Below are 114122 nucleotides of genomic sequence, written 5' to 3' on the forward strand. Positions count from 1 at the left end.
GTTACCTGTCATGGTATAACCACGTCAGACCCCACGGGAGCTTGGATAGAAAACCACCAGTCAGCCGACTTGGTGTGAACAACGTGTTGGAAGTCTACACCTAGCACCCGCTTTTGGGCTTTTAGGATCTAGAACCTAGGACCTAGTGCCCGCTTTTGGGCTTTTAGGATCTAGAACCTAGGACCTAGTGCCCGCTTTTTTCAGCTATCGAGGCGATACAGGGGCTGCGCCGGGCATTGGGCCAGCAGGGTGGTCAGTTGACGGCCATCGGGCAGCACCAGTTGCGGAGCCAGCTCGAACAGGGGGATCAGCACGAAGGCGCGCTCCGCCATGCCGTAATGGGGCAGGGTGAGGCGTTCACTCTGCATTACCGCATCGCCGTAAAGCAGCAGGTCCAGGTCCAGGGTTCGCGAGCCCCAGCGCTCATGTCGCTCCCGTCCCAGCGCCTGCTCGATCTCCTGCAGGGCATCCAGCAGAGCCAGGGGGGAGAGCGTTGTTTCCAGTGCCGCCACCGCATTGGTGTAATCCGGCTGTGCCATCCCCGCCATTGGCGGACTGCCGTAGAGGCCGCTTCGGTCCAGCAACCGCGTTTGCGGCAGTTCGGTAAGCATCGCCAGGGCCCGCGCCAGGGTGGCGGGGCCGTTGCCGAGGTTACTGCCGAGGCCGATAAAGCAGCGCGTCATCAGTCGTCGCTTTTACCGCTATCGCTGCGTGGCTTGCGGCGACGGGGTTTGCGACGACGGCGGCCATCGCCCCCAAGGGCACGCACCATCTGGCGCTGAGCCTGCTCGTCACATTCCTGGAAGCGGGTCCACCAGCGAGACAGTTCCAATAACTCCTGGTCCTGTTCCGCCTCGGCCCGCAGCAGCAGGAAGTCGTAGGCGGCGCGGAAGCGGGGGTGCTCCATCAGACGGAAGGCGCGGGCACCGGAGCGCTTGTCCAGACGCCCCTGCAACTGCCAGATCTCCTGTGCCGGGGTGGTAAAGCGCCGCGGCAGGGAAACGGTTTTGCACTGGCTGCTGATCGCCTCGCCACAGGCGGCGGTGAGGGCGTCGAAGGGTGCGATACCCCGTTGACACTTGGCTTCCGCCTTCTCCTCTACCACGTACCATAGCAGGGCGGCGTAGAGGAATGCTGGGGTGACCGGCATATCGGCGTTGACTCGATCGTCGGTGTTTTTCAGCATCGCCTCGATCAAGCGCAGCTCCTTGCCCTCGGGAGAGCGGGCCAACTGCTTCTCCTGCATCGGGAACATCGGCCCCCAGAGGCCCAGTTCCCGCATCATGCGGAAGTTGTCCAATCCCTTACCGGACATCAGCAGCTTGAGGGTCTCTTCGAACAGGCGGGCCGGCGGGATGGTATTGAGCAGATTTGCCATTGCCGGGATCGGCTTGGCGGCGCTCTTGTCGATGGTGAAATCCAGCTTGGTGGCGAAGCGGACGGCGCGGATCATCCGCACCGGATCTTCCCGGTACCGGGTGGCGGGATCGCCGATCAGGCGCAGTCGCCGGGCCTTGAGATCCTCCATGCCACCGAAGTAGTCGCGTACGCTGAAGTCGCTGATGTCGTAGTAGAGGCCGTTGACGGTAAAGTCACGGCGCTCGGCATCCTCGTCGATGGTGCCGTAGACGTTGTCTCTCAGCAGTCGGCCACTGTCATCCTGTTTGGCGTGCTTACCCGTCTCTTGATGATGGCCGCGAAGGGTTGCCACTTCGATGATGTCACGGCCAAACAGAATATGGGCGAGGCGGAACCGGCGCCCGACCAGACGGCAGTTGCGGAACAGGCGACGAACCTGCTCCGGCGTGGCGTTGGTGGCGATATCGAAATCTTTGGGTTGATGACGCAACAGCAGGTCGCGGACGCCGCCGCCCACCAGGTAGGCTTCGAAGCCTCCCTTGTGGAGTCGGTACAGCACTTTCAACGCGTTTTCGCTGATGTCGTCGCGGCTGATCCCGTGTTGTTTCCGGGGGATCACCGCCAGTTTGGCTTCTGCTGGGGCGGCGCTGTCGCCACCTATCAGTCGTTTAGCCAGCTTTGTCAGGCGTTTAAGAATGGGACACCTCGTTCAGTTTCATTGCCTGGGGATGAGGCGCTCAAACTGGTGAGTGTCAGTGGCGCCTGCGTATGGCGCGCAATGATATACCAAGGTTGGTTAAATGATAAGCCGTAGGCTCAATAGGGTGATGTGGGGGCGAGTGCGTGGCGATGACGGGGCAGGGCGTCCAGGCTGAAATTGGCCACGGCATGGCGAAGTTGTTCCCGCACCGGGGCACGGCTAAGTCTCTGGGGCAGGGGGTGGCCGAGAAACGCCAGGGCCTGGGCCAACTGAGCGCTACACTCCCCATCCGTCAGCGCAGGGGCATGGTTTTGCTTGGAGAGTTTCTTTCCGTCAGTTTGGACCGCCAGGGGCAGGTGCAGGAAGTCTGGGGCCGACCAGCCCAGCTGCGAGTAAAGGGAGCACTGGCGCACGGTGGCTTCCAGCAGGTCGTTACCCCGGACCACTTCGGTGATCCCCTGGTCATGGTCATCCAGCACCACGGCCAGCTGGTAGGCGTAGAGGCCATCGCGGCGCTTCAGAATGAAATCCTCTGCGGCAAAGGCGGGTTCGGTCTGGATGGGCCCTAGCAGTCGGTCGTCAAACTGGCTGACCGCGGCCCGGTTGCGCAGCCGGATAGCACTGCCCTCGGGCCCCAGCGCCCTGTCACGGCAATGGCCGTCGTACACGCCGCCAATCGTTTTGATCCGTTTGCGGGTGCAGTCGCAATAGTACGCCTCGCTCTGCTCCAGCAGCTGGTCGAGGATCGCCTGGTAACGAGGGTAGCGCTGACTCTGGTAGAGCACGCTGCCGTGCCACTCAAGGCCGAAGCGTTCCAGGGTGCGCAGTATCTCGTCGGCGGCACCGGACACCTCCCTTGGCGGATCAAGATCTTCCATCCGCACCAGCCAGTGTCCGCCCCGGCTGTGGGCACGGAGATAGCTGCCGACGGCGGCAACCAGGGAGCCGAAGTGCAGAGGGCCAGAGGGGGAGGGGGCGAAGCGACCGATATAATGGGCTGAGTCGGGCATCGGGATGGGTATCCGTAGGATCAAAAACGGGAGGCCATGCCTCCCGTCCCTGTGAGCGAGGCGGGCTTAGCCCACCATCTGCTTCTCTTTGATCTCTGCCAGGGTCTTACAGTCGATGCAAAGATCTGCGGTCGGACGCGCTTCCAGGCGTCGGATCCCGATCTCGATGCCGCAGGAGTCGCAGAAGCCGAAGTCATCATCCTGAACCTTCATCAAGGTCTTTTCGATCTTCTTAATCAACTTACGCTCGCGGTCGCGAGTGCGTAACTCGAGGCTGAACTCCTCTTCCTGGGCCGCACGATCCACCGGGTCGGGGAAGTTGGCGGCTTCGTCCTGCATGTGATGCAGAGTGCGATCCACTTCTTCCCGCAGCTGGTTGCGCCAGGCTTCCAGGATGGTCTTGAAGTGAGCCAGTTGCTTCTCGTTCATGTATTCCTCACCCGGTTTTTCCCGGTAAGGTTCCACGTTGGCGTAGGCCAATACGCCAATTTTTTTTGTCTTGCCCTGCGGCATCAGGCGTCTCCTGTTACTAATACGAGAGGCAATCCTCTGATTGGGGCGGTATCTATATCAGATGGATCTCGTTTACGCAAATCCCTGCGAACCGGATTTATCATCAGCACAATCTCTTGTGATCTGGCGCAAATCAATAAAGCGATCTAACAGGACCAATTTGTTATCACAAATGACTATTTTGTCAATCTAAAGTGACGGGCAGGAGGTGTAGGGGACGTGCCTGATGGGGATCCAGCGCGCAGCTCAAGGCAAAAAAGCCGACGCCTGCGTCCCGGGCTTCTCGACAAAGCCGGGCGTAGTCGGGATCGATGTGGGCCGCCGGTGCCACCCGGTCGATGCCGCTGTGGGGCACGATAAAGAGGATCGCCGCCCGCTCTCCCTCGGCGCAGATCGCCATCAGTTCCCGCAGGTGCTTCTGTCCCCGGGTGGTCACCGCATCCGGGAAGTAGCCCTGGCCATCTTCCTCAAGCAGGGTGACGTTCTTTACTTCGACGTAGCAGTCCGGCAGCCCTTCGCCCTGCAGCAGCAGATCGATTCGGCTGTTCTCCTGACCGTAGCGCACCTCACGGCGCAGATTTGGGTACTCGGCCAACTCCGGCAGCAGCCCCGCCTCTATACCCTCCTGGGCCAGGGCATTGGCCCGACCGGTATTCACCATGATGCGGTGGCCACGATCGCTCTCTACCCACTCCCAGGTGCAGGGATACTTGCGTTTGGGGTTGCCAGAATCGGAGAACCAAACGGTCCAGCCCGGCTCGGCACAGCCGGTCATGGCGCCAGTATTGGGGCAGTGCAAGGTCAATTCACGGCCGTCGTCGCAGATGACATCCGCAAGGAAACGCTTGTAGCGTTTCACCAGAGTGGCGGATTGCAGGGGGGTGGGAAATTGCACGTCGGCTCCCTTTGAGCGGTGACAGTAAAAGCAGGACCACACTCTATCACGGGGGAGGCCTCTCCCGGTGTCACCGTCGCCGGTGGATGCAGTGCTGCAGGAAGTAGTCAGGATGTTACACTGCCTGCCACCATAAGGAAGGACCAAGAGGGAAACCATCATGAGCAACCATTTGACCATCGTCCTGAGTGACCTGCCCGCCCCGGCGCATTGGGGTAAGAGTGCCATCAGCTTCGCCGACGAGACCGCCACCATTCACCTGGCGGATGCGGCGGATCGGGGCCAGGCGGTACAGGCCGCGGCGCGAAAGCTGACTAGCCAGGGACTCCGTGACGTGGCTTTGGTCGGAGAGGGCTGGAGCCCTGCCCTGCAGTGGCGTTTTGCCTGCGGCTTCGGTGAGGCGATGGAGCCCGGCACTATCCAGTGGGCGTCCGATGGGGAAACCCTGGACGCGCAGCGTGACGCTGCCCTGTGGCTCAAGTCCCTGACCCACGCCAGCCCGGAAGCCCTGAGCCCGGAAGTGCTGGCGGATGAGGTGGCAGAGCGCTTGTCCGGCCTGGCACCGGAGCATATCACCACTCGCCAGATCGTCGGCGATGCCCTCCTGACCGCAGGCTGGGTCGGGATCCATGGTGTCGGCCGTGGCAGCGACCGCCCACCGGTGCTGCTGGAACTGGACTACAACCCCACCGGCGATCACGATGCGCCGGTCAGCGTTGCCCTGGTGGGCAAGGGGATCACCTTCGATTCCGGCGGTTACTCCCTTAAGCCCTCTGCGGGCATGGTTACCATGAAGTGTGACATGGGCGGCGCGGCCACCGTGGCGGCTGCGCTGAAGCTGGCGATCCGTCAGGGCCTGAGCAAGCGGGTGAAACTCTACCTCTGCTGTGCGGAGAACCTGGTCTCCGGTCATGCCTACAAGCTGGGCGATATCCTGCACTACAAGAACGGCACCAGTGTCGAGATCGTCAACACCGATGCCGAGGGACGGCTTGTGCTGGCGGATGGTTTGATCGCCGCTAACGAAGCGGGTGCCGAGCGGATCATCGATGCGGCGACCCTCACCGGTGCGGCCATGGTGGCGGTGGGCAGTGACTACAATGCCCTGTTCTGTGCCGATGATTTGGTGGCCTCCGAGGCACTGGCCGCAGCCAACGCGGTCGGTGAGGGGCTGTGGCGCCTGCCACTGGCTCCCTTCCACGCCGACAAGTGCCCCTCCGCGTTTGCCGATACCGCCAACTCGGCCCCGGTGAAAGGGGGCGGCCACGGCGGTGCTTCTAATGCTGCGGGCTTCCTGAGCCGCTTCGCTGGTACCCCGCCGAAGGGGTGGATCCACCTGGATCTGGCGGGCAGCTACGTCGCCGGTAACGGGTTGAATGGTGAAGGGGCGACCGCCCTGGGCCTGCTGACCGTGACCAAGCTGCTGCTGGATGCGTAAGTACTAGGCGCTAGGTCCTAGGTCCTAGGAACTAGGAACTAGGAACTAGGAACTGGGAACTGGGATTGAAGCTCAGCATGACAACGCCCCGCCGGGTCAGTCCGGCGGGGCGTTTTGTTCAGAGCAACGCGGGTCGTCAAGTGGGAAGGTATTATGAACTGTTCATCTATCTGCCAGGTCCCCTACGATTGGGCGAAGTGCTAGAGGGTTTTGATCTTGGTTGAACCCAGGTCTCCGCCAAGCAGAAGCTGCCCCATTGAGCTTGCCGAGGATCCCGGCCAGCGTTTCGGCGTCGCTGCCAGCCTTCTATATGGGGATCTAAACCAAAACAATATGGGCTTTCATGCTGTAGAGGATGTAGAGCACTTCTTCCTTTTCCCGTTGCCCTATCTCGTTCTTGTCCAGGGCTTTCAGAGCATCATCCAGCACGGCGAGGAACTCGCTGCTGTCGATGTTCATGCCCCGGTGGGTGGCCAGCATATCCTTACCCTCGTAGACCGCCGGTCCACCGGTTCCTGAGATGAAAAAGGTGCCGGCACCCTGTTTCAGGGCGGCCACGTCTCTGTCCGCAAATCGAGGAGCGATTCTCGGGTTGGCCAGGTGCAGATCGACCAGATCGCTGGCGATCCTGGTGATCCCTTCGGTACCACCGAGCCTTTCATAAAGGGAAACTGCCATAAATCTGTCCTCCGCGGGGTGCTCGAAACTTAGTGAGGATAGCCCATCGTCACGCCGTTGGAGCGGCGGCTAAACTAACCCGCCGTGACGTCTTCGGGGCGTAGCGACCCCTCGAGAATCCATTGGGCATCAATTCGGTGAGCCCTTTAGCTGGCGCACCTTCCCGCTTTATTCCCAGGTTTTGATGCTCTGGTAACGCACCCCCCCTGGTTCGAACACCGACTCCATCAGCGCGACCTTGTTGATGGTCAGGGTGATGGGCTGAGTCAGGGTGAGAGGCCCGGCGGGCAGGGGGCCCACATCCCGAAACAGGGTGATATGGGGTCGAAAGCCACGCTGACTGGCATGCAGACCGTGGCAGGCGGCATCCCGACGCAGGGCATTGGCCAGTTGCGACAGGGGTGGTGGCGTGTATTGGGTGGTCAGGCAGATCACCCTGGCCCGGGGCCAATGTGCCAGACCGTCGAGGGTGAGAGTGACCCGGGGCACCGCCAAGGTTTGCCAGCGTGCCAACAGGGCCTGGCGCTGGGACTGGGTGACGTTGCCCAGAAATGCCAGGGTCAGGTGGAGGTTGGCGACGGGCACCAGTCGGGCGGGACGGTGAGGTTTCTTTTCACCCTCCGCCATCTCTGGGCGTGAGAGGACACCGCTGAGCCTGGCTTGCTGACGGATCAGCGCCAGCTGGTTAATGCGGTCCAGAGGGACGGCGAAAAAGAGCCTTGCGGCCATCAAAGTCTCCTCGTTTAGGGTAAATGGGTCGTCAGCCCTTACTGGCTCTCATTTGGCGCTTAAGGGGGCCGGACAGTACACTAGGCCGGAATTTTCCGCCTGCCCAGATAAGAGAGTCTCGGAGTTGTCGACACTGCCCATCCAGGATCTGTTCCCCAGCATCCGCGAAAACCTGAAGCAACACAATCAGTTGATTCTGCGTGCCCCTACAGGGGCGGGCAAGTCCACCGCGTTGCCATTGGCGATGCTGGCTTGGCCCGAGATCCACGGCAAGATCCTGCTGTTGGAGCCCCGTCGCCTGGCCGCACGAATGATCGCCCGTTTTCTGGCGACTCAGCTTGGAGAGCGGGTGGGCCAGCGGGTCGGCCTGCGGGTGCGGGGGGAGAGTAAGGTCTCCGACGACACCCGGCTGGAGGTGGTGACCGAGGGGGTGCTGACCCGGATGATCCAGGCAGATCCTGAGCTGTCTGGTGTGGGGCTTGTGCTGTTCGATGAGGTGCATGAGCGCCACCTGGCGACGGATCTGGCGCTGGCGCTGGCGCTGGAGGTGCAGGCTGGACTTCGGGATGACCTGACCCTGATGCTGATGTCCGCCACCCTCCAGGGGCAGCCGCTCAAGACGCTGCTGCCGGAGGCGGTCCTGCTGGAGAGCGAGGGGCGCAGCTACCCGGTATCCCTGGAGTATGCCCCGGTGCCCGCCGGGCAGCCCTGGCTGGGGGCCCTGGTGAGCCAGGTGCAGCGGCAGCTGTCTGAGCGGGAGGGCAATCTCCTGGTGTTTCTGCCTGGGATGGGGGAGATCCGTGCCGTGGAGGCCCAGCTGAGAGAGCGTGTCGGGAGAGAGGTGGATCTCTGCCCTCTCTACGGCCAGCTCAGTGCGGCTGAGCAGGACAGGGCAGTGGCAGTCCCGGCTCCGGGACGTCGCAAGGTGGTGCTGGCCACCAACCTGGCGGAGTCGAGCCTGACCATCGACGGGATCACCGTGGTGGTGGACTCCGGTTACCAGCGTCGCGCGGGAATGAATTTGCGCAGCGGCCAGACCCGCCTGGAGCTCGCCCGCATCAGCCAGTCCTCTGCCGCCCAGCGGGCGGGCCGGGCGGGTCGCCTGATGCCCGGCCACTGTGTACGGCTGTGGAGCGAGGCGATGCAGCAGGGGCTGGCGGAGGCGGAGACGCCGGAGATCCAGCGGGCGGATCTCGCCCCCATGGTGCTGGAGCTGGCGGCCTGGGGCAGCCAGGCGGATGAACTCAGCTGGCTCAGTCCGCCACCGGGCAATGCCTTGGCTCGGGCCCGGCAGCTGTTGCAGCAGCTGGCGCTGCTGGATGATCACGGGCGGATCACCGCCCTGGGGCGCCGAGTGCAGGGGCTGGGGGCGGATCCGCGCCATGGGCTGATGCTGTTGCGGGGGCTGGAGCGGGAAGCGGCCCAGCCCGGCAGTCTCAAGCTGGCCTGTTTGCTTGCGGCCCTCCTGGAGGAGGGGGATCCCCTGCGGGGACGGGATCTCGGCGCCGATCTGGGCCGGCGTCTCACCGCCGCCAGTAGTGGTCGCCATGGCCAGATGGCGAACAAGTGGTTTCGCCAGCTTACGCGGGGTGGCCGGGCCAGGGAGCGGGAGGCGCACCATAGTGAGGCGGGGGTATTGCTGGCACTGGCTTACCCGGACAGGATTGCCGCCTGCCGGGATAACGGCCTGCGCTACCAGTTGAGTAACGGCAGTGGTGCGACCCTGGCGGAGCAGGACCCCCTGTTGGGCACTTCCTACCTGGCGGTGGCCAGTCTCAGTGAACGGGCCGGACGCTCCGATGGCCTGATCCACCTGGCGGTGCAGCTGGACCTGCCCGCCCTGGAGGCGGTTGCACCGCACCTGTTTACCCGTTGTCGCAGCGCCCATTATGACCGCCAGAGTGGGGTCCTGCGGGCGGAGCAGCAAACCCGGCTTGGCGCCTTGATCACCGCCCGCGAGCCCTGCTCCGATCTGCAGCCGGAAGATCACCTCTCCGCCCTGTTGGCGGAGATCCGTCGGCGTGGCCTGGCGTGCCTGCCCTGGACAGATCGCAGCCGGGCGCTTCAGCACAGGGTGGCACTGGCGCAGCGTTACCTGGGGGAACTGGCCTGGCCGGCGCTGGACGACGCCACCCTGGAGCGGGAACTGGCGCAGTGGTTGACCCCCTACCTGACCGGGATCACTCGCTTTGGCGCCCTGGCCAAGCTGGATCTCTATGGGATCCTGAAAAACCGGGTGCCCTGGGAGCTGCAGAGCATGCTGGCCTCGGAACTGCCGGAAACCCTGACGGTACCGACCGGATCGGCGCTGACGTTGCAGTACCACGAGGATGGCGTCAGACTGGCGGTCCGGGTGCAGGAGATCTACGGCCAGAGCGCAACCCCGAGGTTGGCCCGTGGCCAACTGCCGGTGACCCTGGAGCTGCTCTCGCCGGCACGACGTCCGCTGCAGATCACCGAAGATCTGGCGGCGTTCTGGCAGGGGGCCTGGCAGGAGGTGAAGAAGGAGATGCGCGGACGCTATCCCAAACACCTCTGGCCGGATGATCCGGCCAACACTCAGCCCACCAAAAGAACAAAGAAATTCAGTTGATTAAAGGATGGTATTGCGGTCATGGCCGAACGCCGAAGCAAACCTGTAAGCAAAGCCAGCGGCAAGAAAAAACCGGTGGCAAAGTCCCGTCGCAAAGGCACTCAGCGCAGTCGCTGGCGTGCGCCCATGATCCTGATGGGCAAGATCACCCTGGTGGTGGCGGCGGTGGTGGGCGTCTACGGCATCTACCTGGATACCCAGATCGCCCGTAAGTTTGAAGGTCAGAAATTCTTTCTTCCGGCGCAGGTGTTTGCCCGGCCGATGTCGATCTACCCCGGTGCCCCCATCACCCATGGGCAGATGAAGCAGGAACTGGCACTGCTGGGCTACCGAAACACCGGCCGGGTTCAGTCCGAGGGGGAGTTCGGTGTCGCTGTTGATCGCATCGAGATCTACCGTCGCGCTTTCCAGAGCCCAAACGGCGCCGAAACGCCGCTGAAAGTCACCATCCACTTCCAGGACAACCGGGTTCACCGGGTGGTGCGTAGCCAGGACCAGCGGGACCTGGGTTTCCTGCAGCTGGAGCCACTGCTGCTGGATAGGATCCTCACCGGAGAGCGAGAGGATCGCCTCTTTGTGCCCCGTGCCGAGATCCCCGATACCCTGGTGACGGCGCTGCTGCGCACGGAGGACCAGGAGTTTTACGAGCACCACGGCCTCTCCCTCACCGGCATCGCGCGGGCGGCGCTGGTCAACGCCAGGGCTGGCCGCACCGTACAGGGGGGCAGTACCCTAACCCAGCAGTTGGCCAAGAACTTCTTCCTGACCCACGAACGCAGTTATGTGCGCAAGGCCAACGAAGCGCTGATGGCGCTGATCATCGACTTCCGCTACCCCAAGGATGAGATCCTCGAGGCTTACCTCAACGAGGTCTACATGGGCCAGGATGGGGCCATCGCCGTACATGGGGTGGGGCTGGCAGCCTGGCACTACTTCGGCACCCCGCTGGATGAGCTCAACCTGGCGCAGCAGGCCCTGCTGGTGGCGATGATTAAGGGCCCCAGTTACTACAACCCCTGGCGCTTCCCGGAGCGGGCATTGCAGCGGCGCGACCTGGTGCTGAAGATGATGCTTGAAGAGGGGATGATCGGCCGCCATGACTATGAGCAGAACGCCAGCCGGGGTTTGCAACTGAGGGATCCCAACTGGCGCCAGCGGCATAAACTGCCGGGCTTTCGCGGCCTGATGCAGCGGGAGTTGGCCCGGCGCTTCGGTGACCAGGTGCTGGACCAGTCCGGTCTGCGGGTTTACACCACCCTGGACCCGCTGGCCCAGCAGGCGGCGGAGTACGCCGTACGGGAGGGGATCAGCCAGCTGAGCCGCGACCGCAACGATGACCAGCTGCAGGCGGCGATGGTGGTGGTGGATCGCTACCATGGCGGTGTCCTGGCCCTGGTGGCGGACAGGGAGCCCAACTTCAAGGGGTTCAACCGTGCCCTGGATGCTCGTCGTCCGGTGGGCTCGCTGCTGAAACCTCACGTCTACCTGACGGCGCTGGCGGCACCGGAGCAGTTCAACCTGCGCACCCCCCTAGAGGATGAGCCGATCAGCATGAAAAGCAGTGCCGGTCAGGTCTGGGAGCCGCAGAACGTGGACAAGGCGTTCCGCGGTGAGGTGAGCCTGCTCGATGCTCTGGTGCACTCCTACAACATTCCTACAGTCAACCTGGGGATGTCGGTGGGGCTGGATGCGGTGAACACCACCCTGCGCAAGGCGGGATGGTCGTCGCGACTGACCAACACCCCGGCGCTGCTGCTCGGCGCCCTGGACGCCAGTCCGCTGCAGGTGGCCCAGCTGTACCACACCCTGGCGGATGGCGGGCGCTATCGTCCTTTGCACGCCATCGGTCATGTCCTCAACAGTGAGGGCGAACGTCTGGTGGAGCCGATGCCGGCGTCCGAAGCGGTGCTGCCGGAGGGGGCCGCCTGGCTGACCAACTACGCTCTGACCCAGGTGGTCGAGCGGGGCACCGCCAAGCGCCTGAAACAGCAGTATCCCGGGCTCACCCTGGCGGGCAAAACCGGTACCACCAGTGAGGGCCGTGATGCCTGGTATGCCGGGTTCGATGACCGTGATGTGGTGGTGACCTGGGTCGGTCGCGATGACAACAGTGCCGCCGGGCTCTACGGCAGCTCTGCAGCCTTGCCGCTGTACCAGAGCTACCTGGCCAAGCGGGAGCCGCTCTCGCTGGTGCTGCCAAGGCCGGTGGAGATCACCGACGGTCACTTCGATGCCCAGGGCCAGCCGGTGGCTGCCCGCTGCCGGGGTGCGGCGGCCGTGCCTGCGGACAGGGTCAGTTGGCCGGATCCCCGGGGTTGCACCGGAGGTGACAGCAAGACCGCAGAGGATCGCAACTGGTTTGAGCGTCTGCTGGGATTCTGAAGCCAGGAGCGAAGAGCTAGGTTCTAGGTTCTAGGTGCTAGGTTCTAGGTTCTAGGTGCTAGGTGCTAGGTGCTAGGTGCTAGGTTCTAGGTTCTAGGTTCTAGGTTCTAGGTTCTAGGTTCTAGGTTCTAGGTTCTAGGTTCTAGGTTCTAGGTTCTAGGTTCTAGGTTCTAGGTTCTAGGTTCTAGGTTCTAGGTTCTAGGTTCTAGGTTCTANCTGGGTGCTGGGTGCTGGGTGCTGGGTGCTGGGTGCTGGGTGCTAGGTTCTAGGTGCTAGGTGCTAGGTGCTAGGTTCTAAGAGCTAAGATCAGCTCCGAGTTCTAAATTCTTAGTTCCTGGGCCCTAAGCGCGAGGGCCGGCACTTGCTGCTGTTCCTAGAACCTAGGCGCTTCCCTATATGGCTGTTCCTAAATATGCTCCACTTTTGTGAATGCTCAGGCTCCTTGGGCTTGGCTCCGGTTCTTAGGAACTAGGACCTAGAACCGAGTTCCTAAGAGCTTGGTGCTCGACTACACCAGGTTACCTTCGCGAACGGCAGGGTGAAGCACAATTCGGAACAGTAATTTAGTACCTGCTTTTAGGAACATTCATCTCCTTGGGGGGCGTGCTGATTGCCCCTGGACCCGTTGAGTCATGACAAGAAAAAAAAGACCGACACTGCAAGATGTGGCTGACCGGGTTGGCCTGACCAAGATGACCATCAGTCGCTACCTGCGGGAGCCCGGGCTGGTCTCTTCGGCCACCGGAGATCGGATCGCCGAGGCGCTGGAAGCCCTGGGCTACATCCACAGTCGGGCACCGGAGATCCTCTCCAATGCCCGCAGCCGGGCTATCGGAGTGCTGGTTCCCTCGCTGACCAACCAGGTGTTCGCGGAGGTGATCCGCGGCATCGAGTCGGTGACCGCCCCGGCGGGCTATCAGACCATGTTGGCGCACTACGGCTACAACGCCGAGCAGGAGCAACGCCATGTCGAAGCCCTACTCTCCTACCACGTCGATGCCCTGCTGTTATCGGAGCAGTCGCACACTCCGAGGACCCTGAAGATGATCGCCACCGCCGGCATCCCCGTGGTGGAGATGATGGATTGCAGTGAAACGCCGATTCAGCATGGGGTGGGGGTGGATAACCGGTTGGCCGCGGAGCAGATGGTTACCGCGATGATCGCCCGGGGACACCGCCGTATCGTCTACCTTAGCGCCCGTCAGGATCGTCGTACCCGGCTGCGGGCGGAGGGCTACGCGGCGGCGATGGAGGCTCAAGGGTTGTTACCGAGAGCTCTGGAGACCACCGAGCACTCCAGCTTCAGCATGGGGGCAAACCTGCTGGGGCAACTGCTGGCACGCTGGCCTGATTGTGATGGTGTGTTCTGTACCAACGATGACCTGGCGGCGGGGGTGATCTTCGAATGCCAGCGTCGCGGGATCGCGGTACCGCAGCAGATTGGGGTCGCCGGTTTTCATGGCCTCGACTTTGGCCAGGCGATGAGCCCCCAGATTGCGTCGGTGGTGACGCCCCGTTTCGAGATTGGCGCTCGGGCTGCCCAGCTGACGCTTGAGGCACTGGAAGACGAGGCGATGCCGCCACAGCGGCAGATCCTGCCGGTGGAGTTGGCGTTGGGGGGAACCCTTTAACCCTCTGCCCTGGGATCACCGCACTTTGTTATCCGTTACATGAACGGGTTTTCAATCCAGTTATTAATTGTGGTTACCCTGGTGCGAATTCCGGGACCAGATTGTTGAGTGGCGCAAATTTCAGCAGGCATTTGTGCCCTCTTTCCGGGGGAGCGCGGGGTTCACAGCTTTTCACAGTCGGGGATTTACAGGGCGGATGGTTACCGGTAACATCCGGGCGTCCTGCTGCTGCTAATCGAGGCGCAGCGTTGTTGGCCAGGAGTCCGGAGTTCGGTCATGTCACACCCCCATTCAGGCTGCAGTTTTATCATCATGGGCGTTTCCAGTACCGGTAAATCGGTAGTGGGAGAGCGCCTGGCCGCCCGTCTTGGCGCCAAGTTTATCGATGGCGATGATCTCCATCCCAGGGCCAATATCCTCAAGATGGCCTCCGGGGAGCCGCTCAATGACGAGGACCGTGCCCCCTGGCTGGAGCGGATCCGGGATGTGGCGTTTTCGGTAGAGCGTAAGAACGAAGTGGCGGTGGTGGTCTGCTCCGCCCTCAAGAAGTGTTACCGGGATACCTTGCGGGAGGGAAACGACAAGGTGCGTTTCCTCCATCTCCATGGGGATTTTGAGTTGATTGCGGATCGGATGCGGGCCCGCCAAGGGCACTTCATGCCCCTGGCATTGCTGGAGAATCAGTTCCAGACATTGGAACTGGCGGGGGAGGGGGAACCGGATGTGAACCGCATCGGTATCGAGGTGCCCATTGATGCGGTGGTCGAACGCTGCGTCACCGTAATCAATGGGGCCGTCTGAACTCTCGCCCTGACTTTACCCTCTCTCAGCCCGGCCCCCGGGGCGTTCAACAGAGCCCGATCCCGGGTGCTGTTGAGCTTGCCAATAGGCCCGGGACGGCGCTGCTGCTTATGACACTTACGCCCAGGGAACCTGGCTCCGACAGGGAAACCAGGCAGGCGGCTTAGGCCGTTGAAATTGAAACGGGGCGATCACTGAGGCGGAGTCTGCCAGACTTTGCCCTTTACAGCCTTGTCGTAGCCATATTGGTAGAGCCGCTCCAGGGCCGCTGGCTCAAACATCTTTTTGTGTTCGCCGATATAGAAATCCTCATCAATGGCGGTATAGGCCATTTCAAAATCCAGGATCTCGGAGAAGTAGCCGATCCGGTAAAGGTCGCCCTGCGTTTGCTGCACCATCATATTGCTCACGGTGCGTTTGAGCAGTTCCACGCCGGAATCTTTGATCTTTTGGTAGGGCACGGTGATGAAACCGTTGCGTACCACGTAGACTTTGGGACGTTCAGAGAGCCCCAGAGAATCGCTGATCTGTCCGTAACCGAAACCGGACGGGTCAAAAAATACCTGGGCAGTGACACCCCCATCCACATGCATCTCCTCCCGTATCTGACCATCCTGGTAGACCGGAATAAACTGGGGCGGGAAGACACCGGGGATTGCCGCACTGCCAGCGAGGATCTGGTGAATCAGCTCAATGCGGTTGGGCAGGTCACTGTTGGCGATGGCGCCGATGTTCCAGATGATCAGCCTGCCCGCTTCGATATGGGTGGTGCCGATAAAGAGGCGGCGCCCGAGGCGGTGCTGTTCGGCCAGCTCGTCGATGAACTCCTCGGGGTAGGTTTCCGTGACCAGTGCCAGGATCTGCTTGCCGGAGGTGAAGGCATCTTTAAACAGGGTGCGGAGGAAGTTCTTTCTGCCCAGAATTGTCTTATCGTCGATCTCCACCATCACCTCGTGCAGCTCATCCAGCCGCTCATCGCCAAGGAAGGCGAAGGGGGCAATCAAGGCCCCGGCGCTGATCCCGGTCACCACATCGAAGGTGGGGAGCTGATTGTTGTGGCTTAAACCATTGAGCACGCCGGCTCCGTAAGCGCCGTTAGCGCCACCGCCCGAGAGGGCCAGGACGGTCAGCCGCTCGCCCTGCGGACGCAGGCGGGGTTCACCAGGTTCATCGCCCAGCAGGAAAGTCGGCTGTTCATCCTCCCAGAATCGATAGGGTTCTTCCGGTACGACGCCATCGGGGTGTAATCGAACGTTGCGAAGCTGGGCAAGATCGACCCGCTGCTCCATCGTGTGTTTTTTACTCAGTTCGTTGGTTTCTTCCGGGTGGCTGGCGCAGCCAAGCAGCGTCAGGCTCACCAGAGAGAAAAGCAGCAGCGCGCGCATGGCGTTTCCTCCAAATCATGGCGTAGGGAGTCGGTAATCGATTCAAAATGAACAGATTTGACCCACCAAGCATAGATGATGGAAAGCAGGAGACATGATGAGGCGCTGGTGTTTTTTTGCCCAGTGCGGGAAAGGTGCGTCGAATAGGGTGAGCTCGCGACGGTTGAGCAGTGAGATGCGCTTTTCCAGATAGGCGCGAGGCGGCGAAGAGCCATGCGAAGACAGGGTCTTCGCATGGCGGGGGGATCAGGATGCCTCGATCTCGTAGCCGGTAAATTTACGGATATTGATCACCCCGGTATCGAAGATCAGGTACTGGCCCTTGATCCCCTGCAGGACGCCGCTGACCTCCGGCTGTTTGTCGAAGTTGTGGGAGGCGATCTTGCCGGGGTACTGGTCCACCGGGTAGTTGATGGTGACCACGGCTTCATCCAGGTGCTCGATGGCATCGACGCCGTGGCTCTGGCCGAGATCCTTTAGGGTTTGCTCAATCAGCGGCAGCAGTCGCGCCGCTTCCGCCTTGAGAACCAGTGGCTCGCCGGATCCCTTCAGCATCGCCCGCCAGTTGGTTTTATCCGCCACCAGTTGTGCCAGCGCCACCTCCACCAGGCCGGAAAGCTGGCGGGTGGCGACCCGCAGTATCGGCAGCGCCTGGGTTGCGCCCTGGTCCAGCCAGCGGGTGGGTACCTGGCTGTGGCGGGTGATCCCCACCTTCAGGCCGGAGGTGTTGGCCAGGTAGACGTAATGCGGGATCATGCAGTTGCGCTCGCCCCACTCGGGCTCCCGGCAGGTACCCGCGGCGAAGTGGCAGGTTTCCGGTTTCATGATGCACATGTCGCAGCGGGCCAGCTTCTTCATGCAGGGAAAGCAGTGTCCCTGGGAGTAACTCTTGCTGGTTTTGCGGCCACAGGCGTCGCAATAGATCTTGCCGCTGTAGTGTAGGGTCAGCGGCTGGCCGATCCGCTCGTTCAGCGGCATCAGTTGATCACCGATGCGCAGGGCATATTGGGCCGGGGTGGTCTCACTGCCGAGGGTTACGGCCATCTTGGAAAGGGTGCCTTGCATGGCGTTCACTCCCTGGAACTGTTGATGCAAAGGCGCCAGTGTACCAAGGCACGCGGACGACGTCCCGCCGCTGGTGGTGAGGATCCCTTAGCCCGGCCGAGGGAAGTTACTCTTGGAAAGGCAGTTCGATGCAGCCGCAATCCTCTCCCTGGCTCTGGTAGAACTCGGTGATCCCCCCTTCCAGGCTCTTAACCTCTGTCCAGCCCATCGCCTTCAGGGTCTGCACCGCCAGGGCACTGCGGCCTCCGGTGGCGCAATAGACCACAATCTCCCTATCCTGCGGTAGCTGGGCCCATGCCTTGAACTCGAGGAACCCCCGGGGAATATGGATCTCGTTTTCGGTGATGGTTTTGCCCTGCTCACGTTCGGTAAAGGTGCGCACATCCAGCAGCAGTGGTGGTGTCGACGATGTCAGGGCGGCTCGCAGTTGTTCCGTCGTGACGGTCTCAACGCCGGCCCGGGCCTCGCTCAGGTAGGCAGATTGTGGTGACGGTGTTTCGCTCTGGGCGGCAGTGGCCGGAAGGCTCAGCAGTCCCCCGAACAGGATTGCGTTGAGGGCAATCACGCCGCGAAGGCAGGAGAGGAAAGTGAGATGACCCATGCTGTGCTCCTTGTGGCACCGTTCGGTGCGGAAGAGGTTCATGTTGTCGACGGGCGAAAACACGCCGTTGAGATTACTGTAGCGGAGAGGCCGGAAGAGCCCTTGATCGACAGCAAGGATCAGGTCGCTTTCGGGCCGCTTCGTCGCAGCGAACGGGCGCACCAGAGGCAGGTTCGGCCACCGCCCTCGACGATAAGGCTCAGCAGCAACGCGATGCCCAGACCCCAGGCGATCGCCAGTGGGGAGAGGATCACCCGGTAGCTGTAGTTGTTCAGCGTGGCTGCCCTCAGGTCGGGATCGGCGCCGGACACCAGGTGCCAGGCGCTGGCCAGAGGGCCCTTGGCCATGGAGGCCTTCTCCATCGTTAACTGCTGCACCCGCAACACCATCTCGGCGATGGTGTCACCATCACGACGAAAGACCGGATCGCTGCTCTCCCGGTAGTGGCGGATCAGGGCCGGGAGCTCCCCCTCAAAGTGACGGTCGGCGGTGAGCTGGAACCCCTGCAGGGCCTGACGGGCCTCCAGCAGGTGGGCGGAGAGGCGTTGCTGGTAGAGATCCACCAGCCCAGGAACCTGCACGCCCAGCAATACCGTGCAAACAAAGAGGGTAAGGCGAAGATATTGGCTGATCATTCGAAGCTCTCCATGCTCGATTTGTCCAAAAGTTAAATCCGCACTGGGAATCAACTCGGAAGTTGTCTTGGTGCGGGTTGCAGGGCACCATGGCGTCGAGCTTTCGCACCGTGCCAGTCGATTCCCGCGATACCCGTCGAATTGACGCCTGTTACCTAGCATGACTCACTTGCGATTGAATAAAAACTCTTAACTATCAACATCCAAAGGAACTGGATATGACTAAATCTCTGAAATCCTCCCTGGCTGAGTTGCCGCAAGCGGCCCAAAGCCGTGTCTGGCTCTGGCGCCTGCTGCCCCTGCCGCTGCTTCTGATCCCGTTGGCGGCCACCTTCTACACCATCGATGAGGGCCATGTTGGGATCGTTAAGCGCTTTGGTGAAGCGCAGGTGCAGGTGAACCCGGGTCTGCACTTTAAGCTGCCCTTTGCCGACTCGGTGGAGGAGTTGGAGATCCGTACCCGGAAAAATCTGGAGCGTCTCAAGGCCGCCACTCATGAGCAGATGCCGGTGGATGCGGAGGTTTCCGTGAACTGGACGGTGATCCGTTCCGAGGCGTTTGAGCTCTACAAGAATTACGGTGGGTTGGATCAGTTTGAATCCCGGATCCTGGATCCGCGTCTGCGCAGCGCCGCCAAGGAGGCACTGGCCAAGTACAAGGCGGAACAGATCATCCAGACCCGGGGCCAGGTGATTGCCGACATCGAGGCGGAACTGCTGGCCACCATGAGCGAATTCCCGGTGAAGTTGGACAGCGTCCAGATCGAGAATTTGGTGTTGCCGGCGAAATACCTGCAGAGCATCGAAACCAAGCAGACCGAGAAGAACCTGGCGGCGGCAGAGATGCACAAGCTGGAGCGGCAGAAGCTGGAGGCACAGCGGGAGGTGAACACCGCAGAAGCCCAGCGGGATGCGGAGAAGGCACGGGCGGACGGGGCGGCCTACGCCATCATCACCGAAGCCCAGGCCCAGGCCGAGGCGATACGGATGACGGGGCAGGCGGAGGCAGAATCGATGCGCAAGAAGGCTGAGGCTCTGCAGCAGAGCCAGCTGCTGGTGGATTACGTCAAGGCGCAGCAGTGGAATGGCCAGATGCCCAGTACGGTGATGGGGGAGGGGCAGTCGGTGCTCTGGAACCTGAACGGTGCCACCGCGCGGCAGTAGCCGATGCCCTTAGGCACTGGCTCCAGAGTGGGTTTTTCCAGTGCTTAGGTTCTGGTTTCTGGTTCCTGGTTCCTGGTTCCTGGTTCCTGGTTCCTGGTTCCTGGTTCCTGGTTCCTAGTTGCTAGGTTCTAGGTTCTAGGTTCTAGGTTCTAGGTTCTAGGTTCTAGGTTCTAGGTTCTAGGTTCTAGGTTCTTGGAACCGCTCTTAGAGGCTACTGCCCCCTATTTCCCCTATTACTTGATCTCGTCCTCGTCGAAACCACGGGCCTTGAGGATGGCGGTTTTCCAGTCGTAGTCCTCGACGTAATCCTTGGCGATACCGGGGATCATCTTACCCTCGCCGGTCTGCTGCATCTTGAGGTGGTAGATCAGCACATCGTCGGTGAGATCCGCCAGTTCACCCTCAAACCCCGCCTCGCCAGCCAGCTTCACCAGCATCTGGGCCAGGTTCAGTTCCTGGTTCTTTTGCCAGACAGGTTCCAGCAGTTCAATCAGTTCATCAATACGGTGGCAAGACATCGGTACTCCTCTAACCCGAAGTGGGCCTGTCCTATGAATGGGTTTTCGGGCGGAATTATCCCCGCCTTGGGTCACGAAATACAGCGATTTTGTGCTGGCGATTGTGGCTATCGGTATTTTCGAACGAGATGGCGGGGATCCCTTTCCCGTTTCCTCTTAGCGCCCAAACCGCTGAGCCATGCCGGTCTCCAGCGGCCACTGCTGGTCGAACTGGGCCAGTAGGGCGGGATTACCATGGCGGGAGAGGGGCACCGCATGAAAACGGGTGCCCCGGTTTCGGGCGGCGTCGACCTTGGCCAGCCGCTCCGGTTGAAAACGGGGGGCGATGAAGTCGGACACCATCAGTACGTCGGCATTGGCAAACAGCTCCTGGTCCAGGCTCTCACAGGCCTCGTCGATGCAGGGGCCGGGATCCGTGCCGCCATGGAACTGGTAGCCGAGGAAGTCCCTGAGTTGGCTCAGGCCGTGGCTACCGGTCAGGTCGAAGGTGATTACCGAGGTGGAGAAGATCAGGATCCGGCAGTCGCGCCCATCCTGAACCGCCACCCGCGCCAGGGCCAGGGCGAGTGCCTTGGCACAGCGCTCCGGGTAGCCGCTCATGGATGCAGAGGTATCGATGCAGAGGATGAAGGGCCCCCCTTTCTCCAGCGCCTCACTGGGCCGGGCGCGAAAGACGTTCTTGACCCTGCCCGCCACCGGCTGTTTGCCACGCATCTGGTAGACCAGCAGTTGGGCGTCGATCAGCTGCTTGTAGAACAGCAGCTCCAACTCCTCACTGGAGAGCAGGGACATCGCCACCGCCAGCAAGCGGCCGAGATCTTTACCCTGCTGTACGCCTACCACCTCCTCCGGCAGGGGACTGGGTCGCACCTCCCGTTTGGGGCTGGCCTCCTTGACTCGGCGTACCCGCCCACTGGCCGAGGCATGGGCCATCTTGCCCAGTTGCTCGGCCAGGGTCTGGATCTGCGCCTGGCGGCTGAGCCAGTTGGCCAGCTGGTTGAGATCCCGACGCTGGCGGTTTGAGAGCGCCACATCCGCCATGTCCCAGAGTCGGCCCGCCTCACCGGTGGCCTGGACCGGGATCAGCTCACCCAGTGCCTGTGCGCCCTCCAACCTCTGGTAAAGGTCTTCCAGTAACTGCTCCCGCTGCTTGTCCAGCAGGGCCAGCTGGTCAGCCAGGTAGCGCTGCTCGACGCTGCTCTGCCACTGGTCCAGCATCGCTGCCTTAGCAGCTTCCCGCTGATGCAGCGGCAGGCTGCGCAGCTCTTCGGCGAAGCGGGGGAGCTCTTCAGCCATGGGGGAGTGGCCCAGCAGCACCAGCCGCGTCCCGTCCAGCTCCTCCAGGAACTGCTCGACGCTCTGGTTGCGGGCGGTCTCCAGTAGGCCGATCTCGGTACGGGCCTTGGTGGGCAGGGGCAATCCCTTGAGCACCGCCTCCAACTGCTGGCCCCAGCGTTCCAGCTCGTCATCCAGCGCTCTGGCCAGGCCGGTATGGTGGTGTAGCTGGCGCTGCTCCAGCTGTTCACGGGTTTGGTGTCGACGCTGCTGGATCAGGCGTCGCAGCAGACCGACCTGCTTCGCACCCAGGGTGCGTTCACTGGGCGTCATAGGCGCTCTGGATGGTCTGCCACAGCCGCTCCGCATCTGCCATCGACTGGCGCAGAGTCAGCATCTGCTCCGCCAGCTGGTCCAGGCTCTCCGTCACCATATCGGTCAGGTCGGTGTCGAGGAAGTTGTGGGGCACGGTGCGATTGAACTGTGCCCGCTGTTCCAGCAGTCGTCGCTCCAGTTGTTGGACCTGGACGGTTAGCCCCGCCAGGCTCTCCTGCCACTCCTGGCGGGTCAGACGGCTTACCGGCCAGGGCCCCAAGGCGCCGACCAGCAGCTCCCGGTTGGCGTTGTCCTTGAGGACCAGCCGCTGCTGAGCGTCCAGAGCGACTCGCAGCGGGTAGCTGCGGTTGTCGTGATCATTGATGAAGCCCGGGAGCGTGCCGCCCCCTTGGGCGATCCGTTTCTGCAGCTCGGTGGCCGAGATCCGCACCTGAGTGGTGGGCTCCTCCAACTCGGCGTGCAGGGGGGGCTGGCCGGTAAGTGGCAGCAGGATCACCATCTCGCCCACCCCAGCCCGGTTGACCAGAGTGGCTTCGTTGAGATCCAGCTCGTAGCGCTCCCCCCGAAGGGCAGCGGTACGGACGGTGCGGGGCACCAGTGCATCCGCCCTTTGGGCTGAGAGCCGGTCCAGCTCGGCGTGTAGGAACAGTAACTGCTGGCGCATCTCGCCCTGCTCGAAGGCCAGCTCCCTGGCATACTGGCTCATTGCCGCCTGCACCAGCTCACGGGTGGGTAGGTCCCGCCACAGGCAGTTGCGCAGGATAAGGATGTCCGTAGGGGAGACCGCCATGCGGCCGTTGTAGTAGGCGCTGGCCTTCAACAGCGCCACCGATTTTTTCCAGCGTCGATCCGAGATGTAGAGATCCAGCTCAGGGTGCTCCTCCTGGCGCTCCTCGACCAGCAGCTTGAGCTGGTAGATCTTCTCGAAGCAGCTTTCCGGCAGGGAGACCTGGTGTACCCCCTGCTGCCACTGGGCGTACTCCGATTCGGTGATCTTCAACCCATCGGGCACCGGATCGGCATACATGTCGGCATGGTCCGACACCATCACCTTGAAGTGCTGCTTCTGGGAGACCCGGTCGGCGTAGACCCGCAGCAGCATGCGATCGTAGAGCGGCTCCAGGCTGGAGTCCCCCTCCGGCAGCTCGTTGGAGGCGGTGATCAGTAGACGCATCGGCACCTTGAGGGTCTGGTTGCCGTTGCGGTATACCTTCTCATTGACCACGGTGAGCAGGGTGTTGAGGATCGCCGGGCCCGCCTTCCAGATCTCATCCAGGAACACCACGGTGGCTTCCGGCAGGTAGCCCTCGGTCAGGCGCACGTAGCGCCCCTCATCCTTGAGGGCCTGGATCGACAGGGGCCCGAACAACTCCTCCGGGGTGGAGAAGCGGTTCATCAGGTATTCAAAGGCGCTGCTCTCCTCGAAGGCGTGCATGATCCGCCTTGCTACCAGGGATTTGCCGATGCCCGGCGGGCCAAGCAGGAACACGCTTTCACCGGTGAGGGCCGCCAGCAGACAGAGTTTGAAGGCGCGGTCGCGCTCGTAAACGCCGGTAGAGAGCGCCTCAACCAGGCGAGTGATCCGCGTTGCCAGGCGGGGGTTGTCATCGTACATCTTTGATTACCATCAATTCATTTAACCCCAATCTACTGCCTGGGGATCCCTGTGGGCAAGGTTCCGGTGCCCATAAAACGGCAGAGGCCGCTGTGGTTCAGTGCAGCAGCCGTACCAGCAGACTGCCAGGTTCCCGCAGCGGATCCTCGTTGAGACTGAGGACGTAGCCTTCCTTGGGCGCATGATAGCGACGGCACTCGGCACCAAAGGCGTCGTACTGGATCGCCAGCAATGCCCCTGCCTGCACCTGTTGGCCCAGCGCCACCTGGGGTAGGGCCATCCCCCCGCACTCGGCACGGATGGTGGTGGTGCTGTTGCCCTCCACCGGGGTCTGCGGAGCCGGCAATGGCCGGGGAGAGAGCATCTTCAGGGACACCATCACCCGCTGGAGCCCCTCGACCGTGCGCTGGATCAGCGCCGGTTGCAGCCGCTTGCCGCTGCCCACCTCGACGGTGATGGTTGGGATCCCGGCACGGTTGAGTTCGGTCTCCAGTACCCCTTTATCACCGGGGTCGTTCAGCAATGCATCGGCGCCGAAAGTGCGCGCCATTGCGATCGCCTCCTTAATGCGACAGTCGGCGAACAGGTAGAGGGGGTAGGCGGCGCCCCGGGTCTGGGTATGCAGATCCAGCACCCGATCGGCGTTGCCTTGAAGCAGGTGACGCCAGATGGCATCCACGTAGCGTTCGGCGCTGTTGCCATCGGCCCGGCCGGGAAAGAGGCGGTTGAGGTTGGCGGGGGAACTGTCCGGATCCGCCGGCAGGAAATCCCGGGTGTGGCCCTGGATCCCCGGCAGGTTGAGCCCCGGCAGGATCACCAGTGAGCCGGACAGGGCATCGGCGTCGATCTCACGGCCAAGCTGCTGGGCGGCGACGATACCGTTAAGCTCATCGCCATGGGTACCGGCGACCACCCAGAGTCGGGGACCGGGCTGACCGCCCTTGAGGATCAATAGCGGGATCTGCCAGCTCTGGCCGCTGGCCATCGGCAACGGGGCGAAGCGGCAGGGATGGCGACCGGCGGGGAGGGCGTCGAGCTCGAGCCGCTCGATCAGCGGTGCCTGTTCAAAGGACATAGAGGGCCTCATTCGGGGTCAGAGTTCGGATGGATTGGGTTGGGTCGCAGGGCGGGATAGAGGTGGCCCGCCTGGATCATGGCGATCACCAGCCGTGCCAGGGTGGTGGCGTCCGCTTCGGCGTTGTGCTGTGGCTCGGCCGGAGTGACGCCGTAGGCCTGGGCCACCGAGTGCTGGGCGGCACGGTCGCGCTTGCTGCGGCAGAAACTGAATCGGTAGTAGTCGGCGAGGTTCATCAGGCCGTTATGAAAGGGGTAGGGCACCCCCTTGGCAACAAAATCCGGCTCCATCCAGGCCCGTTCGTCGCCCCAGGTGACCAGGGCGTTCCAGCGCTGGCCGACCCCCCACTTCTCCCGCAGCAGCCGGGTCACCTGCTCCAGCGGCAAGCCTCGCTTGTCCAGGGTGGCCTGGCTGATCCCGGTGAGCTGATAACAGAACTTACTCACCTCGTGGCGCTGGTTGCGAACGTAGTAGCTGCCGGTGCGGGTGACGGTCAGCTTTTCGGCGTCGATCTCCGCCAGGCCAAACTGGAAGATCTCCTGGGTTTGCTGGCGCTGAAACTCCGGGTCGTCCCAGCAGCTGAGTTCGGTATCGATGCAGATGATCCGCTTGGCCATGTGTTCCTCTTTGCAGACGTAAAGCAGGCTCACCCCATCACGGCGGTGAGCCTGCTTTATAGTATTTCCCGTTTTGTTGCTAAGACCAAGGGGCTTACTGGAAGTCCAGCAGCTCCGCCAGGATTACCGCTACCGAGGAGAGCGCCATCAGCAGCAGGACGAAACGCCAGACGAAGCGGGCCCAGTCGCCCCAGTCCACCCGGCAGACACCCAAGGTGGCCATCAGGGAGGCGGAGGTGGGGACGATCACGTTGGTGAAGCCGTCACCAAGCTGGAACGCCAGTACCGATACCTGGCGGCTGACGCCCACGAGGTCCGACAGCGGTGCCATCAGCGGCATGGTGAGGGCCGCCTGGCCGGAGCCGGAGGTGACAAAAAAGTTGAATACCGACTGGAACACCAGCATCAGCCAGGCGGAGAGGACCTCGGGCATCTCACCGATGGCATTGGCGGAACTGTTAAGCAGGGAGTTGAGGACGGTCGCTTCCCCGGGCTCTCCGCCGCCCAGCAGCAGCAAGATCCCTTTGGCACACCCCACCAGCAGGGCGGCTGGCAGCATGATCCCGGCCCCCTCTTTGAAGGCGTCGGCGACGTCGTTCATGGTCATCTGGTTGAGGCGGAACAGGACGCCGATGATCCCCGCCACCAGACCCATGGTGAAGAATTGGGAGGCGATCTCCGGGATGTACCAGGCGTTTGCCACGACTCCCCAGATCACCCAGACCAGGGTCGCCACCACGGTTAACATCACCAGGCTATCGCCCAGATTCCAGCGGCTGTTTGCCAGGGTTGTCATCGGTTGGTCCCGCATCGCCTGATCGCTGTGGTAACTGTGGGAGCGGGTGGGGTCCAGCTTGACCTTGCGGGCGTAGTGCATGGTGAAGGCGATCCCCACCAGGGTGAAGCCGATCCACAGGGGGATACGCACGCCGGCGCCGGAGAGCACCGGCACCCCTGCCACGCCCTGGGCGATGGCTACGGAGAAGGGGTTCATCCAGGAGGCGGCGAAGCCTACCTGGGTGGCCACGTAGGTCACCATCACGGTAGTGATGCCGTCGTAGCCGAGCCGGATCATCAGCGGCAGGATGATGATGGCGAAGGCCACCGCTTCCTCACCCATCCCGAATACGGCGCCACCGAGAGAGAAGAGGGTGAACATCACCGGGATGAACAGCGCCTCGTTACCCCGGGTTTTGTCGATAAGACGCAGGATCCCGTTGTCGATGGTGCCGGTCCGCATCACCACACCGAAGGCGCCGCCGATCACCAGCATGAACATGATCACGCCGATGGCGCTGCCCCACTTGGAGCCGGACACCAGCCCTTCGAACGGGAAGTTGAGCAGGCCCACTCCACCGCCGCCCTCGAACAGGACGATGCGGTTGTACTGGAGGGCGCCACTCTCATCGGTGGCGTAGGCGAAAGAGGCGGGATCGATCACCGTGCGGGTCTTTTCGACTCCGTCGGCAAGGTAGCTGACCTCCTGGCTCTGGAAACTGCCGGCGGGCACCAGGTAAGTGAGCACCGCGGCCAGGATCCCGACCATAAAGATCAGGATGAGGGTATCGGGCATCTGCCAGCGAGAGGCGGGCGCCGCAGTGGGCGAAGGGTTGGATTGGGTGCTCATCACAGACCCCGTGGTCGAATAGTTATTCTTATATTCTGCATAATGGCCTGGTCGAGGTTTCTGTGATTTGAATCACGCCTCTGCGGGTTCACGGCGGCGATGCTACCGCCGACAGGTTTAACGTCACGGGCGGTTCAAACTCACGCCATTTCACAGGGTTTTTCGTCCTGAAAACCCTATGGGCTCAACAAAGCGGGAAAACTTGAATCCTGGTCACACTTTTGTGGCGGTGCTGTCACTTTCTATCACAACCTCTCTGGTCAGCAAAGGATGTTACCCGTATCATCCCGCCGCAACAGAGTGGGTGCGATAGGCGTTACCCACCCTCTATGTGTCTAGATAAGGTGTTTTATGACTGAGTCCGCCACCCCGGAGAACGTAGGTTACCTGCTCTCTATTGCCGCCGGAGCGATTGTTCTGCTTCTGGTGTTCATTATGCGTTTCCGTATCCATGCCTTCGTATCCCTGACGCTGGTGAGTGTGCTGACTGCGCTGGCCACCGGCGTCGCCTATGACCAGGTGGTCCCCACCATGCTCGGCGGCCTCGGCGGGACCCTGGCGGGCGTTGCCCTGCTGGTCGGCCTGGGTGCCATGATCGGGGTGATCCTCGAAGTCAGTGGCGGTGCCCAGGTGCTGGCGGATACTCTGATTAACCGGTTTGGCAAAGAGCGTGCCCCCATGGCGCTGGGTATCGCCTCCCTGATGTTCGGCTTCCCGATCTTCTTCGATGCCGGCCTGATGGTGATGCTGCCGATCATCTTCACCGTGGCCAGCCGCTTTGGCGGTTCCGTGCTGAAGTACGCCCTGCCCAGTGCCGGTGCCTTCGCCGTGATGCACGGCTTCGTACCGCCGCACCCGGGTCCGGTGGCCGCCGCCGAACTGCTGGGTGCCAACATCGGGCTGCTGCTGGTGGTGGGTTTGCTGGTGGCGATCCCCACCTGGTATTTCGGTGCCTACCTGTTCGGCCTCTGGGCGGGCAAGCGATTCCAACTGCCGGTCACCAACGCCTTCCAGATGGGCGACCGTACCCCGCTGGCGGATGCAGACAAACCTAGCTTTGCCGTGGTGCTGGGGATCCTGCTGCTGCCGGTCCTGCTGATCTTCCTGGATACTGGTCTCAACACCCTGACTGTGATGGGGATGCTCGATGGCGGCGCCACCTGGGTTGAGATGGCCCGCATGCTGGGTAAGACGCCGGTGGCCCTGTTGATCACCTTGCTGGTGTGCCTGGTCTACTTCTCCCGCACCCATGGCAAAGATCGCCTGGAGAAGCTCTGCGGTGATGCCCTGGCGCCGATCTGCGCCGTGATCCTAGTAACCGGTGCCGGCGGCATGTTCGGTGGTGTCCTGCGTGCTAGCGGCATCGGCGATGCCCTGGCGTCCGTACTGTCCGATACCGGCATGCCGATCATCCTGGCGGCCTTCATCATCTCCACCCTGCTGCGCGTGGCCCAGGGCTCCGCGACCGTGGCCCTGACCACCACGGCGGCCCTGCTCTCCCCGACCGTGGCGGCGATGACCGGCTTGAGCCAGCTGGACCTCTGCTTCATCGTTATTGCCATCGCCGGTGGCGCCACCGTACTTTCCCACTTCAACGATTCCGGTTTCTGGCTGGTGAGCCGCTTCCTGCAGATGGATGAGAAGACCACCCTGAAGACCTGGACCGTGATGGAAACGCTGCTGGGGGGCATCGCCTTCCTGATCGTCGCCCTGGCCAGCATGGTGCTGTAAGTCACAGCGATCGACGACAACGGGCCGATGCGTTAACGCATCGGCCCGTTTTGTTTTGGCTGTCCGGAGGCGGAGGGTGCCGGGTGTCCTGAACTGTCGGGGCGGATAACTTTAGCCCTGTTAGCGGGAGAGGCGGTGAGACTTAGGCGGGCTGCAAAACCTGGTGGCTGAGGCTTCGGACATACGCTTTGGCTGCTTCGCGGAAACTGGCCATGTGCGGGGCTGTTACATGGGCATGAAGGGCCTCCATGCTCTCCCAGGTTTCCACCACAGTGACGGTGTCGGGACGCAGCGCTCCCTGGGTGGGTAGGCCCGACGGGATGTCCACCATAGGTGCGTAGGCCAGGCAACCCTGCTCGGCTTTGACCTGGGGCACGGTTTCGTTAAATGCATTCAGGAACTTCTCCCGGCATCCTGGCAGTAACTCAACGGTGGTGACGATATGAATCATTCCTGTTCCCTTTTGTATGTTGGATGGTGGCCCGGGCAAGATTGACTTGCCGCGTTCCGGGCTCTTGGCATTTCACATGGCTGTGCCATGCGGCCATGTCAGAGGGTTTTGGCACTCCCGAAGCGTGGCCGCCCGGGCTACTTAGCCTTCCAGTTTGGCGCGCGCTTCTCGGCGAAGGCACGGGCCCCCTCTTTGGCGTCTTCGGTCTGCATGAGCCAATGGAAATACTCGTTCTCCAGTTTGACGGCGTCGGGCAGCGGCATATCGAGACCCTGCATGACAGCAGCCTTCATTTTCTGTACCGCCAGCGGTGCACTCTTGACGATCTGGGCGGCGATCTGCTCGCACTTGGTCAGCAGTTGGTCCGCCGGAACCACATGGTTGACCAACCCGACGCGATGGGCTTCCCGGGCGTCGATCCGGCTGCCGGTAAAGAGCATCTCAAGTGCGATGCCCACCGGGATGACACGGGGTAACCGCTGGGTTCCGTGCCCGCCCGGTATCCAGCCAAGCCGGGCCTCACCCAGGCCGAACTGCGCGTCATCGGTAGAAACCCGGATATCGGCCCCCAATGCCTGCTCCAGGCCGCCGCCATTGCAGTGGCCCTGGATGGCCGCAATGATGGGTTTGGTCATGGTCAGAAGGCGGGGGTACAAGCGATCCACGAACCCTTCGGCGTCGGGAGACATGACCCACTTGATGTCAGTGCCGGTGCAGAATGCACGCCCCGCACCGCTGAGGATCCCAACCCGCAAGCTGGGGTCGTTTTCGAGCTCGTCCCACGCGTCCGAGATGGCGTTGTAGGTCTCACCGTCGCAGGCGTTCATCACTTCCGGACGGTTGATCCTGACGTGGACGATGCCACCGGCTTTTTCAACGATGACCTTAGTCATGATGCTTCCTTTTTCGTCTATTCCATTGACAGCTCCCCGCCGATGGCGGGGAGCTGTGACTGCGTCGCTTGAGAAGCCGGCGCTCTATTTATCGAACAGGCCAGAGGTTGCGATGGGGCGGACAAAACGGTGGGAGGAGTAGTCATCGTTGTTGAGGCTGAAGTAGACGATGACAAGATCCCGAGCGGGGGAGACGTAAAGCCCCTGACCCATCAGGCCGCCTTTCCAGAAGTCACCATCGCCCCAGACCAGATCCCATTGACGGCTGTGGCCTACGGCGTCGTCCGTGTTGAGGTATTGGGTGAAGCGGGTACCTGCGCCGTTCATAAAGACCTCACGGGCGCGGATCCCTTCCTGGGTACGCTTGAGGATCTCATCGGAAACCACCTGCTCAACCGCGATCTTGTTCCAGCTTGGGGTGTACAACATGCCAAAGCGTGCCATATCCCTGAGGTTGCTGGAGACCAGGCCGTGAGCGGCCGCGATGCCGTCCGGTGTCAGGTGCAGTTGCAGGGGGCCTTCGGCACCGATTTTGGACCAGACACGTCGATCGAAGAGTTGGTGCCAGCGCTCGCCCTCTACCGCCTCGGCCAGCACCACCAGTACCTGGGTCAGCGCAGAGGAGTATTCAAAGGCTTCACCGGGCTTGCCGCTTGCCTTGGTACTCTTGAGGACGTCGGTCAGCAGTTCGACTTCGCCGGTTTTCGGATGGGGGAACGCGAACTCAGCCTGGTACACACGGGTCGCGATATTGTCGGGGTCGAAACGGGACTCCGCGGTGTCGTTCAGGTCCATACCGCTGACCATGTCGAGCACGTCACGGGTGGAAACGCGGTCCCAGTCGGTCCCTTTCCAATCGGTAATGTACTTGGTGATAGGCAGGTCTTCATCGATTCTGCCTTCACTGATCAGCTGGTCGATCACCAGACTGGCGGTCGGTTTCGCGCAGGACATCCAGAGGTGGGCATCTTCGGCACGCATGCGGGGATATTTTTCGTAAACAATGTCGCCCTTGTGAATAACAAGGTAACCCTGCATGTAAGAGTCGGCGTGCGCCATGAACCGGTCGAGGCTCATCTTTCCGTGGTTCACGGTTTCCGCCTCCACCTTGCCCACTTCCGGCATGGGACGCTGGCCAAGTGGCATGACGGGCTGTCGTGATGGCAGCACTGCGGTATTCATGAACTCGGCCACGCGGGAGCTGAAATAGGCGGAGATATCCCCACCCCTGAACAGTTCACCGTAGCTGGTTTCCCGCGTCTTCTTCTCCAGCTCCATGGGGAATCCGTTGACGAACTCCTCGAGCGGGGTGCGATCCTGCGCCACGGTTGCCGTGGTAAATAGTGCGCCGGCAAGTAGCAGGCCGCACTGGTACGCCTTTTTCCCTGAGAGGGCTTTGGTCGGCATGAGTGACTCCATGTTCTGATAGGTCCTTGGTAGGGAGGAATCCCTAATCGTATTTCTTGAAGTTGGGTTTGCGCTTCTCGGCGAAGGCGGCCATGCCCTCACGTTGGTCGGGGGTGCCAAACAGTCCGTGGAAGAGGCGGCGTTCAAGTTTCAGTCCCGGGATCAGCGGGGTTTCCGCCTGCTGGTTCACGGACTCCTTGCCCGCCAGCACCGACAATCGAGGCTTGTTGGCAATGGACTTAGCGATCTGGACCGCCACCTCCAGGTGCTGGTTATCCTCGACGACCGAGGTGATCATCCCGAGTTGCTCGGCTTTCTCGGCGCTGATGGAGTCGCCGGTCAGGATGTAATACATCGCTTTGGCTTTCCCAATGGCTCGGGTCAAACGAGCCGGGCCCCCGGCACCGGGAATGACGCCCAGGCCAACCTCGGGCAGCCCGAACTTGGCGGTGGTATCGGCGATGACGATGTCGCACATCAGCGAGATCTCGGTGCCGGCACCGAAAGCAAAGCCTCTTACCGCAGCGATAACCGGCTTGCGCAGCTGGGCTATCTTGTCCATGTAGGAGGCCAGGTCGGTCCGGTAGGCGCTTTCGAAATCCTGTGACGCGATCCACTTCAGGTCCGCGCCGGCACAGAACGCCTTGTCCCCACCAGCCAAGATCATGCAGCCGATGCTGTCGTCGGCATCCAAGGCCATCAGCGCGTCGCTAAGCTCCCGGGCCACCTGCTCGTTGACCGCGTTCAACGCCTCGGGACGGGCGAGGGTCACGATGCCGACGTTGTCCCTGCGCTCCGTTTGTACGTACTTGAACTCACTCATATCGACGTATCCTTAAATCAATGCGTGCGGATGATTAGCGCGGTAAACCCAGAACCTGGGCTTCGGCCAGCGCCTGGATATCGGCTTCGCTGTAGCCCAGGGCTGTCAGCTCCGAGAGGGTATGTTCGCCGACGGCGGGCGGATTTTTCGGTTTCACCTTGCTGATCCCTTCAGCCTGGATCTGGATCGGGCTGTCGATCGTCCGCAAACCCTCGGTGCCTTCGACCTCCGGGAAGCAGCCATTGGCGACCATCTGTTCGTCAGCAACACACTCATGGGTGGTTTGCGCGACGCTGAAGTTCACGCCGAAGCTGCTCAGACGCGCCTTGATGGCGGTCACATCATGTTCACCGATCGCCCGCTGCATCTCGTCGAACAGCGCCTGGTTATTCTTGGCGCGCATCTGAGGTGTCGCAAAGCGCTCATCCTCCATGAGATGGGAGAGGCCCAGGGCGTCGAAGAGGTTACCAATATTGCTGGGGTTGAGCTCAAGGATGATGATGTAACGATCATCCCGGGTCTTGTAGAGAGCGCCGGTGACCGGATTGGGCCACTCGGTGCGACGGAACTTTTGCATCGGCGGAGCACCGGCCAGGGCGGCCTGCATCAGGCTTGAGTTGGCCCAGACACCGTTCTGCATCAGGGAAGTTGAGACCATGGAGCCTTGACCGCTGCGTTCACGGTGGAAGAGTCCGGCCATCACGGCACTGAACAGGCAGGTTGCCGTCCCCATGTCGCCGCCACCCACGGGCATCAGGATGGGATCCCCTCCCTTAGGACGCATCTCCTCCATCATGCCGCTGCGGGCGTAGAAGGCACCCATGTCGAAGCCGGGGGCATCCTTATCCGGGCCCACCTGCCCGAATCCGTTGATCCAGGCGAAGACGATCTTCGGATTGATCGCCTTGATGTCTTCGTAGGTGTGCTTGAGCATCTCCTGTACCTTGCGCGGTGAGTTGGTCAGGAAGACGTCCGCGGTGGCCACCAGTTTGTTCAGCGCTTCCTGGGCCTCGGGCTTCTTGAGGTTCAGGGCAACCGATTTCTTGGTGCGGTTCTGGATATAGGTCGTATAGGGGATGTCACTCGGCGGCATGCCGTGCACCTTGTGCCCATAACGCCAGAGATCGCCGGTCAGTGGTTCGATCTTAATCACCTCCGCCCCATGGTCGGCGAGGATAACAGTTGCAGACGGAGCCGCCGCCATGGAGGCGACCTCAATGACTCTAATGCCGTCCAGAATTCCTTTCATTTTCTTCTCTCTCCAATCTGCTCGGTTGAGCTATTCACTATTATTTCCACGCGGCCATCGGGCACGCTTGTTATGAGGGGACAGGTTCATCTCATCTTAATGGCAGACGTTAAGTTGTCCTTCCTCGTCGTGCTACGGCACTGTCTGCCCGGGCCTTGGAAAACCTGAGTACCTTGAATTTCCCCCCCGGGGTGCGGTTATTCGGCGTTACGCTTCTTCACGAACAGCACGTGGTGGGCAACACAGACGACTTCGTCGTTCTGGTTGGTGGTGACCTTCTCTTCGGTGATCAGCCCATGGGTGGGGAGTTTGGGGTGATCCTTCTTCTCGATGATGGTCACCTTGACCTTGATAGTGTCCTGCGCAAAAACCGGGTTTGGAAAGCGTATTTTATCGTAGCCGTAGGACATGCCGTGGGGGTTAAGCGGCTCGCCCTGCAGACAGAGGCCGGTCGTGATGCTGAAGGTCGCATTGCCATGAGCGATCGGTTTTTTGAAGGGTTGTGTTTTGCACCACTCGGCGTCGGTATGGTGCGGCATCCAGTCGCCGGAATGCATTGCGTGCATCACGATGTCCGTTTCTGTGATGGTTCGGGCACCGGTGGTGCGGGTTTCACCGATCTCAAAATCTTCAAAAAACTTCGCCTTCTCTTGCATCTGTCTGTCCTTTTCTTATCTGAATGCAACCTTGGTGGGTCGCGGGACCGCCCTCCGACTGCGATTGGAACTGGCCTTTGGCGAGGTCCTTCTCAGCGTCGGTTCGGTCGAACGAAGGCGCATTATTCCAACGCTTTATTCGAGCGTGCTTGATATGAGCAGACAAGCCTGACACAGGGTCTTAAACAAATCTTCACAGATGTCCCCTCGGAACAAGCGCTGGCTCAAATTTTGGCGTGATAATGCGACGTCGAAACAGTCAACTGGAGGACGAATCATGGCCGATAGAGCTAAAGCACTGGAACTGCTGTGCCAGCGCGTACTGAGCACCCGAGAACAAATTGGTGACGCATGGGCGCACAATGCGGATCCTGAAACAGGTAAGTGGAATACCGTTCCCACCGGGGATTGGGTTGATGGGCACTGGATTGACATGCTGCGCATGACCGGCGAGTTGCTGGACCGCCCTGAACTGATTGAAGAAGCGTTCCGTCGCACCGAAACCATCCGCTACAAGCTGGAGCTGGATGACATGTTCCGCGGCCACCGTTTTGCCTACTCCGCAGCGCGTCTGTACAAGGCCACCGGTGACAAGAACATGCGTACCCTGGCCCTGGCAGCCGCCTGGGCGCTGCGCTCCAGCGCTAACAAGGGCAATGGCGCAATGCCGGTAGGCAGCCAGTGCCAGGTGTTGGGTGCCGTTGAGTTCGCGGACGATGTGGCCAAGGGCGCCCTATCCCGTAACACCATCTGCGTCGATAACGTTCACCCGCCCCTGATCCTGGATTGGTGGGCCTGGAAAGAGACCGGCGACGAAACCTTCCTAGTGGGTGCCGAGCGTATGCACAAGGTGTTGGAGGAGCACTTCATCCGTGAAGATGGTTCCACCATCGAAAACATCATGTTCGACTGGGAAACCGGCAACCTGATTGCTGAACTGCCCACCCTGCTGGGGTACGCCGATGACTCCTGCTGGACCCGTGGTCAAGCCTGGGCAATCGCGGGCAGCTTCTGGGCCTATGAGCACACCCGCAACACCCACTACCTGAAAGTGGCTAAAAAGCTGTTTGACTACTGGTGGGACAGAGTCGGTGCAGAGGTACCGAAGTGGGACTTCAATGATCCGAACCCGGACGCGCCTCTGGATACCTCTTCCTCGGCCATCGTCTGCTCCGCACTGGCGCGCCTTGCGGTGCTGGATCCCCAGCCGGAGGAGGTGAAGCCGTTTACCGATCGCCTCGACCCGATGCTGGACAACCTGTGCAAGCACCTGACGCCCATCGATGGTAATGATGAGCGCCCTGTGGGCATGCTGTTGAACGGCTGTATGAATGGCCGTAAGAAGGTTGCGGAAAGAAACGAAACCATCTGGGGCGACTTCTACCTGATGGAAGCCCTCTACTGCCTGGAGAAGAAGGGCCTGGCCAGCTAATTGCCGGCCTCGACCCTAAGTGCCCATCAGCCCGGCTGAGCGTGTTAATCCTGGCCTGCGGTGACGCAGCCACCGCTCGCCGGCGCTGATAACAAAGTGCCCGCCATCTGCGCTTTTGCCCTTTTTCGCCATTCGGCGGGGGAAAGCCGGTGGCGGGTTTTGAATGCGTGGGAAAAGCTGCTCAGCTCGCTAAAGCCCAGTATGTCGGCGACCGTGGTCAACGGAAGCTCTGAATCCTGCAGGTAACGCTCCGCCATATCCAGCCTAACCTCGGCTTTCAACTCTCGGAAGGTCGCCCCTTGGCGGCTCAGCTCTCTTTGTAACGCTTTGGGGTGCATCGACAGTACCTCGGCAAGTCCCGCCTTGTTGCAGTCAGCCCGGTGTATTCTCTGCTCAATCAATAGCTTAACTCTTGAACGGAAGTCCTCCTGGCGTTCATATTCATCCTCCATCGCCAGAATCTGCCTGTTCAGCTGGCCAAACAGGCTGCCATCACGCTGGGCAAGATCGCCCGCCAGGTCGGCAGCGGGGAAGTAGATCCGATTGAATTCGCAGTTGAACTCCACCTTGACCCCAAAGAAGCGGTCGTAGGCCTGGCTGTCGGCGGGAGCGGGGTGAATGAAGCCAACAGCGGAGGGGCGCCAACTTTTACCACACAGCGCTTTAATGCCCGCTAACATAGCGCAGGTACTGTAGACCGCCCACTGGAAGATCGGCACATCGCTGGGCAATCGGTCGGAGCGGGTCAGCACGGCGTGGGCCCCTTCAACATCCAGTTGCCACAGAACCCCTCGGTTGTGCAGGCGCAGGTGTCGGGTGGCGGTCTGCAACGCCTGCTCCAAGGTTTGGCAGTGTGAAACCAGCGGCCATAACAACCCCAGCTGAAACACTTTTCGCCGTGCCCCCAGCCTCAGGCCGAAATCCCTGCTCTCCAGCTCCTGGGACGCAATGTTCAGTAAGGCGGCGACGGTGGCGCAGGGCACCATATGGTCCGGGTTCGCGATCAGGGCCGGTGTCAGGCCCACGCTACGATACATGGGCTTGGGATCACCGCCCAGTTCCCGCACCAGTTCATCAAAGCCCCCGAGAATGGCGCTGCGCACCAACAAGGTTTCCGTGTTCATTCCTCTTCCCCCTGTTTGGTTCGCAGGACAGCGATAAAACGACATCGGGCAGTATGAGTTGGGTGTGAAAGCGCGCCGCCGGGGTCGACTGAAATTTGTTGGCGTCGACGCAAGCAAGCGGATTGTTGTCCGCGGGCAATACGACTCCAGACCGGCGAAGCAGGGGCGTGGGTCAGCCTGCCATCGGCGACGTGGGTGTCATGGCGGGCAGGCGCACCGTAACGACAGGAGGGGGAGTTGGAGATAAAACCAAAGAGGGAAGCGGGCTTGTTGCGCCCCGGGGGTTTACTGACATCCATTTTCTCACTTTCCATTTGGTCAAAACGTCACAGGCAGGAAGGAGGCCCCGGTCTTTGACGCTGGACGATGATCCCAATCCGGTTGAACCTTGGACGGCCTCACCGAGGGTGGCTCCCTAACCCCTTGCGGTGTTTTTCTTTCCGGCGCCGGAGCACCGCCCCCAAACCCTAATTAAATACGGCCATCGGCGCAATTCTTTCCCGGTACTTTGCGGGCTTATAAAAAGTCCGCTTACCAAGACAGTGGCCTTGATATGGCGGGTTTCAGGGTGGGCCAGGTGAAGTTGGAAGAAGGGTTGACCGGCGGTGGGTTGCTCTGTGGAGGCTCTGCCAGTCCGGCGGGCTTCAGCCCAGGCTTGATGGGGAAGCGTGCCGCCGGCCGCGAAGTGGCGGCGGCACTGAAGCGCCCGTGGAGGACGTTGCTGGTCGCTACTGGAACTCAGGTGGGAACTGCTTGAACCACTCCTTTTCGCTCACGGGGGTGAAGCGTCCCTTCTCCTCGACGGGGTAACGGATCGGCTGGCCGGCGTAGACCCCCTGGATCTCGGAGTCGCGTAACGCAACCTTGCCATTGACCACGACGTAGGGGATCCCGGTGGTCGGCAGGCCCTGCTCTTTGGCCTTGAAGGTGGCGTTGTCTGTCACCTTGGCCGGGTCAAACAGGGTCACGTCGGCAACCATCCCCTCCTGGAGGCGGCCACGGACCTGCATCGACGCCACACCCGCATCACCGAGATGCTTGGCCGGGTAGTAGGTCATGTTGGCGAGGACATCCATCAGTGGGATGTCGTTCTCCCGGGCCATGCGAAGCACGGTGCCCCGGGTGCCCGCGATGCGCGGATGCCCCTCGTACTCTTCGAAGGGGGTATCGAGCGACTGTGGCCCCTTGAAGCTGTAGTTACCATCGGAGGCGACGGTCATCCCCGGGGTTTTGATCCATTCAATGATCCAGGGTTTGCGGTAGGCAAAGAATCCAACCACCAGGCGGCTCGGCTGATTCTTGGCGACATCGACAAACTCCTCTTTGGTGTAGAAGCGATCGAGCTGGGGATCGTAGATGCCACCCTCATCCGGGCTGCTGCCGTATTTGTTTCCGCCCTCCTCGTAGAGCTCCGGTTGGAGGAATTCCGCCGAGGCGAATGTAGCCAGGGCCATATAGGGGTACATCTCCGACCACATGTTCAGCCCGGCAGCCCGGGCGGCAGCCAGCTTCTGCTCGATCTCGTACCAGCCATAATCCACATTGTGCTGGTAGAGCAGCGGGGCCTGCAGTGCAAAGGCGTTGGAGAACACCTCATCAAACCCCGTAGGGTGCTCAACCGGTGTGACGGCGCTGGGATAGAAACGGGCGTGGAAGGCGCTCAAGCGGCCGTAGTTTGCCGCGGCTTTCTGCACCAGGAACAGTTCATAGGTCGTCACGCCGGTACGCATGTAGCCCACGGTTGAGCCGACCCCCAGCGCACCCTGGCGCAGCTCCTCGTCGAGCCTGGCGGTGATCCTGTTCACCTCTTCCCGAGAGCTTCGGGTGACGGAGTGGCCGGGCACCCCATCCTTGACCGCTTCATCGATCAGCGGGGCCATGTTGAGGACATCCAGCGGGCCGGAGAGATCCACAACGGTCTGCTCCGCCATCTCCTTGGCATCGTGTACAAGCAGCCTCACCGCGTGGTGGCTGGCCGTGGTGCCGTAGTTAAACATCTGGTTGCCTTCGCGGGCCTGATACCACTTGTCCACGTTCAGCGCGCCCAGCTCCAGGTCCATGGCCGTTGTGACCCCGTCCCTCAGGGCCAGCTTAAAGCCCAGGGCGTCGAGCCCATGCCAGTGGGTGTCGATGAACCCGGGCGCTACCACCAGGCCCTCGGCGTCGATGGTATCGGCTCCGGTGATTGCCTCTTCGGTGATCACCTCGATACGACCGTCCTTGATCCCCACGTTGCGTTGCGCATCGAACTGGGTTTCCGGGTCCATCACCCGGCCATTGAGTATCACCAGGTCGTAATCCTGTGCGGCGGTGGCAGAGGCCAGTCCAAGCCACAGCGCAGGGGCAAGGAGTTTAGGGGCCAATCGTTGCCATTTCATTTTGCTCATCCTGTATCACTTTCCTTTTTTCAGTTATTTCCGTTCAACTGACCCCCAAGGTAACAACCTTTTAGTGGCTCGAGAACAGCGTTTAACCGGTTTTCCTGAATGCCATTAAACGCAAGGTATCGAGCGGACTCGCTGGCGGGTTACGGTCATCGACGTATCACAACACAGCGTCAGCGCCGTTCTCAGTGCTCATCATCGGGCCAAAAATGAAAAATGGAGGGCAAGGGTACATAAACCCTTGCCCTCCAAGCTTTCACCTCAGTGCCATGGCGGCTGTGCTTCGATGGTGGCAACCGCAACCGCAACCGCAACCGCAACCGCAACCGCAGCATGCACTAGAGCGTATTTTTGTAGATCTTGCCGTCCTTCATGATCAGGTCGAAGTTGTTCTCGGGATCCGCAACCAGGTTTAAATCCTCCAGCGGATTGCCATCAACCAGGATCAAGTCGGCATAGGCGCCCGCTTTCAACACCCCCAAAGGCCCCTCACGGTAGGGGTGTCTCGGGCCTGATAGCTCCATCAATGCCGCATTGTCCGAGGTCGCCATCTTCAGGGCTTCGTAGGGGGTAAACCAGCGGCTGAGCTTGGCCAGCATCTTGCCTTGCTTGGCGGCGGCTTCGGCACTCATAAACAGGTCGGTTCCGAAGGCGATCTTCACCCCCAGTTGTTTGGCCGACGCATAGACGGTTTCCGTTCCCTTGGTCACCTCAACAAACTTGCGGTTGGACTCCGGATTGGGGAACTCTTCGGCATCCTCGTCGTTCAGGATCGGCTGAATGCTCAGCCAAACATCGTTCTTCTTCATCATCTTGAGGGTGTCACGGCTGATCAGCATGCCATGCTCGATACTTTTTACGCCCGCTTTCACCGCCATCTGCACCGCATCGTCGGTAAAGATATGGGCGCCGACGTAGCTGTTGTAGCTCTCGGCCACATCGACGATCGCTTTCATCTCTTCGAGGGAGTATTGGCGGGCATCGATAGGATCATAGGTGGATGCGACGCCCCCGCCGCCGGCAATCTTGACCTGGGTAGCACCCATCATGAAGGCCTCACGAGCTCGCTGTCGAACCGCGGGAACGCCATCGGCGACGGCGTTCATCCCGACGCGTCCCCAGTAATCGATGACGCCCGCCCGCTCCGGCACCTGGTTGGGCAGTCGGTAGTCGAAATGGCCCCCGGTCTGGCTGATCATCGGGCCCGCAGGGAGGATGCGCGGTCCAACGACCACACCAGCGTCGATCAGCTTCTTCAGGCTGAAGGCGTTTCCACCCATGTCACGAACCGTGGTGAAACCTCGCATCAGGGTCTTGGGTGCTGCGAGCGTCATCCGGATCCCAACTTCGTACGCGTCCCCGTACAGGATTGAGGTCATGGGGAGCTCCGCCAACGCCATATGCCAGTGCATATCCGTCAACCCCGGGATCATGGTTCGGCCACCGCCATCGATGACGGTGGCCCCCTCGGCGTCGATAGGCTCGGAGGAGACCGCGGCGATCAGGTTGTTTTCAATCAAAACGTTAGCGTTCTCGATCCGTTTCTCATGGACACCGTCGAACACATGCACATTGGTAAACAGGGTCTTGCTCGGGGCGTCTTGGGCAAACACGGCCGAGACACTCAGGCTCAGTATTAAGGCGCACACTCTCATCAGCATTGTCATTCCCTCGTCTCTGGTATTGAGCTGTCAGTTTATTTGGTCAGCCTGGGCGCCATTGGTACACCACTCCAGACACCCAAATCGAAACGGCTCCCCTTCATGGCAGAAGGGGAGCCGCTGGTTACAACGTGTTTTTGTAGATTTTCCCATCCTTCATGATCAGATCGAAGTTGTTTTCCGGGTCCGCAACCAGGTTCAAATCTTCCAGCGGATTGCCATCGACCAGAATCAAATCCGCGTAGGCGCCCACGGTGATCTCTCCCAGCGGGCCCTCGCGGTAGGGGTGGCGTGGCCCGGCCATCTCCATCATCTCCGCATTGTCCGAGGTGGCCATCTTCAGGGCTTCGTAGGGGGTAAACCAGCGCGACAGCTTACTGAGCAACTTACCCTGTTTGTCGGCCATCGCCGGGTCCATCAGGGCATCGGTGCCGAACGCGATTTTGACGCCAATCTTCTTGGCAAGCTGGTAGACGTTCTCCGTTCCCGCTGTGGCTTTCAACCACTTATTGGTGGATTCCGGGTTGGGAAAAACCATGCGATCTTCATCGTCCACCAGTGGCTGGGTACTTAACCAAACGCCGTTCTTTTTCATCAATTTCAGGGTGTCGCTGCTGAGCAGCATGCCATGTTCAATGCTCTTGATGCCCGCTTCTACGGCCATCTGAACCGCCTCGTCGGTAAAGACGTGGGCGGCGACATAGCTGTTGTAACTTTCGGCCACATCAACGATCGCTTTCATCTCCTCGAGAGAGTACTGGCGCACATCGAGTGGGTCGAAGACTGAGGCGACGCCTCCACCGGCTGCGATCTTGATCTGGCTGGCGCCCATACGGAACACCTCGCGGGCGCGTTTGCGCACTTCAGGCACGCCATCGGCGACGACGAAGAAGCCGGTTCTGCCCCAGTAATCCAGTGAGCTCTCGGCCGGGATGTCGTGGGGTAGCCGATAGTCATAGTGGCCCCCCGTCTGGCTCAGGGGCGGCCCGGCCACCAGCATACGCGGGCCCACGATCACCCCGGTATCGATCAATTTCTTGATGGCGAAGCTGTTGCCACCAATGTCTCGTACGGTGGTGAAACCCCGCATCAGGGTGCGCTCAGCCGTTGGCACCGCCCTGGCCGCGATCTCATAGGCGTCGCCGGTCAGGATGGTAATCTGCGGCACCTCTGCCATGGTCATGTGCCAATGGACATCGGTTAATCCGGGGATCAGGGTTCGTCCGCCACCATCAATCACCGTGGCGCCATCAAGGATCACCGCTTCTGTGGAGACGGCGGAAATCAGGTTTCCAGTGATCACGACATTGGCGTTTTTGATCAGTGCTTCATTGACGCCATCAAAGACGTTCACATTGGTGATGATGGTTTTGGGCTTGGCTGCTACCTCGTCAGCCACCGCAGGCGAAGCGATAAGGAGTGCCAGAAGTGAACCAGTAAGAAGGTGTAGGAGTTTCTTCATGTTCGGCTCCGGATGTCAGGGAGGTATTTACAGGATAGGCCGCCATTTTTGGGTGGGAGCATCATGCTCCGAGGTTTTTTACGATGACGCGGGCCGTCATCTCTTCCTGTTATTTACCTTTACTGAACCACACCACCTCGGTGCCTGCCGATGGGAGAGATGTCAGTGCGCCCATCGTTTCGTGGGCGATCTGCGCTGGTGTCATCGGTGGATTGTGATAGCGGGGCCACGCCAGTGCCGGAGCCGCCGCCAGGGGTTTACCGACCTGGGATTGGGGCATCCGATTGGCGCTCGCAAACATCGGTAACAGCCTCCTATCTGTGGCAAATAATCTTTTGTAATAAAGGTGGTTTGATGCTTCGACGGTGTGACCAGGGGCGGGCTTTCTCCACCCGATTGGCTCGTTACGGGTCACTTCGGGCAGAGAGCGACGTCGCCTGTGCGGGTACGTTGGCCGCGATCAGAGTGGGCGCGTCGGGAACGGCGTAGCGGTGGTGAGGGAGGGAACTTGTTCCCGGGCACAGGAAAGCCACGGGCGGGGTATGGGGTCGAGGTGTGGACAGCTAAGCACCTATCCCACTGTGCCCCTGAGTACTTTGCGCCCCGATTTTTGGGGGTAACGGCGATTCAGACGAACTCCGTGAAGGTCGTTTGCCTAGCGCTCCACCCAGTGCAGCCCCTGCTCGGTGGCGATGCCGTTCAGGGGCACATCCCAGTGGGCCGCATACAGCTTCTCCACCCGCTGGCAGCTGTGTGCCAGGCCTATCAGGGTGGGGCGCAGATCCGCCTCGACCCCGCCGAGGGTTCGGTCGTAGAAGCCGCCGCCCATGCCCAGACGATTGCCATTGTCATCAAAACCCACCAAAGGCATCAGCACCACATCGAGCTCCTGCAGGGGGATCAGCTCCGGCTTGGCCAACTGTGGTTCGGGAATGCCGTATCGGTTGGGGAGCAGAGGCTGGCCCGGCTCGTAGCGCTGGAACAGCAGCTGATGATCGTTGAACGGGTGCATGACAGGAAGGGCGATCTGCTTACCGCGGGCGAAGAGCACCTCCGCCAGGATGTGGGGATCGATCTCCCCGTCGGCGGCCATATAGAGTGCCACCTGGCTGGCGTGCTGCAGCAGGCTGTGATCCGGAAGGTGGCTGGCCAGGGCGATGGCGGCGTGTTTCTGCTGGTCGTGACTGAGTTGTCGGCGGGCGGTGCGCAACTGCTGGCGCAACTCATCTCGGCTCGGGGTCATAGCGGATCCTTGACGGCACAACGTAAGCGTTAAGAGTGAATCCCCGGCAGCGGAAAGGCAAGAGTGCCGTTGGCGAGGCCGAAGAGAGGTCGCCGGTGGCAGAGGCGCGAAGCAACACACTGCCTGTCGGTGACCTGCTCCCTGATGGGTCAGGGGCCCTGTCACAGAAAAGCGCCGATAGTGCAAGATTGCTGGCAGTCTGACCGCCTCATTTATCGCTATATTGCCTGCCAACGTGATGGAAATAAGCGAGATAGGTGTTGAGATGACGAAGAAGAGTGCCGACGACCTGCGCAGTCGCCGCTGGTTCGGTTCCGGGCCCAAGTCTACGGAACACACGGCCCACGCGCTGCAGGCGGGTTACAGCCGGGAAGAGTTCGAGGGCCGTCCGATGATCGGCATCATCAACACCTGGAGCGACATGAACCCCTGCCATGCCCACCTCCGGGAGCGGGCGGAGTCGGTCAAGCGTGGCGTCTGGCAGGCGGGGGGCTTCCCGGTGGAGCTGCCGGCGATGTCCCTGGGGGAGGGCTACGTCAAACCCTCCTCCATGCTCTACCGCAACTTCCTGGCAATGGAAACCGAAGAGCTGCTGCGCTGCCACCCCATCGATGGGGTGATCCTGCTCGGCGGCTGCGACAAGACCACCCCGGCCCTGCTGATGGGGGCGATCAGCATGGATCTGCCCACCATCTACTGTCCCGCCGGGTTCACCATGGGGGCGACCTTCCGCGGCGAGCGTTTCGGCAGCGGCACCGGCGCCTTTCGTTGGGCGCCGGAGCTGGTGGCGGGCAACCTCTCTCTGGATGAGTGGCAGACCCTGGAGCAGAAGATCTGGAGCTCTCCGGGTACCTGCAACGTGATGGGCACCGCCTCCACCATGACGGCGCTGGCGGAGGCGATGGGGATGTCACTGCCCGGCGCCTCCTCGGTTCCGGCGATGGACTCCCGGGGCCACCAGTTGGCCGCCGCGGCTGGCCGCCGGGTGGTGCAGATGGTGTGGGACGATGTGAAGCCCAGCGATATCCTCACCGACCAGGCGATCATCAATGCGGCCCGGATCAGCGTGGCCCTGGGCGGCTCCACCAATGCCGCCATCCACCTCATCGCCCTGGCTCGCCGCGCCGGGAGTGCCTTCAGCCTGGAGGATTTCGATGCCATCGGCCGACAGATCCCGGTGCTGGCCAATGTTCAGCCCTCCGGCACCTACATCATGCATGAGTTCTCCGATGCTGGCGGTCTGCCGGCGCTGATGACCCAGCTTTCGGATCACCTGCACCTGGACTGCATGACCGTGGCTGGTACCACCCTGGGTGAGAATATCCAGGGCGCCAGGGTCGTCGACAAGGACGTCATCCGCTCCCTGGATAACCCGGTGGCCACCGAGGCACTGGCGGTACTCAAGGGCAACCTGGCCCCCAACGGCTGCGTGATAAAGCCCAGTGCAGCCAGTGCGCACCTAATGCAGCATCGTGGCCGGGTGGTGATCTTCGAAGATGCCGATGACCTGGCTGCCCGTATCCACTCGCCGGATCTCGAAGTGGATGAAAACAGCGTTTTGGTGCTGCGCAACGTCGGCCCCCAGGGGGGGCCCGGGATGGCGGAGAACGGTATGATCCCGATCCCCAAGGTGCTGGCGGAGAAAGGCGTGCGGGATATGGTGCGGATCAGCGACGCCCGCATGAGCGGCACCAGCTTCGGCACCTGTGTGCTGCACGTCAGTCCGGAGTCCTGGATCGGCGGCCCCCTGGCCCTGGTGCGGGAGGGGGACGAGATCGAACTGGATGTGCCCAACCGCACCATCCACCTGTGTGTCAGCGACGGGGAGCTGGAGGCCCGCAAGGCGGATTGGACGCCACGGGCGCCCCACTACCAGCGCGGCTGGGGACTGCTGTTCTCCCAGAACGTGAATCAGGCCCACGAGGGGTGCGACTTCGACATTCTCTCCAGCCGGGCACCAACGCCGGAGCCGAAGATCCACGGCAAGATCTGATCCCGTGGACAGGTTGAAACAAAAAAGAGGAGGGCGCCGATGGGCGCCCTCTTTTTTATCCCTCGGGCGATAGCAGCCGCGCGATCTCAGCTCTTCTCCTGTTCGCCATGGTCGCCTATTCGCAGACACCCAGCCGGTAGATCTGAAGGTGACTCGCCTGAGTGGACTGAACTTTGATGCGCGCACTGCTACAGTGGCCCAATGCTGAGCCCCGAGGGCACACGGCGATGGACTTCACAGTGAATAAACGAAATCGTAAAAGGAACCGATTTATGAAGGTATTGATCGTTTTAACCTCACATGACCAACTGGGTGACACCGGCGAGAAAACGGGCTTCTGGTTGGAGGAGTTTGCCAGTCCCTATTACCGTCTGGTTGACGCCGGCGTGTCCGTGACCCTGGCGTCCCCCCAGGGCGGCCAGCCACCGCTGGATCCGAAAAGCAGTGCGCCGGATTTCCAAACCGATGACACCCGTCGCTTTGAAAACGACAGCGCTGCGCAGGAGAGGCTGGCGAACACGGAGAAGTTGGCAGAGATGAACGTGGCGGACTTTGATGCCGTCTTCTATCCCGGTGGTCATGGTCCCTTGTGGGACCTGCACGGCAATGAGGACTCCATCCGCCTGATCGAGGGGTTCATCGGTGCGGGCAAACCGGTGGCGGCGGTGTGCCATGCGCCCGCAGTGCTGCTGAAGGCCAAGGATGAGAACGGTGCCCCCCTGGTGAAAGGCAAGCGAGTGACAGGATTCAGTAACTCGGAAGAGGCCGCCGTCGCCCTGACCGACGTCGTCCCCTACCTGCTGGAAGATGAGCTGAAACAGTCCGGCGGCGCCTACGAGAAGGGCGAGGACTGGCACCCGTTGGTGGTTGTGGATGGCTTGCTCATCACCGGGCAAAATCCCGCTTCATCCGCCGCCGTGGCCGACGCCCTGCTCAAAGCGATCAAGTAAAACAGGCCGGATCCTAAGGGTCGGGATCGACCACTGAGGTTGACCCGGCCTTAGGGCTCCAGAGTCCGTGGGGGGCAGCACTTCGCTTGGCTTTCTAGCCTTCAGAGCCCGGAAAAGCCCGTGAATTGGAGGTTAAAGCGGGACTGGATGCCGAGTTCGTCTGCTCAGACCTTTACAGTTTCGAGCGGGCACAGCCCATGCCCTACGAGATGGTGTTCACCTCTTACGGTGCCATCTGCTGGCTGCCTGACTTGAGCCGCTGGGCCGAGGTGATCGCGCCCAATCTCGCTGTTGGCGGCCTGGAGTTTCACCCCATCTACGATCTCTCGGCCGGGTACGCCTATTTTACTCGGCAGGTGCCCGATGTGGAGGAGGAGGCCAGTTACACATAAAATGGCGTGGATGCGGTGGCGCCGCTGGCCACCTGGGCGCATCCGATGTCGAGTGTCATCAACGCCCTGATTAGTGCCGGGATCCAGGTTGAGCGTGTCAACGAGTATCCCTTCAGTCCCTACAACTGTTTCGATGGCATGGTGAAGCAGGCGCCGGGGCGTTTTACCCTGAGCCACAAGGGCAACGAGGTGGCGCTGGTCTACAGCATCAGTGGGCGCAAAGTGGCCGGTTAGTCTTTGCGAAGCGCGGGCGACGCGAAATGAGCCCGCCCGGGGGACGATATGAACCGCCCGTTATATTGCGTACTCCACCGCCTTCGCGGCGTGTATGGCCGTGGTATCCAACAACCTGACGTCAGTATCGGCCTGACTCACCAGGATGCCGATCTCCGTACAGCCGAGGATAACGGCTTCGGCGCCTTGGGCTGCCAAGGCATCAATGATGCGCAGATACTCTGCCTTTGACGAGGCCTCTGTTTTGCCCAGGCAGAGTTCTTGATAGATCACCTTGTGGACGGTGGCCCTGTCGGCTTCATCGGGCACCACGACTCGAAGCCCGTGCTGGTGAGTCAGCCGCCCTTTATAGAAATCTTGCTCCATGGTGAAGGCGGTGCCGAGCAGGCCGACGGTCTTAATCCCCTCATCCACCAGGACCTCTGCCGTGGCATCGGCGATATGAAGCAGTGGGATCCCAATGGCGGCTTCAATGGCGGGCGCCACCTTGTGCATGGTATTGGTGCAGATGAGCAGGAAATCGGCGCCGGCGGCCTCAACCTTCATTGCCGCTTCCGCTAACCTCTCTGCGGCTTGTTCCCAGTCGTCGTCCTGTTGCAGCCGTTCGATAGGGTCAAAGTCGATGCTGTAGATGGCGATCTGCGCCGAGTGCAACCCGCCTAGGGCCTTCCTGACACCTTCATTGATTGCCCTGTAGTAGCCAAGGGTGCTTTCCCAACTCATGCCACCCAGGAGGCCGATGGTTTTCATTGTTGCGGTCCCGAATTGTTAGAAGAGAGGTCCACGACTGATAGCAGATTTAATAGGTGAGTACTGTCACCGAGCCCAGCAATCAAAAGCCAGGCAGGGCGACAGTTTGGATGCAGTGTTGGAACTCCTGATTGTTTAAGGTTCAGGCTATGAGCTCCTCTGAAGGCCGCGTCGATTTCGTAGTCTAAGGCTGAGTAACCCAAGGGCAGAGAGCCATAACCAGTCAAGGGAGCCACCGCTGTCTTCTTCTATTACCTCAATAACAAATTTTGTAGAGGAGGTTAAACCGGCAGGATCGGTTGCCGTTGCGATTACGGTGTATATGCCTAACTTGCTTGGTTGCCCCGTGATATAGCCAGCATCATGTATCATTCCTGGTGGCAAGCCTGTGACTGAGAACGTCATTCTGTCCCCATCAGGATCAGAAAAAACATGCTGAAGATAACCGCCGTAAGCTTCTCCAATATGCATCACCTGTCTGGCAACAGGTGATGCAATTGGTGCTTCGTTTACATTAGTAAGCTGTACATCAATAGGAAGGTGGATCTGCCAGTTACCTTCAGTGAGCCTAAAGGACGAACGGCCTCCATCACTCGACATTACATCAGACTTTGATGGTTTAAAAGCATCAGGTTTTTCCCAGTCCATAACCAAAGGATCTGAGTTATTATTAATGTAAAATTCCAGTTTGGCATTGCCATAATTTACTAGGTACTTTTCAGGTTCGAAGGAAAACGCATCAAACTGTGTGGCAGTCATTTTCTCAGGTAATGTTTTGATTCTCACTTTAGGAAGTGGGCTTTCAATAGCCCTCATCACACGATTGCCAAATGTTATGGCAACATCGTCAAAATAAATTTTGTTACAGCAGGAGATTGAATGCCATAGTGTGTATTTGTCGGTATAATCCAAATTAAACATGCGACTTGGCATGGCAATAAGCTTATCCTCCCCCACCCAGTGCGGTGTCTTTGTTATTGATTCTTTTGTATCATTAACCTTTATTTCACCACTATCAACATTCAAGATGTAATGTTTAAGGCTCCGCTCTTCCCAGACAATGAAGCCATTATTATTTGGGGCAGTTATAGCATCAAGCGAGGAGCCCGCATTTGGTATTTCCCAAGTATGGGCAATTTCAAATTCTTCTCCCGACCAACTCCAGTACTCGACCATACCACTATATTTAAATAAAATTCCACCTTCATCACTGGCAATGACTTTAGCCCCATAAGGAATTGCTAAAGTGATGCAAGAGTCTATGACAAGATCGTTAATGCCACAATAAATTATTTTTCCATCAACGTTGATAACAGTGAGTGTGCCACCTGAAATAACATGCAATCCTTGAAAGTGTGAAAAATCTCCAATATCGATATGATTTTGATCAATCACTTGACTTCCATCAGATGACACCAAATGAATATAAATATCCATATTGGAAGAATAACCTGAACCTGCCGATGGAAATTTCGTTGATGCAACAAGGTAGCCATCAGGATGTGGCTTTACTTCCTTAAGTTTTGTTGGGTTACCTTGCCATTCTGGAAGGATGGTAGCTTTCAAATTGACATCTGCGGGTTCCAAAACTTCAATTATTTGAGCACCGTAGTCCGATTTTGTAATCGCATGTCTTCCATCAAGATATTCGGCTTCAAAAAGGTCTGGGGTCCCAATCTTGCGTGAATTAACCCATTTAGCCTCAGAGCAGTCTAAAGATAGTTTTAGATTATCAAACCAAAATTCAGATCCATCATTAGGATTCGCAATAAGTGCTGAATAACTTAATCCCCTGTTTTCAATTCCTGTATGTTCAGTCAAGTCAAAAAAACACTTTTGCTGTAACTTTGAGTTCGTTCCGTCGCGACTAAAAAGGCTGACTTGCTGGCCATTGAGGCTTAATGCTGCGAGATATTCACCTGACAAGTCATAGGCGACATTTCGATAATAGCAGTCAGCGCAGTTTACTAATCTAACGGCTTCAGCATTGGGTCCACCTTTGATGGAAATAGACCATATCTCTCCGGCATGGGCAACTGTCAATTCATCATAAGCCGCGCTGTATGCCTTAAAGCTAGAACCTATCGGCAGGGTGATTTCAATGGCATTATTATAATAGCCATTTGAGTCGGCAACATAGTGAAGAATTTTACCTCCAGCAGGGACAATGATATCATTGTCATCGCTAAACCATAGTTTTGTGTAAACCTTTAATTCATCTGGGAAAGTATGAACCTGTATCCAACTATCCTGTAAAAAATCATAAATTGTTACTTGACCTTCGGAGGCTTTAACGGCGATCCGATCTCCTTTTGAGTTGCTCCAGACATTATCCAAAGAGGTATGGTTGGGTAAGGAGTAAGTAACAAGATTCTTTATGTCAGGATAACCATCTTGGTCATAAGGGATCCTGACTAATTTTTCATAGCTACCTGATGAAGGTTCGTATAACGCAAGAATTCCATCATCCAGAACAGCAACATGCTTTATGATGCGAGCATTGCTTGGAACCTCTGTGACATGAATAACTTTCCAACCACTCTCTGTCAATTCTAATACCGGAACCAGTCCAGGTTCATATTGAAAGTATATATTATTGAATTTCGGGCTCGGCATCGAATTAATTACCGGCTTAAAGTTATACAATGGACTGGCATTTGCAATCCCTGCCAATACAAACAGCATCCATGCTAGATTTCTCATATGCTCTCCTGAGTTGATAGATTTCAATCTTAGACATTACCATGTTGTAGACAGTCGGCGAATACCCTTTGTGTTTAGAGGAGTCTATGGCCGCCTTGTGGGCCGCCTTGTGTCTAGCCCATGGTAGCAGCCTATTCTTATTCAGATCACCTATCTCGTAGTTCAAATGCTCTGTTTGAAGGACCTCAAACAGAGATGACACTAACCTCAGGCTGATGAAGTTTTGTTAAAACCAAGAACTAAAGAAGAGCTCAGATCGGAACTCGTCGTTCCATGTGCTTTTCGCATCTTGCTGGGTAGGCTTGCTTTTCGAGGGGCAAACAACAGTATTCCCATTACCCAGAAAATTGAGCTGTCAAGGTTCTGTAGCGTCAGTTGGGTTAAAGCGGTTTGATTCGCAGTGGATTGCTATGTCCCGGGCTGCTGGGTTTTCGGAACCAGGAATCAGTAAAGAACAGTCTCTCTATCGGCGATGGAGGGGAAGGGAAAAGGGGGAAGGTTGCTCTCCGAAGGTGCCGCTGCGGACTGAAGCCCTTGAACCGTAAGTTCAAGGCGGGAACCCAATCCATGCTTTCGGCTTCTCGGACAGGCCGAGCGTGCACAGCCGCACAGTTTAGGCCCCCTGGGGTTTTAAGCATCGGCCAGGGACATACACCGCTGGCGAACACTCCAGAGAGCGAAACAGAGTGTAGAAAAAAGCGTTCGCTTTGTCCTAACCCTGTGACCCAGTGTAGGGAGCCTCAGATACCGGTTCAACTGATTTCGGCCCCGAATCCAGCCGTTCGGCCAAAGCCTGTTCAATGGTGGTTTGCAACAGATTGATTCTCTGCTGCATTTGCTCCTGTTCCCGACGCTGCCCCTGTTCCACCTGAAGTAATTCATGGGTGAGGTTGAGGGCGGCCATCACCGCGAGCTGCTCCAGGTTGCCCAGTCCGGTTCGCCGCTTCAGCTGCTCCATGCGCCGGTTCAGGTCCGCGGCCACCAGCTGCAACTGGTGATTCTGGTCGGGTGGGCAGGCCACGGTAAAGCTTTTTCCCAGCACATGAATGTCGATAGTGTCTTTGCTCATCTTGGCACCGTGTGAAGTCTGTTTAACGCCCGGGAGGGCAGGGGTCGCTTTCTGGAGCGTACCGCGGCGCCATGATAGCATGGCTGCGACTCTTAACCTCGGAACTTCTTGCCATGAAAAGCAACACGCCCTTACTGCTCAACAAGCTACAAACTGCTCTGGACAAAGAGGAAATCGCCGTCCTGCCGGCAGAGGTCCATGGTGTCCTGACCGGCCTGGTCTGTGGTGGCGTGTCGATGGAGAACAATGCCTGGCTCAAGCCCTTCCTGGAGCTCACCAACGATGGTCAGCCGATGTCGGAGTCGCTGACCGCCACTGTCCGCGAAGTCTATAAAGACGTCATCAACTCCCTGGTCGATCCTGAGCTGACCTTCATGCCGCTGCTGGCGGATGAGGATGATCCGCTGGCGGATCGCCTGGAGGCGTTCATCAACTGGACCCAGAGCTTCCTCACCGGTCTGGCCTATATCCAGCCGGCGCTGGACAAGGCCTCGGCGGATGTGCAGGAGTTGATCCAGGATTTGACCGAGTTCACCCTGGTTGAATTGGAGGTGGAGGAGAGCGAGGAGCATGAGGAGGGTTTCGACGCCCTGATCCAGCATGCCCGCATCGCCGCCTGGGAGTGTTTGCGCGAGTTCCGGGGTCTGCAGGACGAAGACAGCGCACCTAAGACGCTGCACTAAGAACGAGAACAGAAAAACAAGGAGTAGCATCATGGATATTTACGCCCAACACCGTCGTCGCCTTATGGATCAATTGCCTGAGGGGGCGGTCGCCCTGATCTACGCCGGGGCGGAGTGCACCCGCTCCAACGACACCGAGTACCGTTTCCGCCAGGACAGTGATTTTTTCTACCTGACTGGCTTCAATGAGCCCGACGCGGTACTGATACTGCGTCCGGGACAGGTGCCGGAGACGGCGATCTTCGTTCGTCCCAAAGATCCCCTGATGGAGACCTGGCACGGTCGCCGTCTGGGGGCCGAGGCCGCCCCGAAAGCCCTGCGCGTGGAGGAGGCCTACCCGCTGTCGGCGCTGGATGAGGTACTGCCCCGGCTGGTCAGCGGTGCCCAGGTGCTCGCTTACCGTCCGGGCCAGAGCGAGCGTGAAGACAGCCTGGTGTCCAAACTGCTGCAGCAGCTGCGTAACGGTCTGCGCCAGGGGCTGAATGCGCCGGTGAGCATGCAGGATCTGCGTCTGCCCCTGCACGAGATGCGTCTGCACAAGAGCGATGCGGAGTTGGCTATCATGGCCCGCGCCGGTGAGATCAGTGCCCGAGCCCACTGCCGGGCGATGCGCGCGGCCCGCCCCGGTGCGTTTGAATACCAGCTGGAGGCGGAGATCGCCCACGAATGCGCCATGGCCGGAGCGGTGGATATGGCCTACGGCACCATCGTCGGTGGCGGCGACAACGCCTGCATCCTTCACTACACCGAGAACCGTGACCCGCTCAAAGCCGGTGACCTGGTGCTGATCGACGCCGGTTGTGAACTGGAGGGCTACGCCGCCGACATCACCCGCACCTTCCCGGTCAGCGGCCGATTCAGCCCTGAGCAGAAGGCGCTGTACGAGCTGGTGCTGGAGGCGGAGAAGAGCGCCATCGCCATGCTGGCCCCGGGGGTTTCCATCAAGGACGCCAATGACAAGGTGCTGCAGATCCTGGTCTCCGGACTGGTACGCCTTGGGATCCTCGAGGGTGAGGTGGACGCCCTGATCGCCGAGCAGGCCTACAAACCTTTCTTTATGCATGGCCTGGGCCACTGGCTGGGGCTGGATGTGCACGATGTGGGGGATTACCACCATGCCGATCGCCGTCGTCCCCTGGCCCCGGGTATGGTGCTGACCATCGAGCCGGGCCTCTACATCGCACCGGATGCCGACGTTGATGCCAAGTGGCGGGGGATCGGGATCCGTATCGAGGACAACGTGGTGATCACCGCTGAGGGGCACCGGGTGCTGACCGACGGGGTGCCCAAGGAGATCGCGGATATCGAGGCCCTAATGGCCGGGGATCGCGAGGCGGCATGAGTCAGCGTTTCGATATCGCCATCGTCGGTGGTGCCATGGCCGGTGCCACCCTGGCGCTGGCGCTGTCGGCCCAGCGTCGCCCGGATGGCGGCCGCTGGCGCATCGCCCTGATCGAGTCACAGCCTCCCGGTAACGGGGATCACCCCGGCTTCGACAGCCGCGCTATTGCCCTGGCGCAAGGCTCGGTTCGGCGACTGGCCCAACTGGGGCTCTGGCCGGCACTGGCGGCCCACGCCGCTCCCATCGAATCGATCCAGGTCTCGGACCGGGGCCACTTTGGTGGCCTCACCCTCGATGCGTCCGAGTACCAGGTGGATGCCCTTGGGCAGGTGGTGGAGCTGGAGCGGGTCGGGCCGGTGCTGTGGCAGCGGCTGGCGCAGAGTTCGGTGCACTGCTTCTGTCCGGACCGGGTCGCCACCCAAGATCAGCAGTCCGACCACGTGGCGCTGACCCTGGACTCCGGTGTCGTCATTAAGGCGGCACTGGTGGTGGGGGCCGACGGAACCCAATCCGCTGTCCGCCGGGCAGTGGGTATACCGATGTCGCGGCAGGATTATGACCAGACGGCGGTGATCGCCAACATTCAGACCGAACAACACGGCACGGTGGCCTTCGAACGCTTCACCCCGGAGGGGCCTTTGGCGCTCCTGCCGATGTGCGAGGGGCGATATTCACTGGTGTGGGTGCAATCACCCGCAGAGGCAGAGCGTCGGCTCCAGCTCGATGAGGCGGCGTTTGCCACCGAACTTCAGCAGGCCTTTGGCTACCGCTTGGGGCACATTGAGCGGGTGGGGCAGCGCGCGCACTACCCGCTGGCGCTGTGCCAGGCCGAGTCGGTGCGTCACCATCGCTGCGTGCTGGTGGGGAACGCGGCGCAGACTCTGCATCCCATTGCCGGACAGGGCTTCAATCTGGGCCTGCGGGATGTGGATACCCTGGCGGCCCTGCTGTCGCAGGCGCTGCAGGAGGGGGCCGATCCCGGCGCCTTCGTCCTGCTTCAGGCCTATGAGCAAGCGCGCGAAGCGGACCGAGGTCGGACGATGAACGGCACCGACGCTCTGGTGCGCCTCTTCTCCAACGCGTCACGGATGATGGCCCTGGGTCGCAACAGCGGCCTGCTGGCGATGAACCTGTTGCCTGGCCTGAAGCACGCGCTGGCCCATCAGGCGATGGGCTGGCGCGACTGAGGGGGTTGCCCTTCCCAGTTCCTAATTAACACCTTAATCGCCCGGCAGCCGGGCCCGGAGTCACCGGGTCTTGCGGGCAGGAAGAACAGAGATGATCCAAACCCACTCTTTTGATATCGCCGTTGTTGGCGGTGGTATGGTCGGCATGGCCACCGCCCTGGGACTGGCCGAAGCCGGCTACCAGGTGGCGGTGATCGAGCGGGCCGAGCCGCAACCGGTGAGCGGGGATCCCCGCCTGCGGGTCAGCGCCATCAACCGTGCCAGTCAGCGCTGGCTTGAGTCACTCGGGGTCTGGGCCCGGCTGGATCCGGCCCGACTCTCCCCCTACGACGCCATGGCGGTGTGGGACAAGGACAGCATCGGCAAGATTGGCTTCGATGCCGACTCGCTGCAGGAGCCGGATCTGGGCCATATCGTCGAAAATGACGCCCTGGCCTACGCCCTCTGGCAGCAGAGTCTTGGGCAGGAGCGGATCCGTCGCTTTATCGGCACCCCGGAGCGTTGGGCCCAGGGGGAGCGGGAAGCCTGGCTGACCCTGGACAGCGGCGATATGATCACCGCCCGACTGCTGCTGGCCGCGGACGGAGCCAATTCCTGGCTGCGTCAGCAGGCGCAGATCCCCCTCACTTTCCGTGACTATGGCCATCATGCCCTGGTGGCAACCATCGAATGTCAGCAACCGCACCAGCGTATTGCCCGCCAGGTGTTCCTGCCGGATGGCCCCTTGGCGCTGCTGCCGCTGGCGGATCCCCACCGCTGCTCCATCGTCTGGTCACAAGCGCCGGATCAGGCGGCTGAACGGGCTCAAATGGCTCCGGACGCCTTTGGGCAGGCGCTGACGGTGGCCAGTGACGCGCGGCTCGGTGCCCTCTCACTGGTTTCGGAGCGAGCGATGTTCCCCTTGACCATGCGTTACGCTCAGGACTTTGTCCGGCCGCGCCTGGCGCTGCTGGGGGATGCGGCTCACACCATCCATCCGCTGGCGGGGCAGGGGGTGAACCTGGGACTGGGGGACGGCCTCAAGCTGGTGGAGACGCTCTCGGCGGTGCGCGGCAGCGATTGGGATATCGGCGATGAGCGGCTGTTGCAGCGCTATGGCCGCGCCCGCAAGGCAGCCGCTCAGGAGATGCTGGCGGCGATGGAGGGGCTGCGTTGGCTCTTTGCCGGCTCGCACCCGCTGAAGAAGGGGTTGCGGGACCTGGGTCTTAACTTGGTCGACCGGGCGGGGCCAGTGAAAAACCAGCTGCTTAAAAAGGCCCTGGGCCTCGACGCTCGCTAAGCGGCGCCTTTGTCATCCGGGCCGCTTCAACGGCCCGGCTTTTCTCCCTCAATCCCTAAGCCCTATTGCTCGACCCGTGCTCGACGCACCCTCTTATATCCCTCCCTAGTTCCCATTTCCCAGTTCTTGAGTTCCCCTTTTGGCATACGGAGATGCACACCTAAGACGCTGCTCCCCGCGACCGGTACGCCCCCAATTTTCCCTTCCATCAGCTTCCATCGGCGCCGTCGTGGCAAATCTGGTAGACAGGGAAGCCTCCGGGCTGTGATCTCGGTGGTATACATGGAGAGTGTGACCGGTATAATGCGGCGCAATTGCACGATGTGAGCCGCGTCCCAACTCGCTGGCGGGTTGTGATCGTTGCTGCTTTGACCTCTCTAGGGATTTGATATGGCAAGCAAGACAGTTCTGTTTGAAAAACATCAGGAAGCCGGTGCCAAACTGGTTGATTTTCACGGCTGGGAGATGCCCCTGCACTACGGCTCACAGGTGGAGGAACACCACCAGGTGCGCCAGGACGCAGGCATGTTCGATGTCTCTCACATGACCGTGGTGGATGTGGAGGGCGCGCAAGCCCAACCCTTCCTGCGCCGCTTGCTGGCCAACGACGTGGCTAAGCTGACCCTGCCGGGCAAGGCCCTCTACGGTGGGATGCTCAACGAACAGGGTGGGGTGATCGACGACCTCATTACCTACTACCTTTCCGATACTGCCTACCGCCTGGTGGTCAACTCTGCGACCCGGGTGAAAGACCTCGAATGGATGGGGCGTCAGGCCGCCGGCTTCGACGTAACCCTGACCGAGCGCCCGGAGCTGGCGATGATCGCGGTCCAGGGCCCCAACGCCAAGACCAAGGCCGCGCAGGTCTTCACCGCCGAGCAAAATACCGCTGTCGAGGGGATGAAGCCCTTCTTTGGTGTGCAGGCGGGGGATCTCTTTATCGCCACCACCGGCTACACCGGCGAAGCCGGCTACGAAATCGTGGTGCCGCAGGAGCAGGCACCGGCCCTGTGGCAAGCCCTGCTGGAGGCGGGCGTAAAGCCGGCTGGCCTCGGCGCCCGGGACACCCTGCGCCTGGAAGCGGGCATGAATCTTTATGGCCAGGACATGGATGAGTCCGTTAATCCGCTGGCGGCCAACATGGGCTGGACCATCGCCTGGGAGCCGAGCGATCGCGATTTCATCGGCCGCGAGGCCTTGGCGCAGATCAAGGCCGAGGGCACCGATAAGCTGGTGGGCCTGGTGATGACTGATAAAGGGGTGCTGCGTGCCGGCCTGTCGGTGTTCTTTACCGATGCCGAGGGCAACGAGCAGCAGGGGGTGATCACCTCCGGCACCTTCTCACCGACCCTGGGTCATGCCATTGCCATGGCGCGGGTACCTAAAGGGATCGGTGAACAAGCAGAAGTGGAATTACGTAAGAAGCGCGTGGCGGTACAGGTCGTGAAGCCCTGTTTCGTCCGCAACGGCCAGAAAGCCTTCTAATTAAGGGGTAGCAAGTTATGAGCAACATTCCATCCGAACTGAAATTCGCCTCGACCCACGAGTGGGTTCGCCCTGAAGGCGACGGCGTTTACACCATCGGGATCTCCGCCCACGCCCAGGAGCTGCTGGGTGACATGGTGTTTGTTGAGCTGCCCGAGGTGGGTGACACCGTGAACGCCGGTGACGACTGCGCCGTGGCGGAGTCCGTCAAGGCAGCGTCCGATGTCTACGCCCCGCTGACCGGTGAGGTGGTGGCCGTCAACGAGGAGCTGGAAGACTCCCCGGAGCTGGTTAACAGCAACCCCTTCGACGATGGCTGGTTCTTCAAGGTGAAGATCAGCGACGAATCGGAGCTGGATAACCTGCTGGATGCCGACGCCTACCTCGCGAGCATCGAAGACGAGTAAGTTTGCTGCCCTGGCAAAGCCCCATTTTTCATGGGGCTTTGTGCTTTTATCAGTGGCGGGTACCGCCGCCGTTGTGCCTGTAAGAGTGAGATGTGATGAACACGTTGCATGCCCTGCTAAACCAAGATGAATTTTTGTCTCGCCACATCGGTCCGGACGAGGCCGAGCGCAAAGCGATGTTGCACGCCATTGGCGCCGACAGCCTGGAAGACCTGATCAACCAGATCGTGCCCGAAGCGATCCGCAGTGCCGAGCCCCTGGGGCTGGCGGCCCCGATGTCCGAGGTGGACGCCCTGGCCAAACTGCGCGCCCTGGCTGACCAGAACGAGGTGCGCAAGAGCTACATCGGCATGGGGTACTACCCCACCCATGTGCCCCATGTGATCCTGCGTAACGTGCTGGAGAACCCCGGCTGGTACACCGCCTACACCCCCTACCAGCCGGAGATCGCCCAGGGCCGCCTGGAGGCGATCCTCAACTTCCAGCAGATGACCATGGACCTCACCGGTCTGGACTTGGCCTCCGCCTCCCTGCTGGATGAAGCGACCGCCGCCGCTGAAGCGATGGCGCTGGCGAAGCGGATGTCCAAGAACAAGAAGTCCGAGCTGTTCTACGTGGCCGATGACGTCTTCCCCCAGACCCTGGATGTGGTGAAGACCCGCGCCGAGCAGTTGGGTCTCGAGGTGCTGGTGGGCCCCGCCAAAGAAGCAGCCGATCACGACATTTTCGGCGCCCTGCTGCAGTACCCGAACCAGTTGGGCTCCGTCGAGGATTACCAGACCCTCGCCGAGGCGATCCACGCCAAAAAGGCCCTGGTCTGCGTGGCCTCCGACCTGTTGGCCCTGGTGAAGCTGCAAGCTCCGGCCCAGTGGGGGGCGGACGTGGTGTTTGGTTCCGCCCAGCGCTTCGGCGTACCCATGGGCTACGGTGGCCCCCACGCCGCCTTCTTCGCGACCCGCGACGCCTTCAAGCGCTCCATGCCCGGCCGTATCATCGGCGTCTCCAAGGACACCCGGGGCAAGCCGGCACTGCGGATGGCGATGCAGACCCGTGAACAGCATATTCGCCGTGAGAAAGCCAACTCCAACATCTGTACCGCCCAGGTGCTGCTGGCCAACATGGCCTCCTTCTTTGCCGTTTACCACGGCCCTGAGGGACTCAAGCGTATCGCCGAGCGCACCCATCGACTCACCTCCATCCTGGCCGCCGGCCTGATGCAGCGTGGGGTGGCAACGGTGAACTCCAGCTGGTTCGATACCCTCACCCTGCAGGTGTCGGATCGAGACGCCATCCTGGCCCGGGCCGATGCTGCCGGCATCAACCTGCGCACCGATCTGGCGGAGACCCTGGGTGTCAGCCTGGACGAGACCACCCGTCCGGAGGACGTGGCCCTGCTGTGGAACGTGCTGCTCGGCGAGGGGCATGGCCTTACCGTGGATGCGGTGGATGAGATGGTGGATACCATCCTGGATCCCAAGCTGGTGCGCAGCACCCCTATCCTGACCCATGAGGTGTTCAACCGCCATCATTCGGAAACCGAGATGATGCGCTACCTGCGCAAGCTGCAGGGTAAGGACCTGGCGCTGGATCACTCCATGATCTCCCTGGGCTCCTGCACCATGAAGCTTAATGCCGCGGCGGAGATGATCCCGGTAAGCTGGCCGGAGTTTGCCAACCTGCACCCCTTCTGCCCCCAGGAGCAGGCCAAGGGCTATCGGGCCCTGGTGAAGACCCTGTCTGACTACCTGCTGGAGATCACCGGCTACGATGCCCTCTGCATGCAGCCCAACTCCGGTGCCCAGGGCGAGTACGCCGGCCTGGTGGCGATCAAGAAGTACCAGGAGAGCATCGGTCAGGGCCATCGTGACATCTGCCTGATCCCTTCTTCCGCCCACGGCACCAACCCGGCTTCCGCCATGCTGGCCAGCCTCAAGGTGGTGGTGGTGGCATCCAACCGTGACGGCACCGTGGACATGGACGACCTGCGCGCCAAGGCCGAAGAGCACAGCGAACGGCTCTCCTGCATCATGGTGACCTATCCCTCCACCCACGGGGTGTACGAGGAGCAGATCGGCACCATCTGCGATCTCATTCATGAGCATGGCGGCCAGGTCTACATGGATGGCGCCAACATGAATGCCCAGGTAGGGATCACTTCGCCGGGCCTGATCGGCTCCGATGTCTCGCACCTCAACCTGCACAAGACCTTCGCCATCCCCCACGGTGGTGGCGGCCCAGGCATGGGCCCCATCGGCGTCAAGGCGCACCTGGCACCCTTCATGGCGGGTCATGCGGTGGTCAAGACCGGTGACGAGCATCAGAATAACGGTGCCGTCTCTGCGGCCCAGTACGGCAGCGCCTCCATCCTGCCCATCAGCTGGATGTACATCGTGATGCTGGGGGCCCGTGGCCTCACCGAGTCCACCCAGGTGGCGATGCTCAATGCCAACTACCTGGCCACCGAGCTGGGCAAGCACTATCCGATCCTCTACACCGGCCGTAACGATCGCATCGCCCACGAGTGCATCATCGATCTGCGTCCCATTAAGGAGGAGACCGGGGTCACCGAGATGGACGTGGCCAAGCGCCTGATGGACTACGGCTTCCACGCTCCCACCATGAGCTTCCCGGTGGCCGGCACCCTGATGATCGAGCCGACGGAGTCCGAGGCCAAAGGGGAGTTGGATCGCTTTATCCACGCCATGATCAATATCCGTGAGGAGATCGCCATGGTTGGGCGGGGCGAGTGGCCAGCGGATAACAACCCGCTGTGCAATGCCCCCCACACCCTGGATGACATCGTGGATCCCGCTTTCGACAGCCGCCCTTACGGCCGTGAGCAGGCGGCGTTCCCGGTGGCGGAGCTGCGGGACAACAAGTTCTGGCCGACGGTGAATCGCATCGATGATGTGTACGGCGACCGTAACCTCTTCTGTGCCTGTGTCCCCATGGACGCCTACCAGGATTGATGGTTTGAGCCGATGAGAGTCCCCCGTCCCAGCAGGGCCGGGGGATTTTTTTCGTTCAGAAGGTTTTGGCGCTTCGACGGACTCGTCCCATGGATGACGCCTGTGCTGGCTAAACCCTGCGTGTTTATCCCCGGATAGGCTAATCAGAACTGGTTCGTCAGTCAGGCCAACGCCAGATGGGCATGGCCTGACCAACGGCGTGTTGAGACCCAGATAAAGACAAAAAGCGAGCCCCCTTTGGGGCTCGCTTTTTTACGTTGACGGCGGTACAAAAAAAGGGCGCGACCCCGTTGGGGGTCAGGCGGTTTCCATGGCGGAGGCCTCGCAGGGGTCGATATGGATTAACACTTCGCGGATATCCGGCCCCTCGGCAAGCAAGCAGGATTCCACCGCCTCGGCGATATCATGGCCCTGGCGAACGCTCAGGTGGCCGTTGACGGTCAGGTGCATATCCACCAGCAGGCCCCCGTGGTAGCGGGTGCGCAGGCGGTGGATATCCTGAACCCCCTTGATGCTGTGGGCCAGGCGTTTGATCTCCCGTGTCACCTCGGGATCGGCGCCGCGCTCGAGAAACTCGTTCAGCGCCGGCAGGCAGATCTTCAGGCCGGCGTGGAAGATGAACAGGGCGATGATCACCGCGCCCACCAGGTCGATCCAGATCAACTGGGGCATCAGCATGGCGCCGATCACGGCGATGGCCGCGGGCAGTGAGCTGAAGGCATCGCTGCGGTGATGCCAGGCGTTGGCGATCACCGCTTTGGAGTTGAGTCGCCGCCCCTCCTTTAGGGTCCAGCGAAACAGAGCCTCCTTGATGATGATGGAGGCCAGCGCCGCCGCCAGGGCGATGAGGCCGGTATCCCGGACGGCCTGGTTGCGCCAGGCCTCCACAGCATCCCAGGCGATACCGACCCCGGCGAGGATCATCATCAGGCCGATAAAGAGGGTAACTGCGGTTTCAAAGCGATGATGGCCATAGGGGTGATCATCATCCGCTGGCGCGGACCAGATGTTAACGCCAACCAGCACCGCGATATCACTAATCAGATCCGACAGACTGTGGATCCCATCTGCCACCACGGCACGGCTGTGGCCGAGGGTGCCGGCGAGGATCTTCACCAGGGCCAGGATGGCATTAAGGACAAAGCCGATGGCGGTGACGCGTTGGACGCCCCGTTTGAGCTCCTGGGCTGACATGGATTCTCCTTGTGATGGATGCGAGCGGATAGGGCCCCAGAGATAGGTGACGAGCACCGGGTGGCCCATTGACACTGACATCGATAACAGTTGGCAACGTAGGGGGTTAGGGCGGGATTATACGTGGCTCAGGGATGGAGAAAAGGTGCAATCGACGGGGCTGTGATGACGGTGGGTAAGGAGTGAGAATGGCTACGATTAGGATCCCGGTTACGGCGCCCGGATCGTCTCCCAAACGGAGGATCTGACGGCGAAACTTGCACCGAACCGGAGGCTGGCATACTCTCCAGCCAATTCACCGGTCATTCGACCCGTTTTCAGGAAGCCATTATGTCCATTATCACCGTGCCCAACGTTTTCACTATCGAGCCCAAGCGTCACCACAAGGCTCGTCACCTGAAGAAGTTTGCCATCGGCCCCTTCGCCGAGACCTGTGTGGAGCTGCGCTTCGAAGCCCCCATCGAGCAGTTCGACGCCCTGGATGATGCCCTCACCGAGCTGCAAAACGAGCATGGCTGGGATCTGTTCATCGCCTACTTCAACAACCGTTACCACGTGGCGGTAAACTTCTTTACCGGCCAGGAAGACCAGGATGAGGTGATCGCCAAGATCAAAGCGGTAGTGGTCCAGGGTTTGGGCAGTGAGCCGACGTTCACCGTGCTGGCGGGCGATGCCAACTACGGCGACTGGGATGCCAGCTACGGCGAGTAACGCCATCGCTCTCCCTTTCAGCAGCCCGCCTCTTTGGCGGGCTGTTTGCGTTTTAAGAGAGATATTTTCTGAAAAAAACGCCTAAATCTGCGTCAGTGCAAGATGGATTAGAGCTTCCGTTTATCCGATCAAGCTCGGTGAGTTGTGTTTCCATCCTCTCGAGTCGCTGGGTCGGAGTCGCAGTCGGCGGTGTCTTGTGCCGTTGGTCAGAGCCGCTATCACCCTCAAGGCCGCTGACCTGCCTCGCGGTGGCAGAGATCTTGAGGGTGATCTGGACGGGAGACGGGTGACACTGGCGGATTAAGACGCTCCAGGGGCGGCCTTGGAGATCTCCACCGAGGGGGGACGTTGCTCGACCCAGTCTAGGAAGGTCCTGGCTACCGGTGAGAGGGGTTTGCCCTTGTGGTGGGCCATGGTCCATTGCGAGAAGATGGGCAGTCCCTCCACCGCCAGTATTGCCAGCCCCGCGTCACCGCCGAAGGCCAGGGTATGGCGGGAGAGGATGGAGACCCCGAGGCCGGACATCACCGAGTGGCGGATCGCCTCGTTACTTTCGACCGTCATCCGGACGTTCAGTTTGATCCCCCGCTGACGGAGGAAGCGCTCCATGGCGTAACGGGTGCCGGAGCCGGGTTCGCGGATCAGGAAGGGGGCGGTGGCGAACTCCTCCAGCGGGATGTGTTGTCGCTTGGCCCAGGGGTGTTCCGCCGATGCGATCGCCACCAGCGGGTTATCGAGGAAGGGGTGCAGCGTCAGGGGCGCATCCAGGGGAGGGTGGCTAAACACGTAGAGATCATCCCGGCCCTCGCTCAGTCGATCGATCACCTGCTGACGGTTGCCCACTTTAAAGTCGATCTCGATCTGGGGGTAACGCTCACAAAAATCCCCGAGCAGGTGGGGAATGAAGTACTTGGCCGTGGTGACCACTCCCAAGCGCAGGGTGCCCTGCTTTAAGCCTTGAAGATCGGCCATGTCCATCTGCAGCCGCTCGAGGCTTTCAATTACTTCCCGCGCAGTGTGCAGGGTCCGCTCTCCGGCGTCGGTCAGTTGCAGGCGCCGGCCGATCTGGTGGAACAGCGGTAAGCCCACTTGATCGGCGAGTTTCTTCAGCTGCATCGAGACAGTGGGCTGGGTCAGGTGCAGCTGCTCGGCGGCACCACTGACCGAGCCGCTCTCCTGAAGGGCCATCAGGATCTCCAGTTGACGCAGGGTGGGTCTGATCCCCATCGCGACTCCTCTACTGTTTGTCGATAGATAGATATATAGATGTTTGTCTATATAAAAATATTGAAACATCAATTTAACTCTATCGCAATCTGGATGCACACTTCCGTCGTCTATCAAAAAGAGGAAACCAAGATGAAATCCCCCCGCATCATCTTTGAGTTCACCGTCGCACTGCTGGTGCTTGGCACCGGTACTGCATTTGCCCTGTCGGGCTTCGTCGGCTGGGGGCTGACCGCTACCGGCGCCCTGTTGCTCTGTGCCAGCGGCCTGTCCTGGATGCAGTCACTGAACCAGTCCCCCTCGACCGTGGTCCAGAAGAGGTAAGTGATGGGCCTGGATATCGTCGTTGCCTTTTTCCTGCTCGGTGCGGTGGCCCAGTGCCTACGGGCGCCGCTCTCCCTGCCCGATGGGCTTTACCAAACCCTGACCATACTGTTGCTGCTGGCCATCGGTCTCAAGGGCGGCATCGCCCTGTCGGAGCACCTTACCCCCACCCTCTTACTGCAGAGCGCCGCGGTACTGGCTTTGGGTATCGTCCTGCCCCTGTTGGCCTTTCCCCTGCTCAGCTTTGTGGGTCAGCTGCCGAGAATCAACGCCGCCACCATTGCCGCGCACTATGGCTCTGTCAGCGTGGCAACCTATGCCGTTGGCGTGGCCTTTCTCGAGAGCCGTCAGATCCCCTACGAACCCTACTTCCCACTTTTCGTGGCGGTGCTTGAAGCCCCAGCGATTGCCGTGGGACTTTGGCTGGCCCGTCAGCGCAAAAAGGGTCAGGGCCATGGTCAACTGGTGCGCGAGGTTTTGCTCAACCAGGGGATGGTATTGCTGCTCGGAGGGTTATTGATCGGCTGGCTGATGAGTGATCAGACCGGGCGCATCATGCCGCTGTTTGGTGACCTGTTCCATGGTGTGCTGGCGCTGTTCCTGCTGGCGATGGGACAGAAGGCGGCCCAGCGCTGGGGCGAGTTGGGCAAAGACGCCTCTTTCCTGGCCAGCTTCGGGGTGGCGATGCCGCTGATTGGTGCGGCTCTTGGTGCGGCCTTGGCCCTGCTGCTGGGGCTAAGCGCCGGCGGGGCAACGCTGCTGGCGGTGCTGGGGGGCAGCGCGTCCTACATTGCTGTACCCGCGGCGTTCTCGGTGGCACTGCCCAAGGCAGACCTTGGCCCGGCGATCACCGCGTCGCTGGGGATCACCTTTCCCTTCAACGTGCTGGTGGGGATCCCCCTCTACAGCGCGCTCATTATGACCTTTTTCCCGATTGCGTAAGGAGTAGTTATGTCGCATTGCCAAGTCAGCATCATCATGGGATCTCAGTCCGACTGGCCGACCATGGAGGGGGCGCTCAAACCCCTGGAGGCATTGGGAGTGGAATATGAAACCAAGGTGGTGTCTGCCCACCGGACCCCTGACCGCCTCTACGAGTTCTGCCAGCAGGCCCATAACCGCGGCATCAAGGTGATCATTGCCGGTGCGGGCGGCTCCGCCCACCTGGCGGGGATGGTGGCCGCCATGACCCACTTGCCGGTGATTGCGGTGCCGGTCAGCAGCCGGGATCTCAAGGGGATGGACAGCCTGATGTCGATGGTTCAGATGCCGCGGGGCGTGGCGGTGGCCTGCCAGGGGATCGGTAACAGCTTCAATGCCGGCCTGATGGCGGCACAGATGCTGGCCCTGGGGGATCCGGCCCTGACCGAGCGGTTGATCGATTGGCGTGTCAGTCAGACCGAGTCGGTGGCCGAGGAGGTGGTGCGATGAAGGTCGCCATCATCGGCTGCGGCCAGCTGGCCAGGATGCTGGCGCTGGCGGGGATCCCGCGGGGGCTGCAGTTCTGTTTTGTTGCCCTGCCTGGTGAGGATCCGGCGCCGGTGGAGGGGCTCGGTGAAGTGGTGGTTTGGTATGGCGAGGAGGCAGTCGCCCTCTACCGTCGCCTGGGCGAGCCAGATCGCTTCACGCCGGAGCGCGAGCAGTTGCCCCTAGGGCTGCTGCAGGGGCTGAACCGTTTGGCCCCGGTCTACCCGTCGCCGGAGTCGGTGGCGATCTGTCAGCACCGTCAACGGGAGAAGTCCTATATCAACGGCTTGGGACTGCCCACGGCGCCCTGGCAGTCGGTGGATGCTCAGACCCACTGGGCTACCCTGGGCACGCAGTTGGGGTGGCCGCTGTTCGTTAAGAGTTGCGAACAGGGATACGACGGCAAGAACCAGTGGCGTTTGAGCGATGAAGAGGCACCTGCGCCGCCCCTGAACGGTGAACAGGCTTACCTGGCGGAGGGCGGCATTGCCTTCGAGCGCGAGCTCTCCCTGATCGCCGTGCGCTCATCCGGTGGAGAGATGGCGTTTTATCCACTGACGGAGAATCAGCACCACCAGGGGATTCTGCGCTGCTCCCTGGCCCCGGCGTCGGCGCTACCGGAAGGGATGCAAGAGCGTGCGGAGCAGATGGCAACCCGGCTGCTGGAGGCGATGGAGTACGTAGGTGTCCTGACCCTGGAGCTGTTCGAGGTGGCCGGTGAGCTGGTGATCAACGAGCTGGCACCCCGGGTGCATAACAGTGGCCACTGGACCCAGAGCGGCAGCGCCACCTGCCAGTTTGAGAATCACCTGAGGGCGATAACGGGACTGCCCCTGGGGTCGACCCAGGCCCACAGTCCCAGCGCCATGGTGAACCTGCTTGGGGTTCACCCACCCCGGCCGGAGCTTTGCCCGAATGCCAAGGTTCATTGGTATAACAAGGCCCTGCGCGAGGGTCGTAAGCAGGGGCACCTGAACCTGACGGCGTCCGATACCCATCAGTTGCAGCAACAGGCCCAGGCTCTGCTTGAGCAGCTCTATCCCCAGGAGGCCGGGGCCGAGTGACCCTATAGGCTATGAAGTAACAAGCCCGCCAATCGGCGGGCTTGTTGTTTGAGCTTGACGTTAGCCGCCGTTGAAGCGCTCCGGCAGCCCGTGGTGGTGCACATCGCGCTGCGGGAAGGGGATGGTGATGTTGTTGTGATCGAAGGCCAGCTTCACCTGTTCGATCAGGGCAAAATGCACATCCCAGTAATCCTCAGACTTGACCCAGGGGCGAACCAGTAGGTTGACGGAGCTGTCGGCGTGGGCGCTGACGAAGATGTCTGGCTTGGGATCGGCGAGGACCCGGGGCTCCTCGGCCAGCACCTTGGCCAGCACCCCCTTGGCGATGGCGATATCGTCGCCGTAGCTGATCCCGAAGGTGAGATCGACCCGACGGGTCGGTTCGCTGAACAGGTTTTTGATGCAGCCGTTGGAGAGCAGGCCGTTGGGGATCACCACCTTTTGGTTATCCAGGGTACGAAGGATGGTATTGAAGATCTGGATTTCATGGACCCGGCCGACAAAGCCCTGGGCTTCAATGACATCGTGATACTTGAAAGGTTTGAACAGCAGGATAAGTACGCCGCCGGCGAAGTTGGACAGGCTGCCCTGCAGCGCCAGGCCGATGGCCAGACCCGCGGCGCCCAACATCGCCACCAGAGAGGCGGTTTCCACCCCGATCATGGATGCAAAGATCACCACCAGGATCAGCTTGGATCCCACGGAGATGATGCTGAGCAGAAAACGTTGCAGGGTGACATCCACCTTGGCCTTGTCCATGGATTTGTCCACCACCTTGCTCAGGCCGCGGATAAACCAGAGGCCGGCGATGAGGATGATAAACGCCAGCACCAGTTTCGGGCCATAGCTCAAGAGCATCTCCAGCGCCTTCTGCCCCAGCTGGCTAATCATGGCGATGCTCTGCTCGACGTTCTGTTCTATCGGTTCCATCTTGTCGTTTCCGTTCTACTCTGTGACTGCAATGAGTTTGGCCAGAAAATTTGGACAATGCCATTGAAAATCAGTGGGCTGCACATTTTCGAGCGCTGCGGGGTTCGCCGTACAGCGGAAAAGCGGAAGGAAAACCGGTATGGTGAACGCCGTCGCGGGAGGATCGAGTGCCTCGCGACTTCATGTTGGTCCGCATTAGGGCCACCCCGGCAGACAATGCCAAGCGCCAGGAACCTGAAATGAGTCACAGTCCCACCCTCTACGTCGATGCCGACGCATGCCCAAAGGTGATCAAGGAGATCCTCTATCGGGCGGCGGATCGCGCCCAGCTGCCACTGCTGCTGGTGGCCAATCAGGGCCTGACGGTGCCCCCGTCACCCTACATCAAAACCCTCAGGGTCAGTGCCGGCTTTGATGTGGCGGATAACGAGATTGTCCAGCGCTGCCAGGCGGGGGACCTGGTGGTCACCGCGGACATTCCGCTGGCGGCGGAGGTGGTGGCAAAGGGAGCCGTGGCGCTCAATCCCCGAGGCGAACTCTATACCGAGCACAACATTCGGGCCCGGCTGAACATTCGGGACTTCATGGATACCCTGCGCAGCAGCGGCGTGCAGACCGGGGGGCCTCCACCCCTGTCGCAGACCGAACGTCAGGCGTTTGCCAACGCCCTGGATCGCTATCTTGCCAAGGCGGTGAGGGCCTCCCGACCCTGACGCCGCGGCATACGGCATAGAGGAAAGGGCATCGAGTCGAGTTTCCGGTGCCCAGCTGTTTCCTGGAATCCAGGGCTTGGACTCTCATCGACGATCCTGTCCGGGCGTCCTATCAACAGAGGAGCGGAGCAGATCTATGGCCAAACCCAATCCCAAGGGGCCGAGCAGCTCGGTGGCGATCAGCTGTGCCCGCTGCCGTGCGCCCCTCTATCGTTATCGCAAGGGCGGCAAAGGAGCCCTGGTGAAATGTTTCAAGGCGCGGATAAGCGTGGATCATACCGAGGTACCCGGCGTTTGCCCCGGTTGTGGCGGCCAGTTTGCCCGGGAGACGTTGATCCGTGGCATGCCGGCATTCAAGATCATCGGTGGTAAGGTGCGGGTGCAGTAAATCGACAGGGTCTGAGCGTTGCCGCAGGTAAGCTTGAGCTTGGGGTGATTGCAGCTCCCCCTCTATCGATCGTGGGAGCCCGGGTGCGACAAGGTGCTGATCCAAAGAGATTGGCCCCGATCATAAGCTCCTTGTTAATGCCAATTAACAGTTTGTTACGATTGCTTAAACAGTGTCGAGTGTCACTTGTGTAACCTGCGGTTCAAACCCTTGAGGAACTTGAATCCCACTGTGAGCCGGTACTTTCTTTGCCGCCGGCCATCTACACAAGGAGTGTCTCCATGTTTCGTAACTCTGTCCTCGCCGCAGGTATCGCCCTGGCCCTGAGTGGCTGCAGCGGCGTGCCTACTGGCACCGATGCCAATACCGAAGCGGCAACCGAGGCTGCCATTACCCTTCCCGCCAGCAACCCCTTTGCTCAGATCAGCCCGCTCGATTACCACACCCCGGATTTCTCGCGCATCGAAGATCGGCACTTCAAGCCGGCATTCGAGGTCGGCATGGCTCAGCAACTGGCGGAGATCGACCAGATCGCTAACAACCCTGAGCCGGCAACGTTCGAAAATACTCTGGTCGCACTGGAAACCAGCGGGGCGCTGCTTGGCCGGGTTGCCAGCGTGTTCTACAACCTCACCAGCTCCACCAACAACGACGTTCGTCGTCAGTTGCAGGCAGAGTTAAGCCCCAAGATGTCCGAGCATCAGGACAACATCTATCTCAACGCCAAGCTATTTGATCGTGTCGATGGTCTCTACCAGCGCCGAGATGAGTTGGGGCTGGACAGCGAGTCGCTGCGCCTTTTGGAAGTGACCCACCAACAGTTCGTGCTCTCCGGCGCCAAGTTGAACCCGGAGCAGAAGCTCAAGGTTCGGGCTCTTAATAAAGCGCTGGCGGAGACCACCAATACCTTCAGTGAAAACCTGCTATCCGCCTCCGAAGCCAGTGCGGTGCGGGTGAAGGATCGGGCACGCCTGGCCGGATTGAGCGAAGGGGAGATCCAGGGGGCCGCTGCGGCAGCCAAAGCGGCGGGATACGAAGGGGAGTACCTTTTGGTGCTGACCAATACCACCCGCCAGTCGGTACTCAGCAGCCTCAAAGATCGCGCTCTGCGGGAGCAGGTGTGGAAGGCATCCGCCTACCGTGCCACCGAGGGAGAGTTTGATAACCGTCAGGTGCTGCTGAAGATTGCCAAGCTGCGGGCCGAGAAGGCGGCGCTGTTCGGCTTCAACAACTGGGCCGAATACAAGCTGCAGAGTCAGATGGCCAAAACGCCGGAGCGGGTACTGGAACTGCTGGGCAGCATGGCGCCGAAAGTGGTTGCCAATACCACCGTAGAAGCGGATGCGATCCGCGCGGTGATGGCCGCGGAAGGGACCGACTTTGAACTGCAGCCTTGGGATTGGTTCTACTACGGTGAGAAGGTGCGTCAGCAGACCTACAACCTGGACCAGGCCGAAGTGAGCCAGTATCTGGAGTTTAATCGGGTGCTGGAGGACGGCGTCTTCTACACCATGGAGCGTCTGTTCGGCATCACCTTTAAGCCCCGCCCTGACCTGCCGGTGTACCACCCGGACGTTACCGCCTACGAGATCTTTGATCACGACGGGACGCCCATGGGACTCTTCTACGCTGACTACTTCGCCCGTGATGGCAAGCGCGGTGGTGCCTGGATGAATGTCTTTGTGGGCCAGTCCAAGCTGCTGGAGCAGAAGCCGGTGATCATCAACGTGATGAACATCAACAAGGCTGCGGATGGGCAGCCCCAGCTGGTCTCCTTTGATGAGGCCACCACCATGTTCCACGAGATGGGCCACGCGGTGCACGGGTTATTCTCCGACGTGACCTACCCGAGTCTGGCCGGCACCGCGGTGTCCCGGGACTTCGTCGAGTTTCCCTCCACCTTCCAGGAGGACTGGGCCTTCCATCCTGATGTGATTGCAAACTACGCCAAGCATCATGAAACCAACGCACCCATCCCGCAGGAGTTGCTGGATAAGGTGCTGGCGGCGGCCAAGTTCAATAAGGGCTTCGATACCCTGGAGTATCTCTCCTCCGCCCTGCTGGACATGGAGTGGCACAGCATCGGCGTGGACGCACAGATCGACGACGTGGCAGCGTTTGAGCAGGCGGCCCTGGAGCGAAACGGCGTGGCGTTGGATCACACCCCGCCCCGTTACAAGTCCAGCTACTTTGCCCACATCTTTTCCAGCCCAACCGGCTACTCTGCTGGCTACTACGCCTACATGTGGAGCGAGATCCTGGCAGCGGATGCCTTTGCTCATATTCGTGAGACCGGTGGCCTGACCCGTGAGCGCGGCGATGCCTTCCGCAAGGGGATCCTTGCCGTGGGCAACAGCCAGGACCTGATGGAAACCTACAAGGGGTTCAAAGGGGCCGAGCCGACCACCGAGGCTCTGCTGATCCGCCGCGGCATCGCGCTGGAACAGTAAGTCCTTTCCCACTGAAAAAACCCGCCATCTGGCGGGTTTTTTGATGGTGTTGAACCTGGACTCAGTTTTTCTTGGGGGGCACCATGCGGTTGCGGATCAGGGATTTCGCCCCCAGCTCGAGCGGGAGAGCGCCCGTAAACAGGCGGCCCAAAGGCTGCTGCAGGCCATGCTGGGGCAGGGCTCTTTGCGAGATTGGCATAAAACCCTCGACATACTGGCCCCGGATGCGCACTTGTCCAGGTTGCAACAGCAGGGCTTCGATAAGAAAGCCTCCCTGCACCTCAAATGGTTATCAAAAGATATGAACGAACATGACAGCTACATGGCCGATTTTATGACGGTCTTTCAACCCCTGGAACGCTGGGGGCCCGGCAGTGACGCCGACAGCCTGAGGGCATTGGCTGCGGTTCCTGGCCGCCCCTCTGCGGCGCTGGATATCGGTTGTGGCAAAGGCCTGGCGACGCTGCTGCTGGCACGGGAGAGCAGGGCGCGGATCACCGCGGTGGACAATGAGGGCACGGCGCTGGAAGCGCTGGCTCTGCGGGCGGCACAGCAGGGTCTGGCTGACAGGGTAACCACCGTGTGTGCCAGCATGACAGAACTGCCCTTTGCCGACGCCAGTTTTGACCTGCTCTGGTCCGAAGGGGCGGCCTACATCATGGGCATTGAGAACGCTCTGGAGCAGTGGCGGAGGTTGCTCAAACCCGGGGGCGTGCTGGTGCTCAGCGACCTGGTGTGGCTCACCGATACGCCGACTGCCGACACCGAGGCGTTCTGGCAACGGGAGTACCCGGATATGCAGTCCGTGGCCACTCGTGTCCGGCAGATGGCGTCGGCGGACTACGAGGTGCTGTCACATTTCACCCTAAGCCAAAGGGCCTGGGAGAACTACTCTCGGCCCCTGAAGGCGCGCATCGAGGCGTTGCGTGACACCCTCCCCGGTTCGGCGGCGCTGGCGGATATCACCACCGAGGTGGACCTCTATGAGCACCACCTGGACCAGTTTGGTTACCAGATGTTCGTTCTCCGGCTCCTGCCCTGAGTGTGGAGTCGATTTTCCCTTTTCGACCCTGTTCTGCTGGATTTCCTGCCATTTCGCGGGCCGTTAGGGGGCAGCTCGCGGCTTAGTGCGGGCGACCCCATCATCGCCGGCACAGGTTCCTTTTATTGCGGAGTCGGTGGTGAGTTTTTTTCGTTTTAATGCGCTTCCCTTTGCCCTATGTTGGCACCACGGGGGCTTTCCGGTCTTGGCCGGGTGAGCCGAAAAGGAGGGGCGCCGATGCGGGCGGCCGACAAGGGAGTTTCACGGATGACCACAAGGATCATGATCACCGGGGCGGGTTCCGGCCTCGGCCGGGCCCTGGCCCGGCACTGGAAGGAACACCGCCTGTTGCTGACGGACCTGGACGGTGCTGCGGTAGCGACGGTGGCGGAGGAGATCAACAGTGAGGGTGGCAGGGCGATCGCCATGGCCGGCGACATCACCGACCGCTACACCTGGCATGCCCAGGCCCACTGGCTCGATACCCACTGGGGCGGGCTGGACTGGCTGGTGAACAACGCCGGGATCGCCACCGCCGGCGGATTCGCCACGGAATCCCTGGAGCAGTGGCGCACGGTGATGGAGGTGGACCTGCTCGGTGCGGTGCAGGGGTGCCAGGTAATGGCCCCCCTTTTGCGTAAGAGCGGTGGCGCCATCCTCAATATCGCCTCCTCTGCCGGCTTGCAGCCGATGCCGAGGATGGGAAGTTACTGTGCGGCCAAGGCTGCCCTGGTCTCCTTCTCAGAGTCTCTCAAGCTGGAGCTGTGGGATGCGGGGGTCTCGGTAAGCGTGGCCTGTCCCGCCTTCTTCAAAACTGCCCTGGGGGATCGTTTGCGCAGCTCGGATCCCGCCATGGCACCGATACTGGCCCGGTTGTTTGAGCGGGCCCCCATGACGGCGGACGAAGTGGCGGCGCAGATCGCTCACCAGTTCGAGCAGCAAGAGTTCCTGATTGTGCCCCACCCGGCGACCCGCAAGGCACTGCGCCTGAGGCGCTGGCTCCCCCTCTCCCGCTATCTCACGATGCTGGCCAGCCAGACCGCCCGACTGAGAAACGCGACCTGAACAACCCGAGGACCCTGGCGACTGCCCGGCCTTAGGCCCTGTCCACCAGAGGGTGGGTGAGGATCCGCAACAGAAAAGGAGTGACGAGTGCGAAAAAACATATTGATCACCGGGGCCAGCTCCGGACTGGGTCGGGGGATGGCACTGGAGTTTGCCGCCCGGGGACGGGACTTGGCACTGTGCGCCCGACGCACCGAACGGCTGGAGCAGCTGAAGGCTGAGATCCAGCGCGAGTACCCGCAGTGTCGGGTGTTCGTGCGGGCGTTGGATGTGAATGATCACCAGCAGGTGTTCGAGGTGTTCGAGGCTTTCCGTGAGGATCTGGGGGGGACCCTGGACCGGGTGATCGTGAACGCCGGCATGGGCAAGGGGGCCTCCATCGGTACCGGCCATTTTGAGGCCAACCGGGAAACCGCCATGACCAACTTCATTGCCGCCCTGGCCCAGTGCGAAGCGGCGATGGGGATATTCCGGCAGCAAAACGCTGGTCACCTGGTCACCATCTCTTCGGTCAGTGCGGTGCGCGGTTTTCGCCGCGCCATGACGGTGTACGCTGCGACCAAGGCGGCACTGACCACCCTGAGTGAAGGGATCCGGGCAGACGTGCTTGATACGCCGATCCGGGTGACCACAGTGCACCCGGGGTTCATCCGCACCGAGCTCAATGAGAAGGTCAAAAAGGTGCCCTTTATTGTCGATACCGAGACCGGCTGTCGAGCCATGGTCAGGGCGATCGAGCAGGAGGGCAGCAACGTCTATGTTCCCAGTTGGCCCTGGGCCTGGATGCAATACCTGCTGCGCTTGCTGCCGCTGTCGCAGGTGCGCCGATTCAGCTGATAGCCGACTTTTGAGCGGTCAGTGCGAATGGGGCTGGGGTGGGTTCAGGAAGTGATCCCGGGCCAGGTCGTAGCCCCAGTTGTAGAGCACCGAATAGACCATGCAGAACAGGGCGAAGCCGATATCCAGCAGCAGCGCCGGCCAGAAAGGCAGTTGCAGCTGCCACATCAGGAAGGGGGTGGTGATCAGTAGCAATCCCAGCTCGAAGCTGACCCCGTGCCAGATCCTCAACCTCAGCCCCCGGGCTAGGCGCTGGGCGCCATAAAGCCAGTCAAACCCCAGGTTGAACACGTAGTTCCACAGCACGGTGAGCAGCGAGACGCCGATCAGGGCCACCGATAGGGTGTCGATGGGGTGGCCGGTGATCAGGATGCTGATGGGAACGGCAAGGCTGAGAAAGCCGATCTCAAACAGAATGGCGTGAAGAATGCGCTCTAGCGGGCTCATGAGGGTGTCCTTGTTGGGGCGAATCCGGGTATGGCGAACCATTCTATTGATGATTATGATGGGAGCTAGTTAGCTACTATCAGGATTACTGATATGTTTAATGCCGAGCAGCTCAAGATGCTGGTGTTCAGTGCCGAGTTGGGCTCCTTTTCCGCTGCTGCCCGCAAACTGGGTAAGGCCCAGTCTGCGGTAAGCCAGGGGATCGCCAATCTTGAGATCGACTTGGATTGCCAACTGTTTGATCGGCGTGGTCGCAGCCCTGTGCTGACCGATGCGGGACGTCGCCTGCTGCCCTACGCCCAGGCGACTCTGGGGATGGCGGCGGGGTTGCAGCAAGCGGCCCAGGCGTTGGCGTCGGGCCACGAAGAGCAGCTGGTCCTGGCCATCGACGAGGCCCTGATGATGCCGGGAATGGAGCGGATCCTGGCGGCGTTCGCGGAGCAGTTTCCCGCCACCGAGTTGGAGCTTCAGACGGTACCCAGCCCCGATATGCGCGGTTGGATCCAGCAGGGCGCGGCGGACATCGGCCTGATGTTTGCCGATCTGGAGATGCCGCAGGAACTCTCCCTGTGCTATCTCGGCAGTGTTCCCTTCCTGGTGGTGGCGGCGGAGGAGCATCCCCTGGCGGCACTTGAGTCGGTGGACCTGGATGCCTGCCAGCGGCACCGTCAGTTGCTGGTGCGGGGATTCGACGGCGCGGGTCTGTCCCATTTCCCACCGATGTCGGCGCAGATCTGGTGGACCAACACCTTCTATTTGATGCGTACGCTGGTATTGCAGGGACTGGGTTGGGCCTACCTGCCGGAGCACCTGGCTCGCCGGGAGATCCGCCAGGGTCGGCTGGTAGTCCTACCGGTGGAGTTTGATCACCGTCCCTGGCGGGCACCGGTGGAGCGGATCATGCTAAAACACCGCGAGCCCGGGCCGGCGCTGGCCTGGCTGTCGCAAGAGTTGCAGAACCTTTTCGAGGACCGCTGATGTTAAGAGGCAGAGCGGGGGGCGTCAGGTTGATTCAGTCCCAGGCTGTGGCGATAGCGGAGTATCCCCACCCTTCCATCCTCCTTTTACCTTTGCGGAGCCCACCATGACCATCACTGATCTTTACACCTACCCGGTGAAGTCCCTGCAGGGGATCCGCCTGACCGAGGCGGAAGTGTCGGATACCGGCCTGCCCTGGGATCGTCACTGGATGGTGGTCGATGCCCGAGGCCGGTTCGTGACCCAGCGGCAACTGCCCGCCATGGCCACGCTGACCACGGCCCTGACCGACAGGGAGCTGGTGTTGAGCCAGGGCGAGGAGCGCCTGAGACTCCCGCTGAGAAGGCGCCCACTGCCATCGACGCCGGTGCAGGTGTGGGAGAGTGAACTCAGTGCCGGTGATGAGGGGGAAGCGGCCTCCCGCTGGCTGACGGCCCGCCTTGGCTTGTTCCGCGGAGCGCCCCTGAGGTTGGTGCGCTTTGGGCCGGATCAGCGACGGGCGGTAGCGCTGGATGGTGCTGAACTCGGAACCTCCCATACCCAGTTTGCAGATGGCTTTCCCTTCCTGGTGGCGGCAGGCAACTCCCTGGAACGCCTGAACGCGGCGCTTCGGTTGGCTGGGCAAGACCCTGTCCCCATGACCCGCTTTCGGGCCAATATCGTGATTGCCGGGGTGCCGTCCCCCTTCGCCGAGCTTGGCAATGCCAGGCTCACGCATCGGCAGTGCCAAATCGGCCTGTGCAAGCCCTGCGAGCGATGCCCCGTGGTCACCGTGGATCAACGCAGTGGCACACGTGCCCAGCCCAAGGAGCCGTTGCGGACCCTGAGACAGCTGGATCTGCTGGGAGATGGCCGGGCCTACTTCGGTGGCAATGGTGTCCTGCTCTCTGGGCAGGGCGGGATTATCCGCATCGGCGATCCCCTTTGCTGGTCACCGAGCGATTCCTCGGACCGGTTCGTGCGTTGAGGCAGCACTGCTGCTTTTCTCATCCTCCGCTTATGCGCTTCCGGCCGGGCGGATCAACGCCAGCTATCAACTACCCTTTCCAGATCGCGCCGAAATTAACGACGTTTCACACTTACCCTCAGCCTATGGGACGGTTATAATCCGCCGCGTTTTTCGCATCTGTAACTTTTTTTCAGGGGATGGCACATGGCGCTTTGCGATATTGGCTTTGTCGGTTTGGGAGTGATGGGTAAGAGTCTGGCCCTAAACCTCGCAGACAACGGTTACCAGGTGGCTGCGTTCGATCTGGATCAGGACAAAGTTGACGCCGCCCTGGCCCAGGATAAGTTGGAAAATAACAACGTAGCCCGTGTGCAGGGTTGTGAATCTTTCCAGGCGCTGCTGGCCAGCGTGAAAGCCCCCCGAACCCTGGTGCTCTCCGTTCCTGCCGGGGCACCGGTCGACAGTGTCTGCCGGGCGCTGATCGAAGCGGGCATCGAGCCGGATGATACCGTGGTGGATACTGGTAACTCTCTCTGGACCGATACCGTGCGGCGGGAGAAGCAGTACGCCGGCCTGTTCATGTTCTTCTCTACCGCCGTCTCCGGCGGCGAAGCGGGCGCCCGCTTCGGCCCCTCCCTGATGCCCTCCGGCGATCTCCGTGCCTGGGAACGGATCAAACCCATGTGGCAGGCAATCGCCGCCAAGGTGGATCCGGACACCGGCAAGCCGATCGAGCGGGCGGAGCCGGGTAACCCGGTCAAGGAGGGGGAGCCCTGTGCCGAGTATATCGGCCCCAACGGTGCCGGCCACTACGTCAAGATGGTGCACAACGGCATCGAGTACGCGGACATGCAGCTGATCTGCGAAGCCTACCACGTGATGCGTGAGGGGATGGCGATGTCACCCCAGGCGATCGCGGCAGTGTTCCGCCAATGGAACCAGGGTGTGCTGGACAGCTACCTGATGGAGATCAGCGCCGAGGTGCTGGAGCAGATGGATGAGGTCACCGGCCAACCCCTGGTGGATGTGATCCTGGACCGGGCCGGTCAGAAAGGCACCGGCATGTGGACCGCCATGAGTGGCCTTGAGCTGGGCAGCCCGGTACCCACTATCGCCCAGTCGGTCTTTGCCCGCTCCATGTCCGGCCTTAAGAGCGAGCGTGTCGCGGCGTCCCAACTGCTGGCCGCCCCTCAGGTTGTACCCATGAGTGACGCCGAGCGTTCCGAGCTGATTCAGCAACTGCACGATGCGCTCTACTGTTCCAAGATCTGTGCCTATGCTCAGGGCTTCCAGTTGATGCATACCGCCGCCAAGGCCAATGGCTGGACCCTGGATTTTGCGGCCATCGCCAAGATCTGGCGGGCCGGCTGCATCATCCGCGCGGTGTTCCTGCAATCGATCTCCGATGCCTACCATCGAAATGAAGATCTGGCCAACCTGCTGGTGGACGAGTTCTTTGCCGGTGAGATAGCCAGCAACCAGACCAACTGGCGTGCGGCCATTGCCCGTGCCACGGTGATGGGGATCCCCTGTGGCGGCTTCAGCTCGGCGCTGGCTTACTACGACAGCTATCGCCTCGGGACACTGCCGGCCAACCTGTTGCAGGGTCAGCGGGATTACTTCGGTGCCCACACCTTCGAGCGTACCGATGCGCCGGCCGGCGAAAAATACCATGTCCAGTGGGGAACATCGGAACGTCGACAGCTCAAGATGTAACCGTCTCTTCGCTAAAAAAGCCGCCTCCGGGCGGCTTTTTTGCGTTTCCATTAAGGGGCAGTGAGCTCGTCGGTGGAGATGCTCTCTCGGCCAACGGGTTGCTTCTGCCGCAGGCCGGTGGGTCCTGTCGGGCACTTGTGCGCGGCGGTGCAGAGGAAAGATTGGCTTGCCAGTTGGCCCATCAACAACTTTACTTGCTGAAACGCCATGACATTGTCTCAGCAGCAGTAATGGAGCAGGGTGGCTGAACAATACAAAGGAGATTGTGATGACGATGGTCATAGGGTACCTACTCTTGGGTGGGCTGGTGATGACTGCGATCGGGCTTCGGGCCCGTGTTCGGCAGGCACGGCCTCAATGGTGGCCAGAACCGGGAGGCGTCCCACCCTGGGCTCAGTGGCTGGTGATGTTGCCCCTAATGCTGGTGCTGTGGCCTCTGCTGGTTCTGGATGCGCTTGCTGCCCGTCGACAACCCGAATCCTCCATGCCGCTGACCATCTCCCCGGATGATCTGCGTCAGCCGGTATCCCAGGCCAAGCTGGAGCAGGCATTGGCAAAGCAACCGGAAGTGGAGCGGGAGGAGGTCGAGTGGCAGGCGTTTATGGCGATGAGACAACGCGGCGATGCTATCTGGTCCTTTGAGCAGCCCGCAGGGGAGAGGCCGAAAGTCCTGTACCGACACACTGCGGGGAGTGAGCCTCCGCTGAGAGGTTACGTTCTGATGCGTCGTGGCAACCCCGTTGCCCACCTCTACACGGACCTGACGCTGTTGTCGGACGCTCGAGCCGACGCTGCAATCACGCCAGCCCAAGCGGAACCTGCCCCTTCATCCGTTGAGCCGCAGGAGCCACGTCAAACCCGCAAGAGGCGGGTGCTGATACCGCAACAGAAGGAGTGACGGTTGATGCTCAGTGATGGGGGTCAAAGGGCTTTATCTCGCCGGGTTTGCGCAGCATCTTGTCCACCTCGTCCTCGTGCAGGGTTTCGGTGACGATCATCTCGCGGGCATACTCCTCTAACGCCACTGACTTATCTTTCACCTCATCCAGCAGCTGGTAGTAGAGCTGCGTCACCGCTTTTTCATGCTCCAGGCTCTCCTGGAGGATGTCGCCGATATCATGCTTCTTGGACTCCAGCAGCGGGCCGATCCCCAGTGAGGGGTGGCCGCCCAGCATGGTCACCATCTCGCCGGCACGCTGGGCATGGGCCAGGCTCTCCTGTGCGTTCCCCTTCAGCCAACTGACAATGGGGATGCGGCCATAGCCATACACCATGAGGCTGTAGTGGGTGTAGTGCACCACACCGGCGAGCTCCATCTCCATGATCTGATTCAGCAGCCGGATCACCGAACTCTTGTTGTGCTCTTTCATCTTTCCTCCGGAAGGTTTTTTGCTTCTCATAAGGTGTAGTGCACCCAGGTCCCGGTTGCCGTTTCGGCCGATGTGGATTTTATCGCCCCAGCCGAGTTGGTATTTCCAGTGAAGTGAATAAAAATATAAGCAGAACAAATTCATATGGAATGAAAATGACACCGATAGCCCGGATGTTCGTAGTATCTGTTTTGGCCCTTAGCTGGGGCCTGGCGATGGCCGAGGAGCGACCGAAAATCGGTGTCGCCCTCTCCGGCGGAGGGGCCAAAGGGGCTGCCCATATCGGTGTTCTACGGGTGCTGGAGGAGCAGCGGGTACCGGTGGACGTTATCGCCGGAACCTCCATGGGGGCCTATGTTGCGGGTCTTTACTCCCTGGGGTTAAGTGCCGATGAGATCCAGGCACGGATGGACGCGCTGGATTTCAATACCGGTTTTTCCGATGAGATCCCCCGTCGGCAGCTCAATTTCCGCGAAAAAGCACAACGTGATTACTTTCCCATCGACCCCAAGATGGGGTTCAACGAGGGGGAGTTTACCCTGCCCAAAGGGCTGCTCGAGGGGCAAACCATGTCCGTCCTGGTGCGCCGGTCGCTGGGACCCGTGCCGGAAGTGCCCGACTTCGATCAACTGCCTATTCCACTGCGAACGGTGGCGACGGATCTGGCCAGTCGCGAACCTAAGGTGTTCTCCAGCGGTAACCTGGCCATCGCCATGCAGGCCAGCATGACCGTGCCCGGTGCGCTGGCGCCGGTGGAGGTGGATGGGCGACTCCTGGTGGATGGTGGCTTGGTGAACAACCTGCCGGTGGACCAGGTCAAGGCGATGGGGGCTGACATCGTTATCGCGGTGGACATCGGTGCCCCCTTGATGGAGGAGGAGGAGCTGGACTCTGTGGTGAGCGTGTTGGGCCAGCTTTCCAGCTACCTCACCAACATCTCCCGGGATCAGCAGGTGGCCCTGCTGACGGAGAGAGACCTCCTGGTGATCCCGGACATCAACGGCGTGGGGGTCAGTGATTTCGATAAGATGCCGGAGATGGTGATCCGGGGGGAAACCGCAATGTATTCTCAGCTGGATGAGCTTGCTCCGCTGTCCCTGAGCGAAGCGGAATACCGCAAGTACCGGGAGGGAGTAAAGAGTCGGCGTCAGCAGTTCCTCCACGCCGCTCGCCCCGTGGTCGCCCTGACGTTAAACAATGACTCCTGGCTGCGGGATCGGGAGGTGCGTTCAGCACTGGGGCTGAAGCTGGGCCACCCCTTGAGCCAGGAGGAGATAGAAGAGGCGGTGACCCGGGTCTACGCCCTGAACGAGTTCGAGCGCGTTGATGCGGTGCTTAGGGAACATCCCGATGGGGATGAACTGGTGGTGACGGCGCGGGGCAAGAGTTGGGGGCCCAACCTTTTCGATGTGGGGCTTCGGTTCGAGGATAACTTCGAAGATGACCTGGATCTTGGGGTGGATGTGGCGTTCACGGCCAAGGATCTGCTCAAAAGCCGGCTGGAGTGGCGTAATGAGCTCTCCCTAGGGACGGATAAGCGTTTCAGCACCGAGCTTTACCGCACCCTGGATCCCCTGAGGCGCTACTACGCTCGGGTGCAGTACCAGTTTGAAGATCGGCGCTGGGATTTCCTCCTGGACGAGGCCTTTGCACGGATTCGGCTGGTGGAACACAGTGTCTTGGGTGGCATTGGGGTTAATCTGGGGCGCAACTGGCAGCTGGAGCTGAACTATCAGTACAGCGACGGTGATTACGCGCCGTTGCCGGAGGGCACCCAGGGCAAATATGCCCGCTTTCACGCTGGGGGGCCTCAGCTGCAACTGGGGTATGACACCCTCAATAACTCCACCTTCCCGACCCATGGCAGCAGGGTCATTCTGGCGATCGCCGGGCCGGACAGCTACTCGAAGCTGTTGCCGGCCTCCGGGCTGGAGGGGGTCGAGAATGGCAGCCTGTGGCGCTCCTATCTGGAGTGGATCGGGGCGAACCAGTGGGGGCGGCATAACCTGATTGGCAAAGCGGAGCTTCAGGGCCTGGATCAGGATGGCTTGCACCTCTCCCAGGTGACCGCTATCGGGGGCTTTTTGAACCTATCCGGCTACAACAAAGATGCCCTGGTGGGCAGCAACAAGGTGTTGCTGGGTGGGGTTTACCGCTACAACCTGCAGGGGACGCCGTTGGGGATCACCTGGCCGCTCTATGTGGGCTTTTCATTGGAGGCGGGCAACGTCTGGTATGACCGTGACAATGCCTCGCTGTCCGATCTCATCTATGCAGGCAGTGTGTTTGCCAGCACCTACACCCGCTTCGGTCCTTTGGCCGTGGGCTATGGTCATGCGGACAGCGGTGAGGGCAGCGTCTACTTCTTTTTCGGCCGCCCGTTCTAAATAACGGTTCTGAATTGTGCTTCACCCAACCTTTCGCGAAGACAACCTGGTGCAGTCGAGCCCCACGCTCTTAGTAACTAGGATCTAGGCCCTAGGCCCTAGTTACTAAGAGCCGGATCAGGCCCAGAGGCGTGTGGGCTTACCCGAAAGTGGAGCATATTTATGATCAGCTATTGAGCGACCGTCGAGTCGATAAACCGCAACGGCAGGCGCCTGCCGTTGCGCTGTAAACCTTTTACTCCTCCGCACGAACGGCATAAAAGAGGCAGTCGCTGACCGCGATCTGGGGGTGAGTGGTGATCATGAACAGCTTGCACCCCTGCGCCAGGCAGAGTCGGTCCCCATCTTGGTAGAACAGGGAGCCCGGATCCAGTTGGCCGTGGCCGTCATTGACGGTGATCGCCTTCAGGCCCAGGCTGCCGAGCCAGCCTAGGGGCTCGTCGGCGCCGAGCCAGCCGAAGTTTAAACGTTCAATGTCCGGCGGCAGGGTCAGGTCGGCCCAGTCACTGGGGCGTTCGGCGTAGTCCACCGCACATCCGGGACTGAGCTGTACCCGCAGCGGCCGCTCGAGTACCTCCAGGCGCCAATCCCCCTCGGTCACTCTGTCGATCGCTTCCGCGAGGCAGAACCGGGTGATCCCTTCGCTGGCGACCGTGATTGCCTGAGGATCAACCGCCCCACCGCATTCGATGGTCACGATAGGAAAACGGGTATTGGTGCGCTCCATCAGTGCTCCGAGCATCACCTCGGTCAGCAGCATCCTCTCGGTGAAGAGGCTGGCCAAAGCTCGATGACGCTCGTCATTGACGGTAGCGACAGCGAAGCTGGGACCACTCCCGGAGGTGTTATGCAGGTCCACTACCGCTTCCGGCTGGAGCGCGCTGATCCGCTGCCAAAGGGCGTGGGTAAGCTGCCAGGCCGGGTGCTCACTCTCGGATGCCGCCGGTGTCCCGAAACAGCGGTTCAGGTCTGGCTGGCCCGGCAGGTGACGATGGGCGAAACCCGGTTCCGCCAGTGCCGCCTGCAGATTGATTAAGCAGAAGTGGCAGGTCACCGCCGGGATCTCGCCCCGGGTCAGCCAGTGCCAGACTCCATGACTGCCGGAGGGCTCATTGCCATGCAGTAGGGTGATCACTACACGGTGGCGATTAGGGTCTTGCCCCGGTTGCGTCATCCATACTGGTCCCGGCTGCGCCTTGAGCCAGTGCCAGAGTCCCTGTTCCAGTGCAGTCCTGTCCGGCAGGGGGACGGTATGGAGCCGGTCCATCCTCATGGCTGCACCTTGGGCCACTGGGCCACCGGGCGTTCACTGGCCGCATGACGCTGGTAGCGAATGAACATCTGGCGCAGGGCTTCTTCACGACTGTGTGTCTGCTCCAATGCCGCCAGGGTGTCCAGCTGCCAACGGGCTCCGGTCTGGCCGCTGCTGAGCCGCTCGCTCAGCAGGCTGATCAAGCGTGCGATCTCCGAAGGTTCGATATCCAATTCGTTGAGCCCGTCCTGAGCCAGGATCAGGGCCTGATCCAACAGCTGGCGGATCGACTGAGGTTTGAGAGTGCCTAACTCATCCGGCCACAACACCACGGTATCCAGTCCAAACTGGGCGGCGCGATAGAAGTTGTACTCCGCCATCTCGAACGGTAAGGCATCCATTAGGCGCTCCAACCTCGGCCGCAGCGACTGGGCCAGACCGATGATCAGCGCCGCATTGGCCAGCATGTCGTCACAGCTGGGCCCGGCAGGCAGGCTTCGGATCTCAATGCGCAGGTGGCCCCCGTCCGCACTGTCATACACCGGTCGGTTCCAGCTCCAGATGGTGCCCTGGTGTAACCGCATCGCCGCCAGTTCGGGGCCATGTCCCGGGCGCTCGCTGGGCGTGATCGGCTCTGGCAGGATGGCGGGGTATAGGCTGAATCCCTGTTGGAACAGTTCGAGTGCGCTGTGGCGCAGGTAACCCTTGCCAAAGGAGACTCGAGAGGGAGGCTTCCAGCCGGTCGAGCAGAGGTTGCGACAGTCGATGGATTGCTTGAACAGGGGGATGCGGGTCTCCTGCCAGAGTCGCCGCCCCAGGAAGATGGGCGCATTCACCGCCATCGCCAGGCCGAAAGGGGTCGCGAGCTGGATGGCGTTGTACCAGCTGGCGAACTCGTTGGGGTTGACTCGCAGGTGCACCTGGAAGGAGGTGTTGGCGCCCTCGAGAGTGAGGTCATCAGCGGTCATCCGCAGGGGTTCAGTACCATTGATGTTGATCTGGAAGGGTCCCCGTCGCAGCTGAGACAGCTCCTGGGTCATTCGGTGGTAGCGGGGCTCATCGGTCATCGCTGCCAGGCCAAAATCGTCGGCCCTCAGGGTGGGAAGAATGCCGATGGCGGTGATTTCACACTCCTGCGTCCGACCCAACTGTCTCAGTTTCTCCAACTGGGTGCGCATGGTTCGGGCCAGGGTGGTAAAGGGTGCGCCGGAGAACGCAGTGTAGGGACAGTTGTACTCCAGATTGAAGCGGTTGAGCTCCGGGGTCAGGTGAGGGTCGTCGGCGGCCGCGAGGATCGCCTGGTTACAGCATTTTGGACGCTGCTTCGGGTCCGTCAGGTAGAGTTCAAGCTCCGCCCCCAGGGTGGCGGGCCCCTCTCCCCAGCCGGGTGTCTGCAGCAGTTCACCGAGGGTATCGAGATCCTGCCGTAACTGACGAGTGAAGAGGGCGACCTCCTGCTCTGTCGGGGGCGCAGCGCCAACTGATTGTCCCATAAGGTGTTCTCCATTGACCTCATGGTTCCAGCATACCCCAGTGGCGCTCAGTTACCAGTGTGGAGTCGGCTTGTGGTAAGCCGGATGGGGGCTAGCCTGCCCGCATCGCCAGGATCTCGGCCAAGTCAAAGGGGGCGGGGTAGCGGACAAAGCCGGTTTCCTGCTGGGCCACCGCATAGACGGACATACGATCCGCCAGTTCGTTGCCCTCGATGCCCGCATGCGCCTTGACGTGCTGAAGGTCCACCTCCGATTTGAGCTCTTGCCAAAGGGCGTGGAGGGTCTGGATCAAGGCCAGGTTTTGGATCGGACCGCCCGCCCGGATCCAGCCGCGCTTCTTCCAGCCGTCAGCCCACTGGCTGACGCAGTTGATGGCGTAGACCGAGTCGCAGCGAACGGCGACACTGCGTCCCGCTATCAGGTGGCTGCGGGCCAGTTTCAACGCCTCCAGCAGAGCGTTGAGTTCCGCGGTGTTGTTGGTGCCGTCGGGCTGGTAGCGTCCATACCAGAGTTCACTGGCCTGACCATTTTGGTACACCGAAACGCCGCTGCCGGCCTTGCCCGGGTTGGGATCGCAGGCGCCGTCACAGTAAATCACCACCTCCTGCTCAGGCATCGCCGCCGGCGTTTTGTTCTTGGCAGGGGTGTGGCGGGGGGCGGAGGTCTGTGGGGGGGTGGCCGCATTGCCCAGTGCCTGCTCGTGCCCCATCTTCAGCGCCGCCATCGCTTCGGCCCGGCTGGGGTAGGCTTTGTACTTGGCGCCGGCAAAGCCGCTGACGGCGGCCTGTGCTTTGGGCCATTCGGTGAAGATCCCGGTTTGTCGCCCCTTCCAGACCACGTAGAATTTTTTTGCCATTGATGAGTGCACCATGTCCGCGAGTAAGGCCCGTTAGTTGCGCATCATAAAGGCTTTCATGGCCGCTGACGATCCTGCAAGTCGATTGGTATCGTCGCCGCTGCTTTCGCTTGCCTCGCTGTCCCCGGCCACGCACACTGACGCTCAGATCAGGCACACATCACTATGGATGGACAGGGCAGCGGTAACGCTCAAGGAGAGAAGATGACACTGGTGATCGACCCCAAATTTAATGGCCCGGATGGCAGTGGCAACGGCGGGTATTGCGCCGGCCAATTTGCACAGGCGTTTGCACCAGACTCCCTGGCTGCGATCCGGGTTCGCCTCTGCAGCCCACCGCCACTGGGGCAGGCGATGACGATGACCCACGAGGAAGAGGAAGCCAGGGTCTGGCACGGCGAAACTGAGGTGGCCCGTTTGGCTCTGGCGCCACTGGCCCTGGAGTTACCCCGCCCCTGCAGTGGAGAACAGGCCGAGGAGGCGAGAGAGCGCTATCCCGGCTTTGTCCAACACGCGTTTCCGCGCTGTTATGTCTGCGGCCCGGAGCGGGCCGAGCACGATGGCTTGCGGATCTTTGCCGGAGCGGTTGAGGGAGAGCGGATGGTGGCAGCCCCGTTCGAGCCCTTTGAGGCCCTGGCGGACCCTCTGGGTTTCCTGAAGCCGGAGCAGGTATGGGCGGCATTAGATTGCCCCAGTTACTTTGCCGCCATGCTTGGGCAGACACCGACGACGGCGCTACTTGGGACTTTCACGGTGCAAAGATTTGAAGCGCGGATCCCCGCGAAGGGGCGCTACCGTATCTGCGCCTGGCCACTGGAGGGCGAGGGGCGCAAGCGGCGCGCAGGCGCCGCCCTGTTTGATCATGACGACCGCTGCCTGGCAGCTGCCGAAGCGTTATGGATCCTGCTGCCGGGCGAGTCCTGAGGCCGCACAATAGGAGTGGGGGCTCCCCCCCCTTTTCTCACCGCATTGCGCAGTGAGAAAAGGGCAGTGGATTACTAACACCACTGCCGCTCGCAGGGGATCCCATCCCCATCCCCGTCCATCTTTGTGCCGGGACAGTTGGCGAGATAGAACTTGGCTTCTGCGCAGGATCGCATCTCGCTGCAATATGTTTTACCTTCGCAGCGAAACCCCATCTCCTGGTAGGTTCGGGAGGAGGAGCGCGTTTCATCGGGCATCGCTTCTATTTTTTCCAGTGGTGCGGGGGTGGTTGGCCGGGCATCGGGCTGCTGCATCAGGGTGTAGACACACAGCGCAAGCAGGCCCGCAGCGATGGCGGTCACCGGCACACGGCGATTGGACCTTTTGTGGTTGCGGGGAGGCCGGGACTCCAACGGTTTGACGCCGACCAGTGACACTCCTCTGGCGGAGACTTTACCGCCTTGCTGCACCAGCTCGAACTCGACATAGTCACCGGCTTTTGGCCGTCGATACCCTCTCCTGAATTCAGAGATGTGCACGAAGACCTCTTTGCTATGACCCACAGTGGTGATGAAGCCGAAGCCACGGTCGTCCATCCATCGAACAATTTTTCCTTTCATTGACCATCCTTGTCTCGGTATCGCGATCTCTGTTCCCATGGGGAGGATAGGGATGAAGGTTGAGGCTGTAAATAGCGACCAAGTGGACGGGATATCTTGCCGAGGTCGGCGTCCTACACACAGAAAAGCCCGGCAACTGCCGGGCTTTTGATTGGGATTATGGAAGGGCCTGGGCTTACTTCAGGTTGGTCTTCCACTCGCCTTTGACGCGCTCCTCAAGGAAGCGGGCTTTGTTGGCCTTGTCGGCTTTGTGATCGAAGCCGACCACTTCATGGGCCTTGGCCTTGGTGGAGATGTCCGGCAGGGCGACCGGTTGCTTCACATTAAGGGCGTCCAGTACGGTCTTCAGCTCGGCCTGGGCCTGCTCACCGATCTCCTTGGCGGAGGCCAGCAGACGCAGGGCTTCGCTCGGGTTGTGCACGTAGATGGCGTGAGAAGCGATGGCGTAATCCCAGCGCCACTGAGCGTGACGGATGTGCTGAAGCGCAGTCTTCATCTGCTCTTCGGTGGCACCGGCATCCCAGGCAGCTTTGGCTTCGAAGTGGGCCCGGATGATCACCGCTTCCGCGTCGCTTTGGGCTTGTGCGATCTTCGCCTTGTTGTCCTTCAGGTCGGCTTCCATATCCGCCTTGCTGTCGTGACAGGAGGCACACACCTGCTCGAAGTTATCCATGGCGTTGCCAACGTTGTGCATGGAGAACTTGCGGCCCTCTTCGTTGGTGGTCTTCGGCATGTGACAGTCGATGCAGGTGACGTCCATCTCGGCGTGCGTGCTGATGGCCCAGGTCTCGTATTCTGGGTGTTGTGCCTTGATCATCGGCGCCTTGGAGATCCCGTGGGTCCAGTCGGCGAAACCGATGGCGTCAAAATAGGCTTCGGCGTCTTCGGCGGTCAGGCCGTTGTCCCAGGGGAACTTCACGGTGTTGTTGTTGGTGGCGTCAAAGTAGTACTCGACGTGACACTGACCACAGGTTTGCGAACCCTTCATCTTGCGGCTTTGCTCAGCAAACGGCTGATCGATCACCTCCATGGCGCGCTCGGCATAGGGCCGCGACAGTGCCAGCTTCGGAGAGGTGCTGTCATGGCAGTCGGCACAGCCGATGGAGTTATCCATCTCGTGACCCCAGCTGCCCCATTTATGCGGCATGAAGCCCTCTTCGCCTTCGGATTCGATCAGGCGAGCGACGTCCGGCGTCTTACAGGACCAGCAGGCCGCCGGCATCGGACCATCCTTGTCGCCCTGCGGATAGCCGGTGCGCAGGGTCTGGATCACGTCGGTCAGGGCAAACTGGTGGCCGCGGGCCTTATTGTAATCCTTCATGAAACCGTAGCCGGCCCAGAGAACCACCAGGTTGGGGTTCTGTTCCAGCATGTCGACCACCTGGTCGGTATTTTCACTGCTGGCCCATGAGGCGTACTGGTTGGGGTATTTCTCTTTCCAGTTTTCGTTGTTGGCGTTCACCGGTTCCGCCAGGACCAGGGCAGGGCTGGCGGCGAAAGCGGTGGCCAGGGCAATTTTTTTAATCATTATTTTGGCTCTCATCATCCTGTTTGGCTGCCGGGTACCGACAGCAGGGACCAGCGTAAGAAAAGAGGGAAATGAGATGAATCAATTCAGTTAACTTCTTTTCAATATTTTCGTGTCACCAACAGAAAGCCCGGGGAAAAATGAAGATTTTTTCCTTGTGGGGCCGGTTTGTGTGTGGTCCGTCCAGTGGGCTTTTGGCGATTTAGCTTTTAAGAGTCTGTATGGGTGCAATTTTATGGTCAGAGGCAAGGTTGGGCCCGGAACACGCCTCTGAACGGCCATAGGCGTTCTGGATAGGTCTGCAGGGGCTGATCGGCGCTTCCCCCCTTGGTAGACTGGCTCCCACTTGTAACCTGACGATAACCAACCGGTGGCCTGACATGGAACGATCTGCCCCGGCCCTGCTGTTCTGGGTCGCCCTCTTTTTTCCTTTTTTTATCGCTGCCGAGACGCTCACCATCGAGCGGATCTTTGCGGACCCCCAGCTATCGGGGCAGCCTCCCCGAGCGCTGAAGTATGCCCCTGACGGCAGCCGGGTCACCTATCTCAAGGGACGTGCAGAGGATCAGCACCGCTACGATCTCTGGGAGTTTCATGTGGGAGACAATGCGCACCGCCTGTTGGTGAACGCGGATGAGCTCCATGGCGCCGAAGAGCGGTTGTCCGAGGAAGAGAAGGCGCGGCGTGAGCGACAGCGGATCCACGGCAGCGGCATCATGGAGTACCAGTGGGCGGATAACGCCAAGGCGCTGCTGTTCCCCCTGGCGGGGGATATTTTTTACTATGACCTCGCCGGTCAGCAGGCCCGTCACCTTACCCAAAGTGAGGCGTTTGAAACCGATGTCAAACTCTCCCCCAAGGGCCACTACGTCACTTTTGTTCGGGAGCAAAACCTCTACCTGATCTCCCTGGCGACCGGTCGCGAGCGGGCGCTGACCCGGGACGGCGGTGGTACGGTGAAAAACGCCATGGCGGAATACGTGGCGCAGGAGGAGATGGGACGGATGACGGGATACTGGTGGTCACCGGATGAACGGCGTATCGCCTACCTGCAGATTGATGAAGCGCCGGTGGAGGAGGTGGTGCGATCGGAGATCTACGCCGATCGGATCGAGATGGTCACCCAGCGCTACCCCAAAGCCGGCACCGCCAACGTCAGTTTTCGGCTCGGGGTTCTGGACGTGGACTCCGGCCGCACCCGCTGGCTGGATCTGGGTGACCTGCCTGATGGCTACCTGCCCCGGGTCAAGTGGCTGGATGGTGACCATCTCACTTATCAGTGGCAGTCGCGGGATCAGCAAACCTTGGCACTGCGACTGGTCGACCTCGACACGGGCAAAAGCCGTACATTGGTGCGGGAGCGCAGCGACAGCTGGATCAACCTGAATGACGATCTGCACTTTCTTGAGCAGGACCGTGGTTTTATCTGGGCCTCCGAGCGCAGCGGCTTTAAGCATCTTTACCTGTTCGACATGAATGGCCAGCGTCGCAAAGCGCTGACCCAGGGGGAGTGGGTTGTCGATCAACTGGAAGCAGTGGATGAGTCCGAGGGCTGGGTCTATTTCAGTGGCCGGCGGGAGAGTGTGCTGGAGCGCCACCTCTACCGGGTGGCTCTGGATGGCGAAGGGGAGATCGAACGGCTGAGCCAGCGTTCAGGCATGCATGAGTTCACCTTCGCCAAAAACGCCTCGGGTTATATCGATCGCTTCAGTGCCCCGGACACACCGCCCCAGGTCTCCCTCCACAACCGGGCGGGAAAGCGGTTTGCCTGGCTGGACAGGAATCAGGTGGTGCCGGGTCATCCATTGCACCCCTACATGGCGCAATGGATTATGCCCGAGTTCGGTACCCTTGAAGCCCCCGAAGGTCATACCCTGCACTACCGCCTCTACAAGCCGGCCAACTTTAACCCCAAGGCCCGGTATCCGGCGCTGGTGTACCTTTATGGCGGGCCCGGGGTGCAGTTGGTCTCCCGCGGCTGGGACAAACCCTTCAACCAGTACCTGGCCCAGCAGGGTTACGTGGTGTTCTCTATCGACAATCGGGGTTCCAACTACCGGGGTAAAGCGTTTGAATCGGCCATCTACCAGTCTATGGGCGGGCCGGAACTGGCGGATCAGCGCACCGGTGCACGCTTCCTGGCGGACCTCCCCTTTGTAGATGGGGATCGCATCGGTGTCTTTGGGCACAGCTACGGGGGCTACCTCACCCTGATGGCGATGCTGCGTGGTGGGGATCTCTTTGCCGCCGGGGTCAGCGGGGCCCCGGTGACCGACTGGGGGCTCTACGATACCCACTACACCGAGCGTTACCTGGGCCACCCGAAGCAGAATCCCGGGGCCTATGGCCGTGCCTCGGTACTGCCCTACACCGATGGCCTGTCGAAGCCCTTGCTGGTCTACCACGGCATGGCGGACGACAACGTTCTCTTTACCCACACCACCCGGCTGATCGCCAAGTTGCAGGACGAACGCAAGCCCTTCGAGTTGATGACCTACCCCGGGAAGAAGCACAGCCTGCGGGGGGAGGATACCCGGGTGCACTGGCACCGGATGATGGCGGACTTTTTCGACCGGCATCTGAAGCCGTAGAGCGGAGGCTCCTGACCGTTTGGTTTCATGTCAGCCAATAACATTCAAGCCCGCCATCAGGCGGGCTTGAATGTTATTGGGGAGAGGCTCATGCCGTCGATGGAAATGCCTCCGGAGAGCATGTCATGGCAGGAAAATTGGATGCTGGACGCTGATAGTTGCGCCGGTGTTTGGTACCTTGTAAGCGTCGCATGGTAGCGAGTTGAAAAAGATAGGGATTTTTATGAACGTAAAAGACATTTTGGGGTTGGTGCTGCTCACGGCCCTGCTGTCAGGCTGTGGCGGTGGCGACGCTGTGGAAACAGATAAGCCCTTTCCACCGGTGGTTCAGGTCGAATCACGGGAGGTCAACGAGGGGACATGGGTGACTCTGACCGCAGAGGCATCCGACAGTGATGGCACTGTGGAACAGTATCAATGGCGGCTGCCCGATGGGGAGTCGATCCCACTGGAGGGAGTGCAAACCGCCAGTGTCAGTTTTTTTGCACCGGAGGTGACACAGGACAGCACATTGCGGTTGGAGGTCACGGTCACCGATGATTCGGGCCTTGCGTCCACGGCCACTGCCACCCTGGTGATCAAGCAGGTCGTTGAGCCGCTGGCCCTGGTCGGCCAGCTCCCGCAAGCACTGCTAAGCCAGGCTGAGGTAACACTTGACCTGGGCGAGGGGGTTGACCCCATCACCGTTCAGAGTGATGCCGAGGGCGGGTTCCGTTTCGATCTCTTGGTGGATATTCCCAAGGAAAGGGTACTGAGCCTGACGGCGAAGGGACAAGGGGAGCGATCCCACATCGAGCTGCACTCGTTGTTAACCAGTTACGCAGTTCTCAGGGAGATGGCTTACGAAGATGGGGTGGTTGATCCGGTTGAGTTTTCCCGGCTGCGTCCCGACTTGATGACGACCGTCGAGGCCGTGCTGGCCCGGGAAGTGTCGATGCCGATCCAGGCTGAAACCCTGTACGACATCAAGCGGGCGGTGGATCCGCAACACCAGGTCCAGTTGGCCGGAGTGATGAGTCTTATGCTCACAGATCCGGCTTTTCCAGTGCCCGAGGGGCAAACCATCGTTTCGGTCTTTTCGCAGACCGGTATGTCCGCCATCGAAGCGCTGGATCACTATTACTCGCAGTTGGATATCGCCTATCGCTACGGGGCGACTTTTCTTGATGCGGCTGCCCGGCAGGTGAGTGAACACAGCGCACAATCCTCCTTTTTTAATTTTGCTTCCTTTGCCGAGGGAGAGCACCGCTTTACCCAAGCGATACAGCCAGGTTGGGTGCCCAACACAGGCTATCTGCTTGATCTGCAATCCGATGGCCGGGGATGGTTCGCGGAAACCACGTTCTCTCCCAGTCTGTTCCGTGCGGAAGCGATTCAGTGGGAGGTGGATGGGGGCGTGATGAGGCTGGCATATGAGCAGCCACTTTTTGACGCTGGTAACTACGAAACGCTAAATGCCGACGTTATCCGAGCCCGCTGGGGGGATGCGGCGGCGGACCAGTTTGAAACCCTGTGTCCTGGTTGGAACTGTATCAAGGATGTGTACGTGGAGTCCCAGATGACAGGCCGGACGTTTTACCGCCTGTCTAATGATCTCAATGCGCCCGTGGCAGAGCATGCACACCTGGTGGAGACACTCCATATTGACGATGTGTTCTCGGACTGGCAGGGGGAGAATCCCAGTCTTGAACTGGCGCGAGTGAAATATCACCGCCATCGGCATTGGAGCTGGATTAACGCAGTTTGGAGCGAGGCCCCAACCGGTACCTGGGCTCTGGTACTGCCCCAGGCTTTCGAGCGGCCGGAAGAGGCGGATTATACCACTACAGTCCCGGTTCCGGCGTCGGTGACTTTGCTGGAGAGCGGCGACTATCGTCTCGATGGGGAGATCGCGGGGCGCTGGCAGTTTGAGATGAATCGACTGACGTTGGAGACGGGGGATGGTTGGCAGGTCACCCTCACGCCCATCGAGATGGCGGATGGTATCATCAGCGCTTCGGTGACCATCAGTAATGGATCACTCCACTACCAAGGTATCCACTGGATTGTTCAGCAATCGGAACCGGCTGAACCTCTGGCACAGAAAGTCGTTCTCGACTGGCCGCTCATGCTTAGTGCCCAGTTGAGCCATGCCCTGGCCAGCTGCTGGGACGGAGCTTTGTCCAGCCTAGATTGGCTTGTGGGTTACAGGTTCTGGGAGGACGGCACTATGGGTCGTTACTGGGCAGAAGAGGATGCCGAGGGGTGGCAGTTGTTTCGGTCAGGGATTCAAAGGCATTGGAACGCCCTGTCGGACGCCGAGATAGTGTGGGAAAGCACGGGTCAAAATGCCAATGAACGTCGTCATTGGACCTACCTGAACACCAGCGATAGGGGGCGGATGATCTTGTTGGAACGGATCATGTACCAGTTTGACGATGGCAACCCCGACACTCTGGATCCTTGGGGGTACTGGGTTTACCCACGCATCAACGTCTTCGAGGCGCTGGATCTGGAGCAGTACGAGTGGGCCGAGCCCATTGCAGAGCAACAAGCGGTCTTGTCCGAAACCCGCCAGCCTGGTGAAATTGACAGATAGTCGCGATGAGCTTTCCGGACACAGAGGTGCCTTCAGGGCCCCTCTGTTTTTTTTGAGCTTGTCCCAACCCGTGCTGCCAGCCAGTGGGCTAGGGGATTGGCGCTGACGCCGTGCAGGATCAGGCTCAGGAGGACGGTGCAGGCCACCACATTGGCGATCAGGCTGGCCTGGGGCACATCGCTGTTGAGCACCATGATGGTGAAGACGACGCTGGCCAGGCCCCGGGGGCCAAACCAGCCGAGAAAAAGTTTACTGGGCATGGGCAGGCCACTGCCCGCCAGGCTGAGGATAATGGGCAGGATCCGCACCAGGGTTAGGCTGAGGACGGCGTAAAGCAGCACCTCCGGCGTGAGATCCAGCTCTGGCCCCACCACGGCCGCGCCGAAAACAAACCAGGTCAGCATTGCCAGACTGTCCCCGATCATCTCGTCCCCCTCGGTCGCGGGACGGGCGTGTTTTCGTGCCAGGTAACCGAAGGTCAGCCCACCGCAGAAAGCGGCGATATAGCCGCTACCGTGTAACGCCTGCGCGGCAGCAAACAGGGTCAGGGCCAAGGCGATGGCGGCGATCTTCAGCCAGTGTTCCGCAAGCCACCCCTGTCCGTGACATTGACGCAAAAATCCCGCAGCCAGTGCGGCTCCGCCAACCCCCACCAGGGCACCAATCCCCAGCTCTTCGGCAAAGAGTTGCAGCGCCATCGCGGCCTCGTGACCCTGACTGTGTTGGCCGGCCAGGGCGATAAACAGCAGCAGGAAGGGAACGCAGAGACCGTCGTTGAGTCCGCTTTCGGTGTTCAGGCCCTCCCGAACCGGGGCCGGCACCCTGGGGTTGGCGAACACACCTTTACCAAGCGCGGCATCGGTGGCGCCAAGGATGGTGGCGAGGATTGCCGCCTCCCAGATGCTTAGAGCGTCAAACGTCAGCAGGGCAAAAGAAAATCCCAGGAGTATGGCACCGGGTAGCCCCAGGAGCAGCATCCGAATCGGGATGGCCATGTGCTGGCGCAGCACCGTTCGGTCGGCGTTGGCGGCATCGCAAAAGAGGATCAGCGCCAGGGTGAGATCCGCCAGAAGTTTAAGCACAGAGCGCTCGATGTCGCCCTCGAACCAACCCAGGCCTACCGGGCCCAACAGAAAGCCGGCGGCTACGAAGAAGATGGGGCCGGAGAGTCGACTTTGCTCTATCCTTTTTGCGATGCCGGAGAAGAGCAGCAACAGCGTTCCGAACAGAACCATATCGATATACATGGAAATCCTTTATCTGGTCACGCTTATAGCGCTGGGCATCTGACGATCATGTCCGGGTTATCGCACCTGAATGGAGATACCGGAACCGGGTCAGCGTGGGGTATTGCGCTGCCAGCATGATGGGCTGACACGCGTTTGGGCAACAGCCTGCTTGCCCAGAATGAACGGCTCAGGTAGGGTTTGCGCCCTAAAATAAAATATAGCGGCGGGCTGGCCAAAGGGTTGGTAACCGTCGGAAAGTAGGGATATCTGTGATGAAAAAGTCATTCGTACGTACGCTGTGTGGTCTGGCACTGATGGGCACCGCCGCTGCCGAAGCCAACGTAAAACTGGGTTTTGGCGTGGATCAGGGACTGGGTGTGATGCTCCAGTTCAACAATAAGGTGAACGCCTTTGTCGGTAACGATGGCCTGAGTGTTGACTATCTGTTTGTTCGCAAGCGTCTGGCGGATATGGAAGGCACCCCGCTGAACTGGACCCTGGGTGCCGGCGGCTTCGCCGAGTGGAACCACGGCTTCGGCGTTCGCGTCCCTCTGGGCCTGGAAGTGCCTTTCGCCCGCGGTTGGGATGCCATGGTATTCGCGGCCCCCGCGTTTGACTTCGATGACACCAAGTTCCAGCTGGATCTGGGGATCGGCGTTCGCTACGCCTTCTGAATCCTTTTTGCTAGAAAAAACGCCAGCCCTCGCGGCTGGCGTTTTTTTTATTGTCTGCCTGATAGCGGCTTGGCACTCAAACCGGGCCGATCACGGTCATGACGCTTGCCCCTTCGCCAACTGTTGATTGACCTGGTCCAGGAGGGTCAGGCACTGCTGCCGAAGTTGCTCCAGGGCTGCCTTGTCCACATCGAAGCTGTCATAAAGGCAGCGGTGGGCCTCGAACAGCGGGGCCTGCAAGGCGCCGCCGGAATCGGTCAACACCACCCGTTTGGCACGCTCATCCTCAGGGTCCGGTTGACGGACCAGCAACCCCTTCTCCTCGAGGCGCTTGACGATCGGGGTGATGGTGCCGGGGTCCAGCCGGGTGCGCTGGGAGAGAACTTTGAGTGGCACGCTGTCCTGCTGCCACAGTGCCAGCATCACCAGGAACTGCGGATAGGTGAGTCCAAAGGGGGCCAGCAGCGGCCGGTAGAGGCGGATCACCGCGTTGCTGGCGCTGTAGAGCGCGAAGCAGAGTTGGTTATCCAGGCTGGGCCGGTAGGGAGCATCACTTTTCATGGGGTCAGTATATCCGCTCGGCCTGTCGCTGGAAATAAGTTTGCGCACAAAGTAATTGCTTCACGCCCTCGTTCACAGTAGAGTATTTCCATCTACTTTGTGCGCAAACTAAAAGAGGGAGTGCCCCATGGCGTTATATACCGCCCGTGCCGAGGCGTCGGCTGGCCGTAACGGTCAGGCCCGCAGTGACGATGGCAAACTGGATCTTCAGCTCAACTACCCCAAGGCATTGGGTGGCAGTGGTGAGGGAACCAATCCGGAGCAGCTGTTTGCTGCCGGTTACGCGGCCTGCTTCTCCAATGCCGTGCTGTTCGTCGCCAAGGAGATGAGAGTAAAGCTCGACTCTGCGCCGGTGGCGGCAGAGGTCAGCCTGCTGTCACAGGAGGTCGGATTCGCCCTCGGTGTGGCACTGACGGTTACCCTGGCGCTGCCCCAGGCGGAGGCAGAGGCGTTGGTGGCCAAAGCTCACCAGGTGTGCCCATATTCCAATGCATTGCGTGGTAACGTGGACGTTGTCATTACAGTGAAAGGAGTCGAACAATGAGTGAAGTCAGTCGTGGTTGGGTGCTGAAGCACTATCCCCAGGGAGTGCCGGATAAGGCCTGTGTCGCTTTGGAGTCCCAACCCTTGCCGGAACTGGCGGAGGGACAACTGTTGATCCAGAACCGCTGGCTGTCGGTGGACCCTTACATGCGTGGCCGTATGACCCCGGTGAAAAGTTACGTTCCGCCCTTCGAGCTGGGTGAGGTGATGCAGGGCGGTGCCGTGGGGGAGGTGATCGCTTCCCGCCACCCGAAGTTTGCCGTGGGTGACAAGGTGCTGCATATGCTCGGCTGGCGTGACCTGGCCCTCAGCGATGGTAGCGGTGTCACACCGCTGCCCGCCAGTGGTGCGCCCCTGCAAAGCTACCTGGGGGTGCTGGGGCTAACCGGCCTTACCGCCTGGGCGGGGCTCAATCGTGTCGGCGAACTCAAGGCGGGGGATACCCTGTTCGTCTCCGGTGCCGCTGGCGCCGTGGGCTCTGTGGTGTGCCAGTTGGGTAAGCTTAAGGGGGCCAAAGTGATCGGCTCGGTCGGCAGCGACGAGAAAGCCCGCTACCTGACCGAGGAGCTGGGCGTCGATGGGGTGATCAACTACAAGCGTGCCGACAATCTCCGTTCTGCCCTCGCCGAGCAGGCGCCGGAGGGGATCAGCTTCTATTTCGACAACGTCGGTGGCGATCACCTGGAGGCGGCCATCGCCAATATGCGCGACTTTGGTCAGCTGGTGATCTGCGGGATGATCGATCTGTACAACAGCGATGGTACCCGTCCGGGGCCCCGTAACCTGGCGGAGATCATCCGTCGTCGCCTCCAGATCAAGGGGTTCATTGCCACGGATCATATGGCGGACTTCGGTGAGTTTGCCAAAGAGGTGGGCCAGGCGGTAGCCAAGGGACAGATCAAGGGGGAGGAGACGATCTACGAAGGGCTGGAGTCCGCCTTCGACGCCTTCCTGGGCCTGTTCAGCGGTGCCAATACCGGCAAGATGCTGGTCAAGTTGTGAGGCGGGGATGGGGTCTAAGTTCCTAGATCCTAGAACTTAGATCCTAGAACCTAAATGGCTGTTCCTAAATATGCTCCACTTTCGTGAAAGCTCGGGCTCCCTGGGCTTTGCTTCGGCTCTTAGGAACTAGGGCCTAGAACCGAGTTCCTAAGAGCTTTGTGCTCCACTGCATCAGGTTGCTCTCGCGAACGGTAGGGTGTAGCACAATTCGGAACAGTTATTTAGAACCCAGGATCGGGTACTTAATCCCATAAAAAAGCCCGCCAAGTTGGCGGGCTTTTTTTGTTACCGACAGGTTCAGTTTGCGGCGATCTTGGCCAGTACCCGGCCGGCAGCGGCGATGGTCGCCTCGATATCTTCGTCGCTGTGGGCCATGGAGAGGAAGCCGGCTTCGAAGGCGGAGGGCGCCAGGTTCACCCCCTCCTCCAACATGCCGTGGAAGAACGCCTTGAACTGCTCCATGTTGCAGCGGGAGACCTGCTCGAAGGTGGTGATCTGCGCCTCGTCACTGAAGAAGAGGCCAAACATGCCTCCGACCACGTTGATCGCTATGGGAACGCCGGCCGCTTTGGCCTGGGCCTGGATCCCTTCCGCCAGTTTACGGGTCTTGGCGGCCAGCTCCTCGTACAGGCCCGGTTGCTGCAACACTTCCAGTTGGGCCAGGCCCGCCGCCATGGCAACCGGGTTACCGGACAGGGTGCCCGCCTGGTAGACCGGGCCGTTGGGGGCCAGGTGTGCCATCACATCAGCGCGACCACCAAAGGCGCCCACCGGCATGCCACCGCCGATCACCTTGCCCAGGCAGACCAGATCCGGCTTGATGCCGTAGTGACCGTGGGCGCCATCCAGGGCGACGCGGAAGCCGGTCATCACCTCGTCGATGATCAATAGCGCGCCGTGCTGGTCGCACAGCTCGCGCAACCCTTCGAGGAAGCCGGGTACCGGCGGGATGCAGTTCATGTTACCCGCGACCGGCTCCAGGATGATCGCGCCGATCTCTCCGGGGTAGGCTTCGAACAGAGCTTTTACCGAGTCCAGCTTGTTGTAGTCGGCGGTCAGGGTGTGCTTGGCAAAATCCGCCGGTACGCCGGGGCTGGTGGGCTCACCGAAGGTAAGCATGCCGGAGCCGGCTTTTACCAGAAGGCAATCGGCATGGCCGTGGTAGCAGCCTTCAAACTTGATGAACTTGTCACGGCCGGTGAAGCCCCGGGCCAGGCGCAGGGCGGACATGGTGGCTTCGGTGCCGGAGTTCACCATACGAACCTGCTCGACGCTGGGCAGCAGCTTGCAGATCAGCTCCGCCATCTCCACTTCGGCAGCAGTCGGGGCGCCGAAGGAGAGTCCCTTGTGGGCCGCTTCAATGACCGCATTGCGGATGCTGTCGTGGTTGTGGCCCAGGATCATCGGGCCCCAGGAGCCGACGTAATCGATGTAGCGGTTGCCGTCGACATCAAACAGGTAAGCGCCATCGGCGCTGTCGATAAACAGCGGGGTGCCGCCGACCCCTTTGAAGGCACGTACCGGTGAGTTGACGCCACCGGGGATGGTCTGCTGGGCCTGGTCAAACAGAGTTTCGCTGCGAGTCATGGGTTTTCCTTGATCCTGTTGGCCCTGAGGCCGAATACGGGCACCGTTGCGGTTTGGGGATGCCCGGAAGGTTGAATTCCAGTGAGGGGAGGGTGGCATTTTGTGATGGGGTTGATCAAGAGGGGTGGATCACAGCGGGATGAAAAGCATTCGGTGAGGGTCAAGTAACCCCGGCTCACCCATGGTGTGGCCGGGGGCAGGGATCAGCGCCGTTCGGTCATGATCTCGCGGGAGAAGCTCTTTTCGCAGTAATGACACTTGAGCCGGATCGCTTCCCCCTTCTGGCTGACGGTGAAGCGGGTGCTTACCGGTTCGCTGTGGGTGATGCAGTTGCTGTTGGGGCACTGAAAGACACCGCGGATCTGCTCCGGCAGGGAGAGCTGCAGCTTGCGAGTCACCTCGTAGTTCTCGATCTGGTTGACGGTGCAGTTCGGGGCCAGCAGCGCCAACTGATTGGCCAAGTCTTCGTCGATAAAGAGGTTCTCGATCTTGATCAGGTCCTTGCTGCCCTGGGCTGAGGAGGGCAGGTTGAGGCCGATGGTGATGCGATTTTCCGACTTATGCAGTTGAAACAGGCGCAGCACCTTGATGCCCGAATGGGCGGGGATGTGATCGATGACGGAGCCGTTCTTGATCGCCTCGACCTGAAGTTGATTCTCTTTGCGCATGACCGGGCTCCTTATCCGTTCAATACCAGGCTCAACAGCGCCTGGCGTGCATAGATGCCGTTTTCCGCCTGCTGGAAGTAGTAGGCATAGGGGGTGCTGTCGACGTCGGTGGTGATCTCATCCACCCGGGGCAGGGGATGCAGCACCTTGAGGTTGTCGCGGGCGTTCTCCAGCACCTTGGCGGTCAGGACATAGGCAGATTTGACATGGGCGTACTCCGACTCGTCGAAGCGCTCCTTCTGTACCCGGGTCATGTAGAGGATATCCAGCTCGGGGATCACCGCGTCCATGTTGTTGAGCTGATGGTAGCGGATGCCGGCCTCGTCCAGCTCCTCACACAGGTAATCCGGCATCGCCAGTACCTCCGGTGCGATGAAGTAGAAGGTGATGTTGTCGAACTTGGAGAGCGCCTGGGTCAGGGAGTGGACGGTGCGTCCGTACTTGAGATCACCGACGAAGGCGACGTTGAGGTTATCCAGCCGACCCTGGGTTTCGTAGATGGAGAACAGGTCCAGTAGAGTCTGGGAGGGGTGCTGGTTGGCCCCGTCGCCACCGTTGATGATGGGGACGCCGTTGGAGTACTCCGCTGCCAAACGGGCGGCGCCCTCCTGGGGGTGGCGCATGACGAAGGCATCCACGTAGGAGCTGATCACCTGTACCGAGTCGGAGAGGGTTTCGCCTTTTTTCGCCAGCGAAGTGTTGCCGCCGTTGTCGAAGCCGATGATGCTGCCGCCAAGGCGCTGGACGGCGGTTTCAAAGGAGAGCCGGGTACGGGTGGAGGGCTCGAAGAAGCAGCTGGCGATCACCTTGTTTTTGAGAAGGGTGGGGTCCGGCTCTGCTTTGAGCCGTCCGGCGGTTTCGATAATAAGCTCCAGTTCGGAACGGGTCAGTTCCGGGATGGAGATGATGTGCTTTCGGTATAACGAACTCGCCATGACACCTTCCCTCGTGGCTATGGGTACAAACAGCTTTCGAAAAAAAGCCTCCGAAAGGAGGCTTCATTCATCAGTCGAACGGCAACAGCGGCGCCTTGCCCTTTGGGCGGCATTGAACGGATTGAGCGGTGCTGTCTTTCATGGCCGGTTCGAACTGGGTAAATTTGGCAAAATTATACCCCCATTTGCCTATGGCGCAAGCCGATGCAAGCCAGGGGAAATCCCTGATTGTTCAGCCGAACGGCCACAGTTTCCCCAGGGGTTGCGGGCTATATCTGCTCGGTGCGGAAATAGCGATGCAGGGCAGCCCAGCTGATCAGTCCCACCGGCGTATCGGGGTGTTTATGGTAGATGTAGACCATGCCGGTGCGTTTGGGCTCCAGCAGACGGTAGACCTCGGCCAAGGATGCGGTATCCGGCAGGCCGGGCAGGGGTTCCCGTTTCAGGGGACTGCCAGGATGATCGGCGAAGTCGTTACGCAGGGTGATAAGAGATTGCCCCTCCTCAGTGGCCATCAGCAGCCGGCTCCCCTCGGCCTGATTCAGCAACGCCAGCTGCTCCACTTCGGAGAGGCCGGGACGCACCGCCACCAGGTCTTGGTCCATCAGGCTCAGTACCCCGGTTCTCTGCAATACCTGCTCCAGCGGCGGCACCTTGTAGGGCAGCCCCATGATATCCAGCTGGCGCAGGAAGATCGCCTGAGCCCCCAGTCCCTGTTGCGCCACCAGGAAGGCGGGCAGGGTGACCATCAGGAAGGGAACGATGACGCTGGCGTTATCCGTCAGCTCCACCAGGGCCATCAATGACGCCAACGGGGCGCTGAGACAGACCCCCATCATGGCGGTCATGGTGATGGCGGCGTAGAGCCCGTGATACTCGCTCACCTGAGGAAGAAGCGGTGAGAGGATCACCACCAGCAGGGCACCGAGCAGGGCGCCGATCCCATATAGGGGGCCAATAAGACCGCCGGGGATCCCCAGCCCCAGGGCGGCGATGGTCAGTATCACCTTGCCCAGCAGCAGGGTGCCCACCAGGGGCAAACTGATCTCTGCGCTGTGGGAGAGCAGCACTACCGCTTCCTCACCTCCCAGTGCACCGGGGATCAGCACCCCAACCAGGGCAGTGATGGTGCCCGCCAGCAGGAAACGCAGCCATAGCGGCCACGGAGCACTCACCCGGGTGGTACCGAGCAGGGCGCGGTTGAACAGGGCAGCCACGCAGCCCACCACCAGGCCAAACAGGATCAGGGTGGGGTAGTGCTCCAGTGGCATCCGCAACAGCTCCAGCTGGTCGTACATATGGTGCTCGCCGACGATGGCGCGATAGATCACGGCGCCGGTGATGGCCGAGATGGTGATGGGCAGGATGTAGTGGATCTTGTAGTCCCGAAGCACCACCTCCAGGACAAAGAGCACTCCGGCGATGGGAGTATTGAAAATGGCGGCGATCCCCGCGGCGATGCCGCAGGAGGAGAGGATCCGCATGGTGTTGTCCGGCAGATCCCAACGCTTGGTGATCATGGTTGCGGCGGAGGCGCCGATATGGACCGCCGGCCCCTCTTTACCCACGGAGAAGCCCGTAGCCAGGGCCACAACGGCGTAAAAGAACTGGCTGACCCCGGAGCCCAGGGGCAGGCGTCCGTAGTGGCATTTGATCCGGTGGATGACGTAGGCGATCCCCATCCGACGGTACGACGCCTTGGAGTGGCTGATCAGTTGATGGATAACCGCGGCTCCGGCGATGGGCAATGCGATTCGCATCCACAGCGGGAGCTGGGTAAAATCGTCCGACTCGACCCAAAGCAGGGTCTGCAAACCGGTAATGGCGAATTTGAACAGGACGATCAGACCGCTGGCAAGTAATCCCACCAGCAGCGCCAGCAGGCAAAGTTGCAGGCTGATCCTGGGGTTGGATAGGCGAAACTTGTGCTCTGTGATCATCTCTGCATCGTTCGGTGACCCATGGCAGTAAGCTTATCATCTGGAAATAGAAGAAAACTAATATGATCCAATATTTACGTCACCGGGCCCATGCCCTGGCTGCCTGGGAAAGGCAGCTCAACCCCCGCGGTAGCGTGCTCGGTGGGTTACTGTTGCTGGCCCTGCTCAGTGGCGCGGGCTTGCAACGCCTGAGTCAGTGGAGCATGGGCCAGCAGTTTGCCGAGCTTCAGAATGCCCAGGAGCAGTGGCAGCAGCAGAAGCTCGAGTTGGAGAAACAGCGAGCGGCGCTGGAGCTGGAGCTAAAGATGGAGCAGCAGAGCCAGCAGGAGACCCGGGCGCTGATGGCACATCAGCGGGAGCAGATGAACGTGCTGGAGCGGGAGCTGACCTTCTACCGCAGCATCATGGCACCGGAGCAGACCGCCGATGGGGTCTTCGTGCATGACCTGGTACTGGATGAAACCGCCAACCCGCAGCGCTTCCGGCTCCGACTGGTGCTGACCCAGCAGAAGGTGCGTAAGCGCTTTGCCAGGGGCAGTGTGAGCCTGAATATTGAGGGTACGCTGGCAGGAAAACCCCACAGTATCCCGGTGCAGGAGGAGAGTCTTCCGTTCGGTTTTCGCTATTTCCAGCAGTTGGAAAGCGAAGTTATCTTTCCGGATGGCTTTTTCCCGGAGGAGTTGACGGTGCAGATCCGATTGCCCTCAGGCTCCGGTCAGAGTGCTGCCCGTGGCGCCAGCCGCTACCCTGTGTCCGAGTTGATCAGTGAGACCGCCCTCCAAAGGCTGAAGGAGAAAGCTTGAATGCTTTAGTCGGGTATTGGATAATCGCCCGGTCCAAGATTGAGAGGTAATCATGACTGCTGCCGTTGAACAAGCCATGCCGATTGAGTTTTCCGATGCCGCTGCCGCCAAAGTGAAGGCGCTGCTGGAGGAGGAGGAGAATCCGCATCTGAAGCTGCGAGTCTATGTCACCGGCGGCGGTTGCTCCGGATTCCAGTATGGCTTTACCTTCGATGAGAAAGTTAATGAAGGGGACTTCACCATCGAGAAGTCCGGCGTAACCCTGCTGGTGGATGCCATGAGCCTGCAGTACCTGGTGGGTGGTGAGGTGGATTACACCGAGGGATTGGAGGGTAGCCGTTTCTTCGTCAGCAACCCCAACGCAACCTCAACCTGTGGTTGCGGCGCCTCCTTCTCCGTCTGAGCTGCCATTGGTACCTCGACGCCCGGTCCTGTTCTGCAGGCCCGGGCGTTTCTGTCTCTGAGGCTCTGCCCGGCATCGGCTCAAACACTCCTTCGTTTGCTGCCCTTCGCGGGTGACGGATATGCGCCCCCGGCGTCGAAGGAGGTGTGTCGCGAGTTAAGCTCTGGCGAACTGGTGACCGCTTCCACTGAAGCACAATACATTTTGTTGCAGTCCTCTTTTAACGACAAATAAGAGGCTTACTCCTATTTTGGCGAGACCGGGTCGACAGCCGGACCAGGATGGCATTTAGTTACTGGATAGTTGTTGGCGCGGGTGGGCTGAGCCTGCCCCAAGCAGTAGCGCTGGAGACCCCCATGGGCAGAGCCATTCACCGTCGAAAATTCCACCTGTACGGCCGGGCACGTCCCGGTGATCTTCCCTGGGAGCTGCGCTGGACCCGTGAGCTGGACTGGCGCCGCTTGCCCTGGGATGCGCTCTGGCACCAGTTGAAAGAGGGAATTGCTCTCACCCTGGCTGTCCTACTGGTGCTGTCAGTTGTCGTTGTCGCTTTGAGAATGAACGACGCACTGACGGTCGCGGCTCAGGCTTCCGGCTCGAGAGTGGATAGCATCGCGGTCCTGACCGAAAGCGATCTGGCGCATCGAGTCGCCTGGTTGCGTGGTCGCGTGGCGCAGCAGCAGGCTCGGGTTCGGGAGATGGAGTGGCGGCTGGCGGTGGCAACGCCGAACCTTCCCCGCAGCGTGCAGCCAACGGCGGAGCAGGTGCAGCGGGAGCGGATGAAGCTGGCAGCGCTGCGCCGGGAACTGGTGTTGTTGACCCCCTAAGCGAAGCACTTCCCCCCTTTTCTCCCCCCTCATGCCGTCACTCCGATTCACACTGCGGCTCTATTCGTGTCGTTGGCATCGAATCGATTGGGGAATGACGCGGGGCGCCGTGCCCCGCTTCGACGTTACTCAAGGGCGAATTTCATCTCTACTGAGGTGCGGGCAGGCACGGGTTTGCCCTGGTCAAACTTGGGGGCGTAGCGCCACTGTTTCAGCGCCTTCAGCGTTTCCTTGGCAAACGCTTTGTGGCCTTCGCTCTCCTTGACCTCGGGATCCTGCACGAACCCTTGCTCATCGATGGTGAACTCCACCACCACATGGCCCTCTAGGCGTCGCCTGGCGGCAGCAATGGGGTAGTCGGGGGCAATGCGCACCAGCGGCGTCTGCTCCTGGGCGTCGCTCCAGGGCACCATATTGCCGATCGCCTGGCAGTGGGGGGTGGCCAGATCCCGTTTGCCGACCGCCTCGTAAAGCTCCACCAACCGGGCATGTGCGGCCAACTCATAGGGGTAGTCAAAGCTCAGATCGGAGAAGGCTTCGACCACGGTTCCAAAGTGCTGGATCGCCGTTTTCTTCCGTCCTCGGGCCATCTCGATCTGCCCCATCTTGAACTCGGCCTTAACTCGCTCCAAGGCGTTTTCTGGCAGTTCGGCCCGATAGGTCTCCAACGCTTGATCCATCCAACGCCAGGCCTTACGTTGACCACTGAGGCTGTGGCTCAGGCGGTCAAACCCGGCCACCTGGGCCGCGGCGCGCTGCAGCGATGTGCCCTGTTCATCGGCAATCTCGATGGCGCGCTCGAGCAGAGTGATCGCCTCCTTGTCATCCTCGCTGGCCCGTGCTTGCCCCACCAAAGGATCCAGCAGCGTCAGCGCCTCGTTCCCATCGACGGCCTCGAGGCTGGTGAGAGCGGCCTCGAAGGCGCTGTGGGCCTCGTCCTTTCGCTCAAGCGCCAGCAGGCTGTTGCCCCAGTTGAACGCCAGGTTGATGGTGTTGTCGTGTTCCGGCCCCAGGGTTTCCAAGGCAATTCGGTACGCCTGGGCCACCTGCTGCTCTGCCTCGGCGGGGTCGCCGGCGGCGAGGGCGGATTGGTAGGCGTGGTAGTGTTGCATTAGGGCGTCGGAGCCTGGCTCCTGTGCCCGTAGGGGGGAGCCCAGCAAAGTGGCGCTGAGTAGGGGGATAAGTATCCATTGGGACTTCATAATAAACCTCCATGTTTCACAACGGCTTATAATACAAACTCACCAGTGGGTACATCATGTGTGCATCGTCGCGTGCCCTGTATGGATGCCAGACCACGACCTCATATTTTGCGATGATTGTTGCCGTGAATGGGCCAAGCGTGGTGCCGTAACAAAGTGACACGATGGCCTCGGTGAAGCGGCAGGCTGTTGTTTTAATGGGGAGAGAATCCGGGGAGTATGGGTCAAAACCTTGTGAAGGCGATGCGCCTCTTTATCCGATTTTTGCTGCTTGGCTGCGTCAGCTTCGGGGGGCCGGCGGCGCACCTGGGTTACTACCACAAAGAGTTCGTGGAAAAGTCCCGCTGGCTGGGGGAGTCCGAGTTCGCCCGCATGGTGGCGCTGTCCCAGTTCCTGCCCGGGCCCGGTTCCAGCCAGGTGTGCTGTGCCATCGGCTATCGACGGGCGGGACTGGTCGGGGCCATGGCGGCGTTTCTCGGCTTCACTCTGCCCTCCTTCCTGCTGATGTCGATGCTGGCCCAGGCCAGCGCGGACAGAATGGCCCTGGGGGTGGTGCCCCTGGTGATCCAGGGACTGAAACTGCTGGCGGTGGTGGTGGTCGCTGACGCAGTGTGGGGGATGGCGGAGCGCTTTTGCCGAAGCGCCCTGCACTGGGGGTTGGCCTGTGGCAGCGCCATGGCGCTGATGCTGTTCCCCGGACTCTGGATTCAGTGCCTGGTGTTGGTGGTGGCGGCATTGATCGCCGGTTGCCTCTCCTGCGAACGAGAGAATACTGCCAGTACCGTCGCATATCGCTGGCCCAAGAAGGTGCCGATGATGCTATTTGTTGCGGCCCTGCTGCTGGTGCTGTGGCCAACGGAAGGGCACGTGTTGGGGATCTTTTCGGACTTTTTCCAGGCGGGCAGCCTGGTGTTTGGCGGTGGTCACGTGGTCCTCCCCCTGTTGCAGCATACGGTGGGGGAGTCGATGGACCCGGATCGTTTCCTGACCGGCTACGCCGCGGCACAGGGGCTGCCCGGCCCGGTCTTTACCCTGGCGGCGTTTCTCGGGGTGGAGCTGATGCCTGAGCACCCCTGGCTGGGGGCGCTGGTGGCCACTTTGGGGATCTTCCTGCCCGGGCTGCTGTTGATGTTGGCACTGCTACCCTGCTGGGAGGGGCTGGCCAGCCGGCCACGGCTGGGGGCGGCGGCTGCGGGGATCAATGCGGCGGTGGTGGGCCTGCTGTTCAGCGCCCTTTACCAGCCGGTGTTTGTCAGCGCCGTCCTTTCCGCCCGTGACATGGCGCTGGTGGTCCTGGGGTTGTTTCTGCTTCGCGGACGACAGTGGCCGGTCCTGGCAGTGCTGATGACGATGGTGGGGCTTCACCTTTGGATCCCGGGCGCACATTGACCGGGTAACCTATTCTTGGGTTTCTCACGGGGATAGGGTGCATGGGAGGGAGTATGGCGGTGAATCGGGTGACGGAGCGGCGACGAGTCCAGCGGCGCTGTGGGGGCGATCGGCGTGCCGAACTGCGTTGGGAGGGGTGGCGTCTGGGGCGCCGCCAGGGCCGGGGTCGTCGTCTGGAGGATCAGCTGGGGATCATGGCATGCTAACGATTCCCATCAATGGCGTGGTGTCGCTTTCGCTGACGATTCAGAGGCTCTTCTGCCACAGGCCGACATCATGCCAACGTTCAAACTTGTAACCCACCGACTTGAGCAATCCACAAGGTCGAAAGCCCAGTTTTCGATGCATCCCTTCACTAACCGGATTGGGGCTGGTGATCACCGCCAAAACCTGAGTGATCCCCTGCGCTTTGAGGGCCTCAAGCAGCGCCGATGTTAACTTCTGTCCAATCCCCTGTCCCTGAGCCGATTCGGCCAGGTAGACGCTGATCTCCGCACAAAAACGGTAGGCGCTGCGCGGCTTGTAGTGATTGCCGTAAGCGTAGCCCACCACCTCTTCCGCCGACACGGCCACCAGGACCGGGAATTCGGTTCCAATGGTTGTCAACCGCTGTGCCATGGTCTCTGCCGCCAGGGGCTGCTCCTCGAAGGTGGCGCTGTGATTCAAGATGGCGTGGTTGTAGATCGCCAGCACTGGCGCGATATCTCCGTGTTGAAAAGGGCGGATCTGAATCGTCATGGTGCGCTCCCTTTTGCTGGGCAAAGTGATGGCTATGGGGAAAAATGATGCAGCCAGGGCCGGACTCCGGTACCGGAAACCATATTTTTGCGCGTTGATTTTCAGTATGTTGTCATGGTTTTTTCAGTCGGTAAAGCGCACTAAGGAAGGGAGTCGAGGCGATGGATGAGCGTGTAAGCGTACGAATAGAGGGCGGCATCGGTTATGTCTGCCTGCAGCGGCCAGAGAAGCGAAACGCCTTGGACCTGAAGATGTTCAAGGCGATCGTCGCGGTGCAGAAACGGCTGGCGCGGGCACCGGATTTGCGCGGGGTGATTCTCTCCGGGGCCGGGGAAGATTTCTGCTCGGGGCTGGATGTGCGCTCGGTGACGCAGGCACCGACCCAGGTGTTGAGGCTATTGTGGAAGTGGTGGCCAGCCCGGGCCAACCTGGCCCAGCGGGTCTGTACTGGTTGGCGCGACCTGCCGGTGCCGGTCATGGCGGTGCTGCACGGACGGTGCTGGGGGGGCGGATTGCAGATCGCCCTGGGGGCAGATTTCCGCTTCGCCACGCCCGACTGTGATCTCTCGGTGATGGAGGGGCGCTGGGGATTGCTGCCGGATATGGGGGGGAACCTGGCGCTCAGGGAGCAGTTGCGCCAGGACCAGGCACTCTGGCTGGCGATGAGTGCAGACAGCGTCGATGCCGAGCAGGCCAAGGCGATGGGGCTGGTAACCGATCTGGCCGCGGATCCCATGGCCCTGGCTCGATCCCGCATGGCCCAGCTGATGGAGCGCTCCCCCGATGCCCTGGCGGCCACCAAGCGGTTATTCCGGCGTCATGGTGTGCCGGGCCAGGGGCGGGTGATGGCGGCGGAAAGCTGGAGCCAGCTGCGATTGCTGCTGGGCCGCAACCAGCGCATTGCCACCGCGCGCAGCCAGGGTAAATCCCGCGAGTATCAACCCAAGGCCCGGTGGTAGCGGGGCAGAACTTAGGCAAAAAAAGACCCGCCATCGAGGCGGGTCTTCTGTTACCGGGGAGGGATCACTTTCTGTCGCCGTCCTTGTCTGCCGCGGTAGCTCGACGCAGACCGGCGTTGATCAGCTCAACATCCCCCGGGGCCAGGGTGCCCGCCGCCTGTTTCAGGGTCAGGATCGACAGAATGTAGTTGTAGCGGGCATCGGCGAGTCGCTGCTTGGCCTGGTAGAGCTGACGGGTGGAATCAAGCACATCGACGATGGTCCGGGTGCCGACCTCGAAACTGGCTTCGGTGGCCTTGAGGGCACTCTCAGCGGAAACCACGGATTGCTCGAAGGCTCGGATAGAGCTCAGAGCGCTGTTGACGTTGTTGAGGCTGGCTCGGGTATTACGCACCACGGCACGGTAGTTCTCTTCCAGCAGTTGCTGGGCACCGACGTAGTTGGCTTGTGCCTCTTTAACCAGGCTGCTCACCCCCAGTCCAGAGAAGATGGGGACGTTCAGCTGAACCGCAACGGTGCCCTGGTTGTAGTTGTCGAGGCCGTTGAATTTATTGGCATCGAGACCGAAATTATCGCTGTAACTGGCGCTCAAACCGATGCTCGGCAGGTGACCTGTCTTGGCCAGGCTGATCTGCTCCTTGGCGATCTCGACGCTGAGGCGGTTGATCAGCAGCTGCAGGCTGGACTCCTCAGCGATATCGAGCCACTGCTCGTGCCTATTTGGCGTCGGCTGGCTGGGGCTGAAGCGTTCGGTGTCGAGGATGCTAAGATCGCTGTGGGTCAGACCTGTAATCTCCCGCAATGCCTCAAGGCTGTTCTCCAAGCTGTTTTCGGCACTGATCTCGTCGGCGGAGGCGAGATCGTACTGGGCCTGGGCCTCGTGCACGTCGGTGATGGCGGTCAGGCCGACAGCGAAGCGCTGCTTGGTTTGCTCCAATTGACGCTCAATGGCGCGCTTGTTGGCGCGAACAAAGTCCAGGTTGTCCTGAGCCGACAGCACGTCGAAGTAGGCGCTGGCTACCCGTACGATCAGGGTCTGCTCAGCCTGGGTGAACTGCAGCTCGGCGCGGGCGGCGGCCTGTTTGCTGAGATCCAGGTTGACGTAGTTGGCATGGTCATAGATGCTCTGATCCAGACGGAAGGTCCCCTGCCAGAGGTCGGTTTCTGACTCCGGTGAGAGGTCATTCTGAAACGTATTGCTGTAGGTCAAGGCGGCATTCAGTTGTGGCAGCAGGCTGGCTCGGCTCTGGCCAATGACTTGATAGGCCGCATCGCGGTTGGCGCGCGCTTGAAGCAAAATCGGATCTTTATCCAAGGCCTGTTGGTAGATCTGCAGCAAATCATCGGCTGACGCAACGGGTGAGGTGGATGCAAAGCCCACTGCTATGCAGATAGAGCGCAGTTTGAGGTTCATTACCCTTCCTTAAGAATGTGTTCCTGGCGACAGGTCGGCTTGCCGAAATGGGTTTCCAAGCGAGTCACCAGATGCCCTAGACGATTGAAATTATGGCAATAACATTTAGCTGAATTCTTAGAGTTTAATTCAACGCGGATCCAGACAACAAGTGTAACAGTTTACGCTTAATGTAAGCTGTTGATATCAGATGAAGGAGCTGGCATGTCGAAACCGCCGCAGCAGTTTGGCCCGGGTCACGTCGAAATTGTGTCACAAAAGCCTTTGCATCAGGGCTTTTTTCAGATGGTGGAGATCCAGTTTCGTCACCCGCTGTTCGCCGGGGGGCGAAGCGACACCGTGGTGCGGGAGGTGTTCGAGCGCGGCGATGCCGTGGTGGTGCTGCCCTACGATCCGGTGGCGGATGCCGTGGTATTGATCGAACAGCTCAGGGTTCCGGCACTGCGAACCAGCGAAACGCCCTGGCTGCTGGAGCTGGTGGCGGGGATCATCGAGCCGGATGAGGCCCGTGAGCAGGTCGCTCGACGGGAACTGATGGAGGAGACCGGCCTTAAAGCCCACTCGCTTCGTTACCTCAGCAGCTTTCTCACCAGTCCTGGCGGCTGCAGTGAGCGGCTCTATCTGTACCTGGCCGAGGTGAGGGTGCCTGACGAAGGGGAGGCGCCGGGGCTGTTCGGGCTGGAGAGTGAACACGAGGATATTCGGCGTCACGTGGTTTCTCGTCAGCAGGCGCTGGAGTGGGTCGCCGAGGGGCATATCGACAACGCCAGCTCTATCATCGGTTTGCAGTGGCTGGCCCTCAACCACACCCGCCTCTTTGGCCGTGAATGATGAGTGCCCGCGAGTATCGTCCCAGCCTGGATAAGCTGCTGCGCCTGTGTGAACGCAACTACGGCCGTCTTTGCGCTCTGCTGAGTCAGGCACGCGAACGTCAGGGGCGTCGCCGGCATTATCTCTGGCGCCATCGGGATGAACCGCTGCAACTGGAGATCGTGATCCTGGAGCAGACCCCTTACACCGAGCGCCTCAAAGTACGTCGTCTGGCACCGCCGCTGCCCTTCGTGAACGCCCCTGAACTCGAGTTGCGGCTCTACCACGACGCCCGGGTGGCAGAAGTGTTAAGTGGGCAGCAATTTTTGCGTTTGCTGCCCCGTTATCCCTATCCGAATCGACGTATGCTGCAGCGTGACGAAAAATTTCAGGTTAACCTGTTCCTCGCTGAGTTGCTGGAGCAGTTTGCCCAGCATGAGTGGCAGTTGGTCAGTTTGAGCGAGGAGAAAGGCAGGTCGTGATTGAGCGAGTGGAGTCCATCGTCCCCCAGGCCGAGGACGGCAGCGTGATTTTGGCGCAGTTGAGTGACCCCCACCTGTTTGCCGATCGTGACAACGTCTTTCTGGGGATAAACCCCTACAACAGTTTGAGCCAGGTGGTGCGCCAACTGAGTGATGAACCCGGCGTCGACCTAGTGCTGGCCAGTGGCGATCTCAGCCAGGATCACAGCGAAGCCTCCTACCGTCAGTTTGCTGACCTGGTGGCCCCCCTGGGCAAGCCGGTGGTGGCCCTGCCCGGCAATCACGATGCCATCAACTTCATGGCCCGAAGCCTGGCGGACACTCAGGTGGCCATGCCACCGCGGGTGATGATGGGCGACTGGCAGATGATCCTGCTTAACTCCGCGGTCACCGGGCTGCCCTCAGGTCATGTGCCGCTGATCCAGCAAAGCTGGCTCAAGCGCATCCTGGAGGAGACGGAAGAGACGCCGACCCTCATTGCCCTGCATCACCACCCGGTGCCCACGAACTGTGCCTGGCTGGATCAACATAGCCTGGATAATGGGCAGGAGTTCCTGGCCCTGCTCAGTCGCTATCCCCAGGTCAAGGCGGTGCTTTTTGGCCACATCCACCAGGAGATGGACTGCCATGTCGGCGGCCTTCGTCTGCTCGCGGTGCCCTCAACCAGTATTCAGTTCCTGCCCCGAAGCCGTGGCTTCGTGCTTGACTCCCGTCAGCCCGGCTATCGTTTGCTGCGTTTGTATCCGGATGGTAGCATCGATACCCAAGTTAAACGTCTGACCGGCGGAGAGTTTGTCCCCGATCCCAGCGCATCAGGTTATTAGCATCGGGTGATGGGCGCCGGCCCAGCACCAACAAGGATCACGCCAGGATGCTGCTCTATCTGCACGGTTTCAACAGCGCCCCGAGTTCGGTCAAAGCGCAACAGGTGGCCCGTTATCTCGCCCGGTACCACCCCGAAGAACCGATCTCGATTCCCCACCAGGCCACCGCCCCCGCGGCCGCGATGGCGCAGCTGCTGCCCATCGCCCGGTCCGCCCTGGAGGCGGGTGAACCCCTGCGGCTGATGGGCAGCTCCCTCGGCGGCTACCTGGCCAGCTACCTGGTGGAGCGGCTCAGTGAAGCGCATCCCTGTTCCGATATCCGTGCGGTGCTGGTCAACCCGGCCGTGCGCCCCTATGAACTGCTGAGCGAGGTGGTAGGGGAGCAGGTGAACCCCTATACCGGTGAGCGTTACCGGGTCGAACCGGAGCACATGGAGGAGCTTAAGGAGCTGGATACGCCGGTGATCCGCCGGCCGGAGGCGTATAAAGTGCTGCTGCAAAGCGGGGACGAGGTGCTGGATTACCGTCAGGCGGTACAAAAATACCAGTGCTGCGAACTGCTGCTCGAGCCCGGCGGCGACCACAGTTTCGTCGGTTTCGAAGCACATATCCCTGCCGCCTTGGGCTTCCTGGGGCTCAAGGAACCCGCGTTGGAGCGCGGTTGAACCCATTCTTCGGGGCTGGCTATGATGGCCCCATTACGCAACATTGGACGGATTGATGAGCAGTCAATACACCTCAGACGCGATTGAGGTCCTCAGTGGCCTGGAGCCGGTGCAGAAGCGGCCGGGCATGTATACCGATACCACCCGCCCCAATCACCTGGGCCAGGAGGTGATCGACAACAGCGTCGATGAAGCCCTGGCTGGTCACGCGGATGAGATCCAGGTGATCCTCCACGCTGATCAGTCGCTGGAGGTGATCGATAATGGCCGCGGCATGCCGGTGGACATCCATCCCGAGGAGGGGGTGACCGGGGTTGAACTGATCCTCTCCCGCCTCCACGCCGGTGGTAAGTTTTCCAACAAGAACTACGAGTTCTCCGGTGGCCTTCACGGGGTGGGGATCTCCGTGGTCAACGCCCTGTCGAAGCGGGTCGAGGTCAAGGTCCGCCGTGATGCCCAGATCTTCGAGATGGCGTTTGAACATGGTGCCAAGGTGTCGGATCTGACCGTCATAGGCTCGGTAGGCCGACGCAACACCGGCACCAGCGTACATTTCTGGCCCGATGCCAAGTACTTCGATTCCGCCAACTTCTCCGCCAGTCGCATGATCCATGGTCTGCGGGCCAAGGCGGTGCTCTGTCCGGGGCTGAAGATCCGCTTCGAGGACAGGGTCAAGGGGGAGAAGCATGAGTGGCATTACGAGGCGGGGCTCAAGGATTACCTGAGCGATGCGGTCAAAGAGTGGCCCAAGCTGCCCGAAACCCCC

103 protein-coding genes and 1 other RNA gene (1 of these 104 running past the window's edge) are annotated in these 114122 nt (G+C 60.7%); 52 read left to right on the forward strand and 52 right to left on the reverse strand.

Annotated elements, in window-relative coordinates:
* Positions 1–200 precede the first annotated feature (200 nt).
* The 5 genes from folK to sfsA form a co-directional block, all read right to left on the reverse strand.
* Positions 201–683 carry a 2-amino-4-hydroxy-6-hydroxymethyldihydropteridine diphosphokinase gene (gene folK / locus ABD997_RS09995; protein WP_345316869.1) on the reverse strand — a complete coding sequence of 161 codons (483 nt, stop codon included), beginning with the start codon at positions 681–683 and terminating at the stop codon, positions 201–203.
* The gene (gene pcnB / locus ABD997_RS10000; RefSeq protein WP_425557066.1) at positions 683–2035 is read right to left on the reverse strand and encodes a polynucleotide adenylyltransferase PcnB; all 1353 of its coding nucleotides are present in this window, start codon (positions 2033–2035) and stop codon (positions 683–685) included. The genes folK and pcnB overlap by 1 nt, the downstream gene beginning before the upstream one ends.
* Positions 2036–2175: 140 nt before the next feature.
* A complete protein-coding gene (gene gluQRS / locus ABD997_RS10005) occupies positions 2176–3069 on the reverse strand; it encodes a tRNA glutamyl-Q(34) synthetase GluQRS (RefSeq protein ID WP_345316870.1) in 894 nt (297 codons plus the stop codon).
* Positions 3070–3135: 66 nt separating this feature from the next.
* Positions 3136–3582, reverse strand: coding sequence for an RNA polymerase-binding protein DksA (dksA, locus tag ABD997_RS10010; protein ID WP_345316871.1), 447 nt, complete (start codon positions 3580–3582; stop codon positions 3136–3138).
* A 184-nt stretch (positions 3583–3766) separates the two neighbouring features.
* Positions 3767–4477: a DNA/RNA nuclease SfsA gene (gene sfsA / locus ABD997_RS10015; RefSeq protein WP_345316872.1), complete on the reverse strand. Its 711-nt coding sequence runs from the start codon at positions 4475–4477 to the stop codon at positions 3767–3769.
* Between the two features lie 160 nt (positions 4478–4637).
* Between sfsA and pepB the strand changes: the two genes are divergently transcribed.
* Positions 4638–5915: an aminopeptidase PepB gene (gene pepB / locus ABD997_RS10020; RefSeq protein WP_345316873.1), complete on the forward strand. Its 1278-nt coding sequence runs from the start codon at positions 4638–4640 to the stop codon at positions 5913–5915.
* 318 nt (positions 5916–6233) lie between these two features.
* Here pepB and ABD997_RS10025 read toward each other — a convergent pair whose 3' ends face one another.
* On the reverse strand, positions 6234–6593 hold the full coding sequence (locus ABD997_RS10025) for a group I truncated hemoglobin (protein WP_345316874.1): 360 nt from the start codon (positions 6591–6593) through the stop codon (positions 6234–6236).
* Between the two features lie 168 nt (positions 6594–6761).
* The gene (gene thpR, locus ABD997_RS10030; RefSeq protein WP_345316875.1) at positions 6762–7322 is read right to left on the reverse strand and encodes an RNA 2',3'-cyclic phosphodiesterase; all 561 of its coding nucleotides are present in this window, start codon (positions 7320–7322) and stop codon (positions 6762–6764) included.
* A 124-nt stretch (positions 7323–7446) separates the two neighbouring features.
* Between thpR and hrpB the strand changes: the two genes are divergently transcribed.
* The 4 genes from hrpB (at position 7447) to ABD997_RS10050 (ending at position 14729) form a co-directional block, all read left to right on the forward strand.
* Complete coding sequence (hrpB, locus tag ABD997_RS10035; protein WP_345316876.1) at positions 7447–9915, forward strand: ATP-dependent helicase HrpB; 2469 nt, start codon at positions 7447–7449, stop codon at positions 9913–9915.
* Between the two features lie 21 nt (positions 9916–9936).
* A complete protein-coding gene (gene mrcB / locus ABD997_RS10040; protein WP_345316877.1) occupies positions 9937–12297 on the forward strand; it encodes a penicillin-binding protein 1B in 2361 nt (786 codons plus the stop codon).
* A gap of 632 nt (positions 12298–12929) precedes the next feature.
* Positions 12930–13928 (forward strand): substrate-binding domain-containing protein, encoded by a 999-nt coding sequence (locus tag ABD997_RS10045; RefSeq protein WP_345316878.1) that lies wholly within the window; start codon positions 12930–12932, stop codon positions 13926–13928.
* Positions 13929–14204: 276 nt separating this feature from the next.
* The gene (locus ABD997_RS10050) at positions 14205–14729 is read left to right on the forward strand and encodes a gluconokinase (protein WP_345316879.1); all 525 of its coding nucleotides are present in this window, start codon (positions 14205–14207) and stop codon (positions 14727–14729) included.
* Positions 14730–14920: 191 nt separating this feature from the next.
* Here ABD997_RS10050 and ABD997_RS10055 read toward each other — a convergent pair whose 3' ends face one another.
* The 4 genes from ABD997_RS10055 to ABD997_RS10070 all read right to left on the reverse strand — a co-directional run bounded on the left by ABD997_RS10055 (position 14921) and on the right by ABD997_RS10070 (position 18415).
* Positions 14921–16114, reverse strand: coding sequence for a patatin-like phospholipase family protein (locus ABD997_RS10055; RefSeq protein ID WP_345316880.1), 1194 nt, complete (start codon positions 16112–16114; stop codon positions 14921–14923).
* 246 nt (positions 16115–16360) lie between these two features.
* A complete protein-coding gene (locus tag ABD997_RS10060; RefSeq protein WP_345316881.1) occupies positions 16361–17179 on the reverse strand; it encodes a DUF2797 domain-containing protein in 819 nt (272 codons plus the stop codon).
* Positions 17180–17285: 106 nt separating this feature from the next.
* Positions 17286–17780 (reverse strand): rhodanese-like domain-containing protein, encoded by a 495-nt coding sequence (locus ABD997_RS10065; RefSeq protein ID WP_345316882.1) that lies wholly within the window; start codon positions 17778–17780, stop codon positions 17286–17288.
* Positions 17781–17899: 119 nt separating this feature from the next.
* Positions 17900–18415, reverse strand: coding sequence for a DUF2937 family protein (locus tag ABD997_RS10070; RefSeq protein WP_345316883.1), 516 nt, complete (start codon positions 18413–18415; stop codon positions 17900–17902).
* A gap of 218 nt (positions 18416–18633) precedes the next feature.
* Here ABD997_RS10070 and ABD997_RS10075 point away from each other — a divergent pair, with 218 nt between their 5' ends.
* Entirely contained in the window at positions 18634–19578 is a 945-nt protein-coding gene (locus ABD997_RS10075; RefSeq protein ID WP_345316884.1) for an SPFH domain-containing protein, read from the forward strand.
* A gap of 233 nt (positions 19579–19811) precedes the next feature.
* On the opposite strand, the gene ABD997_RS10080 is transcribed toward ABD997_RS10075, so the two are convergent.
* The 6 genes from ABD997_RS10080 to yfcC form a co-directional block, all read right to left on the reverse strand.
* Positions 19812–20096, reverse strand: a complete 285-nt coding sequence (locus ABD997_RS10080) for a YihD family protein (protein ID WP_345316885.1) — start codon at positions 20094–20096, stop codon at positions 19812–19814.
* A gap of 156 nt (positions 20097–20252) precedes the next feature.
* Positions 20253–21704 carry a VWA domain-containing protein gene (locus tag ABD997_RS10085; RefSeq protein WP_345316886.1) on the reverse strand — a complete coding sequence of 484 codons (1452 nt, stop codon included), beginning with the start codon at positions 21702–21704 and terminating at the stop codon, positions 20253–20255.
* A complete protein-coding gene (locus ABD997_RS10090) occupies positions 21691–23322 on the reverse strand; it encodes an AAA family ATPase (protein ID WP_345316887.1) in 1632 nt (543 codons plus the stop codon). The genes ABD997_RS10085 and ABD997_RS10090 overlap by 14 nt, the downstream gene beginning before the upstream one ends.
* 97 nt (positions 23323–23419) lie before the next feature.
* Positions 23420–24397 carry a succinylglutamate desuccinylase/aspartoacylase family protein gene (locus ABD997_RS10095; RefSeq protein WP_345316888.1) on the reverse strand — a complete coding sequence of 326 codons (978 nt, stop codon included), beginning with the start codon at positions 24395–24397 and terminating at the stop codon, positions 23420–23422.
* Between the two features lie 8 nt (positions 24398–24405).
* A complete protein-coding gene (locus tag ABD997_RS10100) occupies positions 24406–25014 on the reverse strand; it encodes an exonuclease domain-containing protein (protein WP_345316889.1) in 609 nt (202 codons plus the stop codon).
* A gap of 94 nt (positions 25015–25108) precedes the next feature.
* Complete coding sequence (yfcC, locus tag ABD997_RS10105) at positions 25109–26641, reverse strand: putative basic amino acid antiporter YfcC (RefSeq protein WP_345316890.1); 1533 nt, start codon at positions 26639–26641, stop codon at positions 25109–25111.
* A 351-nt stretch (positions 26642–26992) separates the two neighbouring features.
* Here yfcC and ABD997_RS10110 point away from each other — a divergent pair, with 351 nt between their 5' ends.
* Positions 26993–28372, forward strand: a complete 1380-nt coding sequence (locus tag ABD997_RS10110) for a GntP family permease (RefSeq protein ID WP_345316891.1) — start codon at positions 26993–26995, stop codon at positions 28370–28372.
* Positions 28373–28514: 142 nt separating this feature from the next.
* Here the strand turns inward: ABD997_RS10110 and ABD997_RS10115 are convergent, their stop codons facing one another.
* The 6 genes from ABD997_RS10115 to ABD997_RS10140 all read right to left on the reverse strand — a co-directional run bounded on the left by ABD997_RS10115 (position 28515) and on the right by ABD997_RS10140 (position 33851).
* Entirely contained in the window at positions 28515–28823 is a 309-nt protein-coding gene (locus ABD997_RS10115) for a putative quinol monooxygenase (RefSeq protein WP_345316892.1), read from the reverse strand.
* A gap of 137 nt (positions 28824–28960) precedes the next feature.
* Positions 28961–29716 carry an enoyl-CoA hydratase/isomerase family protein gene (locus tag ABD997_RS10120; RefSeq protein ID WP_345316893.1) on the reverse strand — a complete coding sequence of 252 codons (756 nt, stop codon included), beginning with the start codon at positions 29714–29716 and terminating at the stop codon, positions 28961–28963.
* 84 nt (positions 29717–29800) lie between these two features.
* Positions 29801–31123 (reverse strand): serine hydrolase domain-containing protein, encoded by a 1323-nt coding sequence (locus tag ABD997_RS10125; protein ID WP_345316894.1) that lies wholly within the window; start codon positions 31121–31123, stop codon positions 29801–29803.
* Positions 31124–31166: 43 nt separating this feature from the next.
* Positions 31167–31946 carry an enoyl-CoA hydratase-related protein gene (locus tag ABD997_RS10130; RefSeq protein ID WP_345316895.1) on the reverse strand — a complete coding sequence of 260 codons (780 nt, stop codon included), beginning with the start codon at positions 31944–31946 and terminating at the stop codon, positions 31167–31169.
* A 34-nt stretch (positions 31947–31980) separates the two neighbouring features.
* Positions 31981–33195 carry a CaiB/BaiF CoA transferase family protein gene (locus tag ABD997_RS10135; RefSeq protein ID WP_345316896.1) on the reverse strand — a complete coding sequence of 405 codons (1215 nt, stop codon included), beginning with the start codon at positions 33193–33195 and terminating at the stop codon, positions 31981–31983.
* A gap of 197 nt (positions 33196–33392) precedes the next feature.
* Positions 33393–33851 (reverse strand): MaoC family dehydratase, encoded by a 459-nt coding sequence (locus ABD997_RS10140; protein ID WP_345316897.1) that lies wholly within the window; start codon positions 33849–33851, stop codon positions 33393–33395.
* Positions 33852–34128: 277 nt separating this feature from the next.
* Between ABD997_RS10140 and ABD997_RS10145 the strand changes: the two genes are divergently transcribed.
* A complete protein-coding gene (locus tag ABD997_RS10145; protein ID WP_345316898.1) occupies positions 34129–35283 on the forward strand; it encodes a YyaL domain-containing protein in 1155 nt (384 codons plus the stop codon).
* Between the two features lie 44 nt (positions 35284–35327).
* On the opposite strand, the gene ABD997_RS10150 is transcribed toward ABD997_RS10145, so the two are convergent.
* The 6 genes from ABD997_RS10150 to ABD997_RS10175 form a co-directional block, all read right to left on the reverse strand.
* On the reverse strand, positions 35328–36407 hold the full coding sequence (locus ABD997_RS10150) for an AraC family transcriptional regulator (RefSeq protein WP_345316899.1): 1080 nt from the start codon (positions 36405–36407) through the stop codon (positions 35328–35330).
* Positions 36408–37135: 728 nt separating this feature from the next.
* Positions 37136–38794, reverse strand: a complete 1659-nt coding sequence (locus tag ABD997_RS10155; protein ID WP_345316900.1) for an amidohydrolase family protein — start codon at positions 38792–38794, stop codon at positions 37136–37138.
* A gap of 335 nt (positions 38795–39129) precedes the next feature.
* Complete coding sequence (locus ABD997_RS10160; protein WP_345316901.1) at positions 39130–40452, reverse strand: metal-dependent hydrolase family protein; 1323 nt, start codon at positions 40450–40452, stop codon at positions 39130–39132.
* 124 nt (positions 40453–40576) lie between these two features.
* Entirely contained in the window at positions 40577–41914 is a 1338-nt protein-coding gene (locus tag ABD997_RS10165; protein WP_345316902.1) for a metal-dependent hydrolase family protein, read from the reverse strand.
* 109 nt (positions 41915–42023) lie between these two features.
* Entirely contained in the window at positions 42024–42215 is a 192-nt protein-coding gene (locus tag ABD997_RS10170; protein WP_345316903.1) for a hypothetical protein, read from the reverse strand.
* A gap of 354 nt (positions 42216–42569) precedes the next feature.
* The gene (locus ABD997_RS10175) at positions 42570–43157 is read right to left on the reverse strand and encodes a 5-formyltetrahydrofolate cyclo-ligase (protein WP_345316904.1); all 588 of its coding nucleotides are present in this window, start codon (positions 43155–43157) and stop codon (positions 42570–42572) included.
* 265 nt (positions 43158–43422) lie between these two features.
* Between ABD997_RS10175 and ABD997_RS10180 the strand changes: the two genes are divergently transcribed.
* From ABD997_RS10180 to ABD997_RS10195, 4 genes are all read left to right on the forward strand, one after another.
* Positions 43423–45150, forward strand: a complete 1728-nt coding sequence (locus tag ABD997_RS10180; RefSeq protein ID WP_345316905.1) for an IlvD/Edd family dehydratase — start codon at positions 43423–43425, stop codon at positions 45148–45150.
* Between the two features lie 272 nt (positions 45151–45422).
* Positions 45423–46100, forward strand: coding sequence for a type 1 glutamine amidotransferase domain-containing protein (locus tag ABD997_RS10185; RefSeq protein WP_345316906.1), 678 nt, complete (start codon positions 45423–45425; stop codon positions 46098–46100).
* A 125-nt stretch (positions 46101–46225) separates the two neighbouring features.
* Positions 46226–46492 carry a hypothetical protein gene (locus tag ABD997_RS10190; RefSeq protein WP_345316907.1) on the forward strand — a complete coding sequence of 89 codons (267 nt, stop codon included), beginning with the start codon at positions 46226–46228 and terminating at the stop codon, positions 46490–46492.
* 45 nt (positions 46493–46537) lie between these two features.
* Positions 46538–46726, forward strand: a complete 189-nt coding sequence (locus ABD997_RS10195) for a hypothetical protein (RefSeq protein WP_345316908.1) — start codon at positions 46538–46540, stop codon at positions 46724–46726.
* 60 nt (positions 46727–46786) lie between these two features.
* On the opposite strand, the gene ABD997_RS10200 is transcribed toward ABD997_RS10195, so the two are convergent.
* The 4 genes from ABD997_RS10200 to zapA all read right to left on the reverse strand — a co-directional run bounded on the left by ABD997_RS10200 (position 46787) and on the right by zapA (position 51248).
* Entirely contained in the window at positions 46787–47476 is a 690-nt protein-coding gene (locus ABD997_RS10200; RefSeq protein ID WP_345316909.1) for an aspartate/glutamate racemase family protein, read from the reverse strand.
* 147 nt (positions 47477–47623) lie between these two features.
* On the reverse strand, positions 47624–50179 hold the full coding sequence (locus tag ABD997_RS10205) for a putative Ig domain-containing protein (protein ID WP_345316910.1): 2556 nt from the start codon (positions 50177–50179) through the stop codon (positions 47624–47626).
* A gap of 499 nt (positions 50180–50678) precedes the next feature.
* Positions 50679–50858, reverse strand: a non-coding RNA gene (gene ssrS / locus ABD997_RS10210) — 6S RNA.
* A 33-nt stretch (positions 50859–50891) separates the two neighbouring features.
* Complete coding sequence (gene zapA / locus ABD997_RS10215; RefSeq protein WP_345316911.1) at positions 50892–51248, reverse strand: cell division protein ZapA; 357 nt, start codon at positions 51246–51248, stop codon at positions 50892–50894.
* 113 nt (positions 51249–51361) lie between these two features.
* On the opposite strand from zapA, the gene ABD997_RS10220 reads away from it, so the two are divergent.
* The 7 genes from ABD997_RS10220 to gcvP all read left to right on the forward strand — a co-directional run bounded on the left by ABD997_RS10220 (position 51362) and on the right by gcvP (position 60600).
* The gene (locus tag ABD997_RS10220; RefSeq protein WP_345316912.1) at positions 51362–51931 is read left to right on the forward strand and encodes a UPF0149 family protein; all 570 of its coding nucleotides are present in this window, start codon (positions 51362–51364) and stop codon (positions 51929–51931) included.
* A gap of 31 nt (positions 51932–51962) precedes the next feature.
* Complete coding sequence (gene pepP / locus ABD997_RS10225; protein ID WP_345316913.1) at positions 51963–53273, forward strand: Xaa-Pro aminopeptidase; 1311 nt, start codon at positions 51963–51965, stop codon at positions 53271–53273.
* Positions 53270–54460, forward strand: a complete 1191-nt coding sequence (gene ubiH, locus ABD997_RS10230; protein WP_345316914.1) for a 2-octaprenyl-6-methoxyphenyl hydroxylase — start codon at positions 53270–53272, stop codon at positions 54458–54460. Before pepP ends, ubiH begins: the two co-directional genes overlap by 4 nt.
* A gap of 91 nt (positions 54461–54551) precedes the next feature.
* The gene (locus ABD997_RS10235) at positions 54552–55739 is read left to right on the forward strand and encodes an FAD-dependent oxidoreductase (RefSeq protein ID WP_345316915.1); all 1188 of its coding nucleotides are present in this window, start codon (positions 54552–54554) and stop codon (positions 55737–55739) included.
* 390 nt (positions 55740–56129) lie between these two features.
* The gene (gene gcvT / locus ABD997_RS10240; protein ID WP_345316916.1) at positions 56130–57224 is read left to right on the forward strand and encodes a glycine cleavage system aminomethyltransferase GcvT; all 1095 of its coding nucleotides are present in this window, start codon (positions 56130–56132) and stop codon (positions 57222–57224) included.
* 17 nt (positions 57225–57241) lie between these two features.
* Positions 57242–57631 carry a glycine cleavage system protein GcvH gene (gcvH, locus tag ABD997_RS10245; RefSeq protein WP_345316917.1) on the forward strand — a complete coding sequence of 130 codons (390 nt, stop codon included), beginning with the start codon at positions 57242–57244 and terminating at the stop codon, positions 57629–57631.
* A gap of 95 nt (positions 57632–57726) precedes the next feature.
* A complete protein-coding gene (gcvP, locus tag ABD997_RS10250) occupies positions 57727–60600 on the forward strand; it encodes an aminomethyl-transferring glycine dehydrogenase (protein WP_345316918.1) in 2874 nt (957 codons plus the stop codon).
* Positions 60601–60897: 297 nt separating this feature from the next.
* Here the strand turns inward: gcvP and ABD997_RS10255 are convergent, their stop codons facing one another.
* Positions 60898–61794: a cation diffusion facilitator family transporter gene (locus ABD997_RS10255; RefSeq protein WP_345316919.1), complete on the reverse strand. Its 897-nt coding sequence runs from the start codon at positions 61792–61794 to the stop codon at positions 60898–60900.
* Between the two features lie 330 nt (positions 61795–62124).
* Here ABD997_RS10255 and ABD997_RS10260 point away from each other — a divergent pair, with 330 nt between their 5' ends.
* Positions 62125–62505: a hypothetical protein gene (locus tag ABD997_RS10260; protein ID WP_345316920.1), complete on the forward strand. Its 381-nt coding sequence runs from the start codon at positions 62125–62127 to the stop codon at positions 62503–62505.
* Positions 62506–62805: 300 nt separating this feature from the next.
* On the opposite strand, the gene ABD997_RS10265 is transcribed toward ABD997_RS10260, so the two are convergent.
* Positions 62806–63732 carry a LysR family transcriptional regulator gene (locus ABD997_RS10265; protein WP_345316921.1) on the reverse strand — a complete coding sequence of 309 codons (927 nt, stop codon included), beginning with the start codon at positions 63730–63732 and terminating at the stop codon, positions 62806–62808.
* Positions 63733–63864: 132 nt separating this feature from the next.
* On the opposite strand from ABD997_RS10265, the gene ABD997_RS10270 reads away from it, so the two are divergent.
* Genes ABD997_RS10270 through ABD997_RS10285 form a run of 4 tightly spaced genes read left to right on the forward strand, consistent with a single transcriptional unit; the run spans position 63865 to position 66587 of the window.
* A complete protein-coding gene (locus ABD997_RS10270; RefSeq protein ID WP_345316922.1) occupies positions 63865–64056 on the forward strand; it encodes a hypothetical protein in 192 nt (63 codons plus the stop codon).
* Positions 64057–64059: 3 nt separating this feature from the next.
* Entirely contained in the window at positions 64060–64998 is a 939-nt protein-coding gene (locus tag ABD997_RS10275; RefSeq protein ID WP_345316923.1) for a sodium-dependent bicarbonate transport family permease, read from the forward strand.
* A 9-nt stretch (positions 64999–65007) separates the two neighbouring features.
* The gene (gene purE / locus ABD997_RS10280; RefSeq protein WP_345316924.1) at positions 65008–65487 is read left to right on the forward strand and encodes a 5-(carboxyamino)imidazole ribonucleotide mutase; all 480 of its coding nucleotides are present in this window, start codon (positions 65008–65010) and stop codon (positions 65485–65487) included.
* Positions 65484–66587, forward strand: coding sequence for a 5-(carboxyamino)imidazole ribonucleotide synthase (locus tag ABD997_RS10285; RefSeq protein WP_345316925.1), 1104 nt, complete (start codon positions 65484–65486; stop codon positions 66585–66587). Before purE ends, ABD997_RS10285 begins: the two co-directional genes overlap by 4 nt.
* A gap of 60 nt (positions 66588–66647) precedes the next feature.
* On the opposite strand, the gene ABD997_RS10290 is transcribed toward ABD997_RS10285, so the two are convergent.
* A complete protein-coding gene (locus ABD997_RS10290) occupies positions 66648–67517 on the reverse strand; it encodes a mechanosensitive ion channel family protein (RefSeq protein WP_345316926.1) in 870 nt (289 codons plus the stop codon).
* Positions 67518–67756: 239 nt separating this feature from the next.
* On the opposite strand from ABD997_RS10290, the gene ABD997_RS10295 reads away from it, so the two are divergent.
* The 6 genes from ABD997_RS10295 to ABD997_RS10320 all read left to right on the forward strand — a co-directional run bounded on the left by ABD997_RS10295 (position 67757) and on the right by ABD997_RS10320 (position 74012).
* Positions 67757–68230, forward strand: a complete 474-nt coding sequence (locus ABD997_RS10295; protein ID WP_345316927.1) for a YaiI/YqxD family protein — start codon at positions 67757–67759, stop codon at positions 68228–68230.
* A gap of 136 nt (positions 68231–68366) precedes the next feature.
* The gene (locus ABD997_RS10300; RefSeq protein ID WP_345316928.1) at positions 68367–68618 is read left to right on the forward strand and encodes a hypothetical protein; all 252 of its coding nucleotides are present in this window, start codon (positions 68367–68369) and stop codon (positions 68616–68618) included.
* A 281-nt stretch (positions 68619–68899) separates the two neighbouring features.
* Complete coding sequence (locus ABD997_RS10305) at positions 68900–71068, forward strand: M3 family metallopeptidase (RefSeq protein ID WP_345316929.1); 2169 nt, start codon at positions 68900–68902, stop codon at positions 71066–71068.
* A gap of 43 nt (positions 71069–71111) precedes the next feature.
* A complete protein-coding gene (locus tag ABD997_RS10310) occupies positions 71112–72110 on the forward strand; it encodes a class I SAM-dependent methyltransferase (RefSeq protein WP_345316930.1) in 999 nt (332 codons plus the stop codon).
* Between the two features lie 267 nt (positions 72111–72377).
* Positions 72378–73175, forward strand: a complete 798-nt coding sequence (locus tag ABD997_RS10315) for an SDR family NAD(P)-dependent oxidoreductase (RefSeq protein ID WP_345316931.1) — start codon at positions 72378–72380, stop codon at positions 73173–73175.
* Positions 73176–73262: 87 nt separating this feature from the next.
* The gene (locus ABD997_RS10320; protein WP_345316932.1) at positions 73263–74012 is read left to right on the forward strand and encodes an SDR family oxidoreductase; all 750 of its coding nucleotides are present in this window, start codon (positions 73263–73265) and stop codon (positions 74010–74012) included.
* 18 nt (positions 74013–74030) lie between these two features.
* Here the strand turns inward: ABD997_RS10320 and ABD997_RS10325 are convergent, their stop codons facing one another.
* Entirely contained in the window at positions 74031–74459 is a 429-nt protein-coding gene (locus ABD997_RS10325; RefSeq protein WP_345316933.1) for a PACE efflux transporter, read from the reverse strand.
* Between the two features lie 93 nt (positions 74460–74552).
* Here ABD997_RS10325 and ABD997_RS10330 point away from each other — a divergent pair, with 93 nt between their 5' ends.
* The 4 genes from ABD997_RS10330 (at position 74553) to ABD997_RS10345 (ending at position 79000) form a co-directional block, all read left to right on the forward strand.
* Positions 74553–75437 (forward strand): LysR family transcriptional regulator, encoded by an 885-nt coding sequence (locus ABD997_RS10330; protein WP_345316934.1) that lies wholly within the window; start codon positions 74553–74555, stop codon positions 75435–75437.
* A gap of 106 nt (positions 75438–75543) precedes the next feature.
* A complete protein-coding gene (locus tag ABD997_RS10335; protein ID WP_345316935.1) occupies positions 75544–76404 on the forward strand; it encodes an MOSC domain-containing protein in 861 nt (286 codons plus the stop codon).
* A gap of 186 nt (positions 76405–76590) precedes the next feature.
* Positions 76591–78102, forward strand: a complete 1512-nt coding sequence (gndA, locus tag ABD997_RS10340; RefSeq protein ID WP_345316936.1) for an NADP-dependent phosphogluconate dehydrogenase — start codon at positions 76591–76593, stop codon at positions 78100–78102.
* A 268-nt stretch (positions 78103–78370) separates the two neighbouring features.
* Positions 78371–79000: a hypothetical protein gene (locus ABD997_RS10345; protein ID WP_345316937.1), complete on the forward strand. Its 630-nt coding sequence runs from the start codon at positions 78371–78373 to the stop codon at positions 78998–79000.
* 10 nt (positions 79001–79010) lie between these two features.
* Here ABD997_RS10345 and ABD997_RS10350 read toward each other — a convergent pair whose 3' ends face one another.
* Positions 79011–79472 (reverse strand): ferritin-like domain-containing protein, encoded by a 462-nt coding sequence (locus tag ABD997_RS10350; RefSeq protein ID WP_345316938.1) that lies wholly within the window; start codon positions 79470–79472, stop codon positions 79011–79013.
* A gap of 155 nt (positions 79473–79627) precedes the next feature.
* On the opposite strand from ABD997_RS10350, the gene ABD997_RS10355 reads away from it, so the two are divergent.
* The gene (locus ABD997_RS10355; protein ID WP_345316939.1) at positions 79628–81859 is read left to right on the forward strand and encodes a patatin-like phospholipase family protein; all 2232 of its coding nucleotides are present in this window, start codon (positions 79628–79630) and stop codon (positions 81857–81859) included.
* Positions 81860–82094: 235 nt separating this feature from the next.
* Here the strand turns inward: ABD997_RS10355 and ABD997_RS10360 are convergent, their stop codons facing one another.
* The 3 genes from ABD997_RS10360 to ABD997_RS10370 form a co-directional block, all read right to left on the reverse strand.
* Positions 82095–83132: a M14 family metallopeptidase gene (locus ABD997_RS10360; RefSeq protein WP_345316940.1), complete on the reverse strand. Its 1038-nt coding sequence runs from the start codon at positions 83130–83132 to the stop codon at positions 82095–82097.
* On the reverse strand, positions 83129–84604 hold the full coding sequence (locus tag ABD997_RS10365; RefSeq protein WP_345316941.1) for a glutamate-cysteine ligase family protein: 1476 nt from the start codon (positions 84602–84604) through the stop codon (positions 83129–83131). The genes ABD997_RS10360 and ABD997_RS10365 overlap by 4 nt, the downstream gene beginning before the upstream one ends.
* 91 nt (positions 84605–84695) lie before the next feature.
* Positions 84696–85460 carry a ribonuclease H family protein gene (locus ABD997_RS10370; protein ID WP_345316942.1) on the reverse strand — a complete coding sequence of 255 codons (765 nt, stop codon included), beginning with the start codon at positions 85458–85460 and terminating at the stop codon, positions 84696–84698.
* A 204-nt stretch (positions 85461–85664) separates the two neighbouring features.
* On the opposite strand from ABD997_RS10370, the gene ABD997_RS10375 reads away from it, so the two are divergent.
* On the forward strand, positions 85665–86384 hold the full coding sequence (locus ABD997_RS10375) for a hypothetical protein (protein ID WP_345316943.1): 720 nt from the start codon (positions 85665–85667) through the stop codon (positions 86382–86384).
* A 74-nt stretch (positions 86385–86458) separates the two neighbouring features.
* Here ABD997_RS10375 and ABD997_RS10380 read toward each other — a convergent pair whose 3' ends face one another.
* Positions 86459–87004 (reverse strand): cold shock domain-containing protein, encoded by a 546-nt coding sequence (locus ABD997_RS10380; RefSeq protein WP_345316944.1) that lies wholly within the window; start codon positions 87002–87004, stop codon positions 86459–86461.
* Positions 87005–87179: 175 nt separating this feature from the next.
* Complete coding sequence (gene nrfA, locus ABD997_RS10385) at positions 87180–88547, reverse strand: ammonia-forming cytochrome c nitrite reductase (RefSeq protein ID WP_425557067.1); 1368 nt, start codon at positions 88545–88547, stop codon at positions 87180–87182.
* Between the two features lie 365 nt (positions 88548–88912).
* Here nrfA and ABD997_RS10390 point away from each other — a divergent pair, with 365 nt between their 5' ends.
* Both ABD997_RS10390 and ABD997_RS10395 read left to right on the forward strand, forming a co-directional pair.
* Positions 88913–91123 (forward strand): S9 family peptidase, encoded by a 2211-nt coding sequence (locus tag ABD997_RS10390; protein ID WP_345316946.1) that lies wholly within the window; start codon positions 88913–88915, stop codon positions 91121–91123.
* Between the two features lie 223 nt (positions 91124–91346).
* Entirely contained in the window at positions 91347–93701 is a 2355-nt protein-coding gene (locus ABD997_RS10395) for a PKD domain-containing protein (protein WP_345316947.1), read from the forward strand.
* A gap of 32 nt (positions 93702–93733) precedes the next feature.
* Here the strand turns inward: ABD997_RS10395 and ABD997_RS10400 are convergent, their stop codons facing one another.
* A complete protein-coding gene (locus tag ABD997_RS10400; RefSeq protein ID WP_345316948.1) occupies positions 93734–94948 on the reverse strand; it encodes a cation:proton antiporter in 1215 nt (404 codons plus the stop codon).
* A gap of 254 nt (positions 94949–95202) precedes the next feature.
* On the opposite strand from ABD997_RS10400, the gene ABD997_RS10405 reads away from it, so the two are divergent.
* Positions 95203–95604 (forward strand): hypothetical protein, encoded by a 402-nt coding sequence (locus ABD997_RS10405; RefSeq protein ID WP_345316949.1) that lies wholly within the window; start codon positions 95203–95205, stop codon positions 95602–95604.
* Positions 95605–95700: 96 nt separating this feature from the next.
* On the opposite strand, the gene ABD997_RS10410 is transcribed toward ABD997_RS10405, so the two are convergent.
* Complete coding sequence (locus tag ABD997_RS10410) at positions 95701–96165, reverse strand: MarR family winged helix-turn-helix transcriptional regulator (RefSeq protein WP_345316950.1); 465 nt, start codon at positions 96163–96165, stop codon at positions 95701–95703.
* Positions 96166–96292: 127 nt separating this feature from the next.
* On the opposite strand from ABD997_RS10410, the gene ABD997_RS10415 reads away from it, so the two are divergent.
* Positions 96293–96709: an organic hydroperoxide resistance protein gene (locus ABD997_RS10415; protein WP_345316951.1), complete on the forward strand. Its 417-nt coding sequence runs from the start codon at positions 96293–96295 to the stop codon at positions 96707–96709.
* Positions 96706–97710, forward strand: a complete 1005-nt coding sequence (locus ABD997_RS10420; RefSeq protein ID WP_345316952.1) for an NADP-dependent oxidoreductase — start codon at positions 96706–96708, stop codon at positions 97708–97710. The genes ABD997_RS10415 and ABD997_RS10420 overlap by 4 nt, the downstream gene beginning before the upstream one ends.
* A 297-nt stretch (positions 97711–98007) precedes the next feature.
* Here the strand turns inward: ABD997_RS10420 and hemL are convergent, their stop codons facing one another.
* The 4 genes from hemL to ABD997_RS10440 form a co-directional block, all read right to left on the reverse strand.
* Positions 98008–99297, reverse strand: coding sequence for a glutamate-1-semialdehyde 2,1-aminomutase (hemL, locus tag ABD997_RS10425; protein ID WP_345316953.1), 1290 nt, complete (start codon positions 99295–99297; stop codon positions 98008–98010).
* Positions 99298–99500: 203 nt separating this feature from the next.
* Complete coding sequence (gene pyrI / locus ABD997_RS10430) at positions 99501–99965, reverse strand: aspartate carbamoyltransferase regulatory subunit (protein WP_345316954.1); 465 nt, start codon at positions 99963–99965, stop codon at positions 99501–99503.
* Positions 99966–99976: 11 nt separating this feature from the next.
* Entirely contained in the window at positions 99977–100900 is a 924-nt protein-coding gene (gene pyrB, locus ABD997_RS10435) for an aspartate carbamoyltransferase (protein WP_345316955.1), read from the reverse strand.
* A 269-nt stretch (positions 100901–101169) separates the two neighbouring features.
* Positions 101170–102840 (reverse strand): chloride channel protein, encoded by a 1671-nt coding sequence (locus tag ABD997_RS10440; RefSeq protein WP_345316956.1) that lies wholly within the window; start codon positions 102838–102840, stop codon positions 101170–101172.
* Positions 102841–102902: 62 nt separating this feature from the next.
* Between ABD997_RS10440 and ABD997_RS10445 the strand changes: the two genes are divergently transcribed.
* From ABD997_RS10445 to ABD997_RS10455, 3 genes are all read left to right on the forward strand, one after another.
* Entirely contained in the window at positions 102903–103643 is a 741-nt protein-coding gene (locus tag ABD997_RS10445) for a DUF6776 family protein (RefSeq protein WP_345316957.1), read from the forward strand.
* A gap of 52 nt (positions 103644–103695) precedes the next feature.
* Positions 103696–104046, forward strand: a complete 351-nt coding sequence (gene erpA / locus ABD997_RS10450) for an iron-sulfur cluster insertion protein ErpA (protein WP_345316958.1) — start codon at positions 103696–103698, stop codon at positions 104044–104046.
* A gap of 356 nt (positions 104047–104402) precedes the next feature.
* Positions 104403–104873, forward strand: a complete 471-nt coding sequence (locus tag ABD997_RS10455) for a hypothetical protein (protein WP_345316959.1) — start codon at positions 104403–104405, stop codon at positions 104871–104873.
* 125 nt (positions 104874–104998) lie between these two features.
* On the opposite strand, the gene ABD997_RS10460 is transcribed toward ABD997_RS10455, so the two are convergent.
* Entirely contained in the window at positions 104999–106075 is a 1077-nt protein-coding gene (locus ABD997_RS10460) for a TonB family protein (RefSeq protein ID WP_345316960.1), read from the reverse strand.
* A gap of 219 nt (positions 106076–106294) precedes the next feature.
* Between ABD997_RS10460 and chrA the strand changes: the two genes are divergently transcribed.
* Positions 106295–107464, forward strand: a complete 1170-nt coding sequence (gene chrA / locus ABD997_RS10465; protein ID WP_345316961.1) for a chromate efflux transporter — start codon at positions 106295–106297, stop codon at positions 107462–107464.
* A 53-nt stretch (positions 107465–107517) separates the two neighbouring features.
* Entirely contained in the window at positions 107518–107670 is a 153-nt protein-coding gene (locus tag ABD997_RS10470; RefSeq protein WP_345316962.1) for a hypothetical protein, read from the forward strand.
* 40 nt (positions 107671–107710) lie between these two features.
* On the opposite strand, the gene ABD997_RS10475 is transcribed toward ABD997_RS10470, so the two are convergent.
* Positions 107711–108202 carry a GNAT family N-acetyltransferase gene (locus tag ABD997_RS10475; RefSeq protein ID WP_345316963.1) on the reverse strand — a complete coding sequence of 164 codons (492 nt, stop codon included), beginning with the start codon at positions 108200–108202 and terminating at the stop codon, positions 107711–107713.
* A gap of 161 nt (positions 108203–108363) precedes the next feature.
* On the opposite strand from ABD997_RS10475, the gene ABD997_RS10480 reads away from it, so the two are divergent.
* Entirely contained in the window at positions 108364–109161 is a 798-nt protein-coding gene (locus tag ABD997_RS10480; protein WP_345316964.1) for a crotonase/enoyl-CoA hydratase family protein, read from the forward strand.
* A 64-nt stretch (positions 109162–109225) separates the two neighbouring features.
* Here the strand turns inward: ABD997_RS10480 and tolC are convergent, their stop codons facing one another.
* The gene (tolC, locus tag ABD997_RS10485; RefSeq protein ID WP_345316965.1) at positions 109226–110575 is read right to left on the reverse strand and encodes an outer membrane channel protein TolC; all 1350 of its coding nucleotides are present in this window, start codon (positions 110573–110575) and stop codon (positions 109226–109228) included.
* Positions 110576–110779: 204 nt separating this feature from the next.
* On the opposite strand from tolC, the gene nudF reads away from it, so the two are divergent.
* The 5 genes in view from nudF to parE are tightly spaced (at most 55 nt apart) and all read left to right on the forward strand, a layout consistent with a single transcriptional unit that may run on beyond the window.
* Positions 110780–111406, forward strand: a complete 627-nt coding sequence (gene nudF / locus ABD997_RS10490; protein ID WP_345316966.1) for an ADP-ribose diphosphatase — start codon at positions 110780–110782, stop codon at positions 111404–111406.
* Positions 111403–111867 (forward strand): DUF1249 domain-containing protein, encoded by a 465-nt coding sequence (locus ABD997_RS10495; protein ID WP_345316967.1) that lies wholly within the window; start codon positions 111403–111405, stop codon positions 111865–111867. The genes nudF and ABD997_RS10495 overlap by 4 nt, the downstream gene beginning before the upstream one ends.
* Positions 111864–112691 carry a 3',5'-cyclic-AMP phosphodiesterase gene (cpdA, locus tag ABD997_RS10500; RefSeq protein WP_345316968.1) on the forward strand — a complete coding sequence of 276 codons (828 nt, stop codon included), beginning with the start codon at positions 111864–111866 and terminating at the stop codon, positions 112689–112691. The genes ABD997_RS10495 and cpdA overlap by 4 nt, the downstream gene beginning before the upstream one ends.
* 47 nt (positions 112692–112738) lie before the next feature.
* Entirely contained in the window at positions 112739–113356 is a 618-nt protein-coding gene (locus ABD997_RS10505; protein WP_345316969.1) for a YqiA/YcfP family alpha/beta fold hydrolase, read from the forward strand.
* 55 nt (positions 113357–113411) lie between these two features.
* Positions 113412–114122, forward strand: the 5' end (the start) of a protein-coding gene (parE, locus tag ABD997_RS10510; protein ID WP_345316970.1) for a DNA topoisomerase IV subunit B. It continues 1179 nt past the right edge of the window; only the first 711 of its 1890 coding nucleotides appear in the window; the start codon lies at positions 113412–113414; the stop codon falls past the right edge of the window.

The sequence above is a fragment of the Ferrimonas gelatinilytica genome, from assembly GCF_039544205.1.
Taxonomy (GTDB): Bacteria; Pseudomonadota; Gammaproteobacteria; order Enterobacterales; family Shewanellaceae; genus Ferrimonas; species Ferrimonas gelatinilytica.

Coding starts and splice junctions, on each gene's coding strand:
- pepB (WP_345316873.1), top strand. CDS start 4,638: ATGAGCAACCATTTGACCATCGTCCTGAGTGACCTGCCCGCCCCGGCG.
- nrfA (WP_425557067.1), bottom strand. CDS start 88,547: ATGAGAGCCAAAATAATGATTAAAAAAATTGCCCTGGCCACCGCTTTC.
- ABD997_RS10285 (WP_345316925.1), top strand. CDS start 65,484: ATGAAGGTCGCCATCATCGGCTGCGGCCAGCTGGCCAGGATGCTGGCG.
- ABD997_RS10220 (WP_345316912.1), top strand. CDS start 51,362: ATGAAAAGCAACACGCCCTTACTGCTCAACAAGCTACAAACTGCTCTG.
- nudF (WP_345316966.1), top strand. CDS start 110,780: ATGTCGAAACCGCCGCAGCAGTTTGGCCCGGGTCACGTCGAAATTGTG.
- ABD997_RS10175 (WP_345316904.1), bottom strand. CDS start 43,157: ATGACCCCGAGCCGAGATGAGTTGCGCCAGCAGTTGCGCACCGCCCGC.
- ABD997_RS10505 (WP_345316969.1), top strand. CDS start 112,739: ATGCTGCTCTATCTGCACGGTTTCAACAGCGCCCCGAGTTCGGTCAAA.
- ABD997_RS10185 (WP_345316906.1), top strand. CDS start 45,423: ATGAAGGTATTGATCGTTTTAACCTCACATGACCAACTGGGTGACACC.
- dksA (WP_345316871.1), bottom strand. CDS start 3,582: ATGCCGCAGGGCAAGACAAAAAAAATTGGCGTATTGGCCTACGCCAAC.
- ABD997_RS10160 (WP_345316901.1), bottom strand. CDS start 40,452: ATGCTGATGAGAGTGTGCGCCTTAATACTGAGCCTGAGTGTCTCGGCC.
- ABD997_RS10275 (WP_345316923.1), top strand. CDS start 64,060: ATGGGCCTGGATATCGTCGTTGCCTTTTTCCTGCTCGGTGCGGTGGCC.
- ABD997_RS10375 (WP_345316943.1), top strand. CDS start 85,665: ATGACACTGGTGATCGACCCCAAATTTAATGGCCCGGATGGCAGTGGC.
- gcvP (WP_345316918.1), top strand. CDS start 57,727: ATGAACACGTTGCATGCCCTGCTAAACCAAGATGAATTTTTGTCTCGC.
- ABD997_RS10305 (WP_345316929.1), top strand. CDS start 68,900: ATGTTTCGTAACTCTGTCCTCGCCGCAGGTATCGCCCTGGCCCTGAGT.
- ABD997_RS10355 (WP_345316939.1), top strand. CDS start 79,628: ATGACACCGATAGCCCGGATGTTCGTAGTATCTGTTTTGGCCCTTAGC.
- yfcC (WP_345316890.1), bottom strand. CDS start 26,641: ATGAGCACCCAATCCAACCCTTCGCCCACTGCGGCGCCCGCCTCTCGC.
- ABD997_RS10200 (WP_345316909.1), bottom strand. CDS start 47,476: ATGAAAACCATCGGCCTCCTGGGTGGCATGAGTTGGGAAAGCACCCTT.
- ABD997_RS10235 (WP_345316915.1), top strand. CDS start 54,552: ATGATCCAAACCCACTCTTTTGATATCGCCGTTGTTGGCGGTGGTATG.
- hemL (WP_345316953.1), bottom strand. CDS start 99,297: ATGACTCGCAGCGAAACTCTGTTTGACCAGGCCCAGCAGACCATCCCC.
- ABD997_RS10095 (WP_345316888.1), bottom strand. CDS start 24,397: ATGTCCTTTGAACAGGCACCGCTGATCGAGCGGCTCGAGCTCGACGCC.
- pepP (WP_345316913.1), top strand. CDS start 51,963: ATGGATATTTACGCCCAACACCGTCGTCGCCTTATGGATCAATTGCCT.
- ABD997_RS10170 (WP_345316903.1), bottom strand. CDS start 42,215: ATGTTTGCGAGCGCCAATCGGATGCCCCAATCCCAGGTCGGTAAACCC.
- ABD997_RS10120 (WP_345316893.1), bottom strand. CDS start 29,716: ATGACTAAGGTCATCGTTGAAAAAGCCGGTGGCATCGTCCACGTCAGG.
- ABD997_RS10080 (WP_345316885.1), bottom strand. CDS start 20,096: ATGTCTTGCCACCGTATTGATGAACTGATTGAACTGCTGGAACCTGTC.
- ABD997_RS10410 (WP_345316950.1), bottom strand. CDS start 96,165: ATGAAAAGTGATGCTCCCTACCGGCCCAGCCTGGATAACCAACTCTGC.
- ABD997_RS10470 (WP_345316962.1), top strand. CDS start 107,518: ATGGCGGTGAATCGGGTGACGGAGCGGCGACGAGTCCAGCGGCGCTGT.
- ABD997_RS10335 (WP_345316935.1), top strand. CDS start 75,544: ATGACCATCACTGATCTTTACACCTACCCGGTGAAGTCCCTGCAGGGG.
- pyrI (WP_345316954.1), bottom strand. CDS start 99,965: ATGCGCAAAGAGAATCAACTTCAGGTCGAGGCGATCAAGAACGGCTCC.
- ABD997_RS10110 (WP_345316891.1), top strand. CDS start 26,993: ATGACTGAGTCCGCCACCCCGGAGAACGTAGGTTACCTGCTCTCTATT.
- ABD997_RS10325 (WP_345316933.1), bottom strand. CDS start 74,459: ATGAGCCCGCTAGAGCGCATTCTTCACGCCATTCTGTTTGAGATCGGC.
- ABD997_RS10360 (WP_345316940.1), bottom strand. CDS start 83,132: ATGAGGATGGACCGGCTCCATACCGTCCCCCTGCCGGACAGGACTGCA.
- ABD997_RS10315 (WP_345316931.1), top strand. CDS start 72,378: ATGACCACAAGGATCATGATCACCGGGGCGGGTTCCGGCCTCGGCCGG.
- ABD997_RS10345 (WP_345316937.1), top strand. CDS start 78,371: ATGACGATGGTCATAGGGTACCTACTCTTGGGTGGGCTGGTGATGACT.
- ABD997_RS10130 (WP_345316895.1), bottom strand. CDS start 31,946: ATGAGTGAGTTCAAGTACGTACAAACGGAGCGCAGGGACAACGTCGGC.
- ABD997_RS10090 (WP_345316887.1), bottom strand. CDS start 23,322: ATGTACGATGACAACCCCCGCCTGGCAACGCGGATCACTCGCCTGGTT.
- ABD997_RS10045 (WP_345316878.1), top strand. CDS start 12,930: ATGACAAGAAAAAAAAGACCGACACTGCAAGATGTGGCTGACCGGGTT.
- tolC (WP_345316965.1), bottom strand. CDS start 110,575: ATGAACCTCAAACTGCGCTCTATCTGCATAGCAGTGGGCTTTGCATCC.
- ABD997_RS10400 (WP_345316948.1), bottom strand. CDS start 94,948: ATGTATATCGATATGGTTCTGTTCGGAACGCTGTTGCTGCTCTTCTCC.
- ABD997_RS10300 (WP_345316928.1), top strand. CDS start 68,367: ATGGCCAAACCCAATCCCAAGGGGCCGAGCAGCTCGGTGGCGATCAGC.
- ubiH (WP_345316914.1), top strand. CDS start 53,270: ATGAGTCAGCGTTTCGATATCGCCATCGTCGGTGGTGCCATGGCCGGT.
- ABD997_RS10195 (WP_345316908.1), top strand. CDS start 46,538: ATGTCGAGTGTCATCAACGCCCTGATTAGTGCCGGGATCCAGGTTGAG.
- ABD997_RS10460 (WP_345316960.1), bottom strand. CDS start 106,075: ATGAAGTCCCAATGGATACTTATCCCCCTACTCAGCGCCACTTTGCTG.
- ABD997_RS10380 (WP_345316944.1), bottom strand. CDS start 87,004: ATGAAAGGAAAAATTGTTCGATGGATGGACGACCGTGGCTTCGGCTTC.
- mrcB (WP_345316877.1), top strand. CDS start 9,937: ATGGCCGAACGCCGAAGCAAACCTGTAAGCAAAGCCAGCGGCAAGAAA.
- ABD997_RS10055 (WP_345316880.1), bottom strand. CDS start 16,114: ATGCGCGCGCTGCTGCTTTTCTCTCTGGTGAGCCTGACGCTGCTTGGC.
- ABD997_RS10125 (WP_345316894.1), bottom strand. CDS start 31,123: ATGCCGACCAAAGCCCTCTCAGGGAAAAAGGCGTACCAGTGCGGCCTG.
- ABD997_RS10405 (WP_345316949.1), top strand. CDS start 95,203: ATGAAAAAGTCATTCGTACGTACGCTGTGTGGTCTGGCACTGATGGGC.
- ABD997_RS10070 (WP_345316883.1), bottom strand. CDS start 18,415: ATGATCAGCCAATATCTTCGCCTTACCCTCTTTGTTTGCACGGTATTG.
- ABD997_RS10145 (WP_345316898.1), top strand. CDS start 34,129: ATGGCCGATAGAGCTAAAGCACTGGAACTGCTGTGCCAGCGCGTACTG.
- gcvT (WP_345316916.1), top strand. CDS start 56,130: ATGGCAAGCAAGACAGTTCTGTTTGAAAAACATCAGGAAGCCGGTGCC.
- ABD997_RS10495 (WP_345316967.1), top strand. CDS start 111,403: ATGATGAGTGCCCGCGAGTATCGTCCCAGCCTGGATAAGCTGCTGCGC.
- zapA (WP_345316911.1), bottom strand. CDS start 51,248: ATGAGCAAAGACACTATCGACATTCATGTGCTGGGAAAAAGCTTTACC.
- ABD997_RS10475 (WP_345316963.1), bottom strand. CDS start 108,202: ATGACGATTCAGATCCGCCCTTTTCAACACGGAGATATCGCGCCAGTG.
- ABD997_RS10155 (WP_345316900.1), bottom strand. CDS start 38,794: ATGAGCAAAATGAAATGGCAACGATTGGCCCCTAAACTCCTTGCCCCT.
- ABD997_RS10265 (WP_345316921.1), bottom strand. CDS start 63,732: ATGGGGATCAGACCCACCCTGCGTCAACTGGAGATCCTGATGGCCCTT.
- ABD997_RS10255 (WP_345316919.1), bottom strand. CDS start 61,794: ATGTCAGCCCAGGAGCTCAAACGGGGCGTCCAACGCGTCACCGCCATC.
- ABD997_RS10415 (WP_345316951.1), top strand. CDS start 96,293: ATGGCGTTATATACCGCCCGTGCCGAGGCGTCGGCTGGCCGTAACGGT.
- ABD997_RS10290 (WP_345316926.1), bottom strand. CDS start 67,517: ATGGAACCGATAGAACAGAACGTCGAGCAGAGCATCGCCATGATTAGC.
- pyrB (WP_345316955.1), bottom strand. CDS start 100,900: ATGGCGAGTTCGTTATACCGAAAGCACATCATCTCCATCCCGGAACTG.
- ABD997_RS10140 (WP_345316897.1), bottom strand. CDS start 33,851: ATGCAAGAGAAGGCGAAGTTTTTTGAAGATTTTGAGATCGGTGAAACC.
- ABD997_RS10100 (WP_345316889.1), bottom strand. CDS start 25,014: ATGGCCAAGCGGATCATCTGCATCGATACCGAACTCAGCTGCTGGGAC.
- ABD997_RS10480 (WP_345316964.1), top strand. CDS start 108,364: ATGGATGAGCGTGTAAGCGTACGAATAGAGGGCGGCATCGGTTATGTC.
- ABD997_RS10350 (WP_345316938.1), bottom strand. CDS start 79,472: ATGAAAGAGCACAACAAGAGTTCGGTGATCCGGCTGCTGAATCAGATC.
- folK (WP_345316869.1), bottom strand. CDS start 683: ATGACGCGCTGCTTTATCGGCCTCGGCAGTAACCTCGGCAACGGCCCC.
- ABD997_RS10050 (WP_345316879.1), top strand. CDS start 14,205: ATGTCACACCCCCATTCAGGCTGCAGTTTTATCATCATGGGCGTTTCC.
- ABD997_RS10420 (WP_345316952.1), top strand. CDS start 96,706: ATGAGTGAAGTCAGTCGTGGTTGGGTGCTGAAGCACTATCCCCAGGGA.
- ABD997_RS10205 (WP_345316910.1), bottom strand. CDS start 50,179: ATGAGAAATCTAGCATGGATGCTGTTTGTATTGGCAGGGATTGCAAAT.
- erpA (WP_345316958.1), top strand. CDS start 103,696: ATGACTGCTGCCGTTGAACAAGCCATGCCGATTGAGTTTTCCGATGCC.
- ABD997_RS10060 (WP_345316881.1), bottom strand. CDS start 17,179: ATGCAAGGCACCCTTTCCAAGATGGCCGTAACCCTCGGCAGTGAGACC.
- ABD997_RS10180 (WP_345316905.1), top strand. CDS start 43,423: ATGACGAAGAAGAGTGCCGACGACCTGCGCAGTCGCCGCTGGTTCGGT.
- ABD997_RS10295 (WP_345316927.1), top strand. CDS start 67,757: ATGAGTCACAGTCCCACCCTCTACGTCGATGCCGACGCATGCCCAAAG.
- ABD997_RS10365 (WP_345316941.1), bottom strand. CDS start 84,604: ATGGGACAATCAGTTGGCGCTGCGCCCCCGACAGAGCAGGAGGTCGCC.
- ABD997_RS10115 (WP_345316892.1), bottom strand. CDS start 28,823: ATGATTCATATCGTCACCACCGTTGAGTTACTGCCAGGATGCCGGGAG.
- chrA (WP_345316961.1), top strand. CDS start 106,295: ATGGGTCAAAACCTTGTGAAGGCGATGCGCCTCTTTATCCGATTTTTG.
- thpR (WP_345316875.1), bottom strand. CDS start 7,322: ATGGCCGCAAGGCTCTTTTTCGCCGTCCCTCTGGACCGCATTAACCAG.
- ABD997_RS10075 (WP_345316884.1), top strand. CDS start 18,634: ATGACTAAATCTCTGAAATCCTCCCTGGCTGAGTTGCCGCAAGCGGCC.
- ABD997_RS10455 (WP_345316959.1), top strand. CDS start 104,403: ATGGGCAGAGCCATTCACCGTCGAAAATTCCACCTGTACGGCCGGGCA.
- ABD997_RS10025 (WP_345316874.1), bottom strand. CDS start 6,593: ATGGCAGTTTCCCTTTATGAAAGGCTCGGTGGTACCGAAGGGATCACC.
- ABD997_RS10270 (WP_345316922.1), top strand. CDS start 63,865: ATGAAATCCCCCCGCATCATCTTTGAGTTCACCGTCGCACTGCTGGTG.
- gluQRS (WP_345316870.1), bottom strand. CDS start 3,069: ATGCCCGACTCAGCCCATTATATCGGTCGCTTCGCCCCCTCCCCCTCT.
- ABD997_RS10390 (WP_345316946.1), top strand. CDS start 88,913: ATGGAACGATCTGCCCCGGCCCTGCTGTTCTGGGTCGCCCTCTTTTTT.
- ABD997_RS10085 (WP_345316886.1), bottom strand. CDS start 21,704: ATGACGCCCAGTGAACGCACCCTGGGTGCGAAGCAGGTCGGTCTGCTG.
- ABD997_RS10370 (WP_345316942.1), bottom strand. CDS start 85,460: ATGGCAAAAAAATTCTACGTGGTCTGGAAGGGGCGACAAACCGGGATC.
- ABD997_RS10310 (WP_345316930.1), top strand. CDS start 71,112: ATGGTGTTGAACCTGGACTCAGTTTTTCTTGGGGGGCACCATGCGGTT.
- ABD997_RS10330 (WP_345316934.1), top strand. CDS start 74,553: ATGTTTAATGCCGAGCAGCTCAAGATGCTGGTGTTCAGTGCCGAGTTG.
- ABD997_RS10445 (WP_345316957.1), top strand. CDS start 102,903: ATGATCCAATATTTACGTCACCGGGCCCATGCCCTGGCTGCCTGGGAA.
- purE (WP_345316924.1), top strand. CDS start 65,008: ATGTCGCATTGCCAAGTCAGCATCATCATGGGATCTCAGTCCGACTGG.
- gndA (WP_345316936.1), top strand. CDS start 76,591: ATGGCGCTTTGCGATATTGGCTTTGTCGGTTTGGGAGTGATGGGTAAG.
- ABD997_RS10395 (WP_345316947.1), top strand. CDS start 91,347: ATGAACGTAAAAGACATTTTGGGGTTGGTGCTGCTCACGGCCCTGCTG.
- gcvH (WP_345316917.1), top strand. CDS start 57,242: ATGAGCAACATTCCATCCGAACTGAAATTCGCCTCGACCCACGAGTGG.
- ABD997_RS10165 (WP_345316902.1), bottom strand. CDS start 41,914: ATGAAGAAACTCCTACACCTTCTTACTGGTTCACTTCTGGCACTCCTT.
- ABD997_RS10150 (WP_345316899.1), bottom strand. CDS start 36,407: ATGAACACGGAAACCTTGTTGGTGCGCAGCGCCATTCTCGGGGGCTTT.
- ABD997_RS10440 (WP_345316956.1), bottom strand. CDS start 102,840: ATGATCACAGAGCACAAGTTTCGCCTATCCAACCCCAGGATCAGCCTG.
- ABD997_RS10065 (WP_345316882.1), bottom strand. CDS start 17,780: ATGGGTCATCTCACTTTCCTCTCCTGCCTTCGCGGCGTGATTGCCCTC.
- ABD997_RS10260 (WP_345316920.1), top strand. CDS start 62,125: ATGTCCATTATCACCGTGCCCAACGTTTTCACTATCGAGCCCAAGCGT.
- ABD997_RS10135 (WP_345316896.1), bottom strand. CDS start 33,195: ATGAAAGGAATTCTGGACGGCATTAGAGTCATTGAGGTCGCCTCCATG.